This is a genomic window from Mycolicibacterium sediminis, assembly GCF_010731735.1.
Lineage (GTDB): Bacteria > Actinomycetota > Actinomycetes > Mycobacteriales > Mycobacteriaceae > Mycobacterium > Mycobacterium sediminis.
In genome coordinates this window covers 1,931,084-2,044,492 of record NZ_AP022588.1, presented here as the reverse complement: position 1 = coordinate 2,044,492, position 113,409 = coordinate 1,931,084, and the positions used below count along the sequence as shown (strand labels likewise).

110 protein-coding genes, 1 pseudogene and 1 riboswitch (2 of these 112 only partly in view) are annotated in these 113,409 nt (G+C 70.1%); of the genes and pseudogenes, 53 read left to right on the top strand and 58 right to left on the bottom strand.

What is annotated here, in order from left to right; translation table 11 throughout:
- On the top strand, positions 1-236 hold the 3' portion of the coding sequence (locus G6N64_RS09785; protein WP_163796718.1) for a carboxymuconolactone decarboxylase family protein. The gene continues 319 nt to the left of window position 1, outside the view; 236 of the gene's 555 nt are visible here — the last part of the coding sequence; its start codon lies beyond the left edge, outside the window; its stop codon occupies positions 234-236.
- Positions 237-270: 34 nt separating this feature from the next.
- Here G6N64_RS09785 and G6N64_RS09780 read toward each other — a convergent pair whose 3' ends face one another.
- Positions 271-540 carry a hypothetical protein gene (locus G6N64_RS09780; RefSeq protein ID WP_163796717.1) on the bottom strand — a complete coding sequence of 90 codons (270 nt, stop codon included), beginning with the start codon at positions 538-540 and terminating at the stop codon, positions 271-273.
- 11 nt (positions 541-551) lie between these two features.
- Positions 552-1,946 (bottom strand): dihydrolipoyl dehydrogenase, encoded by a 1,395-nt coding sequence (gene lpdA, locus G6N64_RS09775; RefSeq protein ID WP_163796716.1) that lies wholly within the window; start codon positions 1,944-1,946, stop codon positions 552-554.
- Positions 1,947-2,117: 171 nt separating this feature from the next.
- Here lpdA and G6N64_RS09770 point away from each other — a divergent pair, with 171 nt between their 5' ends.
- Together G6N64_RS09770 and G6N64_RS30485 are read left to right on the top strand one after the other, a co-directional pair.
- Positions 2,118-4,043 carry a hypothetical protein gene (locus G6N64_RS09770; protein ID WP_163796715.1) on the top strand — a complete coding sequence of 642 codons (1,926 nt, stop codon included), beginning with the start codon at positions 2,118-2,120 and terminating at the stop codon, positions 4,041-4,043.
- A 26-nt stretch (positions 4,044-4,069) separates the two neighbouring features.
- Positions 4,070-5,620 carry a hypothetical protein gene (locus G6N64_RS30485; RefSeq protein ID WP_163796714.1) on the top strand — a complete coding sequence of 517 codons (1,551 nt, stop codon included), beginning with the start codon at positions 4,070-4,072 and terminating at the stop codon, positions 5,618-5,620.
- 10 nt (positions 5,621-5,630) lie between these two features.
- On the opposite strand, the gene G6N64_RS09760 is transcribed toward G6N64_RS30485, so the two are convergent.
- From G6N64_RS09760 to G6N64_RS09750, 3 genes are read right to left on the bottom strand one after another with little or no spacing between them, the layout of a single operon-like run.
- On the bottom strand, positions 5,631-6,092 hold the full coding sequence (locus G6N64_RS09760; protein WP_163796713.1) for a hypothetical protein: 462 nt from the start codon (positions 6,090-6,092) through the stop codon (positions 5,631-5,633).
- Positions 6,085-6,363, bottom strand: coding sequence for a putative holin (locus tag G6N64_RS09755; RefSeq protein ID WP_174266777.1), 279 nt, complete (start codon positions 6,361-6,363; stop codon positions 6,085-6,087). Before G6N64_RS09755 ends, G6N64_RS09760 begins: the two co-directional genes overlap by 8 nt.
- 28 nt (positions 6,364-6,391) lie before the next feature.
- Positions 6,392-6,889, bottom strand: a complete 498-nt coding sequence (locus tag G6N64_RS09750) for a DUF779 domain-containing protein (RefSeq protein WP_163796712.1) — start codon at positions 6,887-6,889, stop codon at positions 6,392-6,394.
- A gap of 26 nt (positions 6,890-6,915) precedes the next feature.
- Between G6N64_RS09750 and G6N64_RS09745 the strand changes: the two genes are divergently transcribed.
- Both G6N64_RS09745 and G6N64_RS09740 read left to right on the top strand, forming a co-directional pair.
- Positions 6,916-8,949 (top strand): prolyl oligopeptidase family serine peptidase, encoded by a 2,034-nt coding sequence (locus G6N64_RS09745; RefSeq protein WP_163796711.1) that lies wholly within the window; start codon positions 6,916-6,918, stop codon positions 8,947-8,949.
- Positions 8,946-9,269 carry a hypothetical protein gene (locus G6N64_RS09740; RefSeq protein WP_163796710.1) on the top strand — a complete coding sequence of 108 codons (324 nt, stop codon included), beginning with the start codon at positions 8,946-8,948 and terminating at the stop codon, positions 9,267-9,269. Before G6N64_RS09745 ends, G6N64_RS09740 begins: the two co-directional genes overlap by 4 nt.
- 11 nt (positions 9,270-9,280) lie before the next feature.
- Here the strand turns inward: G6N64_RS09740 and G6N64_RS09735 are convergent, their stop codons facing one another.
- Positions 9,281-10,153, bottom strand: coding sequence for a hypothetical protein (locus tag G6N64_RS09735; RefSeq protein ID WP_163796709.1), 873 nt, complete (start codon positions 10,151-10,153; stop codon positions 9,281-9,283).
- 425 nt (positions 10,154-10,578) lie between these two features.
- Here G6N64_RS09735 and G6N64_RS09730 point away from each other — a divergent pair, with 425 nt between their 5' ends.
- Positions 10,579-11,115 carry a hypothetical protein gene (locus G6N64_RS09730; protein WP_163796708.1) on the top strand — a complete coding sequence of 179 codons (537 nt, stop codon included), beginning with the start codon at positions 10,579-10,581 and terminating at the stop codon, positions 11,113-11,115.
- A gap of 6 nt (positions 11,116-11,121) precedes the next feature.
- On the opposite strand, the gene ppk2 is transcribed toward G6N64_RS09730, so the two are convergent.
- The 4 genes from ppk2 to G6N64_RS09710 all read right to left on the bottom strand — a co-directional run bounded on the left by ppk2 (position 11,122) and on the right by G6N64_RS09710 (position 14,734).
- Complete coding sequence (gene ppk2 / locus G6N64_RS09725; protein WP_163801561.1) at positions 11,122-11,967, bottom strand: polyphosphate kinase 2; 846 nt, start codon at positions 11,965-11,967, stop codon at positions 11,122-11,124.
- A gap of 113 nt (positions 11,968-12,080) precedes the next feature.
- The gene (locus tag G6N64_RS09720) at positions 12,081-13,610 is read right to left on the bottom strand and encodes an aldehyde dehydrogenase family protein (RefSeq protein WP_163796707.1); all 1,530 of its coding nucleotides are present in this window, start codon (positions 13,608-13,610) and stop codon (positions 12,081-12,083) included.
- 9 nt (positions 13,611-13,619) lie between these two features.
- Positions 13,620-14,204 carry a PA-phosphatase gene (locus G6N64_RS09715; protein WP_163796706.1) on the bottom strand — a complete coding sequence of 195 codons (585 nt, stop codon included), beginning with the start codon at positions 14,202-14,204 and terminating at the stop codon, positions 13,620-13,622.
- Positions 14,201-14,734 (bottom strand): mycothiol transferase, encoded by a 534-nt coding sequence (locus G6N64_RS09710; RefSeq protein ID WP_163796705.1) that lies wholly within the window; start codon positions 14,732-14,734, stop codon positions 14,201-14,203. Before G6N64_RS09710 ends, G6N64_RS09715 begins: the two co-directional genes overlap by 4 nt.
- Positions 14,735-14,764: 30 nt before the next feature.
- Between G6N64_RS09710 and G6N64_RS09705 the strand changes: the two genes are divergently transcribed.
- On the top strand, positions 14,765-15,208 hold the full coding sequence (locus G6N64_RS09705) for a hypothetical protein (RefSeq protein WP_163796704.1): 444 nt from the start codon (positions 14,765-14,767) through the stop codon (positions 15,206-15,208).
- A 16-nt stretch (positions 15,209-15,224) separates the two neighbouring features.
- Here G6N64_RS09705 and G6N64_RS09700 read toward each other — a convergent pair whose 3' ends face one another.
- Positions 15,225-15,611 carry a VOC family protein gene (locus tag G6N64_RS09700; protein ID WP_163796703.1) on the bottom strand — a complete coding sequence of 129 codons (387 nt, stop codon included), beginning with the start codon at positions 15,609-15,611 and terminating at the stop codon, positions 15,225-15,227.
- A gap of 63 nt (positions 15,612-15,674) precedes the next feature.
- Between G6N64_RS09700 and G6N64_RS09695 the strand changes: the two genes are divergently transcribed.
- Complete coding sequence (locus G6N64_RS09695; protein ID WP_163796702.1) at positions 15,675-17,396, top strand: N-acyl-D-amino-acid deacylase family protein; 1,722 nt, start codon at positions 15,675-15,677, stop codon at positions 17,394-17,396.
- Here G6N64_RS09695 and G6N64_RS09690 read toward each other — a convergent pair.
- The 4 genes from G6N64_RS09690 to groL all read right to left on the bottom strand — a co-directional run bounded on the left by G6N64_RS09690 (position 17,378) and on the right by groL (position 22,023).
- On the bottom strand, positions 17,378-18,256 hold the full coding sequence (locus G6N64_RS09690; protein ID WP_163796701.1) for a carbon-nitrogen hydrolase family protein: 879 nt from the start codon (positions 18,254-18,256) through the stop codon (positions 17,378-17,380). The two genes, G6N64_RS09695 and G6N64_RS09690, sit on opposite strands and share 19 nt — an antisense overlap.
- 40 nt (positions 18,257-18,296) lie before the next feature.
- A complete protein-coding gene (locus G6N64_RS09685; RefSeq protein ID WP_163796700.1) occupies positions 18,297-19,106 on the bottom strand; it encodes an SDR family NAD(P)-dependent oxidoreductase in 810 nt (269 codons plus the stop codon).
- A gap of 84 nt (positions 19,107-19,190) precedes the next feature.
- The gene (locus tag G6N64_RS09680; protein ID WP_163796699.1) at positions 19,191-20,240 is read right to left on the bottom strand and encodes a hypothetical protein; all 1,050 of its coding nucleotides are present in this window, start codon (positions 20,238-20,240) and stop codon (positions 19,191-19,193) included.
- Between the two features lie 157 nt (positions 20,241-20,397).
- Positions 20,398-22,023: a chaperonin GroEL gene (gene groL / locus G6N64_RS09675; protein WP_163796698.1), complete on the bottom strand. Its 1,626-nt coding sequence runs from the start codon at positions 22,021-22,023 to the stop codon at positions 20,398-20,400.
- Between the two features lie 204 nt (positions 22,024-22,227).
- On the opposite strand from groL, the gene G6N64_RS09670 reads away from it, so the two are divergent.
- Entirely contained in the window at positions 22,228-23,982 is a 1,755-nt protein-coding gene (locus G6N64_RS09670; protein WP_163796697.1) for a BamB-related PQQ repeat family beta-propellar protein, read from the top strand.
- On the opposite strand, the gene G6N64_RS09665 is transcribed toward G6N64_RS09670, so the two are convergent.
- Positions 23,983-25,731, bottom strand: coding sequence for a BamB-related PQQ repeat family beta-propellar protein (locus G6N64_RS09665; RefSeq protein ID WP_163796696.1), 1,749 nt, complete (start codon positions 25,729-25,731; stop codon positions 23,983-23,985). It abuts the gene before it with no gap.
- A 73-nt stretch (positions 25,732-25,804) separates the two neighbouring features.
- Here G6N64_RS09665 and G6N64_RS09660 point away from each other — a divergent pair, with 73 nt between their 5' ends.
- Positions 25,805-26,299 carry a cupin domain-containing protein gene (locus tag G6N64_RS09660; RefSeq protein WP_163796695.1) on the top strand — a complete coding sequence of 165 codons (495 nt, stop codon included), beginning with the start codon at positions 25,805-25,807 and terminating at the stop codon, positions 26,297-26,299.
- Between the two features lie 3 nt (positions 26,300-26,302).
- Here the strand turns inward: G6N64_RS09660 and G6N64_RS09655 are convergent, their stop codons facing one another.
- Positions 26,303-26,863: a TetR/AcrR family transcriptional regulator gene (locus G6N64_RS09655; RefSeq protein ID WP_163796694.1), complete on the bottom strand. Its 561-nt coding sequence runs from the start codon at positions 26,861-26,863 to the stop codon at positions 26,303-26,305.
- Positions 26,864-26,963: 100 nt separating this feature from the next.
- On the opposite strand from G6N64_RS09655, the gene G6N64_RS09650 reads away from it, so the two are divergent.
- Entirely contained in the window at positions 26,964-27,857 is an 894-nt protein-coding gene (locus G6N64_RS09650; RefSeq protein WP_163796693.1) for an SDR family NAD(P)-dependent oxidoreductase, read from the top strand.
- On the opposite strand, the gene G6N64_RS09645 is transcribed toward G6N64_RS09650, so the two are convergent.
- Together G6N64_RS09645 and G6N64_RS09640 are read right to left on the bottom strand one after the other, a co-directional pair.
- Positions 27,841-30,375: an excinuclease ABC subunit UvrA gene (locus G6N64_RS09645; RefSeq protein WP_163796692.1), complete on the bottom strand. Its 2,535-nt coding sequence runs from the start codon at positions 30,373-30,375 to the stop codon at positions 27,841-27,843. The genes G6N64_RS09650 and G6N64_RS09645 overlap by 17 nt on opposite strands.
- Positions 30,376-30,399: 24 nt before the next feature.
- On the bottom strand, positions 30,400-31,194 hold the full coding sequence (locus G6N64_RS09640) for a polysaccharide deacetylase family protein (protein ID WP_246231069.1): 795 nt from the start codon (positions 31,192-31,194) through the stop codon (positions 30,400-30,402).
- Positions 31,195-31,385: 191 nt separating this feature from the next.
- Between G6N64_RS09640 and G6N64_RS09635 the strand changes: the two genes are divergently transcribed.
- Entirely contained in the window at positions 31,386-33,098 is a 1,713-nt protein-coding gene (locus tag G6N64_RS09635; protein WP_163796691.1) for a DEAD/DEAH box helicase, read from the top strand.
- 86 nt (positions 33,099-33,184) lie between these two features.
- On the opposite strand, the gene G6N64_RS09630 is transcribed toward G6N64_RS09635, so the two are convergent.
- Genes G6N64_RS09630 through G6N64_RS09620 form a run of 3 tightly spaced genes read right to left on the bottom strand, consistent with a single transcriptional unit; the run spans position 33,185 to position 35,965 of the window.
- Complete coding sequence (locus G6N64_RS09630) at positions 33,185-33,997, bottom strand: HAD-IIA family hydrolase (protein ID WP_163796690.1); 813 nt, start codon at positions 33,995-33,997, stop codon at positions 33,185-33,187.
- 46 nt (positions 33,998-34,043) lie between these two features.
- Positions 34,044-35,447: a PH domain-containing protein gene (locus tag G6N64_RS09625; protein ID WP_163801559.1), complete on the bottom strand. Its 1,404-nt coding sequence runs from the start codon at positions 35,445-35,447 to the stop codon at positions 34,044-34,046.
- 32 nt (positions 35,448-35,479) lie between these two features.
- The gene (locus G6N64_RS09620; RefSeq protein ID WP_163796689.1) at positions 35,480-35,965 is read right to left on the bottom strand and encodes a PH domain-containing protein; all 486 of its coding nucleotides are present in this window, start codon (positions 35,963-35,965) and stop codon (positions 35,480-35,482) included.
- A gap of 22 nt (positions 35,966-35,987) precedes the next feature.
- On the opposite strand from G6N64_RS09620, the gene G6N64_RS09615 reads away from it, so the two are divergent.
- From G6N64_RS09615 to G6N64_RS09595, 5 genes are read left to right on the top strand one after another with little or no spacing between them, the layout of a single operon-like run.
- Positions 35,988-36,911 carry an SDR family NAD(P)-dependent oxidoreductase gene (locus tag G6N64_RS09615; protein WP_163796688.1) on the top strand — a complete coding sequence of 308 codons (924 nt, stop codon included), beginning with the start codon at positions 35,988-35,990 and terminating at the stop codon, positions 36,909-36,911.
- A 2-nt stretch (positions 36,912-36,913) separates the two neighbouring features.
- The gene (gene moeA, locus G6N64_RS09610) at positions 36,914-38,101 is read left to right on the top strand and encodes a molybdopterin molybdotransferase MoeA (protein ID WP_163796687.1); all 1,188 of its coding nucleotides are present in this window, start codon (positions 36,914-36,916) and stop codon (positions 38,099-38,101) included.
- 47 nt (positions 38,102-38,148) lie between these two features.
- The gene (locus G6N64_RS09605; RefSeq protein ID WP_163796686.1) at positions 38,149-38,865 is read left to right on the top strand and encodes a phosphatidylserine decarboxylase; all 717 of its coding nucleotides are present in this window, start codon (positions 38,149-38,151) and stop codon (positions 38,863-38,865) included.
- Complete coding sequence (gene pssA / locus G6N64_RS09600; RefSeq protein ID WP_163796685.1) at positions 38,862-39,749, top strand: CDP-diacylglycerol--serine O-phosphatidyltransferase; 888 nt, start codon at positions 38,862-38,864, stop codon at positions 39,747-39,749. Before G6N64_RS09605 ends, pssA begins: the two co-directional genes overlap by 4 nt.
- Positions 39,746-41,968, top strand: coding sequence for an AAA family ATPase (locus G6N64_RS09595; RefSeq protein ID WP_163796684.1), 2,223 nt, complete (start codon positions 39,746-39,748; stop codon positions 41,966-41,968). The genes pssA and G6N64_RS09595 overlap by 4 nt, the downstream gene beginning before the upstream one ends.
- Here G6N64_RS09595 and G6N64_RS09590 read toward each other — a convergent pair.
- Positions 41,965-42,414, bottom strand: a complete 450-nt coding sequence (locus G6N64_RS09590; protein ID WP_276017743.1) for an SRPBCC family protein — start codon at positions 42,412-42,414, stop codon at positions 41,965-41,967. The genes G6N64_RS09595 and G6N64_RS09590 overlap by 4 nt on opposite strands.
- Positions 42,415-42,552: 138 nt before the next feature.
- Between G6N64_RS09590 and G6N64_RS09585 the strand changes: the two genes are divergently transcribed.
- The 8 genes from G6N64_RS09585 to mnhG all read left to right on the top strand — a co-directional run bounded on the left by G6N64_RS09585 (position 42,553) and on the right by mnhG (position 49,859).
- A complete protein-coding gene (locus G6N64_RS09585; protein WP_163796683.1) occupies positions 42,553-43,275 on the top strand; it encodes an EspA/EspE family type VII secretion system effector in 723 nt (240 codons plus the stop codon).
- Positions 43,272-43,589 (top strand): type VII secretion target, encoded by a 318-nt coding sequence (locus G6N64_RS09580; RefSeq protein WP_163796682.1) that lies wholly within the window; start codon positions 43,272-43,274, stop codon positions 43,587-43,589. The genes G6N64_RS09585 and G6N64_RS09580 overlap by 4 nt, the downstream gene beginning before the upstream one ends.
- A gap of 156 nt (positions 43,590-43,745) precedes the next feature.
- Positions 43,746-46,622: a Na+/H+ antiporter subunit A gene (locus tag G6N64_RS09575; protein WP_163796681.1), complete on the top strand. Its 2,877-nt coding sequence runs from the start codon at positions 43,746-43,748 to the stop codon at positions 46,620-46,622.
- Positions 46,623-46,624: 2 nt separating this feature from the next.
- On the top strand, positions 46,625-47,092 hold the full coding sequence (locus tag G6N64_RS09570; protein ID WP_163796680.1) for a Na(+)/H(+) antiporter subunit C: 468 nt from the start codon (positions 46,625-46,627) through the stop codon (positions 47,090-47,092).
- A gap of 5 nt (positions 47,093-47,097) precedes the next feature.
- Positions 47,098-48,702 carry a Na+/H+ antiporter subunit D gene (locus G6N64_RS09565; protein ID WP_163801557.1) on the top strand — a complete coding sequence of 535 codons (1,605 nt, stop codon included), beginning with the start codon at positions 47,098-47,100 and terminating at the stop codon, positions 48,700-48,702.
- Positions 48,703-48,713: 11 nt separating this feature from the next.
- Positions 48,714-49,247: a Na+/H+ antiporter subunit E gene (locus G6N64_RS09560; RefSeq protein WP_163801556.1), complete on the top strand. Its 534-nt coding sequence runs from the start codon at positions 48,714-48,716 to the stop codon at positions 49,245-49,247.
- Between the two features lies 1 nt (position 49,248).
- A complete protein-coding gene (locus G6N64_RS09555; protein ID WP_163796679.1) occupies positions 49,249-49,524 on the top strand; it encodes a monovalent cation/H+ antiporter complex subunit F in 276 nt (91 codons plus the stop codon).
- Positions 49,521-49,859, top strand: a complete 339-nt coding sequence (mnhG, locus tag G6N64_RS09550; RefSeq protein WP_163796678.1) for a monovalent cation/H(+) antiporter subunit G — start codon at positions 49,521-49,523, stop codon at positions 49,857-49,859. The genes G6N64_RS09555 and mnhG overlap by 4 nt, the downstream gene beginning before the upstream one ends.
- Here mnhG and G6N64_RS09545 read toward each other — a convergent pair.
- From G6N64_RS09545 to napA, 5 genes are all read right to left on the bottom strand, one after another.
- Positions 49,856-50,482: an LON peptidase substrate-binding domain-containing protein gene (locus G6N64_RS09545; protein ID WP_163796677.1), complete on the bottom strand. Its 627-nt coding sequence runs from the start codon at positions 50,480-50,482 to the stop codon at positions 49,856-49,858. The two genes, mnhG and G6N64_RS09545, sit on opposite strands and share 4 nt — an antisense overlap.
- 57 nt (positions 50,483-50,539) lie before the next feature.
- Positions 50,540-51,685 carry a glutamate--cysteine ligase gene (locus G6N64_RS09540; protein WP_163801555.1) on the bottom strand — a complete coding sequence of 382 codons (1,146 nt, stop codon included), beginning with the start codon at positions 51,683-51,685 and terminating at the stop codon, positions 50,540-50,542.
- A complete protein-coding gene (gene sodC / locus G6N64_RS09535) occupies positions 51,666-52,361 on the bottom strand; it encodes a superoxide dismutase[Cu-Zn] (protein ID WP_163796676.1) in 696 nt (231 codons plus the stop codon). The genes G6N64_RS09540 and sodC overlap by 20 nt, the downstream gene beginning before the upstream one ends.
- A 9-nt stretch (positions 52,362-52,370) precedes the next feature.
- Positions 52,371-52,838, bottom strand: a complete 468-nt coding sequence (locus G6N64_RS09530) for a LytR C-terminal domain-containing protein (protein ID WP_163796675.1) — start codon at positions 52,836-52,838, stop codon at positions 52,371-52,373.
- Between the two features lie 63 nt (positions 52,839-52,901).
- The gene (gene napA / locus G6N64_RS09525) at positions 52,902-53,210 is read right to left on the bottom strand and encodes a nucleoid-associated protein NapA (RefSeq protein ID WP_163796674.1); all 309 of its coding nucleotides are present in this window, start codon (positions 53,208-53,210) and stop codon (positions 52,902-52,904) included.
- Between the two features lie 142 nt (positions 53,211-53,352).
- Between napA and G6N64_RS09520 the strand changes: the two genes are divergently transcribed.
- The 3 genes from G6N64_RS09520 to G6N64_RS09510 are packed head-to-tail and all read left to right on the top strand — an operon-like array spanning position 53,353 to position 55,637.
- Positions 53,353-53,946 carry a peptide deformylase gene (locus tag G6N64_RS09520; RefSeq protein WP_163796673.1) on the top strand — a complete coding sequence of 198 codons (594 nt, stop codon included), beginning with the start codon at positions 53,353-53,355 and terminating at the stop codon, positions 53,944-53,946.
- Positions 53,947-53,948: 2 nt separating this feature from the next.
- Positions 53,949-54,839, top strand: coding sequence for an N-acetylglutamate synthase, CG3035 family (locus G6N64_RS09515; protein WP_409370742.1), 891 nt, complete (start codon positions 53,949-53,951; stop codon positions 54,837-54,839).
- Positions 54,840-54,842: 3 nt separating this feature from the next.
- The gene (locus G6N64_RS09510; protein ID WP_163796672.1) at positions 54,843-55,637 is read left to right on the top strand and encodes an exodeoxyribonuclease III; all 795 of its coding nucleotides are present in this window, start codon (positions 54,843-54,845) and stop codon (positions 55,635-55,637) included.
- A 2-nt stretch (positions 55,638-55,639) separates the two neighbouring features.
- Here the strand turns inward: G6N64_RS09510 and G6N64_RS09505 are convergent, their stop codons facing one another.
- Positions 55,640-56,386 (bottom strand): YoaK family protein, encoded by a 747-nt coding sequence (locus G6N64_RS09505; protein ID WP_163796671.1) that lies wholly within the window; start codon positions 56,384-56,386, stop codon positions 55,640-55,642.
- Positions 56,387-56,500: 114 nt separating this feature from the next.
- Positions 56,501-56,728, bottom strand: a complete 228-nt coding sequence (locus tag G6N64_RS09500; RefSeq protein ID WP_163796670.1) for a hypothetical protein — start codon at positions 56,726-56,728, stop codon at positions 56,501-56,503.
- Positions 56,729-56,984: 256 nt separating this feature from the next.
- On the opposite strand from G6N64_RS09500, the gene G6N64_RS09495 reads away from it, so the two are divergent.
- The 3 genes from G6N64_RS09495 to G6N64_RS09485 all read left to right on the top strand — a co-directional run bounded on the left by G6N64_RS09495 (position 56,985) and on the right by G6N64_RS09485 (position 57,886).
- Positions 56,985-57,245, top strand: coding sequence for a hypothetical protein (locus G6N64_RS09495; protein ID WP_163796669.1), 261 nt, complete (start codon positions 56,985-56,987; stop codon positions 57,243-57,245).
- 126 nt (positions 57,246-57,371) lie between these two features.
- Positions 57,372-57,605: a hypothetical protein gene (locus G6N64_RS09490; protein ID WP_163796668.1), complete on the top strand. Its 234-nt coding sequence runs from the start codon at positions 57,372-57,374 to the stop codon at positions 57,603-57,605.
- Between the two features lie 50 nt (positions 57,606-57,655).
- Complete coding sequence (locus G6N64_RS09485; RefSeq protein ID WP_163796667.1) at positions 57,656-57,886, top strand: hypothetical protein; 231 nt, start codon at positions 57,656-57,658, stop codon at positions 57,884-57,886.
- Between the two features lie 146 nt (positions 57,887-58,032).
- Here the strand turns inward: G6N64_RS09485 and G6N64_RS09480 are convergent, their stop codons facing one another.
- A complete protein-coding gene (locus G6N64_RS09480; protein ID WP_163796666.1) occupies positions 58,033-58,263 on the bottom strand; it encodes a hypothetical protein in 231 nt (76 codons plus the stop codon).
- Between the two features lie 244 nt (positions 58,264-58,507).
- Between G6N64_RS09480 and G6N64_RS09475 the strand changes: the two genes are divergently transcribed.
- Positions 58,508-58,738, top strand: coding sequence for a hypothetical protein (locus G6N64_RS09475; RefSeq protein ID WP_163796665.1), 231 nt, complete (start codon positions 58,508-58,510; stop codon positions 58,736-58,738).
- Positions 58,739-58,812: 74 nt separating this feature from the next.
- Here the strand turns inward: G6N64_RS09475 and mbp1 are convergent, their stop codons facing one another.
- Genes mbp1 through G6N64_RS09455 form a run of 4 tightly spaced genes read right to left on the bottom strand, consistent with a single transcriptional unit; the run spans position 58,813 to position 62,548 of the window.
- Positions 58,813-59,043: a microaggregate-binding protein 1 gene (gene mbp1, locus G6N64_RS09470; RefSeq protein WP_163796664.1), complete on the bottom strand. Its 231-nt coding sequence runs from the start codon at positions 59,041-59,043 to the stop codon at positions 58,813-58,815.
- 28 nt (positions 59,044-59,071) lie between these two features.
- Positions 59,072-60,283, bottom strand: coding sequence for a PP2C family protein-serine/threonine phosphatase (locus tag G6N64_RS09465; protein ID WP_246231067.1), 1,212 nt, complete (start codon positions 60,281-60,283; stop codon positions 59,072-59,074).
- A gap of 28 nt (positions 60,284-60,311) precedes the next feature.
- A complete protein-coding gene (locus tag G6N64_RS09460; protein WP_163801553.1) occupies positions 60,312-61,727 on the bottom strand; it encodes a sensor histidine kinase in 1,416 nt (471 codons plus the stop codon).
- A gap of 47 nt (positions 61,728-61,774) precedes the next feature.
- Positions 61,775-62,548, bottom strand: a complete 774-nt coding sequence (locus G6N64_RS09455) for a response regulator transcription factor (protein ID WP_163796662.1) — start codon at positions 62,546-62,548, stop codon at positions 61,775-61,777.
- 187 nt (positions 62,549-62,735) lie between these two features.
- Here G6N64_RS09455 and G6N64_RS09450 point away from each other — a divergent pair, with 187 nt between their 5' ends.
- Positions 62,736-63,092 carry a VOC family protein gene (locus G6N64_RS09450; protein WP_163796661.1) on the top strand — a complete coding sequence of 119 codons (357 nt, stop codon included), beginning with the start codon at positions 62,736-62,738 and terminating at the stop codon, positions 63,090-63,092.
- 21 nt (positions 63,093-63,113) lie between these two features.
- Here G6N64_RS09450 and G6N64_RS09445 read toward each other — a convergent pair whose 3' ends face one another.
- Positions 63,114-64,871 (bottom strand): MFS transporter, encoded by a 1,758-nt coding sequence (locus G6N64_RS09445; protein WP_163796660.1) that lies wholly within the window; start codon positions 64,869-64,871, stop codon positions 63,114-63,116.
- 342 nt (positions 64,872-65,213) lie between these two features.
- On the opposite strand from G6N64_RS09445, the gene thiC reads away from it, so the two are divergent.
- The 6 genes from thiC to G6N64_RS09415 are packed head-to-tail and all read left to right on the top strand — an operon-like array spanning position 65,214 to position 70,671.
- Positions 65,214-66,800, top strand: coding sequence for a phosphomethylpyrimidine synthase ThiC (gene thiC, locus G6N64_RS09440; RefSeq protein ID WP_163796659.1), 1,587 nt, complete (start codon positions 65,214-65,216; stop codon positions 66,798-66,800).
- On the top strand, positions 66,797-67,630 hold the full coding sequence (thiD, locus tag G6N64_RS09435) for a bifunctional hydroxymethylpyrimidine kinase/phosphomethylpyrimidine kinase (RefSeq protein WP_246231065.1): 834 nt from the start codon (positions 66,797-66,799) through the stop codon (positions 67,628-67,630). Before thiC ends, thiD begins: the two co-directional genes overlap by 4 nt.
- A complete protein-coding gene (locus G6N64_RS09430; RefSeq protein WP_163796658.1) occupies positions 67,627-68,241 on the top strand; it encodes an alpha/beta hydrolase family protein in 615 nt (204 codons plus the stop codon). Before thiD ends, G6N64_RS09430 begins: the two co-directional genes overlap by 4 nt.
- Before the next feature lie 19 nt (positions 68,242-68,260).
- Positions 68,261-68,869, top strand: coding sequence for a septum formation family protein (locus tag G6N64_RS09425; RefSeq protein ID WP_163796657.1), 609 nt, complete (start codon positions 68,261-68,263; stop codon positions 68,867-68,869).
- 31 nt (positions 68,870-68,900) lie between these two features.
- Positions 68,901-70,388 (top strand): flavin-containing monooxygenase, encoded by a 1,488-nt coding sequence (locus G6N64_RS09420; RefSeq protein WP_163796656.1) that lies wholly within the window; start codon positions 68,901-68,903, stop codon positions 70,386-70,388.
- 10 nt (positions 70,389-70,398) lie between these two features.
- Positions 70,399-70,671 carry a DoxX-related protein gene (locus G6N64_RS09415; protein ID WP_163796655.1) on the top strand — a complete coding sequence of 91 codons (273 nt, stop codon included), beginning with the start codon at positions 70,399-70,401 and terminating at the stop codon, positions 70,669-70,671.
- Here the strand turns inward: G6N64_RS09415 and G6N64_RS09410 are convergent.
- From G6N64_RS09410 to G6N64_RS09380, 7 genes are read right to left on the bottom strand one after another with little or no spacing between them, the layout of a single operon-like run.
- Positions 70,668-71,678, bottom strand: coding sequence for a LacI family DNA-binding transcriptional regulator (locus tag G6N64_RS09410; RefSeq protein WP_163796654.1), 1,011 nt, complete (start codon positions 71,676-71,678; stop codon positions 70,668-70,670). The two genes, G6N64_RS09415 and G6N64_RS09410, sit on opposite strands and share 4 nt — an antisense overlap.
- Entirely contained in the window at positions 71,675-72,913 is a 1,239-nt protein-coding gene (locus G6N64_RS09405) for an alpha-hydroxy acid oxidase (protein WP_163796653.1), read from the bottom strand. Before G6N64_RS09405 ends, G6N64_RS09410 begins: the two co-directional genes overlap by 4 nt.
- Positions 72,910-74,358, bottom strand: coding sequence for a rhamnulokinase (locus tag G6N64_RS09400; RefSeq protein ID WP_163796652.1), 1,449 nt, complete (start codon positions 74,356-74,358; stop codon positions 72,910-72,912). The genes G6N64_RS09405 and G6N64_RS09400 overlap by 4 nt, the downstream gene beginning before the upstream one ends.
- On the bottom strand, positions 74,355-76,394 hold the full coding sequence (locus G6N64_RS09395; protein WP_163796651.1) for a bifunctional aldolase/short-chain dehydrogenase: 2,040 nt from the start codon (positions 76,392-76,394) through the stop codon (positions 74,355-74,357). The genes G6N64_RS09400 and G6N64_RS09395 overlap by 4 nt, the downstream gene beginning before the upstream one ends.
- Before the next feature lie 3 nt (positions 76,395-76,397).
- A complete protein-coding gene (rhaI, locus tag G6N64_RS09390) occupies positions 76,398-77,558 on the bottom strand; it encodes an L-rhamnose isomerase (RefSeq protein WP_163796650.1) in 1,161 nt (386 codons plus the stop codon).
- Positions 77,555-78,880 carry an MFS transporter gene (locus G6N64_RS09385; RefSeq protein ID WP_163796649.1) on the bottom strand — a complete coding sequence of 442 codons (1,326 nt, stop codon included), beginning with the start codon at positions 78,878-78,880 and terminating at the stop codon, positions 77,555-77,557. The genes rhaI and G6N64_RS09385 overlap by 4 nt, the downstream gene beginning before the upstream one ends.
- A gap of 29 nt (positions 78,881-78,909) precedes the next feature.
- Complete coding sequence (locus G6N64_RS09380) at positions 78,910-79,257, bottom strand: L-rhamnose mutarotase (protein ID WP_163796648.1); 348 nt, start codon at positions 79,255-79,257, stop codon at positions 78,910-78,912.
- A 135-nt stretch (positions 79,258-79,392) separates the two neighbouring features.
- Between G6N64_RS09380 and G6N64_RS09375 the strand changes: the two genes are divergently transcribed.
- From G6N64_RS09375 to G6N64_RS09365, 3 genes are read left to right on the top strand one after another with little or no spacing between them, the layout of a single operon-like run.
- Complete coding sequence (locus G6N64_RS09375) at positions 79,393-80,604, top strand: APC family permease (protein WP_197748372.1); 1,212 nt, start codon at positions 79,393-79,395, stop codon at positions 80,602-80,604.
- A 27-nt stretch (positions 80,605-80,631) separates the two neighbouring features.
- Positions 80,632-81,921, top strand: a complete 1,290-nt coding sequence (locus G6N64_RS09370) for a uracil-xanthine permease family protein (RefSeq protein WP_163796646.1) — start codon at positions 80,632-80,634, stop codon at positions 81,919-81,921.
- A gap of 20 nt (positions 81,922-81,941) precedes the next feature.
- A complete protein-coding gene (locus tag G6N64_RS09365; RefSeq protein ID WP_163796645.1) occupies positions 81,942-82,364 on the top strand; it encodes a PPOX class F420-dependent oxidoreductase in 423 nt (140 codons plus the stop codon).
- Here the strand turns inward: G6N64_RS09365 and G6N64_RS09360 are convergent.
- The gene (locus tag G6N64_RS09360; protein ID WP_163796644.1) at positions 82,361-83,833 is read right to left on the bottom strand and encodes an HNH endonuclease signature motif containing protein; all 1,473 of its coding nucleotides are present in this window, start codon (positions 83,831-83,833) and stop codon (positions 82,361-82,363) included. The genes G6N64_RS09365 and G6N64_RS09360 overlap by 4 nt on opposite strands.
- A gap of 97 nt (positions 83,834-83,930) precedes the next feature.
- A pseudogene (locus G6N64_RS09355) lies at positions 83,931-85,215 on the bottom strand (integrase core domain-containing protein).
- A gap of 333 nt (positions 85,216-85,548) precedes the next feature.
- On the opposite strand from G6N64_RS09355, the gene ddaH reads away from it, so the two are divergent.
- Positions 85,549-86,331 carry a dimethylargininase gene (ddaH, locus tag G6N64_RS09350; RefSeq protein ID WP_163796643.1) on the top strand — a complete coding sequence of 261 codons (783 nt, stop codon included), beginning with the start codon at positions 85,549-85,551 and terminating at the stop codon, positions 86,329-86,331.
- Here ddaH and G6N64_RS09345 read toward each other — a convergent pair.
- The 8 genes from G6N64_RS09345 to thiO all read right to left on the bottom strand — a co-directional run bounded on the left by G6N64_RS09345 (position 86,328) and on the right by thiO (position 93,674).
- Complete coding sequence (locus G6N64_RS09345; protein WP_163796642.1) at positions 86,328-87,761, bottom strand: M28 family peptidase; 1,434 nt, start codon at positions 87,759-87,761, stop codon at positions 86,328-86,330. The two genes, ddaH and G6N64_RS09345, sit on opposite strands and share 4 nt — an antisense overlap.
- Complete coding sequence (locus G6N64_RS09340; protein ID WP_163796641.1) at positions 87,758-89,263, bottom strand: M28 family metallopeptidase; 1,506 nt, start codon at positions 89,261-89,263, stop codon at positions 87,758-87,760. The genes G6N64_RS09345 and G6N64_RS09340 overlap by 4 nt, the downstream gene beginning before the upstream one ends.
- A gap of 14 nt (positions 89,264-89,277) precedes the next feature.
- On the bottom strand, positions 89,278-90,036 hold the full coding sequence (locus G6N64_RS09335) for an ABC transporter permease (RefSeq protein ID WP_163796640.1): 759 nt from the start codon (positions 90,034-90,036) through the stop codon (positions 89,278-89,280).
- Positions 90,033-90,944, bottom strand: coding sequence for an ABC transporter ATP-binding protein (locus G6N64_RS09330; RefSeq protein ID WP_163796639.1), 912 nt, complete (start codon positions 90,942-90,944; stop codon positions 90,033-90,035). The genes G6N64_RS09335 and G6N64_RS09330 overlap by 4 nt, the downstream gene beginning before the upstream one ends.
- Before the next feature lie 13 nt (positions 90,945-90,957).
- Entirely contained in the window at positions 90,958-91,722 is a 765-nt protein-coding gene (locus tag G6N64_RS09325) for an SGNH/GDSL hydrolase family protein (protein WP_264002256.1), read from the bottom strand.
- Entirely contained in the window at positions 91,719-92,483 is a 765-nt protein-coding gene (thiG, locus tag G6N64_RS09320; RefSeq protein WP_163796638.1) for a thiazole synthase, read from the bottom strand. The genes G6N64_RS09325 and thiG overlap by 4 nt, the downstream gene beginning before the upstream one ends.
- Complete coding sequence (gene thiS, locus G6N64_RS09315) at positions 92,476-92,673, bottom strand: sulfur carrier protein ThiS (protein ID WP_163796637.1); 198 nt, start codon at positions 92,671-92,673, stop codon at positions 92,476-92,478. The genes thiG and thiS overlap by 8 nt, the downstream gene beginning before the upstream one ends.
- The gene (thiO, locus tag G6N64_RS09310) at positions 92,670-93,674 is read right to left on the bottom strand and encodes a glycine oxidase ThiO (RefSeq protein WP_163796636.1); all 1,005 of its coding nucleotides are present in this window, start codon (positions 93,672-93,674) and stop codon (positions 92,670-92,672) included. Before thiO ends, thiS begins: the two co-directional genes overlap by 4 nt.
- Positions 93,668-93,775: riboswitch (TPP riboswitch) on the bottom strand. Its footprint overlaps the gene before it by 7 nt.
- Before the next feature lie 33 nt (positions 93,776-93,808).
- Between thiO and thiE the strand changes: the two genes are divergently transcribed.
- The gene (gene thiE / locus G6N64_RS09305) at positions 93,809-94,495 is read left to right on the top strand and encodes a thiamine phosphate synthase (protein WP_163796635.1); all 687 of its coding nucleotides are present in this window, start codon (positions 93,809-93,811) and stop codon (positions 94,493-94,495) included.
- Here thiE and G6N64_RS09300 read toward each other — a convergent pair.
- The gene (locus G6N64_RS09300) at positions 94,464-94,970 is read right to left on the bottom strand and encodes an NUDIX hydrolase (RefSeq protein WP_163796634.1); all 507 of its coding nucleotides are present in this window, start codon (positions 94,968-94,970) and stop codon (positions 94,464-94,466) included. The two genes, thiE and G6N64_RS09300, sit on opposite strands and share 32 nt — an antisense overlap.
- A gap of 135 nt (positions 94,971-95,105) precedes the next feature.
- On the opposite strand from G6N64_RS09300, the gene glnX reads away from it, so the two are divergent.
- From glnX to G6N64_RS09280, 4 genes are all read left to right on the top strand, one after another.
- Positions 95,106-96,425, top strand: a complete 1,320-nt coding sequence (glnX, locus tag G6N64_RS09295; protein WP_163796633.1) for a protein kinase G-activating protein GlnX — start codon at positions 95,106-95,108, stop codon at positions 96,423-96,425.
- Between the two features lie 5 nt (positions 96,426-96,430).
- On the top strand, positions 96,431-97,384 hold the full coding sequence (locus G6N64_RS09290; protein ID WP_163796632.1) for a glutamate ABC transporter substrate-binding protein: 954 nt from the start codon (positions 96,431-96,433) through the stop codon (positions 97,382-97,384).
- A complete protein-coding gene (locus tag G6N64_RS09285) occupies positions 97,384-99,642 on the top strand; it encodes a serine/threonine-protein kinase PknG (RefSeq protein ID WP_163796631.1) in 2,259 nt (752 codons plus the stop codon). The genes G6N64_RS09290 and G6N64_RS09285 overlap by 1 nt, the downstream gene beginning before the upstream one ends.
- Positions 99,643-99,709: 67 nt before the next feature.
- Complete coding sequence (locus tag G6N64_RS09280) at positions 99,710-99,952, top strand: long chain fatty acid-CoA synthetase (protein ID WP_246231064.1); 243 nt, start codon at positions 99,710-99,712, stop codon at positions 99,950-99,952.
- Between the two features lie 79 nt (positions 99,953-100,031).
- Here G6N64_RS09280 and G6N64_RS09275 read toward each other — a convergent pair whose 3' ends face one another.
- From G6N64_RS09275 to pta, 3 genes are all read right to left on the bottom strand, one after another.
- A complete protein-coding gene (locus G6N64_RS09275; protein ID WP_163796630.1) occupies positions 100,032-100,895 on the bottom strand; it encodes an endonuclease domain-containing protein in 864 nt (287 codons plus the stop codon).
- 94 nt (positions 100,896-100,989) lie between these two features.
- Positions 100,990-102,120 carry an acetate kinase gene (locus G6N64_RS09270; protein ID WP_163796629.1) on the bottom strand — a complete coding sequence of 377 codons (1,131 nt, stop codon included), beginning with the start codon at positions 102,118-102,120 and terminating at the stop codon, positions 100,990-100,992.
- The gene (gene pta, locus G6N64_RS09265; protein WP_246231063.1) at positions 102,117-104,213 is read right to left on the bottom strand and encodes a phosphate acetyltransferase; all 2,097 of its coding nucleotides are present in this window, start codon (positions 104,211-104,213) and stop codon (positions 102,117-102,119) included. Before pta ends, G6N64_RS09270 begins: the two co-directional genes overlap by 4 nt.
- A 126-nt stretch (positions 104,214-104,339) precedes the next feature.
- Here pta and G6N64_RS09260 point away from each other — a divergent pair, with 126 nt between their 5' ends.
- Positions 104,340-106,259, top strand: a complete 1,920-nt coding sequence (locus G6N64_RS09260) for a cellulose biosynthesis cyclic di-GMP-binding regulatory protein BcsB (RefSeq protein WP_246231062.1) — start codon at positions 104,340-104,342, stop codon at positions 106,257-106,259.
- Positions 106,260-106,271: 12 nt separating this feature from the next.
- On the opposite strand, the gene G6N64_RS09255 is transcribed toward G6N64_RS09260, so the two are convergent.
- Positions 106,272-107,249 carry an endonuclease/exonuclease/phosphatase family protein gene (locus G6N64_RS09255; protein ID WP_308206591.1) on the bottom strand — a complete coding sequence of 326 codons (978 nt, stop codon included), beginning with the start codon at positions 107,247-107,249 and terminating at the stop codon, positions 106,272-106,274.
- Positions 107,250-107,439: 190 nt separating this feature from the next.
- On the opposite strand from G6N64_RS09255, the gene G6N64_RS09250 reads away from it, so the two are divergent.
- The 4 genes in view from G6N64_RS09250 to G6N64_RS09235 are tightly spaced (each overlapping or abutting the next) and all read left to right on the top strand, a layout consistent with a single transcriptional unit that may run on beyond the window.
- Positions 107,440-108,906, top strand: a complete 1,467-nt coding sequence (locus tag G6N64_RS09250; protein WP_163796627.1) for a hypothetical protein — start codon at positions 107,440-107,442, stop codon at positions 108,904-108,906.
- The gene (locus G6N64_RS09245) at positions 108,899-110,326 is read left to right on the top strand and encodes a glycosyltransferase family 2 protein (RefSeq protein ID WP_246231061.1); all 1,428 of its coding nucleotides are present in this window, start codon (positions 108,899-108,901) and stop codon (positions 110,324-110,326) included. Before G6N64_RS09250 ends, G6N64_RS09245 begins: the two co-directional genes overlap by 8 nt.
- Positions 110,323-112,275 carry a hypothetical protein gene (locus tag G6N64_RS09240; protein WP_163796626.1) on the top strand — a complete coding sequence of 651 codons (1,953 nt, stop codon included), beginning with the start codon at positions 110,323-110,325 and terminating at the stop codon, positions 112,273-112,275. The genes G6N64_RS09245 and G6N64_RS09240 overlap by 4 nt, the downstream gene beginning before the upstream one ends.
- Positions 112,262-113,409: the 5' portion of an ArnT family glycosyltransferase gene (locus G6N64_RS09235; RefSeq protein ID WP_246231060.1), read on the top strand. It continues 535 nt past the right edge of the window; only the first 1,148 of its 1,683 coding nucleotides appear in the window; the start codon lies at positions 112,262-112,264; its stop codon lies beyond the right edge, outside the window. The genes G6N64_RS09240 and G6N64_RS09235 overlap by 14 nt, the downstream gene beginning before the upstream one ends.

Here is a 113,409-nt window from a genome sequence, read left to right as displayed (position 1 = left end):
AGGCCCGCATCTTCGAAGGGCCCGACGCCGAGGGGCTGACCGACCGCCAGCGCGTGTTGATCACCGCGACCGACGAGTTCGTCATCACCCGGTCGATGTCGGCCGAGACGTGGTCGGCGCTGGCGACGCACCTGAGCAGGAAGCAGCTCATCGAATTCTGCATGCTGGCAAGCAATTACGACGGCCTCGCGGCCACGATCACGACGTTGCGGATCCCGCTGGACTTCCCGGACTAGAGGTTTCGGCGGGCCGGAGCGAAGCGACCTGGGGTCAGAGGTACGTCACCCCGAGCACGATGATCGACAGCAGGACCGGCGCGACGGGCAGGCACCACGCGAACCACGCCGGCGCGTACGCCTTGCGCTTCTCGAGCCGCCAGCCGAGCAGTCCCGACAGGACGGCCACCAGCAGACACACCGCCGACACGACGAGCACCCAACTGCTGACCGACGTCGTGTTGATGGCCAGCGAGATGCCGATCAACCACAGGACGTGCCCGATGATCAGCCCGCCGATGGCGGCGACGACTACGGACCTCACGGCGCGCGGACCTAGAAGTTGATCATGTGGCCGGCGAGGCCGTGGAAGCACTCCTGCAGCGCCTCGGACAGCGTCGGGTGCGTGTGTACGTTGCGGGTCAGCTCGTTGACGGTGAGGTCCCACTTCTGCGCGAGCGTCAGCTCAGGGAGTAGCTCGGACACGTCGTGGCCGATGAGGTGACCGCCCAGCAGTTCGCCGTACTTGGCGTCGGCGATGACCTTGACGAAACCACCCGGCTCGCCGAGCCCGTGCGCCTTGCCGTTCGCGGTGAGCGGGAACTTGGCGACCTTGACGTCGTAGCCCTCGTCGCGGGCCTGCTGCTCGGTGAGCCCGAAGCTGGCGACCTGCGGCTGGCAGAACGTGGCGCGCGGCATCATCCGGTAGTCGCCCAGCGGCAACGTCTCCGCGCCGCCGATGGTCTCGGCGGCGACGACGCCCTGCGCCTCGGCGACGTGCGCCAGCTGCAGCTTGCCGGTGACGTCACCGATGGCGTAGATGTGCGGCTTGTTGGTGCGCATGTAGTCGTCGATCGCGATGCCGCCGCGGTCGGTGAGTTCGACGCCGGTCTTGTCCAGGCCGTAGCCCTCGACGTTGGGCACGAAGCCGATGGCCTGCATGACCTTGTCGGGCTTGAGTTCCTCGGTCTTGCCGTCCTTGCTGATCGTCACGGTGACCTTGTCGCCGTCGTCCTCGATGGACTCGACCTTGGTGCCGGTGAGGATCTTCACACCCAGCTTCTTGAACGCCTTCTCGATCTCCTTGGAGACCTCGGCGTCCTCGTTGGGCAGTGCGCGCGGCAGGAACTCGACGATCGTGACGTCGACGCCGTAGTTCTTCATCACGTAGCCGAACTCCATGCCGATGGCGCCGGCGCCGGCGATCACGATCGACCCGGGCAGGTCGCGCTCCATGATCTGCTCTTCGTAGGTGATGACGTTCTTGCTCATCGACGTGCCGGGCACCAGCTTGGTGTGGGCGCCGGTCGAGATGATGGCGTTGTCGAACGTGAGGGTCTCGGTCCCGCCCTCGTTGAGGTCGACCTCGACGGTGTGGTCGTCGGTGAACTTGCCGTACCCGTGGACCTCGGTGATCTTGTTCTTCTTCATCAGGAAGTGCACGCCGGCGACGCGGCCCTCGGCGACCTTGCGGCTGCGGTCGAACGCCGACCCGTAGTCGAACGACACGTCGCCGTTGATGCCGAACTGCTTGGCTTCCTTGGTGAAGATGTGGGCCAGCTCGGCGTTGCGCAGCAGCGCCTTCGACGGGATGCATCCGACGTTGAGGCAGACGCCACCCCAGTACTTGGGCTCCACGATGGCGGTGTTCAGTCCGAGTTGCGCGGCGCGGATGGCCGCCACGTATCCGCCGGGGCCTGCTCCGATTACGACGACGTCATAGTGGGTCACGCCCTCCAGCGTAGTGCTCTCGTCGAACCGCCCGCCGGTCGATCCAAGCGGGATCCGAGATGCCTGGCGTTCCCGATCGCCAGCAACGCTTCGTCGGTCGGCCGGTGATGTTAAATTCAGACGCAAGGATGTGAGCACCGTCACACCTGTGGCCCCTAGGGGATCTCGCGCATGGCCAAGCACCGCAAACCACGTCGCCGAACTCTCGGCATCGCCTCGTACCTCGGGACCGGGGTCGCTGGAGCGGCGATGCTCGGCTCGGTCGGCCTCGTGGCCTTCCCCGCCGGGGCTCCACGACCTGCCACCGAGGCGCCGCTACTGACCGCGGCCGATGTGCCGTTGGCACCGGTGGTCGGACCGGCCCTCGGCCCCGTGGGACCGATCCGAGCTGCGATCGCCCTCTACATCGGGGACGGCGCCGACGCGCGCGACGACTGCACCGGATCGGCATGCAACGGCGGCAACGGCGGTCTGCTCCTCGGCAGTGGCGGGCGCGGAGCCAACGGCGGCAGTGGTGGTAACGGTGGCCTGTTCTTCGGGAACGGCGGGGCGGGTGGCAACGCCACCGGCGTCTCCAACGACGGTGGTGACGGCGGCCGCGCCGGACTGTTCCTCGGGTCCGGCGGGGCGGGCGGGTCGGGAAGCGCCGGGGCCTTCGGCACGAGTGGAGGCATCGGCCAGGACGGCACCGTGGGCGGGGTGGGCGGCACCGGCGGCAACGGTGGCGCCGGCGGATTCTTCTTCGGTGCCGGCGGGATCGGTGGCAGCGGCGGCGTCGGCGGAGCAGGTGGACGTGGCGGTACCGGAGCCTCCGGACGAGACGCCACCACTCCCGGCGGCACCGGTCAGGCTGGTCAGGCAGGCGGGGACGGTGGCGCCGGAGGCGCGGGCGGCAACGCAGGCGCCGGGGGTTCTGGAGGATTCTTCTTCGGTGTCACCGGCGCGGGCGGTACGGGCGGCGACGGCGGCATCGGCGGAGTTCCCGGTGACGGCGGAGCCGGTGGTGACGGCATCGATGGCCCCACCGGAGGCAACGGCGGTGCGGGCGGTGCCGGTGGCAACGCGGGTCTCGGTGGCGTCGGCGGCGCAGGCGGCAGCCCACTAGCCGCACGCGGGAGGACCGGCGCCACGGGCCCGGCCTCGGGATTCTTCGGTAACGGCGGCGCGGGCGGTGCCGGCGGCAACGCGACGGACGCCGGTGGTAGCGGCGGCACGGGCGGAGCCGGCGGGGACGCCGGCAACATCGGTGTGGGCGGCTCGGGCGGTTCGGGTGGCGATGGTGCAGCGGGTCTCAGCCCGACGCCTCCGAGTACGGGCGGCACGGCCGACGACGGTGCCAACGGCTCGACGGGCGAACCTGGCACGGCCGGTGATAGCGGAAAGAATGGCGTCATCAACCCCGACGGAACGGCGCAATCCGGCGGCGGCGGCGGTGCCGGCGGCATCGGCACATCCGCGGCGGGCAGTACCAGTGGCGGACTCGGTGGGAACGGCGGAGAAGGAGCCCCCGGCCAAGCGGGTGGACAGGGAGGCACCGGCGGCCCGGTCACGGCCTTCGACGACGCCACCGGAGGCAATGGCGGCACCGGCGGACGGGGAGGAAACGGCTTGGCCGGTCAGGCCGGCGGCGCGGGAGGAGCAGGTGGCGCAGGCGGGCTCGGCGGATCCATTCGCGGAGCGGGTGGTAACGGCGGCGCCGGTGGTCTGGGCGCGGACGGTGGTGCAGGCACTGACGCCGGCAACGGTGGAAACGGCGGCACCGGCGGTCAAGCGATCAGCAGTGAAGTTCCGGCAATCCCGGGAATCCTCAATCCGACGACCCGCGGCAATGCCACCGCCGGAAACGGCGGAAACGGCGGCGCCGGCGGCACCGGCGGGGCGGGCGGAAACGGAGGATCCGGCGGCGCCGGCGGAGCGGCGGGCCTCGCGCTCGCCACGGGGTACGCCGACGGCAGTCACGGGATCGGCGGAGCTGGTGGAGACGGTGGCAACAGTGGTCGAGGTGGTAACGGCGGACTCGGTGGCGCCGGTGGTGCCGGCGGTTCGAACGACCCCGGCGGAACCGGGCTCGCGGGGGCCGGCGGTAATGGCGGGTAGGTGGCCGCGGCGGAGATGCGGGTGCGGTGGGCCTCGCCGGTGTCGGCGGTGACAGCGGCGGTGGCGCGCGAGGTGCCGACGGACTTGCCGGGCAGCGTCCGACGGGAACGAGCGGCAATGGCGGCAATGGCGGCAACGGCGGCAACTCCACCGGCAACTTCCCCGATCCGGTCGTAGGCGGCAGGCCCGGCGGAGCCGGGGGTGCGGGCGGCAACGGCGGAAACATCGGCAATGGAGGCAATGGCGGGAACGGCGGCTACGGCGGCTACGGCGGTGACGGCCGAAAGGGCGCGGGCGGCGCCGCGGCCCCCGGCGCTGACGCCGAGAACGGCTATTCCGGTGGGCTCGGCGGCAACGGCGGAGTAGGCGGCGCCGGAGGCAACGGTGGCTCCATCGTCGGTGACGCGGGGAACGGTGGTCGTGGCGGCAACGCGGGCCGCGGCGGCGCCGGTGGCACGAGCCTCGGCAATGGCGGGCCGGGCACCTTCGCCCTCAACGACGGTAGGGGCGGAAACGGAGGCATCGGCGGCGACGGCGGTCGCGGTGGCGACGGCGGGAATGGCGGACTCGGCGGCACGGCCGTCAACGGCAAGGCAGGTGTCACCGGCAATGGCGGCAACGGCGGAGCCGGCGGAACCCAGGGCGGCGCGGGCAACGGCGGTACTGGTGCCGCCGGCACCATCGCGCACCCGAACGGCGGCGATGGCGGCGACGCGGGTCTCGTGGGCGCCGTCGGCGCCGGCGGCAACCCGGGAATCGGCCTGGTCAATGGCAGTCCGGGCGCCGCGGGACCGCCACGCACCGCTGGCAACGGAGGAGGCGGCGCCGGTGGCGCGGGCTTCAACGCCACCACCCCGGGCACCAACGGGGGCGACGGCGGCAAGGGCGGACTCGGCGGCACGCTCAACAGCAACGGCGGAGCGGGCGGCAAGGGTGGGAGCGGGGCCCCCGGCACCAGCGGCGCCAACGGCACCGGAGCAGGCGCGTCCGGCGGCAACGCCACCGCCGCGGGCAATGGGGGCAAGGGCGGCGAAGGCGGGGCCACGCGCGGCGGGACCGGTAACGGCGGAGCCGGCGGCGCCGGTGGGCTGGGCGGCAACGGCGGCAACGGCGGCAACGGCGTCGCCGGTGCGGCCCTCACCGGACTGCCGGGCGGCAACGGTGGCAATGCCACGACCGGAGGCTTCGGTGGTCTGGGCGGAAACGGCGGCGTGGCGCAGGGGACGGGTAAGGGCGGCATCGGTGGCGCTGGCGGCAAGGGCGGCAACGGCGGCAGGGCAGGCTCGGGCGCGACCGGCGGGACCGGCGTACCGCCGACCGGTGTGGGCGGGAAGGGCGGCAACAGCGGCGACGCGGGCAGTGGCGGAGCCGGCGGAGGTGGCGGCAACGGCGGATCATCCACCGGCGGGGGGACCGGGAGCTTGGGTGGTCTCGGCGGTGGCGGCGGGAGCGCGGGCGCCAACGGCACTGTCGGCGCCGGCGGAACTGGCCCCGGCGGCAAGGGCGCTAGCGGCTCGGCCGGAAGCCCCGGCACCCCTGGCGGTTCGGGCGCCACTGGCGGCAAGGGCACACCCTGAGGAGGGTTGGCTACCGGCCGAACCAACCGAAGACGTACGACCCGTACAGCACCGCCGCCGTGGCCACGGACGCCAGCGGCGCGGACATCAGCGCCAACGCCAGCGCCGCGTTGAGCGGCCGCTCGCGGATCATGCCGGCCAGCAGGGCGGCCACCGCGCAGGCGACGGTGTAGACGAGTACGACGAATACCGGCGCCGTCTTGTCCAGCGACGCGAACCACCATTCGTAGAGTGCGCCGCCCGCGGCGGCGCCGAGGAGCCACACGCCCGCCACGACCAGCACGAACGTCCAGCGCTTGAGGTAGAGATAGCTGCCCGGCACGACCTCGGGCGGTACGAAGATCGGGATCTCGCCGGACGACGCGTCGTGCGGCTGAGGCGGCGGCGCGGTCAACGTCTGCGCCTCGACCGACCCCGTGTCGAAGAGCGGCGCCCAGTTCTGCGTGGGCTCGCCGGTCACGTGCTCAGCCACCGGAGGCCACCTGGATCGCGGCCAGCGCGCCGAACCATCCGGGTGCCAGCGAGAGGGTGAACGCTCCGAAGGTCGTGACCCAGCGGCGACTAGAGAAGAGCACCATCAGCATGCCGATGCCGATCGGGACGCCGACGACGAGTGCGATGGCCACGTCTGGGCGGACGGGTGCGGTGATGAGGATCGACGCCGCGATGCCCGCCACCATGCCGACCGCGACGCCGATGAGCATCGCGCTGGTCAACTGCCACGCCCGCGGGAGCGGTATCACCCGTCCACGGTAAACCCGGGTGCGGCCGTCAGGCCTGCACGCTCGCGGCGCGTCCTGCGGGAATCGGGCAGGCGTCGACGGCCTCGGCCACGACGTGCGAGCCCGTCTCCTCGGGCCGCTCACCCGCCTCGTACCGCGATCCGGTGATCGGCGCGTGCGCTCCGAGTTCGGCGTTCTCCGCGTCGGTGAACGCTCGTCCGCGGGACAGGAACCGCATGCCCTCGGGCGTCTCCAAGCTGAATCCGCCACCCCGGCCCGGGACGACGTCGATGACCAACTGCGTGTGCTTCCACGCCTCGAACTGCGGACCGGAGATCCACACGGGCACCCCGTCGCCGACGTCGAGCACCGACAGCAGGACGTCGCGGTCGCCGATGATGAAGTCGCCGTGGGGGTAACACATCGGGGACGAGCCGTCGCAGCAGCCGCCAGACTGGTGGAACATCAGGGTGCCGTGCCGGTCCTGGAGGCGTCGCAGCAGATCGGCCGCAGCCGAGGTGATGAGGGCTCTGCTCGGGACGGCCATCACCCGACTTTAGCGCGGCGGCCACAATGGAGCCCGTGGATCACCAGGCTGACCGAGACCCCTTCCTCTGGCTCGAGGACGTGACCGGTGAGGACGCGTTGGCGTGGGTCGCCGAGCACAACGCGCCGACCCTCGTAGAACTCGGCGGCGAGCGGTTCGAGCGCATGCAGGCCGAGGCGCTCGAGGTGCTCGACACCGACGCCCGCATCCCCTACATCCGGCGCCGCGGCGAGCACCTGTACAACTTCTGGCGCGACGCCCAGAACCCTCGCGGCCTATGGCGTCGCACGACCCTCGAGAGCTATCGCACCGACGAGCCCGAGTGGGACGTCGTCATCGACGTCGACGCTCTGGCCGACGCCGACGGCGAGAACTGGGTGTGGGCCGGCGCCGACGTCATCGAACCCGACCTGTCGCTGGCCTTGATCAGCCTGTCCCGCGGCGGGTCCGACGCCACCGTGGTGCGCGAGTTCGACATGCGCTCGAAGACGTTCGTCGACGGCGGTTTCGAACTCCCGGAGGCCAAGACCGACATCGGGTGGGAGGGCCCCGACGCCGTCATCGTCGGCACGGACTTCGGTCCCGGGTCGCTCACCGAGTCCGGCTACCCCCGCGTCACCAAGCGGTGGCGCCGAGGGACGCCGCTCGCCGAAGCCGAGACGCTGTTCGAGGGCGAGCCGTCCGACGTCAGCGTCGGGGCCGGGTACGACCCGACGCCCGGTTTCGAGCGGCTGCTGGTGTCGCGCTCCTTCGACTTCTTCAACCGCGACCGCTACGAACTGCGGGACGGCGCCCTGCTGCGGATCGACGTGCCGACGGACGCCGGCACGTCCCTGCATCGTGAGTGGCTGCTGATCCGGCCGCGCAGCGACTGGACCGTCGGCGGCACCACCTACGACACCGGCACCCTGCTGGCCACCCGGTACGAGGACTTCCTCACGGGCACAGGCGAATTGACCGTGGTGTTCGAGCCCGACGAGCACACCAGCCTGCAGAGCCATACCTGGACGCGCGACCGGCTGATCATCGTCACGCTCGTCGACGTGGTGAGCCACGTCGAGGTGGTGACGCCCGGGTCGTGGACGCGCGAGCCGGTCACGGGGATCCCCGCCAACACCAACACGGTGGTCGTCGCGGCCGACGAGTACGGCGACGAGATCTTCCTCGACTCCAGCGGTTTCGACACCCCGTCGCGGCTGCTGTGGGGTCGGGTCGGCGACGAACTCGTCGAGGTCAAGAGCGCACCGGCCTTCTTCGACGCGTCCGACATCGACGTCAGCCAGCACTTCGTCGCGTCGGCGGACGGCACGATGATCCCGTACTTCGTCGTAAGAGAACGCGATTCGGACGGACCGGGCAAGACCCTGCTGGGCGGGTACGGCGGGTTCGAGAACTCCAGCACGCCCGGATACGGCGGGGTGCTCGGCCGGCTCTGGCTCTCACGCGGGGGCACCTACGTACTGGCCAACATCCGCGGCGGCGGCGAGTACGGGCCACGCTGGCACACCCAGGCGATGCGGGACGGCCGGCACCTGGTGCACGAGGACTTCGCCGCCGTCGCGGCCGATCTCGTCGCCCGCGGGGTCACCACCGTCGATCGGCTGGGCGCTCAGGGCGGCAGCAATGGCGGCCTGCTGATGGGCATCATGCTCACCAGGTACCCGGAACTGTTCGGCGCCCTGGTGTGCAGCGTCCCGCTCCTGGACATGAAGCGGTATCACCTGCTTCTGGCCGGGGCGTCGTGGATGGCGGAGTATGGCGATCCCGACGACGCCGACGACTGGGCGTTCATCTCCGAATACTCGCCCTACCAGAACATCTCGTCCGACCGCGAGTATCCGGCGCTGCTGATGACGACGTCGACGCGCGACGACCGCGTGCACCCGGGCCATGCCCGCAAGATGACCGCGGCCCTGGAGGCGGCCGGGCACGAGGTGCGGTACTACGAGAACGTCGAGGGCGGTCACGCGGGCGCCGCGGACAATGCGCAGACGGCGTTCCGCTCGGCCCTGATCTACGAGTTCCTGCATCGCACGCTGGGGGCGGACACCGCCGAATGACGGCGCAGTCGCAGATCCTCACACTCGTAGGCTTCGCGATCCTGCTCGCCGGGATGCTGGTGCCGGGCTGGGACACCGACCGGATACCGAAGCGGGCCATGAAGCGACGCGTCTACTGGACCGCCACCGTGGTGGCGATTCCGGTGTTGTTCGTCGCCGGCCTGCCGGATCTGCAGAGTTCCGTCGCATTCGTCGCGACGACGCTGATCCTGATGGTCGGGTGGGCCTACTTCCGGACCTCCAACCTGAAGGTCGGCGGCGAGATCTACGCGGCCTACGAGCCGAACCGCGAACCGGATCCGCCGCCGCGGGGAGGCTGACGGCAGACCGCCTACCGCGCCGGCTCGGTGACCCTCCGCCGACCCAGACCCCCGAGCATCGCCGCGAGCACGCCGAGGACGACCAGTACGCCGCCCGCCGCGAGCACGAGGTTGAGCCAGAGGTGCATGCTGTCGATCGCGTGACCGATCATCACGTCCGCGATGGCACGGACCTCGCCCTGCGTCTTGGTGAGAGCGGTCTCGGCGTAGCGCCGCCCGATCTCGATGCCGGCCCAGCCCGCGGCGCCCACGATCAGCGCCGACACCCCGAGTGCGACGAGCGCCCTGCCCCTGCTGCGCGACGCCGCCAGGGTCAGCAGCGCGAGTATGCCGGTGACGACGATCGCGCCGACGCTCACCCACGGACCCCAGGTCGCGAGTGACCGCAGTTGCCCGGGCCGCAGCCCCGAGGAGTCCGGGATGGTGATCGGCACGTTCAGGGTGTCCGGTACCTCGAGGTCGACGTTGCCGAGGGTGTCCCGCAGCGACGAGTCCTTGAGCATCGGCGCGATGTCCACCAGCCACCGGTCGTCGGCGGTCTGGTCGCGCTGCACGGTGTCGGTGAACATCCACGTGTGCGCGATGCGGTTGGCGGCGGCGAACTGGCCGGGGAAGCCCGCGTTCTGCGTGTAGCCCGTGGTGACGCTGGCGACCAGGTCGGGATTGAGGTCGCCGTAGCCGTTCTCCTGCGCGAACGAGACGATCTCGTTGGTCAGCAGCGTCGCCATGGCCTGCTGCACCTGCGGCTCCCGTGCAGCGGACGCCGCGAACTCGGCGTAGCCGTCCCGGTCGACGATGGTGTGCTGCGCCCAGGCGGCCGGTACGGCCACCGCCAGCGCCACGGTCGTGAGCACCCACAGCAGGAGGGCAGCCAAGAACCGCATGGCGTTCTCCTTGTCCGGGACGCCGGGCCCGATCGGTCGGCCGGCGCGCGTCCCACGATGAGCGGGTCGGCGCGGCCGACCACCTCGTGATGCTGTCGTTGTCGAACTTACCCAGGACGCGGCGTACGACGGTGATCCGGGCGCGCTGGACGGCGTCGTCGCAGTTCGGCGGGGCGGTCGCGAAGTAGGGTGGATCGTGACGAATGGGGGGTCTCGGTGATCGTCGACGCTCATCTGCCGTGCAGGGGCGCGGCCTCGACCGACGTGCACGGGAAGCGCGCAGCGTGTCGGGTTTCTTCTTCATCGTCCTAGGCGGTTGCACCGCCGTCTCCGTCATCCAGTCGTTCTTCGACCACAGCAGACGTTCCCAACGGCGGTGGTACTGGACCTGCACCGCTGTGGGAGCCGTCGCAGCGTTCCTATCCGTGCCGCAAGACCTGCCGAAGGGCGTCGGGTTGGCCGCGTTCTTCGTCGGCGTGATGGTCTTGTCCGCTTACGCCTACACGCCCTACATCAAGATCAACGGCAGGATCCGTTCCTTGGGAGTGGAGAAGCCCGATCCCGGGGACGCGCCCGCCGGACGAGGGGATCCGGCACCAGACGCCTACAGCGGCGGGCTCACCGCTCCCAAGATGTGGTGGATCCTCGTGCCACTCATGCTCATCTCCGCCGTGAATACCTATGCCTTCGTGATCGGCGAGGGCGAGTGGTGGGTGGCCGCGATCGGGGTGGCGTTCCTGGTGTTCCTGGCCGTCATCACCGGTCTCGGCGACGCCAGTTGGGGATATCCGGTCGCACGCGGCCAGCGAATCCAGTTCGCCGTCCTGACGGTGGTCACCCTCGGGACCTTCACGGCGCTGTACCTCGTCGCCTACGCCATCGGGAAGCGCCGACCGGTCCGATCGAAACATTCGTCGGAGTACCGCAAGCAAGCCGACCTGCGCGAGAAGTATCCCGAATGAAACCCGTCAGTCGGCGAGCGCGCGTCCCACGATGAGCGGGTCGGCCCGGCCGACCACCTCGTGGTCCTTGTTGTCGTAGTCGAATTTGCCGAGGACGTAGCGCATGGCGTTGATCCGGGCGCGCTTCTTGTCATTGCTCTTGACGACGGTCCACGGCGCGACCTCGGTGTCGGTCCACGCGAACATGTCCTCCTTGGCCGCGGTGTAGTCGTCCCACTTGTCCAGCGACGCGAGGTCGGTCGGCGAGAGCTTCCACTGCCGGACCGGATCCACCTGACGGATCGTGAAGCGGGTGCGCTGCTCGGCCTGCGTCACCGAGAACCACAGCTTGGTCAGGCTGACACCGTCATTGGTGAGCATCTGCTCGAACAGCGGAGCCTGGCGGATGAACTCGGCGTGCTGCTTCGGAGTGCAGTAACCCATCACCCGTTCGACGCCCGCGCGGTTGTACCAGGACCGGTCGAACAGCACGATCTCCCCGGCAGCGGGCAGATGCGTCACGTACCGCTGGAAGTACCACTGCGTCGACTCGCGTTCGGTCGGCTTCTCCAGCGCGACGACGCGGGCACCGCGGGGGTTCAGGTGCTCCATGAACCGCTTGATGGTGCCGCCCTTGCCCGCGGCGTCGCGGCCCTCGAACACGATCACGTGCCGGTGCCCGTGCTGCTGGCTCCACTTCTGCAGCTTCAGCAGTTCGATCTGCAGCAGGCGCTTCTGTTCCTCGTACTCGTTGCGCGCCATCCGCTCGTCGTACGGATAGTTCTCCCGCCAGGTGTCGACGACCTCGCCGCTGGGGACCAGCAGCAGTTCGGGGTCGTCATCGTCGTCGTCGCGGACGGCGTAGCCGTTCATCGCAGAGGCGTCCAGTGTCACGGGCCGAAGCTATCGGCCGCGAGGTACGCGACGGTGACGCCGAGGTGAACAACCGGCATCCCCGTCGCTTCGCTCGCCCCGGACGGTGCCCGCTACTTCGCGATGCGCTTCGGCCGGATCAGCGCCAGCTTGGTCATCATGGTGTTCATCCGCTTGAGCGCCTTGTCCGAGTTGTTGTAGTAGTTGCCGCCGGCGCCGACGTTGGTGCGCGGTGCGACGACGGTCTCGATGCGGCAGTACTTGCGCAGCCCCTCCGGCCCGCCGAAGCGAGCACCGATGCCCGACGACTTCCAGCCACCCATCGGCGCGGTCGTGCACATCAGGTTCGAGATCACGTCGTTGATGTTCACGCCGCCGCAATCGAGCTGCAGTGCAACGTCATTGGCGCGTTCGAGGTCGCGGGAGAACACCGCCGCACTCAACCCGTACTGACTGTCGTTGGCCAGGCGCACGGCCTCGGCCACGCTGGACACCTTCATGATCGGCAGCGTCGGGCCGAAGGTCTCGTCGGTCATGCACGCCATCGTGTGGTCGACGTCGACCAGCACGGTGGGCTCGTAGAAGCTTCCCGGTCCGCTGGGCCGCTTCCCGCCGGTGAGCACCTTCGCGCCCTTGGCCAGCGCGTCGGCGACGTGCCGTTCGGTGACGGCGACCTGTCCCTCGTCGATCAGTGCGCCGAAGGCGTTGCCCTCCCCCGCACCCATCTTGAGGTTGCGTACGTCGCGCACGACGGCGTCGACGAACTGGTCGTACACCTGCTCCATGACGTAGACGCGTTCGACCGAGACACAGGTCTGGCCGGCGTTGAAGAACGCGCCCCACACCGCTGCGTGGGCGGCCAGCTCGACGTCGGCGTCCTCGAGCACGAGCATGGGATCCTTGCCGCCGAGTTCGAGGCTCACCGGGGTGAGCGTGCGGGCAGCGCGCTCCATGACCTTGACGCCGGTCGCCGACGATCCGGTGAACTGGATGAAGTCCGCGTTGTCGATGACGGCCTCGGACACCTCGCGGGCACCCTGCGCGAGGGCGAGGACCTCGGGCGCGCCGGAGTCGGTCCAGCCGCGCATGAGCACCTCGGCGGTCAGCGGGGTGCGCTCGGACGGCTTGAGCAGCACCGAGCAGCCCGCGGCAAGGGCGCCGATCGCGTCCATCAGCGCGTTGGCGACCGGGTAGTTCCAGGGCGCGATGATCCCGACGACGGCGCGGGGCCGGTAGTGCACGGTGATCTTCTTGATCGAGAGGAAGGGCAGCGCGGCGGGACGCGAGTCCGGCGCCAGCGCCTTCTCCATCGTCCGGATGTAGTACGACAGGATCATCAGCAGGAGCGGAACCTCTTGCGCGGCGTCCGTCGCGGACTTGCCGGTCTCCTTGATCAGGAGGTCTTCGATCTCGGCGCGGTGCTCGCCGAGCCAGACCGCGTAGCGCGCCAGCACCTTCGCGCGACCCGCGGCGCCGCGAGCCTCCCACCCGCGCTGCGACGTCCGCAGACCCGCCGCGATGCGGGCGACGTCGGCCGGATCGGTCCAGCGCACGGTTCCCGCCGGCGCTCCGGTGGCAGGGTTCAGGATGGTCGCGACATCCATGGCATTGCCTCCTGCTTCGACTTCAGGCGTTGCTGTCATGAACCCATGCTAACCACTGGTGTGATGCACGTCGCAGGCGGGTTGACACCTGTCAAGTCCGGCGGCCAACGCAGCCAGGCAGACGAGTGACGTGCTGAGCAGGACGGCGCCCACCGTGTCGGTGAAGTAGTGGTACGTGAACGACTGGCCGAGCATCGCGAGCACCGTCCACGTCGTCGCGACGACCAGGGCACCCGCACTCGCGCCGACGACCAGGACGCCGACGCCGAGCACGGCGACGGTCATCGTCATGTGGCCGCTGGGATAGGCCAACGACCCCGGGTCGCCCTTGGTCCGACCGAACACGTGCTTGAGAACGCGCATCACCGCGAGCGCGACCACGGGCGTCACCAGGGTGACGACGACGAGGCACCACCGCCGGCGCCACACCGCCACTCCCAGCGCGGCGGCCAGAAGCACCGCGAGCACGGTCGGCGTCGTGAAGAAGAGGAGGAGTCCCAGGCGCGGGTGCGCCTCGCCGGCGCGGATGAACACGTCGTCCAGCGCCGTCGAGCGCTTGCCGACCGCCACGCCGAGCAGGACCATCGCCGAGAGTCCCACCACCGGCCACCAGCGGAGCGGGGTCGGCGTCATTCAGGCGCGATGCCTCGCACGTAGGCCGCCTGGCCCAGGTGCTGCGCGCAGTCGTCGACGATGCTGACCAGACGTGCCGACACGGTGACCGGCGGGTCCCAGTTCTCGTCGATGACGCGGGCGAGGTCCTCGTCGGTGATGCCGGCGACGTACTCCAGGCTCACCCGGTGCACGGCGTGGTAGTAGCCGGACAGCAGGTCCGCGGGCGCCTTCACCTTGGCGACGTCCTCGGAGGTGTGCCCGTAACCGTGCGCGTCGCGCGGCAGGTCGAGCGCGAACCGGTCCACCCAACCCTCGCTGAACCACACCTGTTCGATGCCCGCGACGTCGCACAGCTGCGCGTCCTGGACGCGTGCGCTGTGCCAGAGCAGCCAGGCGATGGTGTTGGCGTCGGGGGTGACCCGGTAGGTCGACACCGAGTCGGTCAGACCGTCGGTCACGGCGTCGGCGTGCTCGATCAACCGGGTGAAGGAGTCACGGAGCAGTTCGCGGACGGCGTCGGAATCGGACGCGCTGTTCGAGGTAGCCATGTCACCCGAAGTTACCCCTACAGTTCGACGATGGCGTTCCTGCGTAGAGCCGTGCTGTGGTCCGTCATTCCGCTCAACGTCCTGCTCATCGCCTGGGTCTGGATGGGACGAGCCGTCTTCGGCGTCGAGTGGGGCTGGACGTTCATCATCCTGATGATGACCGCCGTGCCGCTACTGGTGGCGCTACTCGGCACGACGACGGTGCTGGCGTACCGGCAGCCGGCCCGCCCGATCCGGCTGTCGGCCGGCCAGGCGTGGGCGCAGATCGCGGTGTGGGCGGCGATGCTCGCGTTCGGCCTGGCGATCGTCGACTTCGACGACTCCGGTCGCACCGAGTCGGTGCTCAGTCGCTGGTTCGGCGCGGGCGCGCTCGGCGCGAGCGAGGTCGTCGCCGCCGTGTCGACCGGTGTGGCCGCCGGGGCGTGGCTCGTGCTCCTGGTGCTGCTGATCCGCGGCCGACGGGTCGCCCGCTAGCTCGGACCCCCTCCGTCTACCCGGTCGGCGCCGGCGCGCCTCCGTGAAACACGGCTTCGACGTTGTTCCCGTCCGGGTCGCGGACGAACGCGCCGTAGTAGTTCGGGTGGTACTCGGAGAAGATCCTCGGCTCGTGCAGCGGCTCGACGCCGAACGCGAGTGCCGCGTGATAGAACGCCTGCACGCTCTCCGCACTCGGTGCGGTGAATGCGAAGTGGACGGGGGCGCCCACCTCTCGGCCCGAGGCGTCCTCGACCCAGAAGTCGGGCTTGCCCTGCGTCCCGTAGCCGACGGCCTGGCCGACGTCCATCTGCCGCTCGTAGTCGAGCACGCTCAGGACCGCGTCGTAGAACTTCGTCGCCCTCTCGAAGTCGGCGCTGTTGATTCCGAAGTGGTCGATCACATTGCCATCGTCGCATGAGTCGATCCGTGGTCCTTGGCATTTCGGCGTCGTACATTCAGGTGCATGAGCGCAGACGTGATCATCCGAGGTGGCACCATCGTCGACGGTCTCGGCGGTGAGCCGTACGTCGCAGACCTGGCCATCGCCGACGGCGTGATCACCGCGATCGGCACCGTCGAGGGTGGCGCGGCGCGCGAGATCGACGCGACGGGCCTGCTCGTCACGCCGGGCTTCGTCGACCTGCACACCCACTACGACGGTCAGGCGATCTGGTCGGACCGCATGACGCCGTCGTCGGCGCACGGTGTCACCACCGCCGTGATGGGCAACTGCGGCGTCGGCTTCGCGCCCTGCCGTCCCGAGGACCACGACACGCTGGTCGACGTGATGGCGGGAGTGGAGGACATCCCGGGTGTCGTCATGGTCGACGGACTGCCGTGGACGTGGGAGACGTTCCCCGAGTTCCTCGACGCGCTCGACGCCCGTGCCCGCGACATCGACGTCGCCGCCTTCCTGCCCCACTCACCGCTACGGGTGTACGTCATGGGCCGGCGTGGCGTCGACCGGGAGCTGCCCACCCCGGACGACCTCGCGATGATGCGGAAGCTCGCCGCTGAAGCCATTCGTTCCGGCGCAGTGGGTTTCGCGTCCTCGCGGCTGACCCTGCACAAGACCTCGAGCGGACACCCGATCCCGAGCTACGAGGCGGAGTACGCCGAGATCGAGGCCATCGCCCGCGGTGTCGACGACGCCGGTGGTAGCCTGTTGCAGTTCGTGCCCGATCTGATGGCAGGCGACTACGAGGGCGCGCTCGCGGCCGTCTTCGACGTCGCCGCCGAGGTCGGCCTGCCGGTGACGTTCACGCTGGCGATCGGGAACGCCGGCCCGCCCATCCACGACGACGCGCTGCGCATGGTGGAGAAGGCGAATGCCAATGGCGGAGACGTCACCGGGCAGATCTTCCCGCGTCCGATCGGGTTGGTGCTCGGGCTGGAACTGTCGGGCAATCCCTTCGTGATGTACCCCTCGTATCTGGCGATCTCCAACGTGCCACTGGAGGAGCGGGTGGCCGCGATGCGTCGGCCCGACGTCCGGGCGAGCATCCTGAACGACACACCCGACCCGGGTGGCCACCCGCTGATGTTCGCCGCGCAGGCGTGGGACTACATGTTCCCCCTCGGCAGTCCGCCGAACTACGAACCGGCGCCCGGGGATTCGATCGGCGCACGCGCGCGTGCCCGCGACGTCAGCCCGCTCGAGGAGGCCTACGACCGACTACTCGACGACGATGGGCACGCCATGCTGCTCGTCACGCTCGCCAACTTCCGGGACGGCTCGCTGGACACGGTCGCCGAACTGATCGAGCGCGACGACGTCGTGCTGGGACTCGGGGACGGCGGCGCGCACTACGGGATGATCTGCGACGCAAGCTATCCCACCTACATGCTGACCCACTGGGTCCGGGACCGAGCGACCGGTCGACTGCCCGTCGCACGGGCGGTGCGCGAGCTGACGTCGGTACCGGCTCGGGTGGCGGGGCTGCACGACCGCGGCCGGCTGGCCGTCGGGTACAAGGCCGACGTCAACGTCATCGACCACGGCGCGCTGACGCTGCACAGACCGGTCGTGGCACGCGATCTGCCCGCCGGCGGCAGGCGTCTGGATCAGACCGCCGACGGGTACGTGGCGACCATCGTGTCCGGCGAGGTGATCGCCGAACGCGGCGCCCCCACCGATGCGCTTCCGGGCCGGTTGATCCGGGGCCGTCAGTCGGCTCCGGCCTGACCGTGCCAGGGCGGGGTGACCATCGCCGAGCCGTACATCGGGAGCACCACTTCTGAACCGTGCCGGGCGATCTGGTCCCAGGGCCGGTTCAGCCCGAAGGTGCCGAGCCGCCGCGCCCGGTCGACGGCATCGAGGTCCAGGCAGTCGATCAGCACCTCCTCACCGGTTCCCGCCTGCTGCCGAACGGTGCCCTCGGGGTCGACGATGCAGCTGGCCCCGACACCCGCGGGATCGGCGGCGTTGAGGTTGACGACGAACACCTGGTTGGTCCAGGCGTTGGCCCGGGCGCATACCAGTTCCATCTCGCGGTCGCGGGTCGTGGTGAGCGTCGGCTGGATGATCACCTCGGCGCCCAGCCATGCGAGCTGTCGTGCCGTCTCGGGGAACGACCCGTCGTAGCAGATCGCCAGACCGATGCGGCAGACGTCGGGGATGTCGAAGACGACGAATTCCGTTCCAGGGGTGGTTCGTTCGTAGGGTTGCCACGGGAAGACCTTGCGATACGTGGCGACGACCTCGCCCTGCGGCGACACCGCCACGGCCGTGTTGTAGATCAGCCCGTCCTCGCCGCGTTCGTACAGCGACCCGGGGATCAGCCACAGACCGGTCTCGCGGGCGAGGTCGGCGACCCGGTCGGTGGTCGGACCCGGAATCGGCTCGGCCACCTCGTTCATCCAGCCGCCGCGGGCCTGCAGCAGGGGTGCCTCCCCGGCGAGCATCAGCTCGGGCACCACCACGAGCTCCACGTGCGGAAAGGTGCCGTGGACGGCGCGGACCCGCTCCGCGAAGCGCTCCCAGCTGGCGTCGACGTCGAAGGCCACCGGGTTGGTCTGGATGGCGGCGATGGTGAGCGTGCGCATGCCTCCATTGTCGCCGATCGCGGGGCCCGCGTACGCGACGCTAGACGCGGAGTCCTGGATGCTGCTTGGCCAGTAGAGGGAGGAGCACCCGCTTCGGCAGCAGCCCGAACACGTGGGCGCTGAGTCGGCTGGCGAGACCTGGGATCACACTGCCCCGGTCGTGTTCGAGTGCGTCGATGCCCGCCTTGGCCACCGCACGCGACGGCATCCACATGAACGACGGGAACACGTCGTCGAAGACCGCGTCGTCGACTCCGGCGGCCTGGAAGAACTCGGTTCGCACGGGTCCGGGATGCAGCGTCGCGACCGTGACGCCGGTACCCGCCACCTCGGCGCGCAGTCCGTCGGTGTAGCTGCGCACGAACGCCTTGGTCGCTGCGTAACCGGACTGGCCGGGGAAGGGCTGGAACGCGGCGACCGAGCCGACGTTGAGGATGGCGCCGCGACCTCGCGGCACCATCTGGCGAACGGCCCGCGTGGTGAGGTCGACGACGGCCTCGACGTTGATCCGCACCTGCGCGATCTCCGCGTCGACGTCGGCTTCGGCCACGGCGCCGATCGTGCCGACGCCCGCGTTGTTCACCAGGACGTCGACCGTCAGCCCCCGGCTCTCGATCTCTCCGAACAACGCTGCGCGCGCCGCGGGATCGGCGACGTCGCACGCGATGACCTCGACGCGCACGGAGGTCCCGAGGTCGGCGGCCAGGTCCCGCAGCCGGTCCTCTCGGCGCGCCACGAGGGTGACCCCGTGTCCGCGTGCGACGAGTTCACGGGCGAGGTCGGCGCCGATGCCCGACGACGCGCCGGTGACGACGGCGGTGGACGTCGGAGACGGTGAGGGCAGTGGCATGGCGATCCTGACTATCGGTGGGACGAGCCTCAAGGATGTACAACCGCACCGACACCTCCGCCTCTTCCCGCGCGACCGCAGTGGTCAGGCCTCGTTGCCGGCCTGACCGGACCCGGGCTGACCCGAATCGGGTCCCGCGCCGAGGCCGCTCGACCCGCTGGTCGCCTCGGGTCGGGTCGCGGTGGTGGCCGCCGTCGTGGTTCCCGCCGGCCTGGGCAGTCGGACCGCGTGCTCACCGGCAGCGCCGGCTCGACCGCTACCGAACAGCGGGCGGGTCCGGTGCGGCCGGCTCGCGTCCCGCCCCGACGCCCCGGTCAGACCGTCCGATCGCAGCGGCCCGAGACCGAGGCCACCGACCCGCTCTGCGACGTCCGCGGCGGGATCCTCGGGCGTCGTGACGAGACCGGACACGCCGACCGGTTCCGGAGCGCGATCAGCAGAGGGCGCAAGACCGGGAGCCGGGGCGGTCGACTCGACGGCCTCCGCGACCCGGAGCGGGAGGTTTCCCAGCTGGTTCACGACCGCCACCGCGGTGTAGAGGGGCGCGCGCACCAGCTGCTGGGCCGCGACGATCGCGCTCCCGATTGAATTGTCGGACATGACGTCTCGCACGGCTTCGTACCCCGGCAGCGGATCGGGCAGGAGTCCCAGGACCGAGTCGAACACGTCGGCGAAGGCGTTCCCCGCCCGAATGACGAGGCCAGGATCCGTGGCGCTCGGACCGAGTGGATGGGGCAACAGGGTCGCGAAGAGCGCGACGGTCTGCTCGGTCTCCCAGGGGTAGGCGTAGATCGGCGCGCCGACCGACGGATTGACGAAGCGTTGCACCAGGTAGCTGAGCACGTTCGGGGCGACCTCGGGATGCCGCGCGGCAGCCAGCACGGCCAGGGTCGCTTCGAACGGCAGTGAGATGGTCGCGTCGACGTGGATCTCGACGAGGCTCGACAGCACTTCGACGCCGGTGCCGAAGGACCGGAGCGCGTTGGTGGTCATGGACGCGTTGACGACGTCGACGGTCACCGTTCGCGGTTCCCCGGGCACCGACGCGATCTCGGCGGTAGCCACGGGTGTCGTCATGACCGTCCCCACGGCCACCACGGCGGTGGCGAATGCGGTCTTCGAACGAACGGTCACGAGGCCTCCTGGATGGCGCGTCGACCCGTCCGGTCGACACACGCCATCTTGTCAACACTTGGTGACTTATGTCAACGATTGAGGACATACCAGGACGGGGCACACGAAAAAGCCCGGCCTGCAAGCAGACCGGGCCTTCCCGTTGTGAAGCGTGGACTTAGAAGTCCATGCCGCCCATGCCACCGGTCGGGTCGCCCGCGGGTGCGGACGCCTTCTCCGGCTTGTCGGCGACGACGGCCTCGGTGGTGAGGAACAGCGCCGCGATGGACGCTGCGTTCTGCAGCGCCGAGCGCGTGACCTTGACCGGGTCGGCAACGCCGGCGGCCAGCAGGTCCTCGTACTCGCCGGTCGCGGCGTTCAGGCCGTGACCCGCAGGAAGGTTCGAGACCTTCTCGGCGACGACGCCCGGCTCCAGGCCACCGTTGAAGGCGATCTGCTTGAGCGGGGCCGACAGCGCGACGCGGACGATGTTCGCGCCCGTCGCCTCGTCACCGGTGAGGTCCAGCTCGTCCAGCGACGGAGCCGACTGCAGCAGAGCCACGCCGCCACCGGCGACGATGCCCTCTTCGACGGCAGCCTTCGCGTTGCGGACGGCGTCCTCGATGCGGTGCTTGCGCTCCTTGAGCTCCACCTCGGTGGCAGCTCCGGCCTTGATCACCGCAACACCGCCGGCCAGCTTGGCCAGGCGCTCCTGCAGCTTCTCGCGGTCGTAGTCGGAGTCGCTGTTCTCGATCTCGGCACGGATCTGGGCCACGCGGCCGGCGATGGCCTCGGAGTCTCCCGCACCCTCGACGATGGTGGTCTCGTCCTTGGTGATGACGACCTTGCGGGCGGTACCCAGCAGGGTGACGTCAGCGGTCTCCAGGGACAGGCCGACCTCTTCGCTGACGACCTGGCCACCGGTGAGGATGGCGATGTCCTGCAGCATGGCCTTGCGGCGGTCACCGAAGCCCGGGGCCTTGACGGCGACGGACTTGAAGGTGCCACGGATCTTGTTGACCACCAGGGTCGAGAGGGCTTCGCCCTCGACGTCCTCGGCGATGATCAGCAGCGGCTTGCCGGACTGGATGACCTTCTCCAGCAACGGAAGCAGATCCTTGACCGTCGAGACCTTGGAGCTGACCAGGAGGATGTAGGGATCCTCCAGGACGGCTTCCTGACGCTCGGCGTCGGTCACGAAGTAGCCGGAGATGTAGCCCTTGTCGAAGCGCATGCCCTCGGTGAGCTCGAGCTGCAGGCCGAAGGTGTTGGACTCCTCGACGGTGATGACACCCTCGTTGCCGACCTTGTCGAGCGCCTCGGCGATCAGGTCACCGATGGACTGGTCGCCGGCGGAGATGCCCGCGGTGGCAGCGATCTGCTCCTTGGTCTCGACCTCCTTGGCCGATGCCAGCAGCGACTCGGTGATCTTCTCGACGGCCTTCTCGATGCCGCGCTTCAGACCGAGCGGGTTGGCGCCGGCCGCGACGTTGCGCAGACCTTCGCGAACCAGCGCCTGGGCGAGCACGGTGGCCGTGGTGGTGCCGTCGCCGGCGACGTCGTCCGTCTTCTTGGCGACTTCCTTGACCAGCTCTGCGCCGATCTTCTCGTAGGGATCCTCGAGCTCGATCTCCTTGGCGATGGACACGCCGTCGTTGGTGATAGTGGGAGCGCCCCACTTCTTCTCCAGGACGACGTTGCGGCCCTTGGGGCCGAGCGTTACCTTGACCGCGTCGGCGAGGGCATTGAGACCCCGCTCGAGGCCGCGGCGTGCCTCTTCGTCGTACGCAATAATCTTGGACATTGCGAAGTGAATCCTCCGATTAGGGGGTGACACGTTCTTGGGCCGGGAGCGATGCCCGCGACGGACGAGCCCAGTTGTGTTCGGACTGTGCTCTCATCGTCCCGACCTAGCACTCGCCGATCGCGAGTGCCAACGTCATTTTTAGCACTCGACGTGGGCGAGTGCAAGGCTGGGACGGTCCGGCGCTATGGCAAAGTCAGCCTCGTGGGGGCCACGAAGAGCGACGAGCAGACGACCGACGCGCCGCCGAACGGCAGACTCGGCGCGGCGCTGGCCGCGACGGCGGGGGGACTCGCCCTTGGAGCTGCCGGCATCGCCGCCTACGCCTACACCCACGGGGTGCCTCCGGGACTGATCTCGGACCGGCTCGGACCGGCGACCACCCTTCTGACCGCCTCACTCGTCGCGGCCTGCCTGACCGCCGTCGTGATCCTCGCCCTTGGGGTTCGCGCCCTGAGGGGTCCCGACACCGCACGCGCTGCCGCAGCGACCCTCGCGGTTCTGGCTGCCGTCACCGCCTTCACCCATCTCAACTCCATCCCGGCGGATCGGGCAAGCAGCCTCGCCGGGCCAGGGGTCCGGCCGATACTGCCGCTGATGCAGGCGGGGTGGCTGCTGTCGACCTGTGCGGCGCTGGCGCTCTTGGCGGGGTCGGTGGCGATGGGCTCCGGGAAGCGCCCGCTGGGCGTCGGGCTCCTGCCATGGGTCGCGCTGGGCGCGGCCGTCGCAGTGGTCGCGGGGTCCGGCCTGTCGACGGTCGCCACTCGCGGAACGGACCGGTCCGCCACCGCCACCGCCATCGCGGTCCCCCCGGTCCCGACGACTGTGGGCGATCAGGTCGCTTATTCAGTCGTGGCCCGTCGCGCCGGATGGGTGACCCCGGCGGGCGCGGGGTTCGTGGCACGGACCGACGACGCCCTCGTCGCCTTCGACGGCGCCACCGGCGCGCAACGCTGGCGATTCCCGTTCCTCGAGTTTCCCGCCGGATGCCAGCCGGTGACCGTGCGCTCGACCGGTTCCGGCCCGGATGCCGTCGTCCTCATCGAATGCCGCCGCGAATACTCCGAGCAGTACATGGGCGGCACGGATCCCCATCTCGTCGCGCTCGACGCCATGACCGGCGAGGTGCTGTGGTTCAGCGACGACGGCTGGTACCTGCAGGGCAGGGTGCAGGCGAGTCCGGACGCGTTGCCCGTGCGGCGCGGCGACGACATCGGCTCGCTCGATGCCCACACCGGGCAGAAGCGATGGACCAGGCCACTGGCCGAGGACGAGAAGTGCACGAGCTTCGGCGATGACGTCACCGCCGTCGCCCACAGCGTCGTCGTGGTCGCACAGTGCGCCGACACAGCTGCGCTGCACCTCTTCGACGGCCACACCGGGCAGCAGCGCGACATCGACCTCAGGTCCGCCCCGGGCGGACTGCCCGAGGGAGACGTGCAGTACGACCTCGTGGCGGCCGAGGGTGACGTCGTCGCGATCAAGGTGGACCCGAGGGCCGGCGCCGACAGCGTGCTGCTTGCGGTGGACACCCGCGCCGGGACCATCGAACGCGTCCCCGCAACCGCCTACCTCAGCGACGTGATCTCCGCCCGGACGGGTGCGTATCCGGGCGCGGTACTGCAACTCGATGACCGCCACGACCCCGCCGAGCAAACCGGACTCTACCTCGTCGGACAACGAAAGGTGTTGTCCGCGAACGACGTCGAGACCCAAGGAGACAACATCCCCACGGGGTTGCGGTGGGCGTTGGTGGGCGACCGACTGGTCTCCGCCATGGGGTACTACGACGACCCGGCCCTGCTGGTGGTGGCACCCGACGGAACCGTCGACCGCCGACCGTCGCCGTGCGGCACGGACGTCGGCGGTGTTGTGACGGTGCCCGGTGCGCTGCTGGTGCTCTGCGAACGCGGCGATGGCAACTCCCTCTGGGGCTACGACGTCCTCGCGCTGCGCTGACTAACGGAGACCGACCCACTGTCCTTCGCACTGCGCCACCACGGCGCCGGGCACCTCCACCAGGCCGGGTACGCCGCGCATGTCCGGGCAGACGTCGGAGACCGTTCGCGAGGCGCCCGACGAGTCGATGATTCGCAGGCGCGGCACGTCCGTGTGCCCGCGGTCCTCCATCGCACGCACCGCCGCTTGGTCGGCGGGGACGAACGTCAGCCAGTCGGTTCCTGAGCGGGCGAACAGGTCGAACGTCTTCCCGTCGCCTCCGCCGTCCCACCACGACGACAGGGACTGCATCCGGTTGGTACCCACGGTCAGCGTGGACAGCGGGTCCAGATCGTCGCGGTCCCCGTAGGGCCATGTCAGCAGCGTGTCGACGCCGAGGTACCTCGCGCCGTGATTCTCCGGCGGTCGCGCGACGATCTTGCCGGTGGCGATGTCGACGACCAGCTTGGTTTCCCGCCGTCCGGGCTGGTACCGGAACACGGTGATCAACGCGGTCCCACCCTTCACCTCATCGATCGAGACGTTGCCCTCCCTGCGCCCGAGATCAGCAGGGTCCACCCCGAGGTCCGACAGTGTGACGACCCCGCGACGTTGCCCGGTGGCCGGATCCAGCACCTGGGCGACGACCTCGGGAGGGTCCTCACAGCTGTGCACGAGAAGCGCGTCGGCGGCCGCCTTGGCGGAGGCCCAGCATTGATAGCGGAAGGTCCGGCTCCACATCACCTCGCCGGTCCTCGGGGACAGCGCCTCCCACTTGGTGCCGTATCCGGCGGCGGTAGGCCCCGGCGGTTCGGGCACCCGCTGCGTCGTCATCACGACATGCGGTGACACGGCGCGGTTCGGGTTGTCCCTGTCGAACAGCCGCCCCTCTTCGGATCGCCACAGCAGTTCGCCGGTGGTGGCGTCGAGTCCGAGCAGTTCGTCGAAGGACTGCACGACGACGACGCTGTCCCGCCCGACGCCGGTGGCTCCGACGCCGAGGAAGTTGAGACTGTCCTCACGGAACGACCATCGACGCTCGCCGGTGGCACCGTCGAATCCCTCGAGGAGGTCGCCCTTGGTGTAGTCGCCACCCGCGACCCAACGCGCAAAGCCGGCGCCCGACGGCACCAGTTTGTCGGCATCACCGCGCTCGAAGTCGACCCGATAGGCGATCTGCCCATTGATCGGCGGCGTAGGGGGTGCGTCGATGGCGGCCGCCGTCTGGATGTCGATCCCGTCGCCCGTGATTGGCCCACCGTTCGTCGCCACCACGCCGACCGCGACGACGCCGAGCACGGCGACGGCCACACCGGCCGCGATCCGGCGCTGCGGCAGTTCTCGCGGGCGCTGCTCGGGCGGACGCTCGTCTGGGAGCACGTTTGCCACCCAAGCAGCCAGCGCGAGCACCGCCAGCGCCAGGCACGCGCACCACCACGCCCACCGTGCGGCACTCGCGACCTCGGGTTCGCGGTCCAGGGCCATCACCCCGCTCACCGCGAGCACCAGCACCGCGGGCGTCGTGAGCACCAGGAACCGCATTCGGCTGTCTCTGTGCTTGCGCCAGAGCCGGCCCGACCCCACGCCCAGGGCGGTGAGCAGCACACTCGCGACCACTACGACCGTCGTCCGCCAGAGCGAGGACGTGTTGTCGGGCGCGTCGGTCGGATCGAGCCAGGCAACGATCAGGCATCCCACGGCGGCGACCTCGAGCGCAGCCAGCAGCGCCATGGCCGTCAGGTTGTATCGCGTCTCCTCCTCGACCTCCATGCGCTGAGGGTAGATCCCGGGTGAGTTGATCAAGATGGTGTCCCCCGTCTGACGAGGCAGGCAAGATGATCGCGTGTCACTCGTCGTGCCGCCCTATCCCCCACCCCGCTACGACGGCGACCCGGAGGTCAGCGCCCGGGTCCGGCGCGGCGACGATCCGCCGGATTACGACTCGTTCGGGCTGGTCCAGTATCACTACCTCGCCAACGAGCAGGCCACCAACGGTGACTACGGCCTGTTCCGCGTCGACCTGGCCGCGAAGGCCGGCGGTCCGGGCCCGCACTTCCACCGCGCCATGTCCGAGGCCTTCTTCGTGCTGTCGGGTGTGGTGACGATCTACGACGGCACCGACTGGAAGACCACGGGCCAGAACGACTTCCTGTACGTCCCGCCCGGCGGCATCCACGGCTTCCGCAACGAGATGGATGCGCCCGCGTCGATGCTGATGCTGTTCGCGCCCGGCGCACCGCGCGAGCACTACTTCGAGGGGCTCGCCCATCTGGGCGAGATGACCGACGAGGAGCGGCGCGAGTGGTTCATCGCCAACGACAACTTCTTCGTCGACTGAGGTTCAGCGGGCGGACCGCAGCCCGTCGACGATGACGTCGGCGACCCGGTCGGCGACGCCGTCACCGTGGTCGAGGGTGGCCTTGCAGACCATCAGGAGCGCCTTCACCTCCGTGGCGCCGACGTCCGTGCGCACCGTTCCAGCGCGTTGCGCGCCCGCGAGGAGGTCACCGAGGATCTCGGCGAACGCCGCCTCTGCGCCGGGTGCCGCCGTCGCCATGTCGACCCCGTAGCCCGTCAGCGCGTCCGCGATGCCGTGGTCGGCCGCGCTGGTGCGGACCATCTCGCGCAGGAACTCGAACAGCGCACCACCCGGATCCTCCTCGAGCAGAGCCCGTCCGCGGCCCAGGATGCTGCGCACGCGGTCCTCGATGACCGCCCCGAAGAGCGCCTCCTTGGTCGGGAAGTGGCGGTAGACGGTGCCAGGGCCGACGCCCGCCCGGCGCGCGATCTCGTCGATCGGCACGGCCAGTCCCTCGGCGGCGAAGGTCTCGTACGCGACCTCGAGCACGCGGGCGCGGTTGCGCGCCGCATCGGCTCGCATCGGTCGCGCTGCCTGGCTCACTGAAATCGCTCCCTCGGTCGACAACCGGAGCGCGCGTTCCGTATAGTCGGGACTCAACCGGAGCGCACGTTCCGAATCAACTCTAACCCGAGGAGTCCCCATGAGCCGCTGGACCGTCACCGACATCCCCGATCAGACCGGCCGCGTCGCCGTCGTCACCGGAGGCAACACCGGCCTCGGCTACGAGACGGCGGCCGGGTTGGCATCCCGCGGCGCGCGCGTCGTGCTGGCCGTGCGCAACCTCGACAAGGGCAAGGCCGCCGCCGACCTGATCGTCCGGCGCACCCCCGGCGCCGACGTCACGCTGCAGGAACTCGACCTCACCTCGCTCGCCTCGGTCGAGGACGCCGCCGAACAACTGCGCGCCACACACGACCGGATCGACCTGCTCATCAACAACGCCGGCGTGATGATGACGCCGAAGTCGACGACGCAGGATGGGTTCGAGTTGCAGTTCGGCACCAACCACCTCGGCCACTTCGCGTTCACCGGCCGCCTGCTGGACCGCGTGCTGGCGGCGCCGGGCGCACGGGTGGTGACGGTCAGCAGCATCGGCCACCGCTTCGGCCGCGTCCGCTTCGACGACCTCGGCGCCGAGCGCGGCTACAACAGGATGGCGGCCTACGGACAGTCGAAGCTGTCCAACCTCCTGTTCACCTACGAGCTGCAGCGCCGCCTCACGGGCACGACGACCACCGCACTCGCCGCCCACCCCGGCGGCTCGAGTTCGGAGTTGACCCGCTACCTGCCCGGCCCGGTGAAGCTGGCGTTCAGCCCGCTGGAGCAGAGCACCGAGATGGGCGCGCTGCCGACGCTGCGCGCCGCGACGGATCCGCACGTGTCCGGCGGGCAGTACCTCGGCCCCGGCGGCTTCATGGAGATGCGCGGCTACCCCAAGGTCGTCGCGTCGAACCGCCGGTCCCACGACGTCGACGTGCAGCGCCGACTGTGGACGGTCTCCGAGGAACTCACCGGGGTCACGTTCCCGGTCTGACCTCCGCCAGCGCCGCGGCGAGGTAGGGCGCGGTGCGGCCCCCGCCCGCACCCGCCACCTCCGCGGGGTGTCCGACGGCGACCACGCGACCGCCGTCGTCACCGGCACCCGGTCCCAGGTCGATGACCCAGTCGGTGCCCGCCACCACGCGCATGTCGTGCTCGGCGACGACCACGGTGTTGCCCGCGTCGACGAGTCGGTGCAACTGGTCGTCCAGCAGGTCGACGTCGGCGGGGTGCAGCCCGGTGGTCGGCTCGTCGAGCACGTAGAGCGTGTGACCCCGCCGCGGCCGCTGCAGTTCGGTGGCCAGCTTGATGCGCTGGGCCTCGCCGCCGGACAGCTCGGTCGCCGGCTGGCCCAGCCGCAGGTAGCCGAGTCCGACGTCGGCCAGCGTGCGCAACGAGCGCGCCGCCCCCGCGACGTCGACGAGGAACTCCGACGCCTCGTCCACCGTCATCGCCAGCACGTCGGCGATGCTGCGCTCGCGGTAGCGCACTTCGAGCGTCGACTCGTCGAACCGCGTGCCGTGACAGGTCGGACACCTGCCGTACGTCCCCGGCAGGAAGAGCAGCTCGACGGACACGAACCCCTCGCCCTGACACGTCTGGCACCGTCCGTCGGCGACGTTGAACGAGAAGCGTCCGGCGGTCCACTTGCGCCGGCGGGCCATCGGCGTCGCGGCGAACTCCTTGCGGACGGCGTCGAACAGCCCGGTGTAGGTGGCCAGCGTGGAGCGCGGCGTCCGTCCGATGGGCTTCTGATCCACCGCGACGAGCCGGTCGATCAGATCGACGCCGTCGGCGGTGACGCCGATGCTCGCGTCCCGGTCGAGGTCGGCCACCTCGCCGTCGCCCTCCTCGACGTCCGGCGCAGGATCGGCCGACCCGCCGCCCAGGTGACGACGCACCACGTCGCCGAGCACCTTGTAGACCAGGGTCGACTTGCCGGATCCGGACACGCCGGTGACGGCCGTGTATACGCCAAGCGGCACGTCGACGTCGAGGCCGCGGAGGTTGTGAAAGTCGATGCCGCGCAGGCGGAGTAGCGCCGTTGGCGTCCGTGGCACGCGCGCGGTGCGCGGCACCTCGCCGAACAGGTGCCTGCGGGTGACCGACCGCCCGACATCGGCGAGCCCCGCGACCGGCCCGCTGTAGAGCACCTCGCCGCCGAGTTCACCGGCGCCGGGGCCCACGTCGACGATCCAGTCGGCGCGGCGCACCACGTCCATGTCGTGCTCGACGACGAACAGCGAGTTGCCTGCGCGACGCAGCCGGTCCAGCACCTCGAGCAGCGGCTCGGCGTCCGCGGGGTGCAGGCCCGCCGACGGTTCGTCGAGCACGTAGAGGACGCCGAACAGACCAGCGCGCAGCTGGGTGGCCAGGCGCAACCGCTGCAGCTCCCCCGGCGACACCGTCGGGGTGCGGCGGTTCAGCGCGAGGTAGCCGAGACCGAGGTCGAGGAGGACCTGCACGCGGGCCACCAGGTCCGCGGCGATCATCGTGGCGACCTCGGTGAACTCACCCGACTCCGTCGACTCGAAGGCGGCCTCGAAGTCGGTGCGCTCCGCGGCGGGCCGTAGGACGTCGGCGAGTTCGGTCAGCGGCAGCGCCACCAGCTGGGCGATGTTGCGGCCGGCGAACGTCACCGCCAGCGCCTCGGGGCGCAGACCGGAGCCGTCGCAGACCGGACAGTCGACGGCGTCCACGTACTTGAGCACCCGACGCCGCATCATGGCGCTCTGCGAGTTGGCCAGGGTGTGCCTGACGTGGCGCTCGGCGCTGGAGAAGGTGCCGTTGTAGGTGTAGTCCGCGGTGACGGCCGCGCGGTGCGGGTGGATCTCGACGGTCGGCTGCTCGTCGGTGAACAGGATCCAGTCGCGGTCCCGCTTCGCCAGCCTGCGCCACGGCTTATCGATGTCGTAGCCCAGCGTGATCAGGATGTCGCGCAGGTTCTGGCCCTGCCAGGCGCCCGGCCAGGCCGCGACGGCGCCCTCGCGGATCGTCAGCGACGGGTCCGGAACCAGGGTCTCCTCGGTGACCCGGTGGATGCGGCCGAGTCCGTGGCACTCGGGGCAGGCGCCGATCGCCGTGTTCGGGGAGAAGGCGTCCGAGTCGAGCCGCTCGGTGAACCCCCGGGGGAAGGTGCCCGCCCGGGAGAACAGCATCCGCAGCAGGTTCGACAGCGTCGTCACCGTGCCGACCGACGAGCGCGACGACGTCGACCCGCGCCGCTGCTGCAGCGCCACCGCCGGCGGCAACCCGGTGACGTCGTCCACCTTCGGGGCATCCGCGGGCAGCAGGAGCCTGCGCGCATAGGGCGCGACGGACTCGAAGTACCGGCGCTGGGCCTCGGCGTAGATCGTCCCGAACGCCAGGGACGACTTCCCCGACCCCGAGATGCCCGTGAACGCGACGAGCGCGTCGCGCGGCGCGGCGACGTCGACGGTGCGCAGGTTGTGCACGTCGGAGCCGATGACGCGCACGAATGGGTCGTGCTCGGCGCTCGGCGGGCGGGTCATCCCCTCATTCTGCGCAATACCGCCTCAGGCGTACGTCTGACCCGCCAGTGGCACGAACTCCCAGCCCGCCTGCTGCATCGCGGGAACCGCCCTCGCCAACCCCGCACCGGTGCCCGCCTCGGGGTGATTGAGGTGCGCCAGCACGATCGACCCCGGTGTCGCACCACCGAGCGCCGAGGCGACGTGCGCGGCGGGCTCGGTGGCGCCGTCGTCGGCGTTGACCGTGAAGCCGACGGGAGTGAGGCCGAGTTGATGGACGATGTCGACCGCGACGTCGTCGTAGTGCGCGGTACCGGTGCGGAACCACGTCGGCGCCTTCCCCGTCATCGCCGTGAGCCGCACCTGGTTGCCCCACACTTCCGACACCACCTCGGCCGGGGACCGCGTGCCCTCGATCCCGTAGGCGGACCGCCCGGTCACCGAGAGGGGGACGTGGCGGGTGCCGTGGTTGCCGATGTCGAACAGCGGGTCGGCCGCCAGTCCTTCGAGCCGGCCCGGGTTGTCGTCGATCCACTTCGAGCAGATGAACAGCACCGCCGGGACGCGGTTGGCCCGAAGCATGCTCAGCAGCGCGTCGTCGCACGCGCGGTCGCACGCGTCGAGGGTGAGGGCCAGCTGTCGACCGGACGCGGCAAACGACGACACGATGCCGGGCATCGCCATCCCCCACTGCGCGGGCGTCCGACGAGCGTCGAGAGCCGAGACCGCGTCGGGGTCGATTCCGGTCGGCGCCGCGGCGGCAGGCGTCGCGGACGCGCCGTACGCCAGGGCAGCCGAGACGCCGAGAAGCGTCCCGACGAAGTTCCGCCGTGTGAGCACCAGCGCACGCTAGGCGCGCAGACTGGCGGCACCGTGCCAGGTGGGTGGCAACCCGCTGAGCGTCCACCGCGGATGTTCGAACGACACGCGGAACGCGACACGCGCGACACGAAAATCCCTGTCAATCGGGAGCATTGGACCGGCCCCACCGCGTGCCCTAGAGTGGCCTTCGACCAGATAGGAGTCTTCGGGTGCGGGCTTTTGCAGCGCCCAGCACCCAGGCTTTGCGGGGCTGGCAGCGTCGAGCGTTGGTGAAGTATCTTGCCGCTCGGCCACGGGACTTCCTCGCCGTGGCGACCCCCGGTGCCGGCAAGACGACCTTCGCGCTGCGCATCGCGAGCGAGCTGCTCAGCGAGGGCGTCGTCGAGCGGGTCACCGTGGTGGTGCCGACCGAGCACCTCAAGATCCAGTGGGCCCGCGCCGCCGAGCGGATGGGCATGGCGCTCGACCCCAAGTTCAGCAACTCGTCGTCGCAGAACTCCGACGAGTACCACGGCGTCGTCGTCACCTACGCCCAGGTGGCCAGCCACCCGGGCCGGCACCGCGTACGCACCGAGAACCGCAAGACGCTGGTGATCTTCGACGAGATCCACCACGGCGGCGACGCCAAGAGCTGGGGCGAGGCGATCCGCGAGGCGTTCGACGACGCGACACGGCGGCTCTCCCTCACCGGCACGCCGTTCCGCAGCGACGACAGCCCCATCCCGTTCGTGAACTACGAACTGGGTAACGACGGGCTGAAGCACTCCAAGTCCGACCACACCTACGGCTATGCCGACGCCCTCGCCGACGGCGTGGTCCGCCCGGTGGTGTTCCTGGCGTACTCCGGCGAGTCCCGCTGGCGCGACAGCGCGGGCGAGGAGCATGCGGCGCGCCTCGGCGAACCGTTGACCGCCGAGCAGACCGCGCGGGCGTGGAAGACCGCGCTGAACCCGGCGGGCGAGTGGATGCCCGCGGTCATCGCCGCGGCGGACAAGCGCCTGCAGCAGAAGCGTCAGCACGTCGCCGACGCCGGCGGCATGATCATCGCCTCGGATCAGACGGCCGCCCGGGCGTACGCCAACCTGCTGACCGAGATCACCGGCGAGGCGCCGACGGTCGTGCTGTCCGACGATCCCGGCTCGTCCGATCGCATCTCGCAGTTCTCGCAGGGCACCAGCCGGTGGCTGGTCGCGGTCCGAATGGTGTCCGAGGGCGTCGACGTCCCGCGACTCGCGGTGGGCGTCTACGCCACCAGCGCCTCGACCCCGCTGTTCTTCGCCCAGGCGATCGGCCGGTTCGTCCGGTCCCGCAAGGCCGGCGAGACGGCGAGCATCTTCCTGCCGTCCGTGCCGAACCTGCTGCTGCTGGCCAGCCAGATGGAGGCGCAGCGCAACCACATCCTGGGCAAGCCGCACCGCGAGTCGCAGGGCGACGAGTGGGACGACGAACTGCTCGCCGACGCCAACAAGACCAAGGACGAGGCCGGCGACATGGATCGCGGGTACGAGATGCTCGGCGCCGACGCCGAACTCGACCAGGTGATCTTCGACGGCTCGTCGTTCGGCACGGCCACCCCGTCGGGCAGCGAGGAGGAGGCCGACTACCTCGGCATCCCCGGTCTCCTCGACGCCGCCCAGATGCGAGACCTGTTGTCGCGCAGGCAGGAAGAGCAGCTCGGCCGCCGGAGCAAGGCGGCGGGCGGTGAGACCGCGGTGGTCGTCCCGGTGACCACCCACGGTCAGCTTCGGGAGCTGCGGCGGGAGCTGAACGCGCTCGTCACCCTCGCCCACCACCGAACGGGCAAGCCGCACGGCTGGATCCACAACGAGCTGCGCCGCATCTGCGGTGGGCCCGTCGTGGCGGCGGCGAACTCCGAGCAGATCGCGGCGCGCATCGAGGCGGTGCGGACACTGCGGGCGTAGCTTCTTCGCTGTGCGCCGAGTGTGGGCTTAACACACGCATTTCGGCCTTTTCCGTGCGTCAACCCCACACTCGAGGCAGGCCCCCGCTACAACCCGAGCAGCTCCGGCAGGTCCGCGACGGAGTCGATGACGAAGTTCGGCTGCATCGCGAATTCGTCGGTGGCCCAACGGTCCAGCGTGTCCTGCCGGAACTTGCCGGTCCGCACCAGCACCCCGGCCATGCCGACCACCTGGGCGGCGAGGACGTCGTTGTTGAGGTCATCGCCGACCATGTACATCTCCTCGGGGTCGACGCCGAGGCGGTTCGCCGACGCCAGGAACCCCTCCGGCGCGGGCTTCCCGACGGCGACGGCCTTGCGACCCGACGTCTCCTCCATGCCCAGCAGGTACATGCCCGTGTCGATCCGCAACCCGCCGGTCGTGTTCCACGCCGTGCTGCGGTGCATCGCGACGACGGGGACGCCACGGGCCATCCAGTCGTACACCCGGCTCAGCGTCAGGTGGTCGTACTCGCGACCGGCGCCGCCGAGCAGCACCACGTCGGGAGTCTCGGTCGCGTCGTCGCCGACGTCGTGCGAGTAGACGAGGTCGATGCCCGTCATGTCCTCACCGATCTGGCCGCTGTTGACCAGGAAGCAGCGCGCACCCGGGTAGCGGTCACGGACGTACTCGGCGGTGAGGACCGCCGCGGTGATGACCTCGTCGGCGCTGACGTCCATGCCCGCCTCGGACAGCAGATCGGCGATCTGGACGCGGGTCTTGGTCGTCGTGTTGGTGAGGTAGGACCGGGCAATCTGCCGGTCGGCCAGGACGCGCAACGTCTCCCTGGCGCCTGCGATGGGCTTCCACGAGGTCACCAGGACGCCATCGATGTCGAACAGCACACCACCGATAGCCATGGTGCCAAGGTAAACGGCCTCGGCACGGGCGCAACTCGGGACCCGCTCAGGGGGCGAGAGTGTGGGCCCACACACTCTCGGCGACCCACGGCGACGCCGTGGATGCCACCGACCACGCCAGGTCGGCCGGCACGTCGAGCACCCGGTACCCCTTGACGCCCGCAGCGGTGGCGGCGACCAGTGTCGCCACGCCGGCCCGCCGCTGGAACGGTGACTGGCGCACGGTCCACCCGATGATCCCCGCCGCGGCGATGCAGTCCCGCTTCCGCTCCAGGCTGCCCGACCGGGCGATCAGCCAGGTGCGGTCCACGCGGTGGCCGAGCGAGCGCGACCGGTCGATCGCCAGGAACACCGCCGCCAGCACGGCCGCGGCGAGCCCGAGCCACGTCCACCCCGGCGCGCCGACCGAAGCCAACACCACGCCCGCGACAGCCGGGACCGCCAGCGCCCGCGTCCACCGTCTGCGCACGGCGGCCGGGCCGTGCGGCACCAGCTCGACGCCGCCGATCCCCGGAGCGGTCAGCTCGCCGAGCACGGCGTCGGCCGTCGCGCGCGGGCAGGGCGGCAGCAGGAGCGACGCCTCCCCCGCGCCACCGACACCGGTCATGACCGCGTCCAGGCGAGCCCCACCGAAGATCCGCACCAGCAGCGGCTCGCGCAGGGTGCCGCCGCGCAACCTCCGGAGGTCGTAGGTGTGCTGACGTAGCCGGAGCAGTCCGTGCTCGAGATTCAGCACGCCATCGCCACGCGACAGCACGAGGTTGCCATAGGTGACCAGCGACCGCGCCACCGACAGGAGGACGGACGCCACCAGCACCACTCCGACGCCGGAGGCCACCACCGCGACGACGCCCGCTCGCTCCGCGGCGTCCAGACCGGCCCGCGCGAGCGGCGAATCACCCACCGTGGCAAGCACACCCGTCTGCGACACCACGCCCACGGCGGCCGCGATCATGGCCAGTCCCGTGAAGCTGAGCGGGCTGTACCGCAGCCAGGACGGCTGCCACCGCGCCAACACCCGATCGGTCGGCGGGTGATCGGTCGGCGCAGGCGCGTCGGCGAGCAGCACGGCGCGCAGCCCGGTCACCTCGGCGAGGCGGACGGCGTCGAGCGCGAACTCTGCGTCACCCCTGCCCTCCTGGCCGGTACTGACCTTGACCACGGTCAGGTCGAGCAGCCGGTGCAGCAGGCGGGCGTCGGTCGACACCGATCGAATCCTGTTGCGCGGCAGCGACAGCACGGTGCGTGCGAGCACACCCTCTCTGCGCTGGATCTGCTCGTCGTCGATCCGGTAGGTCGTGGTGAACCAGCGCGCCACGCCGTATCCCACCAAAAGCACCAACGCCGCGACCGACCACAGCGGGTTGCCGGTCGCGGTGCCGAGCACGACCGAACCGATCAAGAGCGGAAGCTGGCGCAGCACTTCGTGAATGGGATGCACCAGCAGCATGCGCGGGCTGAGGCGTCGCCATTCGTCGGCACTCACGTGGCGTCCTGCTCGCCGATGGCGGCGACGTCGGTCAGACGCGCTGCGACCTGGTCGGCCACGTCGGAGTCGAGCGCCACGATCCGCACCGCACCGGCCGACGAGGCCGTGGTGACCGTGACGGTGGCGAGCCCGAACATCCGGTCCAGTGGTCCGCGCTGCGTGTCGACGGTCTGCACCCGCGAGATCGGCGCGATGCGGCGTTCCTGGATCAACCAGCCGGTGCGGGTGTAGACGGCGAGGTCGTCGACCTCCCACCGGTGCACCCGGTAGCGCCACACCGGCACGATGCCGACGAACGACACGATGCCGACCACCGTGACCGCCGCGGCCGCCGCGTGCAGCCAGCCGTACCTGCCGTCGAGGACGAACCACACCACCTGCGCCACGGTGAGCACCGCCCACGGGATGGCCGCGGACAGGGCCCACACCAGTGGCGCCCTCCGGCTGGGCGGGTGCGCGGGGTCGGCGAGCTGAGACATCCCCTTGAGTATGGTCGTGCCCATGAGCAGCAATGCGAACTGGACCGAGGCCGATGTGCCCGATCAGGCCGGACGACTCGCAGTCGTCACCGGCGCCAACACCGGACTGGGCTTCGAGACCGCCCGCGTGCTGGCCGAGCGCGGGGCCCGCGTCGTGCTGGCGGTCCGCAACCTGGACAAGGGCAGGCAGGCGGCGGCGAAGATCGCCGAGACCGCGCCCGGCGCCGACGTGACGGTGCAGGAGCTGGACCTCGGGTCGCTGGCGTCGGTGCGCGCCGCTGCCGACGCCATCAGGTCGGCCCATCCGCGCATCGACCTGCTGATCAACAACGCGGGGTTGATGTACCCGCCGAAGGGGCACACCGCCGACGGCTTCGAGCTGCAGTTCGGGACCAACCACCTCGGGCACTTCGCGTGGACGGGCCTGCTGCTCGATCACGTTCTGCCCGTTGCGGGTTCGCGCGTCGTAGTGGTCGCGAGCGTCGCCCACAAGATCCAGGCCGCGATCCACTTCGACGATCTGCAGTGGGACCGCAACTACGGCCGGGTGCCCGCCTACGGCCAGTCGAAGCTCGCCAACCTGATGTTCGCCTACGACCTACAGCGCAGGCTGGCCGCCAAGGGCGAGCAGACCATCGCCGTTGCGGCACACCCCGGCATCTCCAACACCGAACTGATGCGCCACATCCCGGGCAGCGGCCTGCCCGGCTTCTCCAGCGTCGCCGGCCTGGTCACCAACAGCCCCGCCAAGGGCGCCCTCGCCACCCTGCGTGCTGCCACCGCGCCCGACGTCGTCGGCGGACAGTACTACGGCCCCAAGGGTTTCCGTGAGCTGATGGGCTACCCGGTGCTGGTGTCGTCGAGTGACCAGTCCCGCGACCAGGCCGTCCAGGAGCGGCTCTGGACGGTGTCGGAGGAACTCACCGGCGTCACCTTCCCGGTGTAGCCGTGCGGACCGTCGAAGAGCACCAGGCCGTCGTCGCGGGACTGCTGACGCCGCGTGACCCGGTGACCGTGAGGGTGCCCGAGGCGCTGGGCCTCGTCCTGGCCGTCGACGTGGTGGCCCCGCTCTCGCTGCCGGGCTTCAACAACTCGGCGATGGACGGTTACGCGGTGCGGGCCGACGACGTCGCCTCCGCGTCCGAGGAGACGCCGGTGACCCTGCCGGTGGCAGAGGACATCCCGGCCGGCCGCACCGACCCGCTGACCCTCGCACCCGGGACCGCGCACCGCATCATGACCGGCGCACCCCTGCCTGCGGGTGCGACGGCGATCGTTCCCGTGGAGGTCACCGACGGCGGCACCGAGACGGTGACGATCCGGCGCGCCAGCCAGGTCGACCAGCACGTCCGGCACGCCGGCGAGGACGTCCAGGCGGGCACCACCGTGCTCGTGGCCGGGCAGGAACTGAGCCCGGCCGCGCTCGGACTGATCGCTGCACTGGGACTCGGCGAGGTCGACGTCGTCCCGCGGCAGCGCGTCCTGGTGATGTCGACGGGCTCCGAACTGGTCGCCCCGGGAACGCCGCTGCTGCCCGGGCAGATCTACGAGTCCAACGCGGTGATGCTGGCCGCGGCCGTCCGGGATGCGGGCGGCGAGGTGACCACGGTGGCGATGACGTCCGACGACGTCGACGTCTTCCGCGCCACGCTGCTCGAGCACGCCGCCACCGCCGACCTGATCGTCACGACCGGTGGTGTCAGCGCAGGCGCCTACGAGGTGGTGAAGGACTCGCTCGGCGACGAGGTCGAGTTCGTGAAGGTGGCGATGCAGCCCGGGATGCCCCAGGGTGCGGGCCGCGTGGCCGGAACACCGATCATCACGCTGCCGGGCAACCCGGTCAGCGCGCTGGTGTCCTTCGAGGTCTTCATCCGCGGTCCGCTGCGCGCCGCGATGCGGCTGCCCGAACCCGAGCGTAGACGCCGCGACGCCACGCTGACCGAGTCGCTGACCTCGCCGCGCGGCAAGCGGCAGTTCCGCCGCGGCGTACTCGACGGCGACCGCGTGACCAGCTACGGACCGCCCGCGTCGCACCACCTGCGCTGGCTGGCGTCGGCGAACTGCCTGTTGGAGATCGACGACGACGTGACCGAGGCGGCGGAGGGCTCGACGGTCCGGATCTGGGACCTTCGCTGACCAAGCGCCGACCCCGGGCATCGGGCAATCGCTAGACTCGGTACCCCATGGCCAGACCCGCGCGACCGCCTGCGGTCGAAGACCATAGTTCCGAGCTGTCCCGTTTCGTCGACCTCGTCCGGTCGACCGTCCCCCCGATCCACCCCGCCGGTCTCCCGTTCATCGCGGGCGGGCTCGGCGTGGCCGCGGTTGGCCGGCGCAACCGGCTGGTCCGCGCGGTCGGGCTGACCGCCGCGGGGGCGTGCGCCGGGTTCTTCCGGCATCCGCCGCGAGTCCCACCGACTCGGCCGGGCCTCGTCGTCGCACCCGCCGACGGCCTGGTGACGCTGATCGACGAGGCCGTTCCGCCGGCCGAACTGAACCTGCCCGACGTCCCGATGAAGCGCGTCAGCATCTTCCTGTCGATCTTCGACGCGCACGTGCAGCGTGCCCCCGTCGCCGGTGACGTCGTCTCGGTGAAGTACCGGCCGGGCCAGTTCCAGTCCGCGGACAAGGCGTCGGCCAGCGTGGAGAACGAGCGCAACAGCGTCTGGATCCGGACGGCCGACGGCGTCGACGTCGTCGCCGTGCAGATCGCGGGCCTCATCGCACGGCGCATCGTCTGCTCCGCCTACGCCGGAGGCACGCTCGCCCTCGGCGAGACGTACGGCCTGATCCGGTTCGGGTCGCGCCTCGACACGTTCTTCCCCGCCGACGCGAACGTGATCGTCGAACGAGGTCAGCGTGCGATCGGCGGAGAGACGGCGCTGGCGGAACTCCGATGAGACCGCACATCAAGACGCCGCAGCTCAGCGTCCGGATCCTGCCGAGCGCGATGACGGTGGCGGCGATCTGCCTGGGTCTCTCGGCGGTCAAGTACGCCCTCGACCACCGCCCCACCGAGGCGATGGCCCTGCTGGCGGGTGCTGCCATCCTCGACGCGCTCGACGGTCGCACCGCCCGGATGCTCAACGCGACGTCCAAGATGGGCGAGGAGATCGACTCGCTGGCCGACGCGGTGAACTTCGGCGTGGCCCCCGCCTTCATCGTGTGGGCGACCCTGCTGCAGGAGTCGCGGATCGGCTGGATCGTCGTCCTCGTCTACGCCGTCTGCATCGTGCTCCGGCTCGCGCGGTACAACGCGATGCTGCACGTCGACGGGCCCGCGTACGAGAAGGAGTTCTTCACCGGCATGCCCGCCCCCGCGGGCGCCATCGGATCGATCGGGCCGATCGCCGCCAAGCTCCAGTTCCCCGGCCCCTGGTGGGATACGCACGCCGCCGAGGCCGTCGTCATCGTGTGGATGATCGCCGTCTCGCTCCTCGTGGTGAGCGCGATCCCAATGCGGAAGGTGCACACGTTCGCGGTCTCGCCGAACATGGTCGTGCCGCTGCTCGCGGTGCTGGCGATCATGGTGGCCGCATCCATCCAGTACGGCTACATCGTGATCCTCGTGCTCATTGTCGCGTACGTCATCCACATCCCGTTCGCCGTGGGGACGAAGGCCTGGCTGTCCCGCCACCCCGAGGTGTGGGACGACAAACCCAAGGTGCAGCGCCAGACCCGCCGCGCCATCCGGCGCTCGCAGCCGCACCGGAGGTCCTCGGAACGCCTCGGCCTGCGTCGACCCGGCGCCGGCGGGCACGAGCCCCGCACCCCGCGCCGGTGACCCAGGGCGTGTCGGAGTTCTCCGACGAGTCACCGCTGACGCACCTGCGCCTCACCGCCCGGCTCAACACGTCAGCGCTCGACTCCCGGCGCGGCGTCGTTCGCCTGCATCCCGAGGTGCTCGCCGCGCTCGGCATCCGCGAGTGGGACGCGGTGGCGCTCACCGGGTCGCGCACCACGGCCGCCGTGGTCGGCATCGCTCCGGGCGGCACCCCGCCGGGGACCGCCCTGCTCGACGACGTGACGATGTCGAATGCCGGATTGCGCGAGAGCACGACCGTGATCGTCGCCCCGGTCGCCGTGTACGGCGCGAAGTCGGTGACGCTGACCGGATCGCGTCTGGCCAGTACGTCGGTGTCCTCCGCGACGCTGCGAATGGCACTGCTGGGCAAGGTGATGACCGTGGGTGACACCGTGTCGCTCTTGCCGCGTGACCTCGGCCCCGGCACCTCGACGTCGGCCGCCACCACGGCACTCGCCTCGTCGGTCGGCATCACCTGGACCTCGGAACTGCTGACCGTCACCGGTGTGGACCCCGCGGGACCCGTGAGCGTGCAACCCAACTCGTCGGTCACGTGGGGTGACGCGCTGACGCCCGCGACGACGCCGCCCGTCCCAGGCGATCAGGCACAGTTCACCGTGACCACGCCCGTCGCGACGGCCACCCCCGCCATCGCAGTCGACGACCTCCGCGGTGCCCACCAGCAGGCCGGCCGCCTGACGGAGTGGCTCAAGCTGGCGCTCGACGAACCCAAACTGCTCGAGACCCTCGGCGCCAAGCCCAATCTCGGTGTGCTGGTGTCCGGTCCGGCCGGTGTCGGCAAGGCCACCCTGGTGCGCAGCGTGTGCGCCCAGCGCCGCCTCGTCGAGGTGGACGGACCCGACGTCGGCGCCCTTCGCGCGGAGGACCGCCTCGCCGCGGTCGCCTCGGCGGCGGCGGAGGTCCGGGAGCGCGGCGGCGTACTGCTCGTCACCGACGTCGACGCCCTGCTCCCCGCCACCGCCGAACCGGTCGGCACGCTGGTCATCGGCGAACTCCGCACCGTCGTCGCGACGCCCGGGGCGGCGTTCGTCGCCACGTCCGCGGTCCCCGACGGAGTCGACGCGCGTCTGCGCGCACCCGACCTGTGCGACCGCGAACTGGGGCTGAGCCTGCCCGACGGCGCAACCCGCAAAGCGTTGCTCGAGGTGCTGCTGCGTGGCGTGCCGTCCGACGCACTCGAACTCGACGAGATCGGCGAACGCACACCAGGATTCGTGGTCGCCGATCTAGCGGCCCTGGTCCGGGAGGCGGCACTGCGGGCGGCCGCGCGCGCGAGCACGGACGGCAAGCCGCCCGCGTTGACGCAGGACGACTTCACCGGTGCCCTGTCGGTGATCCGGCCGCTGTCCCGCTCGGCCACCGAGGAGATCTCGGTGGGATCGGTGACCCTCGCCGACGTCGGTGACATGGTGGAGACCAAGCAGGCGCTCACCGAGGCCGTGCTCTGGCCGCTGCAGCATCCCGACACCTTCACCCGACTCGGCGTCGATCCGCCGCGCGGCGTGCTGCTCTACGGCCCACCCGGCTGCGGCAAGACCTTCGTCGTGCGGGCGCTGGCGAGCACCGGCCGGCTGTCGGTGCACGCCGTCAAGGGTGCCGAACTCATGGACAAGTGGGTGGGGTCGTCGGAGAAGTCCGTTCGCGAACTGTTCCGCAGGGCACGGGATTCGGCGCCGTCGCTGGTCTTCCTCGACGAGGTCGACGCGCTGGCGCCGCGGCGCGGGCAGAGTTCGGACTCCGGGGTCGCCGACCGCGTGGTGGCCGCACTGCTCACCGAACTCGACGGCATCGACCCGCTGCGCGACGTCGTCGTCCTCGGTGCGACCAACCGACCCGACCTGATCGATCCGGCGCTCCTGCGGCCCGGCCGCCTGGAGAAGCTCGTGTTCGTCGAACCGCCCGATGCCGACGCCCGGCGCGACATCCTGCGCACCGCGGGCAAGTCGATCCCGTTGAGCCCCGACGTCGACCTGAACGCCATCGCCGACGAACTCGACGGCTACAGCGCCGCCGATTGCGTTGCGCTGCTTCGCGAATCGGCACTGACGGCCATGCGACGCTCGATCGATGCGGCCGACGTGACGCTCGCAGACGTCGAGAAGGCGCGCGACGCGGTACGCCCGTCGCTGGACCCCGCGCAGGTGGCCTCGTTGCGCGCGTTCTCCGAGGGTCGCTAGCGCTCGGCGAGTTCCGCCAGCCGGTTCACCGACTGCAGGAGCTTCTCGGCCGTGGTGGCCCTCGCACGCACCATCCGCTTCTCGTCGGTCAGGTGGGTCCAGTCGTAGGTGTGGGTGACCTGGGTTCGTCCGTCGCCGAGCGGTTCCAGGGTCCAGCGCCACAGATGCCCCGGCGGCTGGGACCCCGGCTCGGACGGGCGCCAGGCGATGAGCCTGCCCTCGTCGAACTCCACCACGTGGTTCTCCCGGTCCTCACCCAGCGTCAGCGACGTGACGAAGACGTCGCCCACGGCAGTCACGCGCTGGCCGGGCCGGGCCGACGCGAGGTTGTCGTTGCCATCCCACTCCGGCTGACGGGACGGGTCCGCGATCAACTCGAAGATCACGTCCGCAGTAGCCGCGACGTCGCGGCTCGCGCTGACCACCTTGCCCTCGTCGTCCACCATGCCCCCATTCAACATCCGCCTGCCGGCATCGGTGTTCCCAGCCACGCGGTGCCGGTGCGATTGGCGACCCGACCCGAGGCCACTGGCGGTCCACATTTGGTGCGTCGGGGGTCCGGGGAACCGTCTTAGAATTTCCGCATGGGTGACCTCACCGACATCTACGCGTCGCTGAACTACTTCAACGGAATCCCCGAGCACGCGAAGAGCACCGGTGAGCACACCGGGTGGGCCATGGCCGGTCTAGGCGGAGACTTCATCGGCCTGATGCAACCGGTGGCGCAGAACATGGGTTCGGCACTGGGCGCCACCAGGTTCGCGGCGGCCGCCGCGACCCCGATCATCAACGTCGGGCTGCTCACGATGATGGGCATGGCCAACACCTGCGGCTTCGGCGAACCGGACCAGGGCCAGGACTTCGACGGCAGCGCGAAGGCATTCCAGCAGGTTGGCGAGGCGCACGACGGTACGACGTCGCCCGATACCTGGGAGGGCACCGCCTCCGACCAGTACGCAGACCGCAACGCCGAGCAGCAGCGCCGCGCCCAGGAACTGGCGGAGGCCGACCAAGCCGTGAAGTCCGCCCTGGCGAGCGAGGCCCAGCAGGTCGACGTCGCCCGCAAGATGCTGGACCGGTGCCAGACGGCGTTGGCGTTGTGCATCCCCGTGGCGCTCGCGATGAATGCGGTTCCGGGTTTCGGCACCGCCGCATCCGTGGCCTTCCAGGCTGCGTCAGTCGCGTCGACCCTCGGCCCGTCGACGCTCCGCTACACCCAACTCATCGACCAGTCCGCCCACACCGCCACCCAGATCCGCCGCGCCGGCGCGACGTACGACCGGATCGCCGAAGGAGCCCAGCAGTGACCGATCCCCTCCGCGTCCTCGCCGAACACCTCGATCAGACCGGCGGGCGCCAGCGCGACCTCTCGGAGGCGTTCGGTGCGGCCGAACGGCTCACCGACGGCGTCACGCGACGGGTCGGCTTCTCGCACGGCGTCGTGTGTGCGCTGTCGGTCGCCGCACTGGGGTCGGCGCAGACGTCGCGTGCCGCCGCGGCGAAGGCGGTGCAGTCGGTCGCCGACACGCTCGCCGACAACCTCGGCACCGCGTCGAGCGAGTACGGCTCCACCGATGCGGGCGGGCAGGCCGATCTCGACGGTCAGGTTCAGCCCCGCTGACGGCAGCACCGAGCCACCGTCGCCCATAGCACCTCGGCCGTTCCCGTCGTCGCGTCCGGGGGTGACGGGCGATTCGACGCGGCCCGTAAACTGGACTCAGTCGAAGTCAAGCCATAGTCAAGACGGCTGACACCCCGAAAGATCGATCGGAGTGCCATGCTCGCCATCCTCTTTGCGCACGCGGTCGCTGCCGCGCTGGCGCCGGTGCTGGTGCACCGTTGGGGACGGGCGGCCTTCTACCCCCTCGCCCTGGTCCCGCTGGGTTCACTGGTCTGGGTCGTCCTGAACTGGCCGGGCGCGGGCGATCAGAGAGACCACGTCACCTGGGTCCCCGAGCTGTCGATGGACATCACGTTGCGCTTCGACGCGCTCGCCGCGGTGATGAGCGTCCTGGTGCTGGGCGTCGGCGCCCTGGTGCTGTTCTACTGCGCCGAGTACTTCCACCATCACGACGGCCACACCGAGAAGCGGCTGCCCAGCTTCGCCGCCGAGCTGACCGCGTTCTCCGGCGCCATGTTCGGCCTCGTGGTGAGCGACAACATGTTGCTGCTCTACCTGTTCTGGGAGCTGACGACGGTCCTGTCGTTCCTCCTGGTCGGCCACTACGCCGAGCGCGCAACCAGCAGACGCGCGGCGACCCAGGCGCTGCTCGTCACCACCGCCGGCGGCCTGGCCATGCTCGTCGGCATCATCATCCTGGGCGAGGTGTCCGGGACGTACCTGCTCTCGGTCCTGGTGGCGGCACCGCCGTCGGGGACGGCCGTCACCGTCGGCGTGCTGCTGATCCTGGTGGGCGCGCTGTCGAAGTCCGCGATCGTGCCCCTGCACTTCTGGCTGCCCGGCGCCATGGCCGCACCGACACCCGTCAGCGCCTACCTGCACGCCGCCGCGATGGTGAAGGCCGGCGTGTACCTGATCGCCCGCATGACGCCGGGCTTCGCCGACTCACCCGGGTGGCGGCCGACGGTCGTCGTGCTCGGACTCGCCACCCTGATGCTGGCGGGCTGGCGTGCCGTCCGCGAGTACGACCTCAAGCTGATCCTCGCGTTCGGCACCGTCAGCCAACTCGGCCTCATCACGATCATGGTCGGTGCCGGGGGCCGCGACATGATGCTGGCGGGTCTGGCCATGCTCTGCGCGCACGCGATGTTCAAGGCTGCGCTGTTCATGGTCGTCGGCATCATCGACCACGCCACCGGCACCCGCGACATCCGGCGGCTGGCGTGGCTCGGCGACCGGCACCGCCCCCTGCTGATCATCGGGATCGGCGCCGCCGCCAGCATGGCCGCGCTGCCGCCCTTCTTCGGGTTCGTCGCCAAGGAGGCGGACCTCGAGACGTTGCTGCACAGCGCCAGCCTGGGGTCGTCGGCGCCGTGGGTACTGGCGGGCGTGGTCTTCGGGTCGGTGTTCACCACCATCTACAGCCTCCGATTCGTCTACGGCGCCTTCGCACGCAAGGGCCGCCCCGAACCGAGCCAGCGCGTCACCGAGATGCACCGCCCGCCGGCCGCCTTCCTCGTCGCACCCGGAGTGCTCGCCGCCACCGGCCTGCTGTTCGGCGTGTGGCCGACCGGCCTCGACCACGTCCTCGCCGACTACGCCGATACCGTGCCGGGCGGGGACGACGGCTACCACCTCGCCCTGTGGCACGGCCTCACCCTCCCGCTGCTGCTGTCCGCCGTCGTGGTGGGCGCGGGCATCGTCGCGTTCTTCGCACGCGGCCGCCTGCGCCGCGTCCGCCTCGGCTACCTGCCCCTCGGAAACGCCGACCGCATCTACGACGCGGTGGTGCGCGGCACCGACGTCCTCGCGGTCCGCCTGACCGCGCTCACGCAGCGCGGCTCGATCCCGGCGACGCAGACGGTGATCCTCCTGACCCTCGTCCTGCTGCCGATCGCGGCGCTGGTCCTGGGCGCCCGCAACCGCCCCGAACTGGCACTGTGGGACTCACCGCTGCAGGTCGTCGTCGGCCTGATCATCCTGGCCGCGGCGATCAGCGCGACGGTGCTGCGCAACCGGCTGGCCTCGGTCCTGGTGGTCGGCGTCACCGGCTACGGCTGCGGCGTCATCTTCGTCTTCCACGGTGCGCCAGACCTGGCACTGACCCAGTTCCTCGTCGAGACACTGACGTTGGTGATCTTCGTGCTGGTGCTGCGCAGTCTGCCCGCGGAGGCCGAGCGCGCCACTGTGACGCGGCACCGCCTGCCGCGCGCGGCGCTCGCGCTGGCCGTCGGGGCGAGCGTGACGGCCCTGGCGGTGTTCGCGATGGCCGCCCGCACCACACGACCGATCGCCGACCTGCTGCCCGACGCCGCCTACTACCGCGGCCACGGATCGAACACCGTCAACGTCCTGCTCGTCGACATCCGCGCGTGGGACACCATGGGCGAGGTCTCGGTGCTGCTCGTCGCCGCCACCGGCGTCGCGTCGATGGTTTTCCGCAACAGGCGCTTCGGTGCGGCACCGCGGGTCGCCGACGCGGGTCAACCCGACATCGGCCGCATCCCGATGCCGTCGACCAGCCCGGCCGTCGGCGAGATCACCTGGCTGCGCGGCAGCGAACTGCGCGACCCGCGCTACCGGTCGCTGGTCCTCGAGGTCGCCACCCGCATCATCTTCCCGCTCATCATGGTGCTGTCGCTGTACTTCTTCTTCGCGGGTCACAACACTCCCGGCGGCGGCTTCGCGGGCGGACTCACCGCCGGCCTGGCCCTGGTGCTGCGCTACCTCGCGGGCGGCCGGTACGAACTCGGCGAGGCGCTGCCGCTCGACGCGGGCAAGGTCCTCGGCGCGGGCCTGGCCCTGGCCGCGGGGACCGCGGTCACCTCCCTCCTGCTCGGCGCACCCGTCCTGTCGTCGGCGGTCGTCGAGTTCGACGTGCCGGTCCTCGGCACCGTCAAGTTCGTCACCGCCCTGTTCTTCGATGCCGGCGTGTACCTCATCGTGGTGGGACTGGTGCTCGACGTGCTGCGCAGCCTCGGGGCCCGGGTCGACGTCGAGATGGCGGAGCAGCCGGTGGGGGCCAGCCGGTGAACGTGACCTATCTCGTCCCGCTGATCCTGATCGGCGGTCTCACCAGCGCCGGGGTGTACCTGCTGCTCGAGCGCAACCTCACCCGCATGCTGCTGGGCCTGCTGCTCGTCGGCAATGCCGTGAACCTCCTGATCCTCACCGTCGGGGGTCCGTCGGGGAATCCGCCGATCCGCGACCGCACCTCCGGCAACGAGACCACCGAAGCGGATCCGTTGGCGCAGGGCATGATCCTGACCGCCATCGTCATCACGATGGGCGTCGCCGCGTTCGTCCTGGCCATGACGTACCGCTCCTACCGTCTGTCGCGAGAGGAAGACATCGCCAACGACCTCGAGGACGCGCGGGTGTCCAAGCTCTCCGAGAGGTCGGCCGCCGCCCTCGACGAGGACCTGCCCGAGCACCAGCCCGCCCGCGACACCGACGCGCCCGACGAACTCGACGCGCTGCCGGGGCACGAGGGGTCGAGATGACGGGCATGAACGTCGCGGCCGTGCTGACGCCGCTGCCCGTCCTCATCCCGACGCTGGCGGCCGCGGTGACGTTGCTAGCGGGCCGTCGGCCACGTCTGCAGCGCTCGATAGCGGTCCTCGCTCTCATCGCCGTCGTCGGGGTCTGTGCGGCGCTCGTCTACTTCGCCGACCGCTACGGCACCATCGCCGTGCACGTCGGGGGCTGGGGGCAGAGCGTCCCCGGCATGGGGCCGCTCGGCATCACGCTGGTGGTGGACCGGCTCTCGGCGCTGATGCTCGCGGTGTCGTCGATCGTGCTGCTGGCGGTGGTCTTCTACGCGATCGGCCAGGGCATCCGCGACGGCGACGACCGTCAGCCCGTGTCGATCTTCCTGCCGACCTACCTGGTGCTGTCGGCGGGCGTGTGCACGGCGTTCCTCGCCGGCGACCTTTTCAACCTGTTCGTCGGGTTCGAGGTCCTGCTGTCCGCGAGTTTCGTGCTGCTGACCATCGGCGCCAGCGCCGAACGGGTGCGCGCGGGCATCGCCTACGTGATGGTGTCGATGGTGTCGTCGCTGATCTTCCTGATCGGCATCGCGCTGGTCTTTGCCGCGACCGGAACGCTCAACATGGCCGAACTCGCGGTGCGCCTCGACGACATCCCCGACGGCACGCGCAGCGCCCTGTTCGCGGTGCTGCTGGTGGCGTTCGGCATCAAGGCCGCGGTGTTCCCGCTCTCCACCTGGCTGCCCGACTCCTACCCCACCGCGCCGGCACCCGTGACGGCGGTGTTCGCCGGGTTGCTCACCAAGGTCGGCGTCTACGCGATCATCCGGGCGCACTCGCTGCTGTTCCCCGGCGGTCAACTCGACGACGTGCTCCTGGTCGCGGCGCTGCTGACGATGGTGGTCGGGATCCTCGGCGCGCTCGCGCAGAGCGACATCAAGCGACTGCTGTCGTTCACGCTGGTGAGTCACATCGGCTACATGGTGTTCGGCATCGCCCTGTCGAACGATCTCGGCATGGCCGGCGCCATCTACTACGTCGCGCACCACATCGTCGTGCAGACGACGCTGTTCCTGGTGGTCGGGCTCATCGAACGGCAGGCGGGGGCGTCCACGATGTACCGCCTCGGCGGGCTCGCCGCCGCCAGTCCGCTGCTGGCGTTCGTCTTCATCGTGCCCGCCCTCAATCTCGGTGGCATCCCACCCTTCTCGGGGTTCATCGGCAAGGTCGCCCTGTTGGAGGCGGGCACGCAGCAGGCCTCGGTCCTGGCGTGGGTGCTGGTGGGCGGCGGCGTCGTGACCAGCCTGCTGACGCTGTACGCGATGGCCCGGGTGTGGACGCAGGCGTTCTGGCGTGCCCGCGCGGACGCGCCGGACGGCCAGTCCGCCGCCGCCCCGTCGGCGCTGCTGCTCGACGACGGCGACGACATCGCGTTCGCCGACCGCGACGACGTCGGCAAGATGCCGGTCGGCATGCTCATCCCCACCGGCGCGCTGATCGTGGTCGGCCTGGCGCTGACGGTGGCCGCGGGGCCGATCTTCGCCTACGCCGAGCGGTCCGCCGACGAGGTCATCGACCGGGGCCAGTACGTCTCGGCGGTGCTGGGACCGGGAGCGACGCCATGACCGGCCGTCCGATCCGGGTCTACGCGCTGCGCGCGTGGGTCGTCTGCTGGCTGGTGCTGGTCTGGGTGCTGCTGTGGGGTGACGTCTCGGCCGCCAACGTCGTCGGCGGTCTGGTGGTGGCGTTGGTGATCGTGCTGCTCCTCCCCCTTCCACCGGTACCGATCGAAGGCAGGCTGCACCCGATCTCGTTGCTGCGCTTGATCGTTCAGGTCGGCTACTACCTGGTGAAGTCGTCCCTGCAGGTGGCGTGGATGGCGATCAGTCCCCGACCGCCACCGCGCGCCGCCGTCCTGCGCGCTCACCTCGCCCTCAAGTCGGACCTGGTCCTGGCGCTCGCCGTCAGCACGCTGAACCTGATTCCCGGTGGCATCGTGCTGGAGATCGATCAGACGCGCAGGATGATCTACGTGCACGTCCTCGATGCGGGCACGGAGCGGGCAGTGCAGCGGTTCTACCACCAGGTTGCGGAGGTCGAGCGACTGATGATCGCCGCGTTCGAGCGGGAAGCGCACTGGCAGCCGTCGCCGGAGAGGGAGGCCAGCTGACATGAACTACGTCTGGACCATCGCGGCGGTGATGCTGACGGCGGCGGCGACCATCACGATGTACCGCATGCTCGCCGGGCCCGGCACCCTCGACCGACTGGTCGCCCTGGACACGTTCGTCGCCGTGACGATGTGCGCCATCGGCACGTGGGCTGCCTTCAGCCTCGACACCACCGTCACCTACAGCCTGACGGCGCTTGCGCTGATCAGCTTCGTGGGCTCGGTGAGCGTGGCGCGCTTCCGCGTCCGCGACCGCGACGATCGGAGCGAGACGTGAGCACCGCACTCGACGTCCTGGCCGGCTTCCTGGTGCTGGCCGGTTCCACGTTCGCGCTGACCGCGGCGATCGGCGTCGTCCGCTTCCCGGACACGCTGTCGCGCATGCACTCGGCCACCAAGCCGCAGGTGCTCGGTCTGCTGCTGGTGCTCGCGGGAGCGGCGATCCGGCTGCGCGGTCACGCGGACGTCGGGATGGTCATCCTCACCGGACTGTTCACGATCATCACCGCGCCCGTGATCGCGAACCGGGTCGGCCAGCTCGCCTACCGCGAGCAGAGCTTCCGCGACGACCTGCTGGCCCGCGACGAGATGGCCGACGAGCCCAGGGACTAGTCGGACCCGTCGGCCAGTTCGAATTCAATCATGGCCGCGACGGTCTCGACGGCGTCGCGCAGTGCGTCCAGCCGCGCATTCGCCGACGGTGCCGCCAGCACCGAATACCTGTCGGCCTCGCCCATGGGAACTCGGGACGCCAACGCGTACAACCGCTTTCCTGCGTCGTCGCCGGGCTCGGGCTCACCGAGCAGTTCGCGCTTGGGTGGCAGCGACGCCTCGCGGGCCGCCGCGATGCGCTCGAACAGCGACATCAGCCGATCCTCGACGTCGCCGATCTCGTCGCCCGCGACGGGCCGGCCGGGCTCGTCGGGCCACGGCTCGACGGCTGCCCTCGGGTAGGGGTCGTCGTCGTGCCACTGCGCGACGCGGATCCGCTCCCGCATCTCGCAGGCGATCCGGTACAGCCCGCCACCGAGGTCCTCGGCCGAGACGATGTGAGCCAAGGTGCCGACGTCGAGTCGGGCGTCACCCCCGCCGACCTCGCGGCCCGCGGCGATGAGGACGACGCCGAACGGCTTCTCGCGCTCCAGACAGTCCCGCACGAGCGCGCCGTAGCGCGGCTCGAAGATCCGCAGCGGCAGGTCCTCGCCGGGGAGACGCACGGACTCCAGGGGGAACATGGGCAGGACCGTGCCGATCCCCGGGTCGCTTCGCTCCTGCCCGCCGATGTCCACGGGTCAGAGCACCAGTTCCGACACCAGCGCGTCGACGACGGCACGCAGATCGCCGTCGTGCTCTTCGGCGACCCTGCGCTGCCGCTGGTAGGACGCGCCTGTCGCGTAGATGTCGGCGACCTGTCGTAGTTCGTCCGCGCACCCCAGCGACTGCGCGACGGGCTCGAGCCGGTTGAGGATGTCGTCGAGGTCCTCGGTGACGAGGCGTTCGTTGCTGTCCTCGTCCAGGATGATCACCGCGTCGAGTCCGTAGCGGGCCGCACGCCACTTGTTCTCCTGGACGTGCCACGGGGGCATCGTCGGGAGGTGCTCACCCGCGTCGAGCCGCCGGTCGAGGTCGACGATCAGGCAGTGCGTCAGCGCGACCAGCGCACCGAGTTCGGCGATGTTGGAGATCCCGTCGAAGATGCGCACCTCGATCGTCCCGAGATGCGGGGACGGCCTGATGTCCCAACGGATCTCGTTCATGTGATCGATGATGCCGGTCTTCTTCTGGTCGTGGACGAACTGCTCGAACTGCGACCACTCCTGAAAGTGGAACGGCAGGCCCGCCGTGGGGAGCTGCTGGAACATCATCGCGCGATTGCTGGCGTAACCGGTGTCGCCGCCCGCCCAGTACGGCGACGACGACGACAGTGCGAGCAGGTGCGGGTACTGGTTCAGCAGGGAGGTGATGATCGGCATCACCTTGTGCGCCGAGGACACCCCGACGTGCACGTGCACACCCCAGATCAGCATCTGCCGGCCCCACCACTGGGTGCGCTTGATCAGTTCTGCGTAACGCGGCGCGTCGGTCAGCTGCTCGGCGGACCACTCCGCGAACGGGTGGGTCCCCGCGCAGAACAGCTCCATGCCGCGGGCGCGCACGATCCGGCGGGCCGGTCCCAGCGTGGCGCGCAGATCGTCCATCGCCTCGGCCGAGTTGTCGCAGATGCCGGTGACGACCTCGACGGTGTTGCGCAGCAGTTCCTTGTGGACGTGCGGGCTCTCGCCGATCTCGGCGATGACCTCGGACGCCTCGTTGCTCAGCTCGCGGGTCTCCGGGTCGACGAGGGCGAATTCCCACTCGACGCCGATCGTCGGCCGGGGTGACCCGGCGAAGTCGATGCGCTGCGGCCTGACCGGAGCCTTACTGGCCGGTGATGACACCGCACGCCACGCGCTTGCCCGCGTCACCGGTGGACATGGTCATCTCGTCCGGACCGGGCGTGCCGTTGACCTGCTGGTAGCGCTCCGGCGGGATGTTGGCGAAGTTGTCGGCCTTCTCGTGGATGATGATGGCCGTCTTCTGGCCGGCCTCGAGGTCCGCGGCGGTGAAGGCGTCGGTGGTCGTCACCTGCATCGCGGAACCGTCCTCGCGGACCTGCAGCGAGGACAGGTCACCGCTGGCGGGGTGCCCGCTGTGCCCGCCGACCTGGAAGTGTCCGCCGGCGGAGTTGAAGTCGCCGGGCGCACCGCCGGTCGGGGCGACGGAACTGGCCTCGCACTTGCCCACCGAGTGGATGTGCATGCCGTGGAAGCCGGGGGTCAGCTGACCGGGTGCGGTGGTCTGCACGGTGACGGTCGCGTGGCCGTCGGCGAAGACGAACTCCGCGGTCGCCACGGTGGTTCCGTCGGGGGACTTGAGGTCGGCGGTGAGCGTCTCACCGGAGGCGGCCTGGGCCTCGCCGCCCTCGGCACCGGCGGACGGGTTCGGCGACCCGGTCCACACGGGAGGCGTGGTGCCGGGTTCGGTGGCCACGGGCTCGTTCGGTGCGCAGGCGGCCGCGATCGGGACGACGAGCGCCGCGGCGGCGATCAGGCGAAGCGGGGTCGAGATCGGCATGCCGCAAGCCTAGCCGGTGACGACCACGACGACGCCGGGCGGTTGCTCGGCGAGTGCGGGCAGTCGCGGCTCCACGGGAGCGTCCAGCAGCTTGCCGACCTCGTCGGCGGATTCCCGCTCACCGGGGGCCTGGCCGAAGTACACGGTGGTGGCCGGGACGCCCTCGAGCACCAGGTTGCCGGTCTCGGCGACGTTCCAGTCGGCGTCCCGCAGGCGGGTGGCCACGCCTTCGGCGGCACCGGGGACCTCGGAGATGTTGAAGACCCGCACCTCGGCCCTCGCGGGCTCCGGCTCGGCGGACGCCGACGTCGAGGTGGCGGTGACGGTACTGACGACCGACGAGGAGGACGAGCTGCTGTCGGAGTCGGAGTCCGACCCGATGGACTGGAAGCCGACCAGCAGGAACACGACGCCCAGGAACAGGAGCACCATGACCATGGCGCGCAATGGCAGCCCGGAGGAATCTCGCTGGTTCATTGCTCCCACTGTATTACGAGGCGGTTCGTGGCCGAGACGGACCGAGCCGACGGCCCGAACCGCCTAGGTGACGTCGAAGCCCAGCTTGCGCGCCGCGCGTGCCTTCTGCCGGCTCGCCCGCAGCCGGCGCAGCCGCTTGACCAGCATGGGGTCGGCGGCGAGCGCCTCGGGGCGGTCGACGAGTGCGTTGAGTACCTGGTAGTAGCGGGTGGCCGACATCGAGAACAGTTCCTTGATGGCGTCTTCCTTCGACCCGGCGTACTTCCACCACTGCCGCTCGAACGCGAGGATGTCGTGTTCCCGGCGAGTGAGGCCGTCGGTGAGTGCGGAGTCGTCCCCTGATTGGCCAGTCCGCGCGATGGCGCCGTCCATTTCGCTCTCAGGACCCTTCCGACAGTCTTCGACTTCGCAGCATTGCGGGACATTCCACTTGGTTTCGGCGATATTCAACCACGGCGATTGGTGTTGAGCCGTGATCGATCCCCGCGAGTCGGCTGACTTAAGCTTGCCGGTCATGGCCGTCGTACCGATCCGCATCGTGGGAGATCCCGTCCTGCACGCCGAGACCACTCCCGTGCCCGTCGACGCCGACGGCGGAATACCCGACGACGTCGCATCGCTCATCGCCGACCTCTACGACACGATGGACGCGGCGCACGGAGTCGGATTGGCCGCCAACCAGATCGGCGTCTCGCGCCGGGTCTTCGTCTACGACTGCGCCGACGACCGCGGCAAGGCGACCCGTCGGCGCGGCGTGGTGGTGAACCCCGTCCTCGAGACGTCCGAGGTCCCCGAGACCATGCCCGACCCCGACGACGACGACGAGGGTTGCCTGTCGGTGCCCGGGGAGTCGTTCCCGACCGGCCGGGCCAGCTGGGCACGGGTCACCGGACTCGACGCCGACGGGTCCCCCATCACGCTCGAGGGCACCGGACTGTTCGCCCGCATGCTGCAGCACGAGACGGGCCACCTCGACGGGTTCCTGTACCTGGACCGCCTGATCGGGCGGCATGCGCGCGCGGCACGGCGCAGCGTGAAGTCCCACGGCTGGGGCGTACCGGGAAACAGCTGGATGCCCGGCGAGGACCCCGACCCGTTCGGCCACTAGCCGTGCTGCCGCCCGACGGCACCAGGGTGAGCCTGCGATACCGGCTGCCCGACGGTTCGGTGCCGCCGCACACCGACGTCGTCGGACACCTGTCGTCCTCCGGCGCGACCATCGAGGTCCGCACCCGTCGGGGCGAGGTCGTGTCCGTCTCGGCCGTGGATGTCCTGGCTATTCGGGTCGTGCCGGAGCAGCCGGTCCGGACGTCGCAGATCCGCAACACCGAGCAGGCAGCCGCGCTGGCGTGGCCGGGATCGGAGCAGGTGTGGCTCGACGGCTGGCTGCTGCGCTTCGGTGGCGGGCAGACCCGGCGGGCCAATTCGGCAGTCCCGCTGGAGGCCTGGGCCGGACCGGGCGCGCTGGCGGCCATCACCGACTGGTACGCCGCCCGCGGGGTGCCGGCTCTGATCGCCGTCCCGGACCGGCTGTTCCGGCTTCCCGCGGGCGTCGCCGCGGACGGCGAGAACGTGGTGATGACCGCGGAGCCGCACGCGGGCGCGCCCACGGCGGGGGTGGTGCTCTCCGCACGACCGGACACGGCGTGGCGCGAGGTGTATCACCGCGACGTGTCCGACGACGTGCTCTGCGCGGTCGTCGACGGCGAGGTGGCCTTCGCCACGGTGCCGGGCGTCGCCGCCGGACGCGGCGCCGTGACCACGTCGCCCGACGGCACGCGGTGGGTGGGCCTGAGCGCGGTGCACGTGGCCGAGGAGGCCCGCCGGCGCGGTCGCGGCCGGGCCATCTGTGAGGCACTGCTGACCTGGGGCGCCGAACGCGGAGCGACCCGGGCCTACGTCCAGGTGCTCGCCGACAACGTCGCCGCGACGTCCCTCTACGAGGCCATGGGGTTCCGCACCCAGCACCGGTCGCGCTACGTCGACGCCAGTAGCCTCTAGCGCATGCGGATCGCCACCTGGAACGTCAACTCGATCCGCTCCCGCATCGACCGTGTCACCGACTGGTTGCAGCGCGCCGACGTCGACGTGCTGGCCATGCAGGAGACCAAGTGCAAGGACGACCAGTTCCCGACGATGCCGTTCGCCGCGCTCGGCTACGAGGTCGTGCACACGGGGGTCAGCCAGTGGAACGGCGTCGCGATCGCGTCGCGGGTCGGCATCGACGACGTCGCGGTCGGCTTCGACGGTCAGCCCATGTGGGACGAGGCCTCGGAGGCCAGGGCGCTGGGCGCGACGTGCGGCGGGGTGCGGGTATGGAGCCTGTACGTCCCCAACGGGCGGACCGTCGACTCACCGCACTACGACTACAAGCTGGAATGGCTTGCCGCGCTTGATCGGACGGCCTCGGGGTGGCTCGCCGACGATCCGGAGCTACCGATCGCCCTGGTGGGCGACTGGAACATCGCGCCCATCGACGAGGACGTATGGGACGTCGAGGTGTTCGCCCATAGCACCCACGTCACCGAACGCGAACGTTCGGCGTTCCGTGCCATTGAGTCGCGCTTCGCCGACGTGGTGCGTCCCTTCACCCCCGGCCCCGGCACGTACACCTACTGGGACTACACCCAGCTGCGGTTCCCGAAGCGCCAGGGCATGCGCATCGACTTCGTGCTGGGGTCCCCCGCCCTGGCCGCCCGCGTCACGCACGCGGAGATCGCGCGCGACGAGCGCAAACCGGGCAAGAAGGGGACCCCGGCACCGAGCGACCACGCACCCGTCGTGGTCGACCTCGACTGAACTCAGCGCCTCCCGGTCAGCGCCGTCGGCTTGGCCTCCGGGTGCGCGTCGGGTTGCGGCGCGTGCTCGCTGGTGACCAGCGCGCTGTTGGGTTCGCGGAGCAGGGTGACCAGCGCCGCCACCGCGACGCTCGCCAGCATCGTGGCCGGTACCAGGAACGCCATCTCCCCGAAGTGGCTCTGCAGGACACCACCGAAGACCGCACCCGCGGCCAGGCCGGCCCAGAGCGGGCCCTGGATCCAGAACGACGGCGCCGGCTTGTGCAGCAGCAGGTTGGCCAGGCCCGCGCCGAATCGGACGATGGTGCCGGTGACGTAGGTCAGCGCCATGCTGCGGCCTGCCTCGTCCTGCAGTGTGGCGTTCTGTAGACCGAGCGCGAGCACGATCGGGTAGACGTGCCAGGGGAATGCCTCGGGGCCCATCGGCATGAAGGTGCCCGCCACCAGGAGCGAGGCCTGGATGGTGAGCAGGTTGACCAGACGCCAGCGTCCCGACCACGCGGCGATCAGCGTGCCGAGGAAGGCGCCGAAGCAGAAGGTGGCGATCACCCCGCCGAAGCGGGCGACGCCGACCCAGTCGGCCGAGCTGGCAGCCTCCCCGAGTCGAGTCGTGTTGCCGCTCATGAACGACAGGAACAGCTGCGAGTACTCCATGAAACCGATGACGTCGGCGGTGCCCGCGATGATCGCCAGTGCTACGGCGAACCGGTTCCGCGTGTGCTTGTCGGCCGGGAAACCCTTGTCAGACATCGAAATTCCTTAGGGCGGTATAGGGATGAGAGAAGGGTGTGACATAGCACCGGGTCACACGGGAGTCGTGGCCGAGGTCACGCCTCGGCCACGACTGGTCGTTCGCCTTCGCGGTCACCGCCCGATCGGGGGGACCGAGCCCCACGATCCGTAGGGACCGTTCTGCGCGCCCGCGTTCGGGGCGGGCACGACGAAGCCGTCGACGCCCTGCGGGCCCAGGCAGCGGGAGGTGGAGACCGCGGAGCTGCAGGGATCGATGGCGGCGGCGGTGGGGGCGACCAGCAACCCCATTGCGACGCCTGCGCCGGCGAGGACGGGGACCGCCAAGAACTTGATGGACACGAGAATCTCCTCTTTTCGGTGGGTGTGACGTGGACTACTCGTGCCGTGCACCGTCTGTGATTGCGGTGGACATTCGTGGTCGCGATTCAAGATCTACCCGCCGGACGAGACGCCCGAAACTGGCGGACGCGTCTTCATAGAAGACACATATACGAACGGTGCCTGCGCCCTCTTTTCTTTGTGGCTCTTATGAATTCGTTGCCTGGCACGCCCGCCGTGCCTAGCGTCGGTGACAACGAAAGAAGGGAACGGAACCATGAGACGACCCACCATCGCAGCGGCACTGGTCGCCGGCGCGGCGCTCTTCGCAGCACCCCTCGCGATCGCTGCGCCCACTGCGGGGCCGGCCGACGCGACCGTCGCTCACGTGACGGCCAAGGAGGCGGCAACTGCGGGCGGCGCCTGCACCGTGACGCAGGTGCAGCCATTGCAGGTCCGTGAGCTGCCGCGCGGTGGCACCGGGGTCGGCCCGGCGGCCGCACTCGCCCCGGCCGTCCACGTCGGCGTGCAGTGCTGATCACGAGATCCACATATGCGTTCTCTATGAGGGCTTTTCGATCAGTTTGTGGGCGTGGCCGCGCCGGGTAGTTCTGGTGTGAGCCCAACGATGCACCACCCACCGAACACCTGAGAAGGAGAACACATGTCGCTCAAGATGATCGCCGTCACACCACTACTGGCCGCCGCGGGTATCGCCGTCGGACTGGCCGGCGCACCCGCCGCTCTGGCGCAGGACCCGTGTGACGCCGCGGTGTCGACGTCACGCTGCCTGGGTCCGGAGGGCGTCGACGGCGGCACCGCACCCAGCGCCGCGCCGGCCCCCGGCGCACAGAACGGGCCCTACGGACCGTGGGGCAACGTCCCGCCGCTCGGCTAAACCAATTACCGACGACCAACCGATAACGAATCAGCAAGGGAGACAATGACATGAAGCTCAAGATGATCGCCATCGCACCGGCAGTGGCCGCAGCAGGCATCGCCATCGGACTCGCGGGCGCACCCACCGCCGCCGCGATCGACCCCTGCTCCAGCGCCGTCTCGACGTCGCGCTGCCTGGGGCCGCAGGGCACCGACGGTGGGAGCGCACCCGTCGCGCGGCCCGGCACCGCGCAGAACGGTCCGTACGGCCCCTGGGGCAACATGCCGCCGCTGGGCTAGTAGCGGTTCCGCACGAACGACAGCCGCGACTGAGGTGAGAACCTCGGCCGCGGCTTTCGCGTGTCGGCTCCAGCGACGGCGGTGGCAACGCGAATCGTGGCCGAGGGCATGCGCCCTCGGCCACGATGTCGGCTGATCGGTACGGATCATCGACCGATCGGGGGGATCGAGCCCCACGATCCGTACGGGCCGTTCTGCGCGCCGGCGTTCGGGGCGGGGACGACGAAGCCGTCGACGCCCTGCGGGCCCAGGCAGCGGGAGGTGGAAACCGCAGAGGTGCACGGGTCGATGGCCGATGCGGCCGGTGCTGTGGCGAGACCGCCGATGGCGATGCCGGCGCCGGCGACGAGCGGGAGGGCGATGAGCTTGAACGACATGATGAACTTCTCTCTCTTCGATGCGAGGCGCCGACATTCGCGCTGACCCCTCAAGATCTACCCGGCAGATCGACGACGCGAAACGGAGCCGGGCGTCTTCATGGACAACGCATATCAACCCGGTCGGGATCACAGTAATCCTATGTGGCTCATGTGAATTCGTTGCCGATCCACCTGACCGTGCCTACAGTTGGAGACATCGCATCCACCGCGTGAACCACCAACTGACAAGGGAGACAACGACATGAAGCTCAAGATGATCGCCATCGCACCGGCAGTCGCCGCGGCGGGCATCGCCATCGGACTGGCGGGCGCACCCACTGCCGCCGCGATCGACCCGTGCTCCAGCGCGGTGTCGACCTCGCGCTGCCTGGGGCCGTCGGGTATCGACGGCGGTGGCGCTCCGGTCGTCAAGCCGGGCAACGCGCAGAACGGTCCGTACGGCCCGTGGGGCAACCTGCCGCCGCTGGGCTAGTAGCGGTCGCGCACGAACGAAAGCCGCGGCTGAGGTGTGAACCTCAGCCGCGGCTTTCGTGTGTGGAGAAGCTGTTACTCGGCAGCCTTCTGGCGCGCCTCGGCGGACTTCGCCTCGGCACGTGCGGCCTCGGCCTCGCCCTCCTTCTTGGCGACGTCGCGCTCCGCCTCGGCCCTGTCCTGCTGGGCCTCGCCTGCTTCCTTGATGTCGTCGCGACCGGTCACGATCCCGGCGACCTCCTTGGCCTTGCCGGCCACGTCGTTCAGGATGCCCTTGGCGGCGTTCTCGGGTCCGCTGTCACTCATGGTGTCTCCTCGGTGTGAGTTTGGTGCTTCAGTCGCTGAAGCAGTTACCCACTTCGGTCGCCTCGCCAAACTCCGGCGGTGTCAGCTGAACGCGAACGACCGCGATGTCGTCGTCGAGGCCGCCCTGGGCGTGGGCCAGTCGCTCGACGCCGGCGATCAGCGCCTCGATGAACGCGAGGTCCGGCCGTCCGGCCTCCGAGACGGCGATGCGCAGCAGGCCGTCCTCGCCGAGCCGACGGTTGCCGTCACCGCACAGACCCTCGAACAGCCCGTCGGTGAGCAGTACCAGACCCACCCGGTCGGCGAGCACGAACTCGTCCTCCGGCCACGTTCCGACGCCCAGGCCGAGTGCGGGGCCGCTCCGGGTGTTGACCCAGGTGACGTTGTTCGCGCTGTGCTGAAGGAAGCCCGGGTGGCCGGCCCGCACCACCGTCACCCGACCGTCGGCGGGATCGATGGACAGCGTCAGCGCCGTGGCGAAGATCCCCGGCCCGCTGCGTTCCGCGCGCAGCAGCCATTCCAGATGCCTCATCCGCGCCGAGCCGTGCACGCCACTGGCGGTCAGCGTCCGCCAGCCGATCCGCAACGCCACGCCCAGGGCGGCGGCGTCGGCGTCGTGCCCCGAGACGTCGCCGATGACGACGTGGACGGTCCTGTCCGGCGTCTGCACGACGTCGTAGAAGTCGCCGCCCAGGAGTGCGCCGACACGGCTGGGCCGGTAGGTCGACACGACGTCGATGCCGGGCCGATCCAACAGTCGCGGCGAACCGAGCAGCCCGCGCTCCAGGCGGATGTTCTCCTCGGCGCGCAGCCTGCTCGTCTCCAGTGCGACCGTCGCGAGTTCCGAGCGCTTCCGCTCGATCGCGTACATGACTGCGCGCCTGAGGATTTCGCCATCCATCCGTTGCTCGACGAGGTAGTCCTGAGCGCCGGACGAGACGGCCAGGACCCCGAAGTGCTCGTCGTCGATGTCGGTGAGCGCGATCAGCGGCACGGCCGGGTCGAGAGCCCTCATCTTCTCGACGGCGTTCATCGCCCCGTCGGGTAGCAGCAGGTCCAACAGGACGCAGTCGGGTTGTGCCTCCGTCAGCGCAGCCTCGGCATCGGCCAGCGAACGGGCATGCACGACACTGGCATCGGACAGCCCCTCGTGGACCATGGTGGTGACGTCGGAGGCGGAGACGGGGTCGGCGACCACCAGCAGGATGGTCAGGGGATGCCAGGGCGCGACCAGTTTCACCGTCGCACCTTTCGCTCGAACGACATCGTCAGCGTACGCCCGGACCCGCAGCCTGCACCTCGACATCGACCCCCGGCAACCGCACCGAGAACTCGGTGCGCCCTCCCCCTGAGTCCGCGGTGACGGTGCCCTCGTGCGCCGCGACGATCGACGCGACGATGGCCAGTCCGAGCCCGGTGCTGTTGGTGGCCCTGGAACGCGACGCGCTCGCCCGGACGAACCGCCCGAACAGATGCGGCAGGATCTCGGGATCGATCCCGGCGCCGTCATCGACGACCGACAGCGTGACCCCGTCGGGATCGGACCGGACGGTCGTCGTCACGGTCACCCCGGGCGAGGTGTGGTTGCGCGCGTTCGTCAGCAGGTTGGTCACGACCTGGTGCAGGCGGGCGTCGTCGCCGCGGACCCAGACGGGGTCGTCGGACAGCTCGGCGACGAACCGGTGGTCCGGTGAGGTGACGGCGACGTCGTTGACCGCGTCGGCGACGAGCATGCAGAGGTCGACGACCTCCATCTCGATGCCCTGCCCCTCGTCGAGACGCGACAGCAGCAGCATGTCGGCGATCAACGCGCTCATACGGCGGGACTCGGACTCGATGCGGGCCAACGCGTACTCGGTGGTCTCCGGCAGCGCCGCCGACTCCTGGCGAGTCAGCTCGGCGTAGCCCTGGATCGCGGCCAGCGGCGTGCGCAGCTCGTGGCTGGCGTCGGAGAGGAAGCGTCGCATCCGCCGGTCGGACTCCGCCCGCACGGCGAGCGCCGAGTCGACGTTGGCCAGCAGCCGGTTCAACGTCTCGCCGACGATTCCGACCTCGTCGTCCGGGTCGGAGTCCTTGCGACGCACCCGCGTGGTGATGCGGTGATCCTCGTCGGCCAGGGGGATGTCCGCGGCGTACGCGGCGGTGGCGGCCACGCGCCGGAGCGGTCGCAGCGCCCGCCTGACCAGTAGGACGGTACCCAGTGCGGCGAGCGCGGCCGCGATGACGGTGATGACCGCGACGGCCACGATCTTGCGCACGATCACCGATTCGGCGCTGCTCAGGGAGACCGCCGAGACGAGCCGCGTGCCGTCGCCCTTGTCGAGGCTTGCGACGCGGTGCCGGCCCAGCGAGCCGAGGTCGACGGTTCGGGGCGCGTCGTCGGTCCACGTCACGTCCCGGATCGAGGACAGTGTCGCGGGGAGGGCCTGCCGCGGGCCGTCGTCGTCGAAGACGGCGGAGCGCGTGACCACGCCGCTGCGCACGACCGCGATGAGGGTGCCCGACGCCTGACCGGTGAAGTCGGTCATATCGCCGGGCTGCGACGTGTAGGCGCTGTCGAACGCGGCGAGCGAGTGCCGCAGTTCCGCGTCGGCGACCGAGGTGACGTAGCCGTTCATCGTGACGATCGACAACGCACCCACGGCGAGCACCAGGCTCGTGACCAGCGTGCACACCCAGAGCATCAGGCGTCGGCTCAGGGTGCGGGGCCGCCACCGGGAACCCCTGGTGGTCACTGCGAGGGTTTCAGCTGATACCCCACGCCGCGCACGGTGTGGATCATCGGTGTGCGACCGGCGTCGACCTTCTTGCGCAGGTACGAGATGTAGAGGTCGACGATGCTGGTGCGGCCGTCGAACGTGTAGTTCCAGACCTGCTTGAGGATCTCCTCGCGGCCGATGGCGCGACGGGGGTTGCGCATCAGGAAGCGCAGCAGGTCGAACTCGGTCGTGGTCAGCTCGATCCGTTCGCCCGCTCGGGTCACGTCGCGGCTGGCGGCGTCGAGGGTCAGGTCGCCGACGCGCAGTCTCTCGTCGCTGCTCGGCGTCGTCTCCGCGGTGCGGCGGATCAGACCGCGCAGCCTGGCGACCAGCTCCTCCAAGCTGAAGGGCTTGGTCATGTAGTCGTCGCCACCGGAGGTCAGACCGACGACGCGGTCCTGGACGGTGTCGCGGGCAGTGAGGAACAGCACCGGCGTGTAGGACTCCGCGGCGCGCAGACGCTCGAGGATCTGCAGGCCGTCGAGTCCGGGCAGCATGATGTCGAGCACGACGAGATCGGGCTTCATCGACGCGAACCTGGTGACGGCCTCGTGCCCGTCGTGCGCGGTCTCGACAGTCCACCCCTCGTGGTGCAGCGCCATCTTGACCAGGTTGGTCAGCGCGCGCTCGTCGTCGACGAGCAGCACCCGAATGGGAGAGCCGTCATCGCGGCGGATGGGCGGGAGTTTTCCGAGGATCGCAGCTCTCGGTTGCTGAGCGCGGGGCCGCACGGCCACCCCGGTCATGGCTTGGTCGAGATCGTCACTCGAATTAGTTAGCCAATGGGTGCCATGCCGAACCGCGGTGACGTGAACGCCACACTTTCGTCATTTTCTGGGCTGGGCCACTGCCCGATCGGCGGGTGTAGTCACGGTGGCACCGGGTAGTTCTGCGATCCAGCGCTAGAAGGATTGTCGGAGAAGGAGATTTCATATGGCAGACAGTGTGGCAACGGTGTGGATGCCGGTCGACGACATGGGTCGTGCAGTCAAGTTCTACGGCGAGGTCCTCGGGCTCACCGTCAAGAACGAAGGTGACGACTGGTCCGAACTCGACGCGGGCGGCGTGACGATCGGGCTCAACGCCCGCGAGGACACCCATCGCGGTGGAACCGGTGGTGCCGTCCTGACGCTCAATCCGAGCGGCGACCTGTTCGACGAGGTGGTCCGCCTGACCGATGCCGGCGTGGAGTTCGCGGGCGAGGTCAGCCAGCATCCGTGGGGCAAGCTCGCGACGTTCAAGGACACCGAGGGCAACGACCTCCAGCTGTTCGAGGCGCCACCCGCCTGATCCACCCTCGGTCGCGCCGGGCTACGCCGCATCGTCGGTGCCCGGCGCGTCTGCGTACCTACCCGGATTGAACAGCGACGCGATCGCCCCAATCACCATCATGGCTGCGGCCGCGATGAACACCACCGTCAGCCCGGAGTGGAACGGTTCGGTGATCAGCTGGGGGAAGAACGTCTTCCCGGTCAGCACCGCGGTGTTGACGCCCGGTGCGTCGAGCGCGCCCGACGGCCCGAGTAGTTCCTCGATCGGGTTGTACCCGAGGAAGGCCGCGAAGAGGCTGCCCACCGGCGGCAGGTCGGCCACGTCCTGGGCGACCGACGCCGGCACACCCTGCGCCTGCAGGCCGCTGCTCATCGCCGAGGGCAGCGAGTGGGCGAGCCCGACGATCATCAGCGAGAAGAAGATGCCGATCGACAGCGACGACCCGGCGTTGAAGAACGTGGCCCGGACGCCGGAGGCGGCACCGCGTTGCGCAGCCGGCACGCTCGACATGATCGCCGCGGTGTTCGGCGCGGTGAAGATGCCGCCGCCCAAACCGTTGAGGAACACCAGCGTCGCGAACACCCAGTAGTCGAAGTTCACCGGGATCAGAAGCAGCGCAACGAATGACACGGCCATGAGGACCATGCCGCCGACGGTGAAGGGCCGTGCGCCGAAGCGGTCGGACAGCGAGCCGGCGATCGGGCCGGCGACGAGGAAGCCGACGGTGACCGGCAGCAGATAGATGCCCGCCCACAGCGGTGTGGACTCGAAGCTGTAGCCGTGCAACGGGAGCCAGATGCCCTGCAGCCAGATGATGAGCATGAACTGCAGCCCGCCGCGACCGACCGACGACATCAGCCCGGCGAGGTTGCCCATGCCGAACGACGCCGACCGGAACAGTCGCATGTCGACCATCGGCGAGTCGACGCGCAGCTCGACGATCACGAAGGCGATCAACGCGAGCAGCCCGAAGACGATGGCTCCCAGCACCCACGGATTGGTCCACCCGGTGCTCGAATCCCCGTACGGCTGAATGCCGTACGTGATGCCGATCAGCAGCACGGTGAGCCCGACGCCGAATGTCAGCGTGCCCGCCCAGTCCAGCCGGCCGGGGGTGCGCACACCCAGTTCGCGCAGCGAGCGGATGCTCCAGACGGTGCCGAGGATGCCGATCGGTACGCCGACCCAGAAGATGGCCTTCCAGTGCCACTCGGACAGGAAGCCACCGATGAGCAGGCCGAGGAACGATCCCGCGACCGCCGACACCATGTTCACGCCGAGCGCCATGCCGCGCTGGTTCGACGGGAAGGCGTCGGTGAGGATCGCCGACGACGACGCCATCAGCATGGCACCACCGACGCCCTGCACCACGCGCCAGCCGATCAGCCACACGGCGCCGCCGCCCAGGTGGAACGGGTCGAACGACAGCGCGACGGCCGCGACGGTGAAGACGACGAAGCCCAGGTTGTAGATCTTCACGCGACCGAACATGTCGCCGAGACGTCCGAACGGCACCACCAGGACGGCCGTGACCACCAGGTAGCCCATCAGCATCCACAGCAGGTAGCTGACGTTGCCGGGGGCCAACGGGTTGAGGCCGATGCCGCGGAAGATCGCGGGCAGCGAGATCAGCACGATCGACGCGTTGATCGTGGCCAGCAGGGTGCCCAAGGTGGTGTTGGACAACACGATCCACTTGTAGTGCGGGTGTTCGCGGTCCATCCGGTTGCGGCGGCGTGCCGTCTCCACGACGCCTTCGTCGACCGCCGCGGAACTCACTGTGGGATTCGTCGTCATCTCGACCTCGATCGCCTGGGTGCTCGTCGCGGGCGACACTGCCCGAAAACACATACGTTAGCTATGCAAACGATCTACGGTCAATTTCATTCCCCCGACCCCGTCGGCGAGCGGGTTGGGATCCCAGCCCACGAAAGTTGCGTAATGGCGCGGAAGTGCGGGACAACGCCTACGAAAAGCGACTTTCGCGGAATCCACGAGTCGGCGAGCGGCCCACGAGGACGTGGAGTAGCTTGGGTGCCGTCCGCGCGGGAGTGCACGCCTGAGTGCGCTGAGAGGACGGCTACTGGGCCGTCGACCGTATGAACCTGACCGGGTAATGCCGGCGTAGGGAGCATTGAGATGTCTGTCGTGTCCGATCCCGTTTCCGTCACCACCGGCCCCATCACCGGCAGTTCCAAGGTCTATCGCGGCCTGCCCGACGGCGCGCGGGTGCCGTTCCGCCGGGTTCACCTGACCACCGGCGACCACCTCGACCTGTACGACACGTCGGGTCCGTACACCGACGACACCGCGACGATCGACCTCGCCGCGGGCCTGCCTGCGCGTCCCGGTGTCGTGCGCGATCGCGGTACCCAGCTGCAGCGCGCCCGCAACGGCGAGATCACCGCCGAGATGGCGTTCATCGCCGAGCGAGAAGGGCTGCCCGCCGAGCTGGTCCGCGACGAGGTCGCCCGCGGCCGGGCGGTGATCCCGGCCAACCACCACCACCCCGAGAGCGAGCCGATGATCATCGGCAAGGCCTTCGCGGTCAAGGTCAACGCGAACATCGGCAACTCGGCCGTCACCTCCTCGGTGGCCGAGGAGGTCGACAAGATGGTGTGGGCCACCCGCTGGGGCGCCGACACGATCATGGACCTGTCCACCGGCCGCGACATCCACCTCACCCGCGAGTGGATCCTGCGCAACTCCCCCGTCCCCGTCGGCACCGTGCCGATCTATCAGGCGCTGGAGAAGGTCGACGGCGATCCGACCAGGCTGACGTGGGAGATGTACCGCGACACCGTGATCGAGCAGTGCGAGCAGGGTGTCGACTACATGACCGTGCACGCCGGAGTGCTGCTGCGGTACATCCCGCTCACCGTCGGCCGGGTCACCGGCATCGTGTCGCGCGGCGGGTCGATCATGGCCGCGTGGATGCTGGCCCACCACACCGAGTCGTTCCTCTACACCCACTTCGCCGAACTGTGCGAGATCCTCGCCCGCTACGACGTCACCTTCTCCCTGGGTGACGGACTGCGACCGGGATCGATCGCCGACGCCAACGACGAGGCGCAGTTCGCCGAGCTGCGCACCCTGGGCGAACTCACCGCGATCGCGAAAGCCCATGGCGTACAGGTGATGATCGAGGGCCCGGGCCACGTCCCGATGCAGAAGATCGTCGAGAACGTCCGCCTCGAGGAGGAGCTGTGCGACGAGGCGCCGTTCTACACCCTGGGACCGCTGACCACCGACATCGCGCCGGCCTACGACCACATCACGTCCGCGATCGGGGCGGCCATCATCGCCCAGGCCGGCACCGCGATGCTCTGCTACGTCACGCCCAAGGAGCACCTCGGCCTGCCCGACCGGTCCGACGTCAAGACCGGGGTGATCGCCTACAAGATCGCCGCGCACGCCGCCGATCTCGCGAAGGCGCACCCGCGCGCCCAGGAGCGCGACGACGCGCTGTCCACCGCGCGCTTCGAGTTCCGCTGGCACGATCAGTTCGCGCTGTCCCTCGACCCCGACACGGCGCGGGAGTTCCACGACGAGACCCTGCCCGCCGCGCCCGCCAAGACCGCCCACTTCTGCTCCATGTGCGGACCCAAGTTCTGCTCGATGCGCATCAGCCACGACGTGCGTGACGCCTACGAGAAGGGGATGGCGGACAAATCCCAGGAGTTCGCCGACCACGGCAATCGCATCTATCTACCCTTGACCACGTGAACTACCTCCCCCTGACCCCGCCGGGCGAGACCCCGACCCGGGTGATGACGATCGCGGGTACCGACTCCGGCGGCGGCGCGGGCATCCAGGCCGATTCGCGCACGTTCGCGATGCTGGGCGTGCACGCCTGCGTCGCCGTGGTGGCGGTCACGGTGCAGAACTCACTCGGCGTCAGGGGTTTTCACGAGATCCCCGTCGACGTGATCACCGGCCAGATCGAGGCGGTGGCCGGCGACATCGGCATCCAGGCCGCCAAGACCGGCATGCTGGCGTCGTCCGAGATCATCTCCGCGGTCGCGCAGACCTGGCAGCGGCTCGACACCGACGCGCCGCTCGTCGTGGACCCGGTGTGCGCGTCGATGCACGGCGACCCGCTGCTGCACCCCTCCGCGCTGGACGCGCTGCGTCATGAACTGTTCCCCATCGCCACGCTGGTCACCCCCAACCTGGACGAGGTCCTGCTCATCACCGGCATCGACGTGGTCGACGCCGCGTCGCAGAAGGACGCCGCCCGCGCCCTGCATGCGCTCGGACCGGCGTGGGCGCTGGTGAAGGGCGGCCACCTGCGATCGTCGTCGCACAGCCCCGACCTGCTGTTCGATGGCACCGACTTCCACGAGTTCGACGCCCAGCGCATCGACACCCCGCACGACCACGGTGCCGGCGACTCGCTCGCCGCCGCGACCGCATGCGCCCTCGCCAAGGGCTACACCATGCCCGACGCGGTGAGCTTCGCGAAACAGTGGGTCACCGAATGTCTGCGTGCGGCATATCCGTTGGGCGGCGGGCACGGGCCGGTGTCGGCACTCTTCCGGCTCGCGAACCCGTGAACCTCGACGCCATCGCGGGCGTCGCGCACGAACCGTCGGGGACGCCCGTCGGTGCGGTCGTCCTGACCCACGGCGCCGGCGGCAATCGCGATGCACCGATGCTCGTGAAGGTCTGCGACGAGTGGGCACGGCGCGGCTTCCTCGCCGTCCGGTTCGACCTTCCCTACCGTCGGCGCAGGCCCAAGGGGCCGCCGTCGGGGTCGGCGACGGCCGATCGGGAGGGCATCGTCGAGGCCGTCGAGTCGGTCCGCGGGATGGTCGAGGGACCGGTGCTCGCCGGCGGGCACTCCTACGGCGGGCGCATGACGTCGATGGCCGTGGCCGGCGGCCTGGCGGTCGACGTCCTGACGCTCTTCTCCTATCCCCTGCACCCGCCGGGCAAGCCCGAGCGACTGCGCACCGAACACCTGCCCGCGATCGCCGTCCCCACGGTGTTCACGCACGGCACTTCCGACCCGTTCGGGACGATCGACGAACTGCGCGCCGCAGCCGCACTAATTACCGGTCCCACCGCCGTCGTGGAGGTCACCGGCGCCCGTCACGACCTGGGCGCCAAGACCCTCGACGTACCCGCCCTCGCGGCCGACGCAGCGCAGGGTCTGCTGACCTGAGAACTGCTATGTTCCGGTGGTGACCTGGCCTTCCGGTGACCCGAATCCGCAGTACGGACATCAGCCGCCGCAGCCCTACGGGGCGCCACCACCTCCCCCACCGCTGCCGTACCAGCAGTACCCCCAGCCCTACGGCCAACCCCACGGCCAGGGCCCCGCCGGCTACCCGCCGCAGTCGCCGCCCAAGAAGTCCAGGAAGGGTCTGATCATCGTGCTGTCGGTGGTCGGCGCGCTGGTCCTGGTCGGCATCCTCGCGGTCGTCGCGGCGGCCATCTTCTTCTCCGACCGGGTGGTCGCCACCGACGTCGAGGTCGGCAGTTGCATCGCCGACGTCCCGGACAGCTCACGGGTCGTCACGCTGCCCACCGTCGACTGCAACGAACCGCACGGCGGGGAGGTGTACGCGGTGCTCGACCTGCCGGGCGACGCCTATCCCGATGCGTCGGTCCTGCGGGACTACCAGAACAGGTGCCCCGAGGAACTCGCCGCGTACGCGCCAGACGCGCTCGAGGGCGACGTCGGCGTCTACGTGCTGTATCCGACCGAGGAGACCTGGGATGCCGGCGATCGAGTGGTGACCTGCATCGCGACGCTGGATCCGAAGCGGACCGGCACCCTCAGAGGGTAGCCGTTACTGCCGGTACTGATACCGTTTGGCCATGACTACGGAGCACTTCGACGCGGTCATCGTGGGCGCCGGATTTGCGGGCATCGGCGCGGCCATCCAGCTCAAGCGGCTTGGCATCGACGACTTCGTCATCCTCGAACGCGAGGACGACCTCGGTGGCACCTGGTACGTCAATCACTATCCCGGCCTGGCCGTCGACGTGCCCACCACGACCTACTCGTACTACTTCGAGCCCAACCCGAACTGGTCGAGGCTGTTCACTCCCGGTCCCGAGATCAAGCGCTACGCCGACGACGTGGCCGACAAGTACGACGTCCGCCGCCACATCCGGTACTCCGTCAACGTCGAGGGCGCCCGGTGGGACGACGACGCGTCGGTGTGGCGGGTGGCCCTGCGTGACGGGACGACGCTGTCCGGCCGCTACCTGCTGACCGCGACGGGCTTCCTCTCGCAGCCGAAGATCCCCGACATTCCGGGCATCGACGACTTCGACGGACGGATCATCCACACCACCGAGTGGCAGGACGACTTCGACCCCGCCGGTCGCCGGATCGCCGTCATCGGTACGGGCGCGACCGCCGTCCAGCTGATCCCGGAGTTGGCGAAGAGCGCCGCCGACCTGACCGTCTACCAGCGCACCCCGATCTGGGTGGTGCCCAAGATCGATCTGCGCTTCGGCGCGTTCGCCAAGAAGCTGTTCGCACGCATCCCCGCGACCCAGCGCGTGCTGCGCTGGTTCACCAGCTCGGTCTACGAGGTCATGGTGTCCGTCGGCGTCGTGCACTACAAGACGTTCCGCGGCCGCGGCAACATCTCGGCCGCCGACCTGTCGAGGCTGCACCGGTTCGTCGTCATCCGCGACAAGGACCTGCGCCGCAGACTCACCCCGGACTATGACTTCGGTTGCAAGCGACCGACGTTCAGCAACGGCTTCTACCGGGCGTTCACCAGGCCGAACGTGCACCTGCAGGACGTAGGCATCGATCACGTGCAGTCCGACGGCATCGTCGGCAAGGACGGCACGAAGGTGCTCGTCGACACGTTGGTGCTGGCGACCGGCTTCGATCTGTGGGAGGCGAACTTCCCTGCCATCGAGGTGATCGGCCGCGAGGGCCGCAACCTCGGAAAGTGGTGGCGCGACACCAGGTTCCAGGCCTACCAGGGCGTCTCGATGCCGCAGTTCCCCAACTACCTGAGCCTCGCCAGCCCGTACGCCTTCCTCGGTCTGAACTTCTTCAACACGATGGAGTATCAGATGCGGCTGATGGACCGGCTGTTCAGCGAGGTCAAGCGCCGCGGCGCCACCACGTTCGAGGTGACCGAGGAGGCCAACGCGCGGTACCTCGATCGGATGACCGAACTGCTCGGGGAATCCCTGTTCACCCAGGGCAACTGCGCAAGCGCGCGGTCGTACTACTTCAATCCCGCCGGTGAGCCGACGCTGTTGCGTCCCACCACCACCGAGACCGCGATCAGGGAAGCCACCGAGTTCCCCCTGAGCGACTACCGCATCGCCTGAGAGGATCACCGTGCCGCAGGAGAAGTCGAATTCGAAGGCCGCCACCCTGGCCGGATTGTCGTTGACCGGAGCCGGAGTCGCGCACTTCGTGCGACCGGAACTGTTCGAGGGCATCACCAAGGCCGCCTTCCCGGACGACATCAGCCGGCACCTGCAGATCAACGGCAGCATCGAGACCGCGCTCGGCGTGGGCTTCCTCATTCCCCAGACCCGCAAGCTCGCGGTGCTGGGCTCGATCGGCTACGTGGGCTACCTCGCGGTCAACGTCCTGCGCAACCGCTAGTCCTCTCGCGTGCTCGCCCGCACCACCAGTTCCGGTGGGAACACGGGGTTCTCGGGCCGACGATCCGCATCGCCGACGGCGACGGCCATCAGTAGGTCGATCGCCGTGGCGCCGATCCGCGCCGTGGGCTGACGGATCGACGACAGCGGAAGCACGGCCGACCGGGCGAAGTCGATGTCGTCGTAGCCGATCAGCGCGACGTCCTCGGGCACGCGCAAGCCGGCCAGCATCGTGAACGCCTGCAGGACGCCGATCGCCACCAGGTCGTTGGCGCAGAACACGCCGTCGGGGCGGTCGGCGGGCGTGCGTCTCGACAGGTCCTCTCCGACGGCCCGGCCGGCGAGCACGCTCAACGTCGGTGTCTCGATGACCTCCAGTCGGACGCCGTCCGCGTCGTCGACGGCCTGGCGCGCGCCGCGATGTCGGTCGGCCACCTGCCGCAGCGTCGAGGGCCCGCCGACGAACGCGATCCGGCGCCTGCCGGTGTCGATCAGGTGCCGTACGGCCAGCCTGCCGCCCTCGACGTCGTCGACGGCCACGGAGTCGAAGGGCGTGCCGGTGCCGTCCCGGTCGACCAGCACGACGGGCGTCCCCAGCCGGCGGAGCACGTCGAGGCGCCCGAGGTCGTCGCCGATCGGCGAGACCAGCAGCCCGAACACCCGCTGCTCCAGGAAGATGTCGACGTACCCGCGCTCCTTGGCCTCGTCCTGATCCGAGGTACCGAGCAGCACCGCGAGATCGTGCTCGGCGGCTCGGCGCTCGGCGGCGCGGGCGACGTCGGTGAAGAAGGGGTTGCCGACGTCGAGCACCACGAGGCCCACGCACCGCGACCGGCCGGCGCGCAGCTGGCGTGCGGCGTCGTTGCGGACGAAGCCGAGGTCGTCGATGGCGGCGTGCACGCGCGCGATGGTCGCGGGCGACACCTTGTCCGGCGAGTTGAGCACGTTGGACACGGTGCCGACCGACACCGACGCCGCCTGGGCGACGTCGCGCATGCTCACCGTCATCTGTCCATGATGCGGGGTGCCAGTCGTTGGAGCTGGGTGACGTGGCCGGGCTCGAGTTCGTCGAGCGAGGTGACGCCGAGAAGCCGCATCGTGCGGGTGATCTGGTCGGTGAGGATCTCGATCATCCGATCGACGCCCGCCTCGCCACCGGCCATCAGGCCGTAGAGGTAGGCCCGGCCGACCATCGTGAACCGCGCCCCCAGTGCGAGTGACGCGACGATGTCGGCGCCCGACATGATGCCGGTGTCGAGGATGATCTCGGTGCGGTCGCCCACGGCCGCCACGACGGTCGGCAGCAGGTGGAACGGGATCGGTGCGCGATCCAGTTGTCGTCCACCGTGATTGGAGAGCACGATGCCGTCGACGCCGAGGTCGGCGACCGCCGCCGCGTCGTGGACGGTCTGGATGCCCTTGACCACCAGCTTGCCGGGCCACTGCGACTTGATCCACGCCAGGTCCTCGAACGTGACGGTCGGGTCGAACATCGTGTCCAGCAGTTCGGCGACCGTGCCCGACCACCGGTCCAGCGACGCGAACGCGAGCGGCTCCGTGGTGAGGAAGTCGACCCACCAGTGCGGCCGGGGGATGGCGTTCAGCACGGTCTTCGCGGTCAGCGCCGGCGGGATGGACATGCCGTTGCGCTTGTCGCGTAGGCGCGCTCCCGCCACCGGTACGTCGACCGTCACCAGCAGGGTGTCGTAGCCGGCGGCCGCGGCGCGCTCGACGAGCGCCATCGACCTGTCCCGGTCCTTCCACATGTACAGCTGGAACCAGTTGCGGCCGTGCGGGTTCGCCGCCTTGACGTCCTCGATCGACGCGGTGCCCATCGTGGAGAGCGAGAACGGGATGCCGGCGCGGGCCGCGGCGTGGGCGCCGGCGTACTCACCCTCGGTCTGCATCATCCGGGTGAACCCGGTCGGCGCGATCGCGAACGGCAGTTCCGAGCGGCCGCCGAGGATGGTGCAGCTGGTGTCCACCTTCGAGACGTCGCGCAGGATCGCGGGGTGGAACTCGATGTCTCGGAACGCCTGTCGCGCACGCGCCAGCGACAATTCTTCCTCCGCGGCCCCGTCGGTGTAGTCGAACGCCGCCTTCGGGGTGCGTCGCTTGGCGATCACGCGGAGGTCCTCGATGGTCAGCGCCGATGCGAGCCTGCGGGTGCGGGCGTTGAACTCGGGCTTCTTGAACTGCATCAGTGGGGCCAGGTCCGCGGGCCTGGGTACACGGCGCTTCATGGTGACGACCTTCCAGCCCCGACCGAGCGGGGAACGTAGCGGTGGACGGGGAACTCGGTGGCGACGAGGTGCCGCATCGCCTCGAGATCCCCGTCGATCAGGTGGTGGGCTCGCGCCGCGATCAACACGTTGCCCAGGGCGGTGGCCTCCACGGGACCCGCGACGACCGGCAGCCCCAGCCGGTCCGCGGTGAGCTGGCACAGCAGCTGGTTCTGCGCTCCGCCGCCGACGACGTGGACGGTGCACACGTCGACGCCGGAGATATCGGCGGCCTGCTGGACGCCGCGCGCGAAGTCGGCGGCGAGGCTCTCCACGATCACCCGCACCACCTCCGGCCGCGTCGACGGTCCCCGCATCCCCCGTTCGTCATACCACTCGCGGATGCGGCGCGGCATGTCGCCCGGTGGCAGGAAGCGGGAGTCGCCGGTGTCGAAGACGTCGAACCGGGTGGATACGTCGGCGGCCTGGGCCAGCAGCTCGGGGAGATCGGCGTCGTACCCGTCGTGGTGGTAGCTGCGGACGGTCTCGCTCAGCAGCCACAGGCCCATCACGTTGTGCAGCAGGCGGATCCGGCCGTCTGCGCCCACCTCGTTGGTGAAGTTGGCCTGCCACCCCGCCTCGCTGACGACCGGTGCGGGGACCTCGACGCCGACGAGACCCCACGTCCCGCACGAGACGTACGCCGCCGACTCGGCCGCCATCGGCACCGCGACCACCGCCGACGCGGTGTCGTGCGAGGCGACCGACGTCACCGCGGTACGCGACGACAGCCCGAGCTGCTCGGCGAGCGTCGGCAGTAGTGGTCCCAGCGTCGTACCGGGTTCGACGAGCGAGGGGAACAGGTCGGCCGGCAGATCGAGCCGGTCGAGCAGGTCGCGGTCCCATTCTCCGGCGGTGGTGAGCAGACCCGTCGTCGACGCGTTGGTGCGCTCGGTGACCTCCCGTCCGGTGAGCCAGTAGCCGATGAGGTCGGGGATCAGCAGCGCGCGGTCGGCGACCGCGAGGTGTCCGCCTGCCGCCTCCGCGGCGAGCTGGTACACCGTGGTGAATGGCAGGAATTGCAGGCCGTTGAGCTGGTAGAGGTCCCGGGCGCCGATGCGGGAGTGGACGGCCTCGACCCCGACGTCGGTACGCGCGTCGCGGTAGTGGTGCGGCAGGCCGAGCAGGGCCCCGCCGCGCAGCAGCCCGTAGTCGACCGCCCACGAGTCGACGCCCACGGCAACCAGGTCGTCGGCACGCCGGCCCGCCTCGGCCAGGCCGCGGCACGCCTCCGAGAACAGCCGCGGTACGTCCCAGTGCATGACCGTGCGCGCGCCGTTCCACAGCTGCACCGGGTCGTTGGAGAACCGGGCGACCTGCTCCAGGTGCAGCCGCCCCGGGCCGACGTCGGCGAGCATGACCCGTCCGCTCGTCGCCCCGAGGTCGATGGCCGCGACCTGACTCATCGCAGGAACGCCGCCGCCACGCCGGCGTCCACCGGCACGTGCAGCCCGGTGGTGTGCGAGAAGTCCGACGTGCACAGGGCGAACGCCGCGTTGGCGATGTTCTCCGGCAGCACCTCGCGTTTCAGCAGGGTGCGCTGCGCGTAGTAGGCGCCGAGTTCCTCCTCGGGGACGCCGTAGACCGCGGCGCGCTTGGCTCCCCACCCGCCGGCGAAGATGCCCGAGCCGCGCACTACCCCGTCGGGGTTGATGCCGTTGACCTTGACGCCGTGTTCGCCGAGTTCGGCGGCGAGCAGCCGGACCTGGTGTGCCTGGTCGGCCTTCGTCGCCGAGTAGGCGATGTTGTTGGGGCCTGCGAACACCGAGTTCTTCGACGAGATGTAGATGATGTCGCCGCCGAGCTTCTGGTCGATCAGCGCGCGAGCGGCGGCCTTCGAGACCAGGAACGAGCCGCGGGCCATCACGTCGTGCTGCAGGTCCCAGTCGGCCGCGGTGGTCTCCAGCAGCGACTTGGACAGCGACAGCCCGGCGTTGTTGACCACGATGTCGATGCCACCGAAGGCGAGCACGCACGCGTCGACCGCGGCCTGAATCGCAGCCTCGTCGGTGACGTCGGCGGCGATCCCCACCGCCACGTCGGGGCCGCCGATCTCCGCGGCTGCGGCCTCGGCCTTGTCTGCGTCGAGGTCGGCGATCACTACGCAGGCACCCTCGGCGGCCAGCCGGGTCGCGATGGCCTTGCCGATGCCGGACGCGGCGCCGGTCACCAGCGCGATGCGGGTGGCCAGCGGCTTGGGCTTGGGCATGCGGGCGAGCTTGGCCTCCTCGAGCGCCCAGTACTCGATGCGGAACTTCTCCGACTCGTCGATGGGGGCGTAGGTCGAGACGGCCTCGGCGCCGCGCATGACGTTGATCGCGTTGAGGTAGAACTCGCCGGCCACCCGAGCGGTCTGCTTGTCCTTGCCGTAGCTGAACATCCCGACGCCGGGGATCAGGATGATCGCGGGGTCGGCGCCGCGCATCGCGGGGCTGTCGGCGCTCGCGTAGCGCTCGTAGTACGACCGGTAGTCCTCGCGGTAGCGGTCGTGCAGTTCGGCCAGCCGGGTGCGGCAGTCCTCGACGTCCGCGTCGGCGGGGACGTCGAGCACCAGGGGCTTGACCTTGGTGCGCAGGAAGTGGTCGGGGCAGCTGGTGCCGAGGGCCGCGAGACGCGGATGCTCTGCGGCGGCGAGGAAGTCGAGGACGGGCTCGGCGTCGGTGAAGTGCCCCACCTGTGGCCGGTCGGTGGACGCGAGGCCACGCAGGAAGGGTGCGAGCGCCGCCGCCTTGGCCCGACGGTCGGCGGCGGGCAGCGGGCCGTAGCCGTCGAGCGGGGGGCCGAACGGCTCGGCCTTCCCGTTGGCGTCGAGGTAGTTCTGCGCGGCGGCGATGATCTCGAGCGAGTTCGCCTCGGCGGCCTCGGAGGTGTCGCCCCACGCGGTGATGCCGTGTCCACCGAGGATGCATCCGATCGCCTGCGGGTTGGCCCGCTTGATCTCGGCGATGTCGAGGCCCAGCTGGAAACCCGGCCTGCGCCACGGCACCCACACGACGCGGTCGCCGAAGATCTTGGCCGTCAACGACTCTCCATCGGCGGCGGTCGCGATCGCGATGCCGGAGTCGGGGTGCAGGTGATCGACGTGAGCGGCGTCGACGAGGCCGTGCATCGCGGTGTCGATCGACGGCGCGGCGCCACCCTTGCCGTGCAGGCAGTAGTCGAAGGCCGCGACCATCTCGTCCTCGCGGTCGAGTCCGGGGTAGACGTCGACCAGTGCGCGCATCCGGTCCAGGCGCAGGACCGCCAGGCCTCGATCGGTCAGCGTGCCCAGGTCGCCGCCGGATCCCTTGACCCACAGCAGGTCGACGTCCTCGCCCGTCACCGGGTCGACGTCGGTGCCCTTGGCGGAGGTGTTGCCGCCCGCGTAGTTGGTGTTCTTCGGATCGGACCCGAGCCGGTTGGATCGGGCGATCAGCTCGGTGACGGTGTCATTCGTCGTCATTCGTCATGCTCCCCAGGATGATTGGACGCCGCCGGCGCGCTCGGCTTCGATGGTCTCGCGGTAGCCCGAGTCGCGGAACGCGATCATCGGGCGCTCGGGTAGGCCCCGCTCGGCGCGCCGCTCGGCGAGCATCGGGCGGACGTCGGTGTAGAACGCGTCCATCACGATCTCGTTGGCGCCGAGCACGTCACCCGCGTCCTGCGCGACGGCCAGCGCCTCGCCGTCAACGAGCAGCGCGCGCGCCGTCATCTCCTCGACGTTGAGCACCGAGCGGATCTGGCCGGGGATCTTCGCCTCGACGTTGTGGCACTGGTCCAGCATCAGTGCGACGTCACTGTCGTCGCTCAGCCCGCCACCGCGGATCACCTCGAACATGATGCGGAACAGCTGGAACGGGTCCGCGGCTCCGACGATCAGGTCGTCGTCGGCGTAGAACCGCGAGTTGAAGTCGAACGAGCCGAGCTTCCCGAGCCGCAGCAGCTGCGCGACGATGAACTCGATGTTGGTGCCCGGTGCGTGGTGGCCGGTGTCGAGGCAGACCTTGGCCCGCTCGCCGAGCGCGGAGACGTGCGCGTACGAGGTGCCCCAGTCCGGCACGTCGGTCATGTACATCGCGGGCTCGAAGAACTTGTACTCGAGGACGAGCCGCTGGTCGGTGCCGACGTGCTGGTAGATGGTCGCCAGCGATTCGGCCAACCGGTCCTGGCGTCCGCGGATGTCGCCCTGGCCGGGGTAGTTCGTGCCGTCGGCCAGCCACACCTTGAGGTCACGGGACCCCGTCTGGTTCATCACCTCGATGCAGTCGAGGTGATGGTCGATGGCCTTCTGCCGCACCACCTTGTCGGTGTGGGTGAGGCTGCCGAACTTGTAGTCGTCGTCCTGGAACGTGTTGGAGTTGATGGTCCCCAGCGCGACGCCCTGGTCCTCGGCGTAGCGGGACAGCGCGGCGTAGTCGTCGACGCGGTCCCACGGGATGTGCAGCGCGACCCGCGGGGCGAGTCCGGTCATCCGGTGCACCATCGCCGCGTCGGCGATCTTCTCCCGGACGTCGCGCGGGGTGCCCGGCGTGCCGAAGACCTTGAACCGGGTGCCGGAGTTGCCGAACGCCCAGGAGGGCAGCTCGATTTCCAGGTTGTCGAGGACGGTGTTAGCGAAGGTGGTCATGACATTCCCTGCCCGCTGAGGTGTGTGCTCGGTGCGGTCGCCGGCAGCGGCTCGACCGGGGCTCCGTACCGTTCGTGCTCGATCTCGCGCAGGGTCTTGCCCTGTGTGCGTGGTGCCCATACTGCCCCGATCACCAGGGCCACGGTGAGCAGTCCGACGAGGAGGATGCCGACGGTGGTCAGACCCGTCGCCGCCAGCATCGTCGGGAAGAAGTAGCTCAGCAGGCCGGTCGCCGTGCGGACCACGAAGAACATGACGCCCTGCGCGCTGGCGCGGTAGGGCGTGGCGAACAACTCGCTGGCCCACAGGCTGTAGAAGGCCTGTGCGCCGATGCCGGCGGAGACGCCCCAGAGGACGGCGAAGATCAGCATGGTCGCGATGCCGCTGTCGGTGAACGCGACGAGAACAGCCCAGGCAACGATGCCGAGCGCGGCGCCGATGACGTACAGCAGGCGCTGCGACATCCGGTCGGCGTAGCGCATGAAGCCGAAGTAGGTCGCCGCCACCGTGCAGCCCCACACCAGCACCTGCAGCAGGTTCTGCTGGACCGGGCTGTGCAGACCCGCGGTGTCGTAGACGCGCGGCATGAAGATGCCGGCCTGTCCGGCGACGGTGTTCCAGAACAGGTAGATGCCGCCGAGGAACAGCAGCGCGCTGATGTTCACCTTGCGGGAGAACAGACCGCGCAGTCCGCGGGCGCCGACGGACGATCCTGCCGTCTGGCCCTCGTCCTCCCAGATCTGCGATTCGTGCAGCCCTTGGCGAACCCACCAGACGACGGCCGCGACGACGAACAGGTGCAGGAAGATCAGCCGCGAGCCGAGCAGGCCGAGCGGCGCGAGGGCCGCGGCGAGGCCGAAGCCGATGAACGGGCCCACCGACCAGGCCAGCTGGGCGGTACCGACGTGCTTGGCGCGCTCGACCGAGGGTGCCTGTTCGGCGATGTAGGTCCAGGACGCGGGAACGCCTGCGCCGACTGCCAACCCAGTGATCACGAACCCCGCGAGCAGCATGCCGAAGTCGACCGCGAACGCGGCGATGAGGACGCCGGCCATGTAGACCAGCAGGTCGTAGGTGTAGATCGCCTTGCGGCCGAAGCGGTCGCAGAGCGGTCCGCCGACGGCGGCACCCACCGCGGCGCCGAACGCGTTGGCGCTCAGCGCGGCGAGCAGCCCGACCGCGAAATTACTGATGCCGAAGGCCTCCTGCCAGAAGCCGAGGCTGGTGGCGATGGCGATGATCGACCCGGCCTCGATGTAGTTCGACATCGCGACGGCGATGGTCGCCCGCCAGCCGGTGGTGGAGTTAGCTCCGATTTTCATGGGTGTCCTGACTCGTTGGGCTCGGGGATTCAGGTGAGGTGGAAGTACTCGGTGAGGCGCTGCTGGTCGGTGGCGGGATGGGCGCCCGATCCGTCGGGTGTGGCGGGCGGCCGGAAGTACTCGGACATGACGGCCTGCCACCGTGCGTTGACCGCGGTCTCCGCCATGGTGGCGGTGGCACGCTCGAAGTCGTCGGTCTCGAGGTAACCGACGACCATGCCGTCGTCCGCGCGGAGGAACAGCGAGTAGTTGTGCCAGCCGGTGTCTCGGAGGGCATCGAGCATCTCGGGCCAGACCTCGTCGTGCGCCGCGAGGTAGTCGTCGACGCGGTCGGGCCGCAGGTGCATCACGAAACAGACGCGTTCGACGTCCGCCATGTCGCCCTCCGTTCGCACTATGAAACGTTTCAATTAGTGACCTGGGCAACATAGACACCCGGGGCTACCGACGTCAAGGGAGACGTTCATCCGGCACCGCTACTCTCGCCGCGTGGTCATCGAGGGACACCGCTTCTGAAGCGCACACTCGGCACGTTCGACGCCGTCACGATCGGACTCGGCTCGATGGTCGGCGCGGGCATCTTCGTCGTCCTCGCCCCGGCGGCTGCGGCGGCGGGCAGCGGCCTGCTGGTCGGCTTGGCCATCGCGGCGGTCGTGGCGTATTGCAACGCCACGTCGTCCGCGCGGCTCGCCGCCCTGTATCCCAGGTCGGGCGGCACCTACGTCTACGGCCGCGAACGGCTCGGCCCGTTCTGGGGATACACCGCGGGCTGGAGCTTCGTGGTCGGCAAGACCGCGTCGTGTGCAGCGATGGCGCTGACCGTGGGTTTCTACGCGTGGCCGTCGCACGCGAATGCCGTCGCAGTCGCCGCGGTGCTGGCCCTGACCGTCGTGAACGTGCTGGGGGTTCAGAAGTCGGCGCTCGCGACCCGCGTCATCGTGGCCGTCGTGCTGACGGTGCTCGTGGTCGTCGTGGTGGCGATCGTCGGAGCCGACGGCATCGATCCCGGGCGGCTGAGCGTCGCCTCCGATGCGGGCGTGGCGGGGGTGCTGCAGGCGGCGGGGTTGCTGTTCTTCGCGTTCGCCGGGTACGCCCGCATCGCGACGCTGGGCGAAGAGGTGCGCGATCCCGCGACCACCATTCCGCGGGCGATCACCGTCGCGCTCGGCATCGCGCTGGTGGTCTACGCGGTCGTCGCCGTCACCGTGCTGTCCGAACTGGGCAGTGCCGCACTCGCTTCGGCGACCGCGCCCATTGCTGACGCCGTCTCCGCGGCGGGCCACCCGGGGCTGGTGCCGGTGGTGCGCGTCGGCGCGGCGGTGGCGGCGCTCGGCTCGCTGCTGGCGCTCATCCTCGGGGTGTCGCGCACGACGCTGGCGATGGCGCGCGACCGCCACCTTCCCGGTGCGCTGGCCGTGGTGCACCCGAGATTCGACAGCCCCTACCGCGCGGAGATCGCCGTCGGCGTGGTGGTGGCGGTCATCGCCGCGCTGGTCGACGTCCGGGGTGCCATCGGGTTCTCGTCGTTCGCCGTGCTCGTGTACTACGCGATCGCCAACGCGTCGGCGTTCACGTTGGGGCGCAGAGCGGTTCCGGTGCTGGGATTGGTGGGGTGCGTCGTGCTGGCCTTCGCGCTGCCTCTCACGTCGGTGGTGATCGGCACGGCCGTCGTGGCGGTCGGCGCCCTCGCCTATGTCGTGCGGGGCCGCATCTCTGGCGCGTGACGCCGCGATGGTGTGTGATTCCCCTTCGTGAGCGCATTCAGTTGGACGCCCGTTGCCGGTGACGCCGTTGTGGTCGGACCCGACGAACGGCTGAGCTGGCCCCGCACCATCGGCATCGGCGCGCAGCACGTCGTCGCGATGTTCGGCGCGACGTTCCTGGTGCCGGTGCTGACCGGGTTTCCGCCCGCGACGACGCTGCTGTTCTCCGGCGTCGGCACGATCCTGTTCCTGATCATCACCGGGAACCGCCTGCCCAGCTACCTCGGCTCGAGCTTCGCGGTGATCTCACCGGTCGTCGCCGCGGTGGGGTCGGACGGTGCGGGCGGAGCCCTCGGCGGGCTGGTGGCGCTCGGCGTAGTGCTGATCCTGATCGGCGGGCTGGTGCACTTCGTCGGGACGCGGTGGCTGAACGCGACGCTGCCGCCGGTCGTCACGGGTGCGGTGGTCGCGTTGATCGGCTTCAACCTGGCACCGGCGGCCAAGGACAACTTCGTGAAGGGCCCGCTGGTCGGCATCATCACGCTGGTGCTGCTGGTCGGGACGCTGGCATTCTTCCGAGGGATCATCGGCAGGCTGGCGATCTTCATCGCCGTGGTCGTCGGCTACGCCCTCGCGTGGGTGCTCGACGACGTCGATGCCGAGGCGAAGGCGGCCATCGACGCCGCGGCCTGGATCGGGCTGCCGCAGTTCCAGACGCCGACGTTCTCGCTGGCGGTGCTGCCGCTGTTCCTGCCGGCGGTCATCGCGTTGGTAGCGGAGAACATCGGGCACGTGAAGTCGGTCGGGCAGATGACGGACACCGACACCGATCCGCTGATGGGCCGGGCGATCGCGGCCGACGGCGTGGCGACGACGCTGGCGGGCTTCGGCGGCGGGTCGGCGACGACGACGTACGCGGAGAACATCGGCGTGATGGCGGCGACGCGCGTGTATTCGACTGCGGCGTACTGGATCGCGGCGGTGGTGGCGATCGTGTTGGCAATGTGCCCCAAGATCGGCGCGCTGATCTCGGCCATTCCGCCGGGGGTGCTCGGCGGGGCGACCATCGTGCTGTACGGCCTGGTCGGCGTGCTGGGCATCAGGATCTGGCTGACGAACCACGTCGACTTCAGCCTGCCGATCAACCAAATGACGGCCGCCATCCCGCTGATCATCGGCATCGCCGACTTCACTTGGACTGCAGGCGATCTGACGTTCACCGGCATCGCACTCGGGTCGATCGCCGCGCTGATCGTCTACCACGGCATGAAGCTGCTCGGGTTGCGGACCGCCCGGGCGGACGACGCGACCGAGGACACCAGCCCCCTGCAGCCGTGAGCGAGTCCTAGGCTGGGGAGATGGACCACCTCACCGACGACGTCATCGCCTTCCTCTCCGAAGGCACCCGCACCGGCAAGCTGGGCTACGTCGCATCGGACGGCCGGCCGCTGGTCGCGCCGGTGTGGTTCATCGTCGAGGGCGGCCAGCTCGTCTTCAACACCGGCAGCGACACGGCCAAGGGACGCGCGCTGGCCCGTGACCCACGGGTCGTCATCTGCGTCGACGCGCAGGATCCGCCGTTCTCGTTCGTCCAGGTGCAGGGCATTGCGTCGACGGGTGAGGATCCCGACGAGTTGCTCGACACCGCCACCCGGATCGGCGGTCGCTACATGGGTGCCGATCGTGCCGACGAGTTCGGCCGCCGCAACGCAGTGCCGGGCGAACTCGTCGTGCGAGTCACGCCGACCAAGGTGATCGCCGCGTTCGACCTCGCCGACTAGAACGGTGGTGGTGGTTCGGGTTGGCGCATGCGGTTTTCGAGGAAGGTTTCCTCGTAGGTGTAGTCCTCTTCGCAGCGGTGCAGGGGTGGCGGGTTGATCCGCCGTTCCCGGTTGGCGTGTCGTTCGGCGAGGATGTCGGCGGCCTGCTGCTTGGTGCGGGTCTGACGCCGGCGCGGCATCATCGCCGTGCGGTCACCACCGGACTCCCCGCCAGCGTTGGCGGGGGTGGCGGGTCCGGTCGGGACGCTCAGTGCGGGGAACACCTCCCCACTACCCGGGGAGGTGGGGTAGCACTCCCCGGCCGGGGAGGTCCACAGCACCGTCCCGTCCGGGGCCTGCTCGTCACGCCACCCCCAGAACGTCTTGCACAAGTGGTGGAACCGGCACAGGCACTTCAGGTTCGACGCGTGGGTGCGCCCACCGGCCGACCACGGCACCGTGTGGTCGACGTCGCAGTCGAACGCCGCCACCTCACACCCGGGGAACCGGCACGTCAGGTCCCGGGCCCGCACGAAGTTCGCCAACCCCCGCGACGGCCGATACCCACACTCCGGTTCCGCCGCCGTCCCGGGGTGCAGGACCGGGCGCAGCCGGGAGTCCCGGGCCAACTCCGCGACGACCTCCGGCGGGATCACCCCCTCATACCCCGCGGTGACCGCGACCCCGCGCCGATCCCCGTCCAGGGCGGCCTGGTCGGCGACGACGTGGATGACGACCGCACTGGTCACCCCGGTGCCGCCGGCGGGGCAGTCGTCGCGGCGGCAGTGGCACGCCATCCGGGCCGCCCCGACCGCCAGCGCGGCCATCGCATCCGCGCGCCGCTGCGCGAACGTCCGCGGATCGTCGCCGCACACCGTGTTCGCCAACTCGGTCAGCCGCGCCGACACCGCCGCCGCATCGGTGGCGTACACCGTCGCGGTGACGTAGGCCAGGCCGTGTTCGATGCCCTCGATCGTCACCCCACGGTCGGCGACGCGGTGTTCGCGGCGCCGGACCGCGTCGAGGTCGACCTCGGCGACGATCGCGTCGATCCGGGCGTCCAGCGCGGTCCGGTTCAACCGGCCCCAGCGTGGTGCCCGCCGCGCGAGGACGGCGTCCACCCCGGCCAGAATCGCGTCGTCGAGGATCAACCCGGTCCGGAACGCCGCCGCCCGAAACGTCGCTTCGTCGACGTCGCCGGCGAGGAACCGTTCCCCCAGCAGCGGCAACTGCTCCCGTAGCGCCCGGGCATACCGGACATGAGCGCCGGCCTGGCCGCGGGATACTCCGAGGGCGGCGGCGATCTCCACCGTCGCCGCCCCGGTCGCATCCACCCACCACTCCTCGGTACCGTCCCCACCCTCGGCGAGGCGCAACTGCATGAAGTCCGCGATCGCCACCAGCCGCTGCGCGGCGGCCTGGGCCTCCGTACGCGCCGCCGACCCCATCCGCTGCAACAGCAGCACCGCGGGATCGGATGAATCGAACATGTGTTCGATTCTACAGGACGTGACCGACATAGCACTGTGTGATGTCTCAGGACATAGGTGACAGTTCTGCATCAGGACTTCGGTGACAGTTGATGTGTCAGGACTTCGGTGACGGTCTGTCGGTTTTGGGGCGTGGGCCCCGTGGTCGACCGTTGCCGACGTATCGAATACCGGGTGCGGGTCGGGTGTGCTCGGCGAGGACTTCGCCCTGAAGGTCGGTGATGATGACCTGGTCGTCGACGGTGACGACGAGGACCTGCTCGAAGGCGCGTTGTGCGTCGACTCGGTAGGTGACCGTGTCCAGATGAATGGTCCCCGCAGTGCTGATCGTTCTGGCACGGGTGTTGGCGGGCAGGTTCGGTGGTGGCGGAGTGCGGGGCCTGCGGTAGGCGCTCGGAACGGGCGCTGGGTAGATCGGCCGGTCCGGCTGGGGACGGGGCGGATCGGCGTGGGGGGTGGCGTCCCACGCCGTCTGCGGGGTGATGCGACCGGGCAGGCCCTGGTGGGGGCGTTCGGTGTTGTAGAGGTGGTCGAACGCGTCGACCCTGGGCTTGGAGTTCGGCCAGCGATCCGGCGAGCGGTTGCTTGTCGAGGTAGCGGAACAGGGTCTGATGGAAGCGTTCGTTCTTGCCCTGGGTGGTCGGCTTGTAGGGCTTGCCGGTGATGGTCTGCACGCCTAGGGCGCCCACATGACTGACGAGTCGGCCGAGGTGTCCGCGCCGGGACGGGTTGAGCGCGGCCCCGTTGTCGGACAACAGTCGTTGGGGTACACCACGATCGGCGACGGCCTTGTCGAACACTGCGATGGCGGCCTGGGCCGTCTCAGACCACGCCACGTGGGAGGCGACCGCGTAGCGGGAGTGGTCGTCGATGAGCTGGAAGATCACGCACGTGCGCCCGCCGCTGAGGACGTACTCGGTCGCGTCGAGTTGCCAGCACGCATTCGGTGCCGGGTAGACGAACCGTCGCCACGCCGAACGGGCCTTTTTCTTCGGCTCGAGCCGAGCCACGCCGGCCTCCCGGAAGATCCGCGCCAGCGCCGCCGTGGACGGCACCTGCGGCAGGCCCATCGCGTGCATCTTGTCGTGCACACTGATCGGCCCGTGATCCAGTCCGGAGGCCTCCAGGGCAGCACGTACCGCCACTGCCTGCGCCTTGACCTCATCACTCAACCTCGACGGACTCGACTTCGGTCGTCGTGTCCTCGGTTGCAGCACCGCGGCCTGCCCGTCGGCTATCGCGCGTTGACGTAACGCGTAGAACGACTTTCTTGAGATACCGTGCTCGGCGCAGAACGTCGAGACCGCACCCCGCGGCGCGTCATCGGGCCACTGCGAGATCGCCAGCCGGACGCGAGGATCGATGGGTTCATTGACAGCCACCCCGGCAGCCTCGGTGCAGAAGTGTCACCACCAAGACCAACCGAAACGTCACCGATGTCCTGATGCAGAACTGTCACCCATGTCCTAAGAGATGACAACCGACATAGCACTGCCTTTTCGAGGACACCGTGGGGCCCTGCCTGATTTTCGTCCACCAAGGCTGAGTAGTGAACCCATCGATCCCAGTCCGTCGCCGGCGGCAGTACTCGAGCAAGCGGACGAGCAGACTCTCGTCGTCATGGAGCGGAAGTGCTCACCGCACACACTCGCGCCCCACATCCGAAGACCACCCAAGTGTCGCCGAAGGCCCGACCACCATGACAGCATCGATCCATGTCCGCCCGCCACGCCCTCGTCCGCAGACCGTCACCCCGACTGAACGAAGGACTCGTCACCCACATCGACCGCAGCGAGGACGTCGACGTCGAACTCGCGCAACGACAGTGGGACGGTTACGTCGCCGCCCTCACCGATGCGGGATGGACGACGCACGAGGTGCCGCTCGCACCGGAGTGCCCGGACTCCGTCTTCGTCGAGGACACGATGGTCGTCTACGGCGACCTCGCCGTCATCAGCCGTCCCGGTGCCGATCAACGCAAGCCCGAGACGGCCGCGGCCGAGGAGGCGGTGCGTGCGCAGGGCTACCGCATCGCGCACATCGAGGCGCCCGGCACCCTGGACGGCGGCGACGTCCTCAAGCACGGCGGAACCGTCTGGGTCGGCCGAGGTGGTCGCACGAATGACGCTGCGATCGAACAGCTTCGAACCCATCTCGAGCCGCTCGGCGCGCACGTCGTGACGGTGCCCCTGACCAAGGTGCTACACCTGAAGTCCGCCGTCACGGCCCTGCCCGACGGCACGGTGATCGGCTACGAGCCCGTCGTCGACGACACGAGCGTCTGGGGTGACCGCTTCCTCGCCGTCCCGGAGGAGCCGGGCGCACACGTCGTCCTGCTCGGCGACGACCTGCTCCTGATGTCGGCGGCCGCGCCGGAGAGCGCCAAGATCTTCGAGGACCGCGGCTACCGCACCGTGCAGGTCGACATCTCCGAGTACGAGAAGCTCGAGGGCTGCGTGACGTGCCTGTCCGTCCGACTGCGCGGACGCCCCGGCTAACCGCGCGACGGCAGCCCGTTCGGCCCGTCCGTCGACGCCGCGTAGGTACCGACGACGAAAGCCACAGCGGGCCCGGTGATCCCGAGTGCGTCGCGGTCGACGTTGGCGATGGTGTCGCGGCGGGTGCGGTACGCGGGGTCGAACGGTTGACCCGCTTGGCCACCCCACAGCCGGGCCTGCACCTCGGTCTTCCGGCCGGCCGCACCTGTGGTGATGCCGCCGATCGGGATGCCCGCGGCAAGGAACGGGGCGTAGTCGCCCGACCGTCCGAGCGGCTGATCCGCGGGCCGCTTGCCCGCCAGGTTGAGGTATCCGGCCAGCGTCCGCTCGATGCCGGCAGACCCGGCCGGGACGCTGGCGGCGGGCACCTGCGGGTTGGGCGCACCGGACTGGTCGCCGTCGTAGGTGAAGTACCCGGCGTTGGTCGAGCCGATCTGATCGGCGTTCAGGTACATCGCGAGGTCGGCCTCGCCATCACCGCCGAGACCCGCGAGGTACTTCGTCGATCCCTCCTGGCCCGCCTCCCCCGCACCCCAGAACGCGAACCGCACCGCGTTGGTGACATCGGGCGACGAGCCGAGCCGCACCGCCGTCTCCAGCACCGCCGCGACACCCGACCCGTCGGCGTTCAGCCCGGGACTGCGAGGCGCGGAGTCCAGGTTGGTGCCCGCGACGATCACCCGGTGCGGATCACCGGTCTTCGTCTGCGCCAGCACGTTCCGCGACGTCACGGTGCGCGACTTCGCATCGAGCACCAGCTTCACCCGAGCGGAGGTGCGGCGCAGCGCGGCATCGGCATCGCTACCGATCACCGCGACGGGCCCCTTCAGCTGCTGGTAGTAGCCCGGCGTGAACAACCCCGGCGCACCGGAGTCGCTGACCACCAGCAGACCCACCGCACCCTCGCCGGTCGCCACGTTCTGCTTTTCCACCAGCGAGCAGTCGGCGTCGTCGACGACCACGATCGCGCCGCGCACCCGCACGTCGCCGTAGTCGGCCGTCGTGCACCCTGCTGACTTCTCGGGCCGGAGGGTCTGCGCGGTCAACCCGCCGGCGGGGGTGGGGACCAGCAGCGACGCCTGGTCCACCGGGAAGCTGCGACCGCCGACCGTCAGCGTCGGGGCACCCGCCGCCGCCAGCACGACGCGGTCGAAGTCCGCGGTCTCGACGTCGAAGCCGTTGTCGCGCAACACTCCCGCGACGTAGTCCACGCTCGCGTCGTAACCGGGCGTGCCGTCCGCCCTGCTGCCGCCGTGCTCGTCGGCGATGTCGCTCAACCGCTGCAGGTGGCCGAACATCCCGTCGACGGTGACCTTCGCGGCCAGGTCGCGCGCCAGATCGACCGGCTCCGCGGCCTTCTCGGGCGCACTGCACGCCGCGAGCACGACGACCGCCACCGCGGCGACCGCACCGGCGACGGTCCGCGTCACTGGTCCTTCACCACGTGCCGGGTGCGGTCCTCGCGGATGGGGACGCCGTTGCGCCCCGTCTCGTCCTGCGCGTACAGCCCCACCGCGTAGGCCACGCCGCGACCCTGGATCTCGAAGGCCGTGCGGTCGATGTTCTCGATCGTGTCACCGGGCTTGTGGTAGTTCGGGTCGAACGGCTTCTCGCCCTGGCCGCCCCACAGGTCCGCCTCCTCAGGCGTCTTGTTGTCCTCGGCGCCGGCGAACAGTCCGCCGGAAGGAACGCCCGCCTGAGTGAACCCGTCGTAGTCGGAACGGCCGTCGAAGCCGGTGTCGCGCCCCTGCTTTCCCGCTCCGTCGAGGTAGGCGGTCAGCGTCCGCTCGATGCCCGCGGACCCCTCCGGCACGCGCGGCACCCCACCGGGCGACGGCGGCGCCGACTGGTCGCCGTCGTAGGTGAAGTAGCCCGGATTGGGCGACGCCAGCATGTCGAAGTTGAGGTAGAGCGCGATGTCCTTGAGCGCCTCGACGTCGAGGGTCTGCACGTACTTGGTGGACCCGATCAGCCCGAGTTCCTCGGCACCCCAGAACCCGAACCGCACGGCGTTGCGCACCTGCGGTGAACTCCCCAGCTGCACCGCGGTTTCCAGCACGGCGGCCACGCCGGAGCCGTTGTCGTTGATGCCCGGGCCCTCGGGCACGGAGTCGAGGTGGGCACCCGCCATCACGACGTTCGACGTGTCGCCGGTCTTGGTCTGGGCGACGACGTTGCGCGTGCGCTCCACGCGCACGCCGGCGTTGAGCTTGAGCACGACCTCGCCGGGATTCTGACGCAGTCGCGCGCCGTCGGCCTTGGTGATGCCGACGACGGGGATCTTGACGTCCGCGGTGGCGCCGAGCGTGCCACCGATTTGGTCGCCGTCGACGTTGTTGACGACGATCATGGCGCGCGCCCCGCGATCGGCGGCGATCTGCTGCTTGATGCCGAAGGCGCACGAGCCGCGGTCGACGAGCACGACGGCGCCCTCGACCGGCAGGCCGTCGTAGTCGGCGGGCGCGCACCCCGGGGTCTCGTCGACACGGGCGGGCACCAGCCTGCCGGTGACGCCCTCGGGCGGCGTGCCGATGGTGTAGTTCAGCGGGGTCGCCTTCACGGTCGCCCCGCCCACCGACAGCGCCGGCTCGTCGGCGAAGGGCAGCCGGACCTCGAACTCGTCGGTCGTGACGTCGAAACCCTTGTCGCGCAACACCCCGGCGACGTAGTCGACGCTGGCCGCGTACCCGGGCGTGCCGAGCGCGCGGTTGCCGCCGTTGGCGTTCGCGATCTCCTGCAGCTTGCCCAGGTGCGCCATCATCGCATCGACGGTCACCCTGTCCTGCTGCTGTCGGGCGAAGTCCGCAGCAGCGCCGGCGTCCGGCGCGGGTGCGCTCGACGGGGCCTCCGGCGACGACGATCGTCCACAACCGGCCAGCACCAACATCGTCACCGTGAGGATCACCATCGTGATCCGAGATCCCTGCCGCATCGTCCCCACGTTAGTCACGCGTCGCGGGAACCGACCACGACGGTGGCAGCGGCGAAGGCCACCGCGACGACGACGACGAAGTAGCACAGCGACCCGAACGGGCCCCACGGCATCGCATAGGTCGGGAACAGCCACTGCACGTCGGCGAACGTGAACACGTTGCCGAACGGCAGGAAGGGTCCGATGCGTGGCCCGACGGTCGGCAGGTTGCCGAGGATGGGTTCGACGACGAGCGGCCACAGCAGCAGAATCGCGACCGCGCCGGCGGCGTGCCGTACCAGCGCGCCCACCGCGACCCCCAGCACCGCGGCGACGGCGGCGAACACCGCGAGCGCGAGGGCGAGTCGCCACACCTCCGGACCGGCGAGCGACAGGTCGGCACCGATCATAGGATCGGCCGACAGCCGGGCGACCGCGACCGCCGCGATCACCAGGACGACGGTGAACACCGCGGAGAACAGCGCGCAGACAACGGCTTTGGCGGCCAGTACGAGCGTCCGGTTCGGCGTCGCCGCGAACGTGTACCGGATGGTCCCGGTGCGGTACTCGCCCGTCACGGTCATCGCGGCGACCACCATGAGCAGCGGCACGCCGAACACGGCCACGCCCATCGCGGCCTGCTGCGGTGCCAGACCTGCCGCGCCGTACGCCGTCGCACCCTGCAGGGCCGCCACGCCGAGGCTGAGCGCGGCCGCCGCCAACGCCGACCACAGCGGTGACCGAATGGTGACGAGTTTGATCCGTTCGGCGTTGAGCGCCGTCATGGCCGTCATCGGTCGGCCGTCCGGTACTGGACCTCGTCCTCGGTGAGTTCGAGGTAGGCCTCCTCGAGCGACGCGCGATGGGTGCTCAGCTCGTGCAGCGTGATCCCGTTGCGTGCGGCGAGTTCACCGATGACGTCGATCGCGGCGCCCCGGACGACGAGTGCCGCGCCGTCGGGTCCGATCTCCGCCCCGATGCCCGCCTCCGACAGCAGCCCCGCGAACTTCTCGAGCTGTGGGCTGCGCACCAGCACGGTGCCCGAACCGGAGCCGGCGACGAACGACGCGACGTCGGTGGCCGCGATCAGCTTGCCGCGGCCGATGACGACCAGCCGGTCGGCGGTGTTGGCCATCTCGGCCAGCAGATGACTGGAGACGAAGACCGTGCGCCCCTCGGCGGCCAACGCCCGCATCAACGTGCGGACCCACCGGATGCCCTCCGGGTCGAGTCCGTTGACGGGCTCGTCGAACAGCAGGACCGGCGGATCTCCGAGCAGCGCGACGGCGATGCCGAGGCGCTGGCCCATGCCGAGCGACAGCGTGCCCGCACTCTGGTCGGCGACCGACTCGAGGCCGACGACGTCGAGGACCTCGTCGACGCGCGTCACCGGGATGCCGTTGGCGGCGGCGATCCAGCGCAGGTGATTGCGGGCCGACCGGCCGGGGTGGACCTGCGTGGCGTCGAGCAGCGCGCCGACCGTGCGCAGCGGATCGGTCAGCTCGCGGTAGCGCTTGCCGCCGATGGTCGCGGTGCCCGACGACGGCCGGTCCAGCCCGAGGATCATCCGCATCGTGGTGGTCTTGCCCGCACCGTTGGGGCCGAGGAACCCCGTCACCACACCCGGTTCGATGGTGCAGGTGAGGTCGTCGACCGCCCGGGTGCGGCCGAAGCTCTTGGTGAGTCCCGACAGCTCGATCACGACGTCGATGATTTCAGGTCAGTGCGGCGACGACGAGGTCCGCCACGGCCCGCATGCCCGCGGCGTTGGGGTGCAGGGGCGCGGGCCGCCCCGGCAGCGGCAACCCGACGCGGGTCGTCCACGGGTCGGCTGACCACGCGTGATGGTCGACGCTGGCATCGGCCACGTGTACGACCTCGCATCCGGTGTCGGCGGCCGCGGTTTCGGTGTGCCGCTTGAGCGTGTCGGCGATCCGCCTGCCAGTGTCGGCATGGGTGTCGGACAGCGGCGGCGCCGGGGTGCCCGCGGGCGGCAGCAGCGTCAGGTAGTCGACGAACAGGATCCGGGCGTCCGGCGCCTTCGCGCGCAGCGCCCGGCCCACGGCGGCGAGGGCGGTCGGCACCCGATCGAGTGCAGCGTCCCGCGCGGCGGGGTCGAGCAGCTCGCGGACCTTGCCGCCGAGCAGTGGCACCGATGCCACGAACCGCGGCAGACCGGCGGCGAACAGGAAGGGGACGTACCCGACGTCGTTGCCGCCGATCGTCACGGTGATCAGCTCCTCGGTGCCGTCGATCCGGGTGATCTGCGGCGGAGTCCCGCGCTGCGCCTCGTGCAGGACGTTGGCGGTGGTGGCACCGGAGAACGTGACGTCGGCCAGGTCGTGACCGAGCCTCGTAGCGACCAGGTGCGGGTAGTTGACCGCCGACCGCCCCGAGCCGAACGGCGCACCCGACGCGGTGGGCCGGATGCCCGGCCCGGCCGCCATCGAGGAACCGAGCGCGACGTAGCGACCCGTCACGGCGTCATCGGACTGGACGCCTGCGCCCAGTAGCGCTTGGGAATTCGTCCCGCCAGACGGGCGAGATGCCCCGCCTGGACCGCGGCGGCCATCGCGGCCGCCATCAGTCGGGGGTTGGTCGCCCGGGTCACGGCGGTCGCGAGCAGGACCGCGTCGCACCCGAGTTCCATGGCCAGGGCGGCGTCGCTCGCGGTGCCGATGCCCGCGTCGAGGATCACCGGCACGCCGGCGCGGTCGACGATCATCTCGATGTGGTGTGGGTTCGCGATGCCCAGCCCGGTCCCTATCGGCGAGCCCAGCGGCATGACCGCCGCGCACCCGACGTCCTCGAGGCGGCGGGCCAGCACCGGGTCGTCGTTGGTGTAGGGCAGCACGACGAACCCGTCGTCCACCAGTTGCTCTGCGGCACGGACCAATTCGATCGCATCCGGCAGGAGGGTGCGCTCGTCGGCGATCACCTCCAGCTTCACCCACTCGGTGCCGAGCGCCTCGCGGGCCAGCTGCGCGGTCAGCACCGCCTCCGCGGCGCCGCGGCAGCCCGCCGTGTTCGGCAGCGGCGTGATGCCCAGGCGGTTCAGCAGATCGAGGACGCCGGTGCCGCTCTCGGCGTCGACACGGCGCATCGCGACCGTCGTCAGCTCGGTGCCCGACGCGACGAGCGACTCCTCGAGTACGGCGAGATTGGCCGCACCACCGGTCCCCATGATCAACCGGGAGCCGAAGCTACGGCCACCGATGGTCAGCTTGCCCGAGTCAACCACCCTGCACCGCCGTCACCACTTCCACCTTCGCACCGTCGGGCAGCACGCGATCCCACTCCGACCGCGGCAGCACCGCCCAGTCGATGGCCACCGCGATCCCCTTGTCCGGCAGGCCCAGCGTCGTCAACATCGTTGCCACGGTGCTGTTCTCGTCCAGAACGACGTCCTCGCCGTTCACCGTCACCATCATGCGGGCACTCCCACCGTCAGCTCGGCGGCGATCGTCTCGGCCGTCCACGGCGCGAGCAGGAACCCCGACCGGCCGTGGCCGGTCGCCACCAGCGTGCGTTCGTCGAGCCTGCCGACGATCGGCAGGTTGTCCGACGTCATCGGTCGCAGTCCGGCCGCCGTCTCGGCCAGTTCGTACTCGCCGAGCGCGGGGACCACCTCGCACGCGTCGTCGAGCAGGTCCCGCACCCCGGAGACGGTGGGGGCGGTGTCGCGACCGTGCTCGTACTGGGTGGCGCCGACGACGACGCCATCGGGCCGCGGCACCAGGTACACCTGCCTGCCGTGCACGCGGGCACGGATCACGCGCGTCGGCACCGGCATGCACCCCTTGCGCCAGCGCAACCGAAGCACCTCGCCCTTGACCGGCCGGACGTCGAGGCCCGGCCAGAGCGTCGGCGCGTCGACTCCGTTCGCGAGCACGGTGACGTCGGCGTCGCGCGTTTCGTCCAGCGATTCGACCGGCGGCGCCCACCGCACCCCGAGCGCTTCGCATGCATCGGTGAGCGCGGCGAGCAGAGCGCGATTGTCGACGGCGAGTTCGGTGTCGGCGACGAGGCCATGCCGGATGCCCTGCGCCAGCAGGGGTTCGTGGTCGCGAGCAGCGCGGGTCGCGGTGACGGGATGGCCCTGCGCGGCGAGCCACTCACCCATGGTCGCGAGGTCGGCCGCGTCGGCGCGGTCGACGGCGACGACCAGCGACTCGCGCGCGGTGACCACGGCATCGGGCAGCCCGGTCAGGAAGTCGTCGTGCCACAGCCGCAGCGACTCCATCCCGATCCGCAGGAGCTCCTCCTCGCCCGGCCAGCCCTCGCTGTGCGGAGCGATCATGCCGCCGCCGACCCAGGACGCGCCGGGGGTCGCCGTGCGATGCACGCGCACCGACCACCCGTCCCGCGCGGCGCGGCGAGCCACCGACAGCCCGATGACGCCGCCGCCCACGACGGCCAGCTCGTACGACATTCGCTCCTGCTCCCTTCGCCGGCATGACCCGGATCAGGTGTGACGGTAAGGGCCGCGTGCCCACTCTCAGCCCCGCTGCCGGGACTCCCGTGACGCTGCCGTCAGCCTACCCGCGGGCACGCTAGCTTGGGCATGTGCGACGACCCCGCGAGCGGCTCCGGACCGCCCAGCTGTACTTGTGCACCGACGCCCGACGCGAGCGCGGCGACCTCGCCGACTTCGCCGACGCCGCACTGCGCGGCGGCGTCGACGTCATCCAGCTCCGCGACAAGGGGTCCGCGGGCGAACGGCAGTTCGGGCCGCTCGAGGCACGCGGTGAACTGGCCGCCCTCGAGGTGCTCGCCGACGCGGCCCGCCGACACGACGCCCTGCTCGCCGTCAACGACCGCGCCGACCTCGCCCGCGCCGCGGGTGCCGACGTGCTGCACCTCGGCCAGGACGACCTGCCGCTACTGATGGCACGCGACGTGATCGGATCGGGACCGCTGATCGGGCGGTCCACCCACGACGAGGCGCAGGTGGCCACGGCGCTGGTCGACGAGGTCGACTACTTCTGCGTCGGTCCGTGCTGGCCGACGCCTACCAAGCCCGGCAGACACGCGCCGGGTCTGGACCTGGTCCGCCACGCCGCCCGGACGGCCGGGGACAGGCCGTGGTTCGCGATCGGCGGGGTCGATGCCGAGCGCCTGCCCGCCGTGCTCGACGCCGGCGCCACCCGCATCGTGGTGGTGCGGGCGATCACCGCCGCCGACGATCCCACCGCGGCCGCAGCCGAGCTGAAGGCGGCGCTCAGTCCCGCCCGTCGACCAGCAGCGGGATAGTCGCGGTCAGGGCGCGCAACCGCGCCCAGCTGGCCGCGAAACCGGGGTGCAGCGGCAGGCCTGCGACGTCGTCCTCGGCCACCCAGCGCAGCTCCGCGCTCTCCCGGTTGGCGACGGTGGCCAGCGGTTCGGGCGCGTCGGCGATGACGGTCGTATAGCTCCAGGCCGGACCGGACGGCCCCGGCACCTCCGAGGTGACGATGGTCTTGCGCACCGTCATCAGGTCGGCCGTCAGTCCGGCCTCCTCGTTCGCCTCGCGGACCGCTGCCTCCTCGGGCGTCTCGTGGCTGTCGCGGGCGCCGCCGGGCAGCCCCCACGTCCCGCCCTGGTGGCTCCACACGGCGCGGTGCTGCAGCAGCACCGCCGCGCTGCCACCAGGCCAGGGCGCACGCAGGAGCAGTCCCGCCGCCCCGTACCGACCCCAGAAATGAGCACCGTCGTCCGACAGCACCCAGCCGTCACCGTCACCTCGCACCACACCAGGATAGAAACCCAGTCGAAACCTGCACGTGTCCCCGATTGCCACCGCGTCGCACCGGAAACTCTTAGACTTCTTTCATAGAATCGGAACACCCCTACCGGCCGCCGGAAAGTCGAGGTCCGCGCACAGGTGACTGTGGAGTTGGCGCATCCTTCCACCGAACCTCTCGCGTCGCGGTCGCCCACCACACCGACCCACCCGCGGTGGTGGTTCCTCTGGACCACGCCCGGTCGAATCCTGACCATCGGCGTCGTGCTGGCCACGTTGGTGATGGCGTCTGCCTTCGCCACCTCGAGCACGATCAACGATCGTCAGCAGGCGCTCACCACGGTCCTCGACCACACCGAGCCGCTCGCGTTCGCCGCGGGTGAGCTGTACACGACGCTGTCCGTCGCCGACGCCGCCGCGGCCACCGCGTTCATCGCGGGCGCCGAACCGCGCCCCGTCCGGCAGCGCTACGAGCAGGCGATCACCGATGCCGCCGTCGCGCTGACCCGGGCCTCGAGCGGCCTGACCGACGAGGACATGGTGCAGCTGCTGGGCCGGATCAACGCCCAGCTCGCGGTGTACACCGGGCTCGTCGAGACGGCGCGCACCAACAACCGCGCCGGCTATCCCGTCGGTTCGTCGTATCTGTCCGAGGCGTCGTCGCTGATGCAGACGCAGATCCTGCCCGACGCACAACGGCTCTACGAGGAGACCTCGCTGCGGGTGGACTCCGAGACCACGGCGTCGACGAGGATCCCGGCGCCGGTGATCCTGGTGGTGCTCGCGACGATCCTGTTCGGCGTCTTCGCCAACCGGTGGCTGTCCCGGCACACCCGCCGACGGGTCAACGTCGGCTTCGTGGTCGGCGGGCTCGCGGTCCTCGTGATGATCGTCTGGGTGGGCACCGCGATCATCATCTCGACGCTCGACAGCCGCAGCGCCAAGAGCACGGCCGCCGAATCCCTCAAGACCGTGACCACCATGGCGATCACCGCCCAGCAGGCGCGCGCCGACGAGACGCTGTCGTTGATCCGGCGCGGCGACGAGGGCGTCCGCAAGCAGTCCTACTACCAGCGCATCGACACCATGCAGCAGCAACTCTCGGCCTATCTGGGCCGCGACGACGCCATCGACAAGGCCGACCTCGCCGACGCCGAACAGCTGCTGCGCCGGTGGCGTGCCGCCGACGACCGGATAAACGCCTACATCGCCGTCGGCAACTACCAGGCCGCCACCCAGGTGGCGCTCGGAACCGGCGAGGACGACTCGACGCCCGCGTTCGACAAGCTCGACGCCGCGCTGAGCAAGGGCATCGCCGAGAGCAGGCAGCAGCTGCGCAGCGACATCGTCAACGCGCGGCGGGTGCTGTCCGGCGCGACCGTCGGCGCCGCGGCGCTGAGCGTGATGGCGGCGATCGCCGTGGCGCTTGGCCTGTGGCCGCGACTGAGCGAGTACAGGTGACCGCGATGCGCAGGGTGCTCGCCGTCCTCGCCACCGCGGTCCTGCTGGCCGGGTGCAGCGAGTCCGCGCCCGCGATCAATACGCCGAGCGTCACCCTCGCCCCGCCGACCCCGGCGGGCATGGAGGAGGCGCCGCCGGAACCCCCTCAGGTGCCGGTCGCCGACGAGGACGACTGCACCGCCAGCCTGCGCCCGTTCCCCACCACGTCGCAGGCCGAGGACGCGGTGCAGAACATCCGCAACCGCGGCAGGCTCATCGTCGGCCTCGACATCGGCAGCAACCTGTTCAGCTTCCGCGACCCGATCACCGGCGAGATCACCGGCTTCGACGTCGACATCGCCGGCGAGGTGGCCCGCGACATCTTCGACACGCCCTCACAGGTGGAGTACCGCATCCTGTCGTCCGCCGACCGGATCACCGCGCTGCAGAACAACCAGGTCGACATCGTCGTGAAGACCATGAGCATCACGTGCGCCCGCAAGGAACTCGTCAACTTCTCGACCGAGTACCTGTCGGCCAACCAGCGCATCCTGGCGCCGCGCGACTCACCGATCGCCGAGGCCTCCGACCTCTCCGGCAAGCGGGTCTGCGCGGTGAAGGGCACCACGTCGCTGCAACGCGTCCGGCAGATCAACCCGCCGCCCATGGTGGTCGAGGTCGTCACGTGGGCAGACTGCCTGGTCGCACTGCAGCAGCGACAGGTGGACGCCGTCAGCACCGACGACACGATCCTGGCCGGCCTCGTCGCCCAGGACCCGTACCTGCACATCGTCGGGACGAGCATGAACTCGGAGCCGTACGGCATCGGCATCAGCAAGGACAACGACGACCTGGTGCGCTTCGTCAACGGGACGCTCCAGCGGATTCGAAACGACGGCACGTGGAACACGCTGTACCGCAAGTGGCTGTCGGTGCTGGGACCTGCGCCGTCGCCCCCCGTGGCGAGGTACGAGCGCTGATGGCGGACGACGTGAACGACGTGGAAGACGACGATTACCCCGGCACCCAACCCGCCGACGTGATGGCCTTCGACTCGCTCGCCACCATGCGGCCGATGGCGACCCAGGCCGTGTTCCGGCCCGACTTCGACGACTCGACCGGCAGCGAACGCGCCACCACCGTCGAGACCGAGCCGCGCGACCAGACGATCGCGATGACGCGGCGGTGGTCGCCGTATCGGCGCCTCGGTGGCGGCCTCGTCGAGGTACCGCGCGTCCGGGCGCGCGACCCGCTCGCCGCCCTGATGAAGAACCCGGTGGTCGCCGAGGCCAAGCGGTTCTGCTGGAACTGCGGCAAGCCCGTCGGCCGCTCCACCTCCGACGGCGCCGCGCTGTCGGAGGGCTGGTGCCCGCACTGCGGCAGTCCGTACTCCTTCCTGCCGCAACTGGCGCCGGGCGACATGGTGATCGACCAGTACGAGATCAAGGGCTGCATCGCCCACGGCGGGCTCGGCTGGATCTACCTGGCGTTCGACACGAACGTGAACGACCGCCCCGTCGTGCTGAAGGGTCTGGTGCACTCCGGGGACGCCGAGGCTCAGGCGATCGCGATGGCCGAGCGGCAGTTCCTCGCCGAGGTCACCCACCCGGCGATCGTCAAGATCTTCAACTTCGTCGAGCACGACGACAAGCACGGCGACCCCGTCGGCTACATCGTGATGGAGTACGTCGGCGGCACGTCGCTCAAGCAGGTCAAGGGCAAGAAGCTGCCCGTGTCCCAGGCGATCGGCTACATGCTCGAGATCCTGCCGGCCCTGGGCTTCCTGCACACCAGCGGTCTGGTCTACAACGACCTCAAGCCCGAGAACATCATGGTCACCGAGGAGCAGCTCAAGCTGATCGACCTGGGCGCGGTGTCCCGGATCAACTCCTACGGATTCCTCTACGGCACACCGGGATACCAGGCCCCCGAGATCGTGCGGACCGGCCCGACGATCGCCACCGACATCTACACCGTGGGCCGCACCCTGGCGTCGTTGACGTTGGAACTGAAGACCCGCAACGGCCGTTACGTCGACGGGCTGCCCGCCGACGATCCCGTTCTGACGCAATACGATTCGTTCCACCGGCTGCTCCGCCGTGCCATCGACCCCGATCCGCGGCGCCGCTTCGCCAGCGCCGAGGAGATGTCCAGCCAGCTCCTCGGCGTGCTGCGCGAAGTCGTGGCCAGGGACTCCGGGGTGCCGCGCCCGGGCCTGTCGCAGACGTTCAGCCCGTCGCGGTCGACGTTCGGCGTGGACCTCCTCGTCGCCCACACCGACGTCTACCTCGACGGCCAGGTGCACTCCGAGAAGCTGACGGCGCAGGAGATCGTGCGGGCGCTGCCGGTGCCCATGGTGGACCCCGCCGACGTCGGCGCGACGGTACTGTCGGCGACGCTGCTGAGCCAGCCCGTGCAGACGCTGGACTCGCTGCGGGCGGCCCGGCACGGCGCGCTCGAGTCGGAGGGCATCGACCTCTCCGAGTCGGTCGAGTTGCCGCTGATGGAGGTGCGGGCACTGCTCGACCTCGGCGACGTCGCCAAGGCCAACCGCAAGCTCGACGACCTCGCCGAGCGAGTGGGCTGGCGCTGGCGCACCACGTGGTTCCGCGGCGTGGCGCAACTGCTGTCGGCCGACTACGACGCCGCGATGAAGCACTTCTCCGAGGTCCTCGACACGCTCCCCGGCGAACTCGCGCCCAAGCTCGCGCTGGCCGCGACGGCCGAACTGTCGGGCAACTCCGACGAGCGGTCGTTCTACCGGACCGTGTGGTGCACCGACAACGGCGTCATCTCGGCCGGCTTCGGACTGGCCCGTGCGCAGTCGTCGGCCGGCGAGCGCGACGCCGCCGTCAAGACCCTCGACCAGGTGCCGCCCACCTCGCGGCACTTCACCACCGCCCGCCTGACGAGCGCGGTGACGCTGCTGTCGGGACGATCCGGCAGCGAGGTCACCGAGCAGCAGATCCGCGACGCCGCCCGCCGCGTCGAGGCCCTCCCCGACACCGAACCCCGCGTGCTGCAGATCAGGGCGCTGGTGCTCGGCACCGCGATGGACTGGCTGGTCGACAACACGGCCAGCACCAACCACATCCTTGGCTTCCCGTTCACCGACCATGGGTTGCAACTCGGCGTCGAGGCGTCACTGCGCGGACTGGCCCGGCTGGCACCCTCGCAGGCGCACCGCTACGCGCTGGTGGACCTCGCCAACAGCGTGCGCCCACTGAGCACGTTCTGATTTGGCGGCCCCGCTCGGGGGGCTGTATCTTTGCGCGCGGCCCGATTCCAAGATCAGGAAGCACCTCATGCGCGCGAACGTCGCCCACCGCACCCGCACCGTCCGGCACCGCACCCTCCGCCCGATGGCAGGACAGCTGTTCGAGGTGACCGTGACCCGCGACGGCGGCCTGTTCGAGGTCGCCATCCCCGAGATCGGCGCCGTGCTGCACGTCGTGCGACGCGCCGATGCCGAGGCCACCGCGCGTGAGTGCATCGCCGTCCGCACGGGCATCCCGATCGGCTTCGTCGCGGTCTGGGTCCGCGACTAGCGTTTAGCCTTGCGCCGACTGTGTGGCTCGTGAATGCAAACGTCGAGTGAGGGCGTTCAGAACCCGCACAGTCAACGAGTCAGATCGGGCACCCTGCCCTACGTAGCTTCTCGAGGACGCGCGTGACGATGACGTCGGGCCGGTTCATCAACTCGGAGCCCACTCGCACGACCGTCCACTTCCGCGACTCCAGCATCGCGATGCGGTCGATGTCCCACGATCGCTGTCTACGGTCCGCCCAGTGCTGCACCCCGTCGTACTCCACCGCGACCTTCCACTCCCGCCACCCCATGTCGACGCGAATGCGGACCCTGCCGTAGCGGTCGCGGAACTCGATCTGCGTCTCGGGCCTCGGGAGGCCGGCGCGGACGAGGAGCAGTCGCAGCGCGGTCTCCCTGGGCGACTCGGCGCCACCGTCCACCTGCCCGATGGCGCTGCGCAGAATCCGAACCCCGCGCGCACCGGGATGCCGGTCGGCGAGCGTCAGGACGTCCGCCCCGTCGAGTCGGGTGGCGTTGGCGAGCGCATCGAGGTGAACGATCCCCTGGTCGCCGCCGATCCTGCGACCGACGTCGAATGCCGTGCGCTCCGGCGTGGTCAGACGGATGCCGTCGACCACGCAGCACTCGTCCGACTCGAGCGTCGACGAGCGGCACAGGATGCCCGAAGGGCCATGACGATCAGCACGATTGAGCTCGGCGGGCAGGCCGGCATCGATCCACTTCGCGCCGTGGATGGCGGCGGCCGACAGGCCCGTCATCACGCAGTCGCCGTCGGCCCACAGCCAGGCTGCCCGCGCACGGGTCAGCGCCGTGACGGGCACGCGCTTCGCCACGTAGGCGTTGCGATAGACCGCGCGGAAGTCCTTCTGCAGGCGACGGGCGGTGACGTCGCCGCGGCGCACCGCTTCTCGTCCGAGAAAGGGCCAGTCGTCGCGTTCCATGACCGCGACGCTCGACCGGACGGCTGACGTCGAACGGCCGTGGACGGGTCGTGCGAGGACGCACTGTGCACGAATCCCGCACTGGGGATGGTCTCTAGCCGATCACCGACGCGCACGCCCTGGCGATCGCCAGCTCCTCGTCGGTCGGGATGACGAGGACCGTGATCGGCGACGAGTCCGACGAGATGCGCCGCGGACCACGCTCGGGTCCGTCGTTGCGGTCGTCGTCGAGTTCGATGCCCAGCGTCAAGAGGCCGCTGAGCGCGTCGCGCCGCACGATCGCGTCGTTCTCCCCCACGCCCGCGGTGAACGTGATGACGTCGGTGCGGCCCAGCAGCGCGAGGTAGGCGCCGACGTACTTGCGCAGCCGGTGCAAGTAGACGTCGTAGGCCAGCTTGGCGTCGGCGTCACCGGCGTCGACGCGGGCGTGCAGTTCCCGGAAGTCCGTCTCCCCACCCAGTCCCCGCACACCGGAACGCTTGTTGAGCATGGTCTCGATCTCGTCGACCGACATGCCCGCCTCACGCCAGAGGTACACCAGCACACCGGGATCGACGTCACCCGACCGCGTACCCATGACCAGGCCCTCCATCGGGGTCAGTCCCATCGACGTGTCGAGCGGGCGCCCGCCCGCGATCGCCGACGCCGACGCCCCGTTGCCGAGGTGCAGCACGATCTGGTTGAGCGACTCCAGCGGCGCCTCCAGGAACTCGGCGGCCTGCTCGCTGACGTACTGATGCGACGTGCCGTGGAAGCCGTAGCGGCGCACGTGCCACCGCTCGGCGACGTCGCGGTCGATGGCGTAGTGCGCGGCCGCCGCGGGCAGGTCGTGGAAGAACGCGGTGTCGAAGACGGCGACGTGTGGTAGGTCGGGCAGCACCTTGCGGGCCACCTCGATGCCGAGCAGCGCCGGCGGGTTGTGCAGCGGGGCCAGCGCCGAGAGTTCCCGCACCCTGGCGATCAGCGCGTCGTCCACGACGGTGGGCTGGTAGAGATCCGGCCCGCCGTGTACGACGCGGTGCCCGACGGCAACCAGGTCGCCGTAGTCGGCGATCTGGTCGAATGCCGCGCGCAGGGCCGCCTCGTGATCGGGCGGGCCGCCGGCGTCACCGATGCGCTCGACGACGCCGTCGGCGATCTGACGACCCGAATCCGGTTCCACCACTGCGTACTTCAGGGACGACGACCCGCAGTTGAGCACCAGCACCGTGCGGTCGGCGCTCACAGTGCCTGCGCCTGGATCGCCGTGATCGCGACGGTGTTGACGATGTCCTCCACCAGCGCTCCTCGCGACAGGTCGTTGACCGGTTTGTTCAGTCCCTGCAGGACCGGGCCGATCGCAATGGCGCCTGCGCTGCGCTGCACGGCCTTGTAGGTGTTGTTGCCGGTGTTGAGGTCGGGGAAGATCAGCACGGTCGCCCGGCCGGCCACCTTGGAGTCCGGCATCTTCGTCGCCGCCACCGAGGGTTCCACGGCGGCGTCGTACTGGATGGGCCCCTCGACCATCAGGTCCGGCTCTCGCTCGCGGACGAGTTCGGTTGCGGCTCTGACTTTCTCGACGTCGACACCGGTACCCGACGTGCCGGTGGAGTAGGACAGCATCGCCACCCTCGGCTCGATGTCGAACTGGCTCGCCGTACGCGCCGACGAGATCGCGATGTCCGCCAGCTGCTCCGCCGTGGGATCCGGGACGATCGCGCAGTCGCCATAGGCGAGCACCTCGTCGGCCAGGCACATCAGGAAGATGCTCGACACCGTGGACACGTCGGGCAGCGTCTTGATGATCTCGAACGCCGGCCGGACGGTGTGCGCGGTGGTGTGCCGGGCGCCCGACACCATGCCGTCGACCATGTCGTTGTGCACCAGCATGGTGCCGAAGTACGAGACGTCGTGGATGGTCTCCCGGGCCTGCTCGACCGTGACGCCCTTGTGCTTGCGCAGCTCCGCGTACTGCTCGGCGAACTGGTCGCCCAGGTCGCTGGTCCTCGGGTCGATGACCGTGGCATCGGAGAGGTCGACGCCCAGTTCGGCTGCCCTGGCGCGTACCGCGGGCTCGTCGCCGAGGATCGTCAGGTCGGCCACCGCACGCTTGAGCAGGCGGCCCGCCGCCTTGAGGATCCGGTCGTCCTCGCCCTCGGGCAGCACGATCCGCTTCCGGTTCGCGCGGGCGCGGTCGAGCAGCTGGTAGGTGAACATCTGCGGCGTGACGACCGACGGTCCCGCGATCGACAGCGCCCTGATCAGATCCGCGGTGTCGACGTGGGACTCGATGAGTTGGATGGCGGTGTCCACCTTGCGCTGTGACCGGGTCGTGACACGGCCCCTGGTCTGCGCCACCGCGCGGGCGGCGTCGTAGGTGCCGAGTTCGGTCGTGACGATCGGCAACCGCAGCCGGAGCCCCTCGACCAGCGCGGCGATCGACGGATGCAGGGGCAGACCGCCGTTGAGGATGATGCCGGACAGCGACGGAAAACCCTCGGCGGCATGCGCACTGGCGATGGCCAGGACGACGTCGGACCGGTCGCCGGGGGTGATCACCGCCATGCCCTCGGTGAGCCGCTCGACGACGTGCTCGGCGGTCATGCCCGCGACGAGGACGCCGAGCGCCTCCCGCTCGAGCAGGTCGTCGTCCCCACTGATGACCGTGCCGTGCACGGCGTCGCGCAATTCGGCGACCGACGGCGCGATCAGCAGCGGCTCCTCCGGCAGCACGTAACACTTCACCCCGTCCGACTCGATCCGCTTGAGCGCGTCGGCCACCTCGGCGAGTTCATCTGGGGTGCAACGGTTCGCGACCACGGCAGCCGTGTGCGCGTGCTGGCCGGCGATCTCGGAGAGGCACAGCTCGACGACGTGCGCGACCTCGTCGGGCGTCCGGTCGGCGGCCCGCACGGTGAGGACGATCGGCGCGCCGAGATTCACCGCGATGCGGGCGTTGACGCTCAGTTCGCTGGGCGAGGCGACGTCGGTGTAGTCGCTGCCCACGATGAGGACGGCGTCGCACCGCTCGGCCACCTGGTGGTAGCGGTCGACGATGTCACCGAGCGCGGTGTCGGGGTCGTCGTGCAACTGCTGGTAGCTCACCCCCACGCAGTCCTCGTAGTCGAGGCCCGCGGTGGTGTGCGCCAGCAGTAGCTCGAGGATGTAGTCGCGCTCCTCGCCCATGCGCGTGATCGGCCGGAACACGCCGACCTTGGCGATCGTCGCGGCGAGCCGGTGCAGGATGCCCAGCGCGACGGTCGACTTGCCGGTGTCGCCCTCGGGGGCCGCGACGTAGATGGACGTGCTGCTGGATTGCTTGCCGGGACCGTCAGCCACGACCACAGCCTTCCGCATCGCGTCCGATCCGGCCACACCCTCCCCCCGGACTCGGCGAAGTCCCGGTTGACACCACCCCCGGCGGGTTACCGTACGAGTTCGCCGGCAAACCGCACGAGGAGAACGATGAGCAGACTCTTCCCGCGACTGTTCCACCTCGTCATCGCCTCGGCCGTCGTCGCCGTCCTCGCGTCACCCGCGGCGCCGAGCGCGCGAGCGGAGCCCGCCGTGTCCCCCGCGATCGGCTGGGCCCAACTCGGGCTGTCGGACAGTCTCGAGGTCACCGGAAACAACGAGCCGACCCAGGTCGAAATGCCGGTACCGCAGGGGGTTTCGCCCACCGTCCTGACCGGGACGATCGGTGCGTCCACTCGCGTGGCCGGCCGCGTCGACGTGCTCGACGGCCGGGGCGTGGTGCTCGCGAGCACGCCGATTCCACTCGACGTGCCGTCGGCACCGTTCGTCGTGGACGTGGCGGCCGCCGAGGTGGTGGCGGGTGTCGCGACGTTGACGTTCGTCATCCGCGACGTCGACGACATCGGCACGGAACGGTGCCGGCAACCTCCGTCGGTGACGTTGAGCCAGCTCGCCACGACGTACTCCGGGCCCACGCCGAACCCGCGGACGGTCGCCGACTTCCTGCCCGGCTACCTCGACCGCGTCACCATCTCGATCGGCGAGACCCCCACCCGCGAACAGCAACAGGCCGCGCTGGTCCTGGTGGCCGAACTCACCCGTCTCTACCGGCCGATGCCGATCAGGGTCGACGTCTCCACCGGCGCCGCCGCGCCGCTCGGCGACGGCGCCGGCACGCAGCGCACCATCGCGATCGTCGAGGGCGACCGTGCCGGGCTGACCGTCGACGACCCCGACACCCCGGCGGCGGTGTTGACCATCTCCGGCCGGGGAGAGGAACTGCTGCGGCAGGTGGACCTGTTCACCGACCGGCGATTCGACCTCGCGCAGTCCTCGTCGGCCACGGTGACGTCCCTGGACCGGGGCGCGCCCAGGACCACCGACAGCCTGTCGTTCGCCGACCTGGGCGTGAAGGCGGAGACGTCCGTCCTGGGCGTCACCAACCTGTTCGTCGGCTTCGACGCCTCGGCGTTCGGGTCGGGTCCGATCGACGGTGCGACGGTCCACGTGCTGGCCAGGTACACGCCGGTGACCAACGCCGACGCCTCGCTGCTGATCCGCTCCGGCAGTTCGGTACTCGCCTCGGCCCTGCTGGATCAGTCGGGCGTCGTCGACCTGACCGCCGACGTCCCGGCGAGCGCGATCAGCTCGAACGTGCCGCTGGCACTGGAGGTGCGGTATGCGCCGAGGAGGAGTTGCTCGGACGTGCTCGACCGCATGACGTTCTCGGTCGATCCCGAGTCGCGCGTCACCGTGCGTCCCGCCGACACCGATCGTGGTGGGTTCGCCCTGCTGCCAATGGCGTTCACACCGGAGTTCGACGTGGCCGTCGACGACGTCGAACAGATCGGCTACGTCGCCCAGGCGATCAACCTGATGGCCCAGCAGTCGACGGTGGCACTTCGCCCCAACGTGACGACCCTCGACAGCGCGACGTCGAGCGGATCCGGCCTGCTGGTGGCCGCGCCGGGCGGTGACCTCGCGCGGAGGGGCATGCCCCCGCCGCTGCTGCGGACGAGCGAGGACGCCGTCGACGTCGAGGGCACGCCCGTCACCGGGATCGACCTGAACGGTCCACTGGGCGTCGTCGGGGCGTATCCGAACAACGGCCGCATGGTGCTGGCGATCGACACGTCCGGAGGCACCGGACTGCTGGACCAGACGTTCGACTACGTCCGTGGCCTCGAGGGCCGATGGGCGACGCTGACGGGTGACGTGGTCGCCACCGGCGTCGCCGGTTCGACGGTCGAACTCTCCGTGCGGATGGATCAGCAGACGGCCGCGCCGGCGAGTGCCTCGACCGAGGGCCGGCCCTGGTGGACGTGGGTGGCCGTGGCACTGGCCGCCGCAGCCGTGCTGGCGGTCGCTGCCGCGATCGTGCTCGTCCTCCGACGGCGCGCCCGCGGGTAGGCGTTCACCCCGTCAGCTGACGGTCGGATTCAGCGGGACGTCGACGCCGACGACCAGGCCCATGTGGTCGGAGCCGGGCAGCGGCACCCGCTGCAGCGAGGACGCGCTGCTGAGGCGCACGAGTACGTGATCGATGCCCAGCAGTGGCGGCGGCACCCTGCGCTGGCCGGGGAAGGTCCGGCTCATCCCTGCGCCCGCCTGCTCGGCGGCGTCCCGGTACCCGTTGTCCAACAGGCGGCGGAACGGCAGCATGTCCACCGTCGCGTTCAGATCGCCCGCGACGATCACCGCCCCCGACCCGGCGTCGAGGGCCAGCGTCCGCAGCGTGGCAGGCAACCGCTCGACGTCCCGGCGCCATGCGTCGATCGGCGCGGGCCACGGTGCGGCCAGGTGTACGGCCAGCACCGTCGGGTCGAAGGCCACCCCGGGAACGCGGAGGCGGACCTCGAGCATCGGCATCGCATACCCGTCGACCGGGGCGGACTCGACGATCGGATGACGGCTCCACACACCGATTCCCGATGCGACGTCGCGAGGATCGACGACCCGGTAGGGGAAGTCCCGATCGACGCCGGTCGCGCTCAGACCCGCCTGGGCCTCCGGCGTCATCTCCTGGACCACGAGCACGTCGGCGAGGTCCCTGGCGGTCGCGGCGGTTGCCCGCGCGTCGGCTCGCCCCATGCCGAGATTCGCCGTCATGACCCGGACGGGAGTGGTCTGCGCCTGCCTCGTCTCCGGACCGGTGTACAGCGGGATGCGGACGGCGACCACCACGAGCATGGCGACGACGGCCAGCACCACGGGCACCCAGCGCCGACTCAGCGCGAGCAGGACCACCGCGACGGGGGCCGCCAGCATCAGGTAGGGCGACGCGCTGGTCAGGATGACCATCACGTGGTCGGTCACCGGCAGGTACCGCACGGCGAGACCGAGGCACGCGGCGACGAGAGCACCCGCTCCGAGCACGGTGCCGATCCATCGGAACACCACGCCTGACACCCTGCCTCACCAGCCGTGACGGAATCAATTCGGACCTTCGAAACGCAATGTGACCTAGATCATACTGACGGTTGCGTAAATCCAAGGTTATCGTCCAGATAGTATTTTTTCGCTGGCGTCGATACCGGGTGTTTGCTCAATCGGCTTCACGACCACCCCCCTTCACCGCCAGGAACCAGACATGCCACCTTTCGACGGCGCCGTCATCACGGACGCCACCGCGATCCGTCGCACCTCCGCCCACGAGGCGTCGCCGGTTCACCCGGAACCTCCCCGAACCGGCTCGGGACGGTGGACACGGGTCGCGGCCATCGTCGCCCTGAGCGTCGTCGCCTGCTGGACCGGCTACGAGCACGTCGTCACCGCCGCTCTCGCAGGCTCGCGCACGGCCCACCTCCTGGTGGTCCCACTGCTGGCCGCGCTGATCGCCACGGGCTACCGCTCGGCGCCCCGCGGGGTCCGGGACTCCGAGACGGACGTGATCATCGCGACGCTGTTCGGGATCGTCGGACTGACCGGTCTGCACCTGGTCGGCACCCGCATCCCGACGCTGGCCGGGCTGTGGCAGCTGCACCAGCTCGCGATCGTGGTCTGGCTGGCCTGTGCCGTGGCGGTGCTGTTCAGCGTCCGCCACGCCGTCCGGATGTGGGCACTGTGGCTGTTCGTCCTCTGTTGCGCCACCCCGCTGCCGTTCCTCCTCGCGGCGGCCGGTCTCGGCGGTTCGCGCACCGCCCACGGCCTGCTCACCGCCGCAATGGGGGCCGTCGCCGTGTTCCTGGCGGGGCGCTACGCCACCATCGGACGACGGTCCGTCGCCGCCCTGGGTTGCCTCGTCGTGGCGGCGATCCTCGTGGTGGTCGTCGGCGCCCACCTGCACCCGCTGGCCCTGGTCCTGGTCGTGGGTGGTCTGGTCCCCGCGATCGCCACGCTCGCCCTCTCGCGCCTGTCGGCACCGCACCGGTCACCCGGCGCCGGGCAGCTGCCCGCCCTTCGCTCGCGTCGTTCCCTGATTTCGCTGGGGGTCCTCGCGGCGACGGCGGGGGCGTTGCTGATCGGGACGCCGGCCAGATCGTCGGCCGTCGTCGCGACCGTCGACGGCGACTGGATCGCCGGGGCCGGGCTGGGCGCGCCGACGTCGTTCCCCTTCATCACCCGGCTCCTCGGGCCGGGCGCGACCCTGGAGCGTTACGCCGTCCCCGGGCGCGCCGGCCTCCCCGCGGCCGCCGTCGACGTCATGACGACCTCGGATCCCGCGGCGCTGGACGACGTCGCCGACGCCGTCTGGTACCCGACGGCCCTGCCGCTGGAGTACCGCCCGGCATCGGGCGGCTCGCTTCCTCCCGGTGCGCGCACGATCCACACCAACGCCGACACCGCGACCGACGGTGGCGGACGCGACTGGTACGCGGTGACGTGGACCTGGCGCGCCGGACCGTTGAGCCAGCGCGTCACGGTCATCACGAGCCAGACCATCGGTGGCGACGTGATGCCACCGGCGCCCCGACCACTGACACTGCTCGACACGGCGGTACGGCCGGCCATGTGGCTGATGCGTCAGCAGCCCGACGCCGCCAGCCGCGTCGATCCCCTCGTCCGTCAGCGCGCCGACGAGGTCGTCGGCCGGCTCGTCGGCGCCCACGGTGTCTGACCTCCGGCAGCTGCCCGCACACCTTTCGGCCAGGAGCATCCTGGGCCACGGCGCGCTGCTGAAGATCGGTGTGGGGGCACTCCTCGTCGTCCTCGCGGCGATCCTCTGGCCGCACGTCGTCCCCCCGCTGCTCACCGGGGTCGTGGCGCTGCTCTACCTGGCCTCGACGATCGACCGGAACTACCTACTGCTGCGCGGACTTCGGTCCTCGGCGTTGATCCGCGTCAGCGACGAGGAGGCACTCGCACCGACCGCCGACGAGCTACCGGTCTACACCGTGCTGCTGCCCGTGTACGACGAACCGACGATCGTGACGAACCTGATCAACGGCGTCGGCAGACTCGACTACCCCGTCGACAAACTCGAAGTCCTGCTGCTGGTCGAGGAAGACGACGTCGCCACTCAGACGGCGCTGCTCGGAGCCGACCTGCAGTCGACCCGGATCATCCTGGTGCCGCACAGCCTGCCCAAGACGAAACCCAAGGCGTGCAACTACGGGATGTCGCTACCCGACCTGCGGGGCGAGTTCGTCACCATCTACGACGCCGAGGACGTCCCCGATCCGCTGCAACTCCGCCGCGCCGTCGTGGGTTTCCGGAGCGCGCCGCCCGGGATCGGTTGCCTACAGGCCCGATTGGGCTACTTCAACGAGAGGCAGAACCTGCTGACGCGCTGGTTCTCCCTGGAGTACGACCAGTGGTTCGGCGTCGTGCTGCCCGCCGTCGAGGCGTCGCGGTGCGTGGTCCCCCTCGGCGGGACCTCCAACCACATGCCGACCGCGGTGTGGCGCGAGATCGGCGGCTGGGACGAGTTCAACGTCACCGAGGACGCCGACCTGGGAGTCCGGTTGGCGCGACACGGCTTTCGCACGCTGATCCTGGATTCGACCACGCTCGAGGAGGCCAACTCCGACGTCGTGAACTGGATTCGGCAGCGGTCCCGCTGGTACAAGGGCTACCTGCAGACCATGCTGGTGCACCTGCGGGAGCCCGCGGCGCTGCGCGGCGAGATCGGCGTCAAGGCCACGCTGCGGATGATCAACATGACCGGCGGCGTGCCGCTGACGAGTGCCTTCAACCTCGTCTTCTGGTTCAGCATGCTGGTGTGGGTGCTCGGCCGGCCGGACTTCATCGGCGCACTGTTCCCGCCGCCGACCTACTACGCCTGCCTCGCCCTGTTCCTGATCGGCGCCCCGCTGTCGGTCTTCACCGGTCTGGTGGTCACCCGGTCACTGGGCAAGCCGCACCTCTGGTGGGCCGCCCTGCTCGCACCCCTGTACTGGGTCCTGCAGTCGTTCGCGGCCCTGAAGGCCATCCACCAGTTGATCTTTCGGCCGTTCTTCTGGGAGAAGACGGTGCACGGCCTCGACCACTCCCCCGAACCCCTCGCCCAACGCACTCCACCGGAGGTCACCTCGTGAAATCAGTCTTCAAGGCGCTGGCGGCGCCGCTCGTCGTCGGCACGGTCGCGGCGCTGACGTACACCGCACCCGTCGCGACGGCGGAACCGTCCGCCACGCCGATGTCCGAGTCGGCCGACGCCGGCGTGCCCGGTCCGCCCAGCGTGACACCGCCGCTCACCTGGTCCCAGCTCGGGCTGCCCAACCGGATGGAGCTGATCGGTGCCAACCAGCCGGCCGAAGCCGCCGTGCCGGTACCCGCCGGGGTCGGTCCGACCGTGCTCGTCGGACAGATCGGCTCGGTGGTCAACGTCGTCAACGGTCGCGTCGACGTCCTCGACGGCCGGGGCGTCGTGCTCGGCAGCATCGTCGTACCGGCCGACCTCGCCACCGTGCCCTTCACCGTCGACCTCGCCGCGGCTCAGGTCACCGACGGGAGGGCACCACTGAGATTCGTTCTCCGCGATGCCAATCCGTCCCTGGACAGCTGCTCGCAACCACCGTCGGTCACGTTGGATCAGCTCTCGACGTCCTTCTCCGGGCCGACGCCGGATCCGGTGACGGTGGCCGACTTCCTGCCGGGCTACCTCGATCAGGTGGTCGTCCAGGTCGGCGCCGCACCGACCACGAGCCAGCAGCAGGCCGCACTCGACCTGGTCGCCGAGCTGACCCACCTCTACCGGCCGATGCCGGTGCGGGTCGACATCGCCACCGTCGACGGCGTCCTGCCGCCGACGGGGCTGTCGCGCAGGGTGATCGCGATCCGGGACGGTGGCGACGCCGGGATGGTGGTGGAGAACCCGGGCACCCCGGCCGCCGTGCTGGCGATCAACGGGACGGGTGAGCAACTGGTCCAGCAGGTCGACATGTTCGCCGACCGGCGCTTCGCACTCGCGCAGACCCCCTCCGCCGCTGTGCTCGAGGCCACTCGGGATCGCGCGCAGTCGACCAACATCAAGACGTTCGGCCAGCTGGGCATGACGGGCCAGACGTCGGCCCTGGGCGTGACCACGATGTACGCGGGATTCGACGTCAGCGCGTTCGGGGTGGGTCCCGTCACGAACGCCCAGGTGCACCTCAAGGCGACGTACACGCCCGTCATCGGCGGCGAGGGGTCGGTGCTCATCCGCTCGGGCTCGACGGTGCTGGCGACCCACCGGCTCGACGGTTCCGGCCGGCTCGACCTGACCGGTGACATCCCCGCCGAGTCGATCACGTCCAACGTCGGCATGGCGCTCGAGATCCGCTACGTGCCGCGGCAGGAGTGCGCGCCGATGAACGACCGGATCACGTTCGCCCTCGACCCCTCGTCCACGGTGACCGTGACGCCCGGAATCCGGAACCGGGGCGGCTTCCCGGTCCTGCCCATGGCCTTCACGCCCGACTTCGACGTCGCGATCGACGGCCCCGACGGCATCCGCTTCGCGGGGCAGGCCATCAACCTCATGGGTCAGCAGACCGGCATGACTCTGCGACCGCAGCTCGTGACCTTCGCCGACGCGGCCGCGTCCGGTGCCGGCCTGCTCGCGGTGACCAGTGGGGAGCAGTTGGCCTCGGCCGGCATGAACCCGCCGCTGCTGCCGGGAGCGTCGACGTCAGCCGGTGTCAACGGAAGCCCCGACACGGAGATCGACGTGAACGGTGCGCTCGGCGTCGTGCAGTCCTTCACCCAGAACGGCCGCACGGTCCTGGCGATCTCCGGAACGGGCGACTGGTCACTGGTGGACCGCAGCTTCGACTACATCCGCGGCCTCCCCAACCGCTGGTCGTCGCTGACCGGTGACGTCGTCGCGACGGGACCGGCGGGCCAAGCCGTCAATCTCACCGTCCGCGAGGGCGGCGGAATGCTCAACGAGTACCCCGGTGACGGGTGGAAGTGGTGGGTGTGGGTCAGCGTCGCGCTGGGCGTGATCGTGGTGCTCGGCGCCGGCGTGCTGGTCGTGGTGCGGCGGCGGCGTGTCGGCCACTGATGTGATGGCGCCGGCGGCGACGGCCGTCGGCGCGACGCTCGACGACGTCGCCCCGCCGGTCCGCCGCGGGTGGGGCGTGGCGCTGTTCGCCGCCCTCGCCGCGCTGTACTTCGGCGTCGGCACCCTGCTGGTGTTGCGCTACAACCTGTTCGACCCCGACGCCCCCAGCCGGGTGGCCAATGCCGGCTACGTCGTGTTCAGCCGTCAACCCCACCTGTCGGCCATCGGATTCGTCTGGAACCCCCTGCCGAGCATGGTCGAGATCCCGGTGCTGCAATTCAGTCGCTGGTGGCCCGAACTGAAGACGCACGGTCTGGCCGCCGTGGTGCAGAGTTCGCTCTTCATGGCGGGTGCCGCGCTGATGGTCCGCCGGATCGCCCTCGACCGTGGCGTGGGTGCAGGATGGCGGTGGGTGGCCGTCGGCTGCTTCGCGCTGCAGCCGATGATCGTGGTGTACGGGGCGTCGGGCATGAGCGAGGCCGCCGAGACGTTCTTCCTCGTCTGGACCATCCGCCACCTCGCGCAGTGGATCCGCAGCGACCGGGTGGGCGATCTCGCCTGGGCCGGAATCGCTTTGGGCCTCGGCTATCTCGCACGCTACGAGGTCGTCCCGGCCGCCGTCGGCGTCGCGCTCCTGGTGGCCGCGGTGGCGTTCCGGCGGGCACGCGCCGCCGAACGACTCGACTCGACCATCCTGTGCGTGCTGATCGTCTCGTTCCCGCTCGCGTGCGCCTTCACCATCTGGGCGGTGACCGGCTGGGTGGTGTCCGGCGAGCTGTTCGCGACGCTGTCCTCGCAGTACGGCAACGGCAGCCAGGTGGCGGGGGCGGCCGAGCGAGGCGGACCGTTGGCGGGCGCGGCGTCCGACGACTGGGTGGTGATCGGCGCGCGACTGCTCGGCATGCAACCGTTCGTGGTGATCGCCGCCGCCTGTGCGCTCGCGCTTGCCGTCGTGCGCCGCAACGCCGTCGTGCTGGTCCCGCTCGCCACTTTGGGACCGGTTCTCGCCTTCGCGGCGTGGAGCCAGTACTCGTCTACGACGTTCGGATGGTTCCGCTTCTATCTCCTGGCGATACCGCTGGTCGTGTGCGTCGCGCTGCTCTGCTGGTCACCCGACGCCACGGGTGACGGGGC

Excerpts from the sequence above, each read along its gene's own strand:
- G6N64_RS09360 (WP_163796644.1), bottom strand. The coding sequence starts at position 83,833 with ATGTTCGATTCATCCGATCCCGCGGTGCTGCTGTTGCAGCGGATGGGG.
- G6N64_RS09625 (WP_163801559.1), bottom strand. The coding sequence starts at position 35,447 with ATGCTGCTGGTGCATCCCATTCACGAAGTGCTGCGCCAGCTTCCGCTC.
- G6N64_RS09490 (WP_163796668.1), top strand. The coding sequence starts at position 57,372 with ATGTCGCTCAAGATGATCGCCGTCACACCACTACTGGCCGCCGCGGGT.
- G6N64_RS09455 (WP_163796662.1), bottom strand. The coding sequence starts at position 62,548 with ATGACCGGGGTGGCCGTGCGGCCCCGCGCTCAGCAACCGAGAGCTGCG.
- G6N64_RS09260 (WP_246231062.1), top strand. The coding sequence starts at position 104,340 with ATGAGCAGACTCTTCCCGCGACTGTTCCACCTCGTCATCGCCTCGGCC.
- G6N64_RS09480 (WP_163796666.1), bottom strand. The coding sequence starts at position 58,263 with ATGTCGTTCAAGCTCATCGCCCTCCCGCTCGTCGCCGGCGCCGGCATC.
- G6N64_RS09495 (WP_163796669.1), top strand. The coding sequence starts at position 56,985 with ATGAGACGACCCACCATCGCAGCGGCACTGGTCGCCGGCGCGGCGCTC.
- G6N64_RS09575 (WP_163796681.1), top strand. The coding sequence starts at position 43,746 with ATGCTCGCCATCCTCTTTGCGCACGCGGTCGCTGCCGCGCTGGCGCCG.
- G6N64_RS09735 (WP_163796709.1), bottom strand. The coding sequence starts at position 10,153 with ATGCGGTTCTTGGCTGCCCTCCTGCTGTGGGTGCTCACGACCGTGGCG.
- G6N64_RS09620 (WP_163796689.1), bottom strand. The coding sequence starts at position 35,965 with ATGTCTCAGCTCGCCGACCCCGCGCACCCGCCCAGCCGGAGGGCGCCA.
- G6N64_RS09445 (WP_163796660.1), bottom strand. The coding sequence starts at position 64,871 with ATGACGACGAATCCCACAGTGAGTTCCGCGGCGGTCGACGAAGGCGTC.
- G6N64_RS09460 (WP_163801553.1), bottom strand. The coding sequence starts at position 61,727 with ATGCTCTGGGTGTGCACGCTGGTCACGAGCCTGGTGCTCGCCGTGGGT.
- G6N64_RS09565 (WP_163801557.1), top strand. The coding sequence starts at position 47,098 with ATGAACGTCGCGGCCGTGCTGACGCCGCTGCCCGTCCTCATCCCGACG.
- ppk2 (WP_163801561.1), bottom strand. The coding sequence starts at position 11,967 with ATGAACGGCTACGCCGTCCGCGACGACGACGATGACGACCCCGAACTG.
- thiO (WP_163796636.1), bottom strand. The coding sequence starts at position 93,674 with ATGTCGTACGAGCTGGCCGTCGTGGGCGGCGGCGTCATCGGGCTGTCG.
- G6N64_RS09250 (WP_163796627.1), top strand. The coding sequence starts at position 107,440 with ATGCCACCTTTCGACGGCGCCGTCATCACGGACGCCACCGCGATCCGT.
- G6N64_RS09745 (WP_163796711.1), top strand. The coding sequence starts at position 6,916 with ATGGAGCCCGTGGATCACCAGGCTGACCGAGACCCCTTCCTCTGGCTC.
- G6N64_RS09285 (WP_163796631.1), top strand. The coding sequence starts at position 97,384 with ATGGCGGACGACGTGAACGACGTGGAAGACGACGATTACCCCGGCACC.
- G6N64_RS09705 (WP_163796704.1), top strand. The coding sequence starts at position 14,765 with ATGGCGTTCCTGCGTAGAGCCGTGCTGTGGTCCGTCATTCCGCTCAAC.
- G6N64_RS09770 (WP_163796715.1), top strand. The coding sequence starts at position 2,118 with ATGGCCAAGCACCGCAAACCACGTCGCCGAACTCTCGGCATCGCCTCG.
- G6N64_RS09340 (WP_163796641.1), bottom strand. The coding sequence starts at position 89,263 with ATGCGGCAGGGATCTCGGATCACGATGGTGATCCTCACGGTGACGATG.
- G6N64_RS09590 (WP_276017743.1), bottom strand. The coding sequence starts at position 42,414 with ATGGTGGACGACGAGGGCAAGGTGGTCAGCGCGAGCCGCGACGTCGCG.
- G6N64_RS09475 (WP_163796665.1), top strand. The coding sequence starts at position 58,508 with ATGAAGCTCAAGATGATCGCCATCGCACCGGCAGTCGCCGCGGCGGGC.
- pssA (WP_163796685.1), top strand. The coding sequence starts at position 38,862 with ATGAGACCGCACATCAAGACGCCGCAGCTCAGCGTCCGGATCCTGCCG.
- G6N64_RS09665 (WP_163796696.1), bottom strand. The coding sequence starts at position 25,731 with ATGGAGGTCGAGGAGGAGACGCGATACAACCTGACGGCCATGGCGCTG.
- ddaH (WP_163796643.1), top strand. The coding sequence starts at position 85,549 with ATGTCCGCCCGCCACGCCCTCGTCCGCAGACCGTCACCCCGACTGAAC.
- G6N64_RS09545 (WP_163796677.1), bottom strand. The coding sequence starts at position 50,482 with ATGTTCCCCCTGGAGTCCGTGCGTCTCCCCGGCGAGGACCTGCCGCTG.
- G6N64_RS09615 (WP_163796688.1), top strand. The coding sequence starts at position 35,988 with ATGAGCAGCAATGCGAACTGGACCGAGGCCGATGTGCCCGATCAGGCC.
- G6N64_RS09740 (WP_163796710.1), top strand. The coding sequence starts at position 8,946 with ATGACGGCGCAGTCGCAGATCCTCACACTCGTAGGCTTCGCGATCCTG.
- G6N64_RS09585 (WP_163796683.1), top strand. The coding sequence starts at position 42,553 with ATGGGTGACCTCACCGACATCTACGCGTCGCTGAACTACTTCAACGGA.
- G6N64_RS09605 (WP_163796686.1), top strand. The coding sequence starts at position 38,149 with ATGGCCAGACCCGCGCGACCGCCTGCGGTCGAAGACCATAGTTCCGAG.
- G6N64_RS09630 (WP_163796690.1), bottom strand. The coding sequence starts at position 33,997 with ATGGCTATCGGTGGTGTGCTGTTCGACATCGATGGCGTCCTGGTGACC.
- G6N64_RS09555 (WP_163796679.1), top strand. The coding sequence starts at position 49,249 with ATGAACTACGTCTGGACCATCGCGGCGGTGATGCTGACGGCGGCGGCG.
- sodC (WP_163796676.1), bottom strand. The coding sequence starts at position 52,361 with ATGCCGATCTCGACCCCGCTTCGCCTGATCGCCGCCGCGGCGCTCGTC.
- G6N64_RS09520 (WP_163796673.1), top strand. The coding sequence starts at position 53,353 with ATGGCCGTCGTACCGATCCGCATCGTGGGAGATCCCGTCCTGCACGCC.
- G6N64_RS09695 (WP_163796702.1), top strand. The coding sequence starts at position 15,675 with ATGAGCGCAGACGTGATCATCCGAGGTGGCACCATCGTCGACGGTCTC.
- G6N64_RS09485 (WP_163796667.1), top strand. The coding sequence starts at position 57,656 with ATGAAGCTCAAGATGATCGCCATCGCACCGGCAGTGGCCGCAGCAGGC.
- G6N64_RS09410 (WP_163796654.1), bottom strand. The coding sequence starts at position 71,678 with ATGACGGTGAGCATGCGCGACGTCGCCCAGGCGGCGTCGGTGTCGGTC.
- G6N64_RS09690 (WP_163796701.1), bottom strand. The coding sequence starts at position 18,256 with ATGCGCACGCTCACCATCGCCGCCATCCAGACCAACCCGGTGGCCTTC.
- G6N64_RS09280 (WP_246231064.1), top strand. The coding sequence starts at position 99,710 with ATGCGCGCGAACGTCGCCCACCGCACCCGCACCGTCCGGCACCGCACC.
- mbp1 (WP_163796664.1), bottom strand. The coding sequence starts at position 59,043 with ATGAGTGACAGCGGACCCGAGAACGCCGCCAAGGGCATCCTGAACGAC.
- G6N64_RS09505 (WP_163796671.1), bottom strand. The coding sequence starts at position 56,386 with ATGTCTGACAAGGGTTTCCCGGCCGACAAGCACACGCGGAACCGGTTC.
- G6N64_RS09385 (WP_163796649.1), bottom strand. The coding sequence starts at position 78,880 with ATGAAAATCGGAGCTAACTCCACCACCGGCTGGCGGGCGACCATCGCC.
- G6N64_RS09275 (WP_163796630.1), bottom strand. The coding sequence starts at position 100,895 with ATGGAACGCGACGACTGGCCCTTTCTCGGACGAGAAGCGGTGCGCCGC.
- groL (WP_163796698.1), bottom strand. The coding sequence starts at position 22,023 with ATGTCCAAGATTATTGCGTACGACGAAGAGGCACGCCGCGGCCTCGAG.
- G6N64_RS09510 (WP_163796672.1), top strand. The coding sequence starts at position 54,843 with ATGCGGATCGCCACCTGGAACGTCAACTCGATCCGCTCCCGCATCGAC.
- napA (WP_163796674.1), bottom strand. The coding sequence starts at position 53,210 with ATGGACGGCGCCATCGCGCGGACTGGCCAATCAGGGGACGACTCCGCA.
- G6N64_RS09395 (WP_163796651.1), bottom strand. The coding sequence starts at position 76,394 with ATGACGACGAATGACACCGTCACCGAGCTGATCGCCCGATCCAACCGG.
- G6N64_RS09530 (WP_163796675.1), bottom strand. The coding sequence starts at position 52,838 with ATGAACCAGCGAGATTCCTCCGGGCTGCCATTGCGCGCCATGGTCATG.
- thiC (WP_163796659.1), top strand. The coding sequence starts at position 65,214 with ATGTCTGTCGTGTCCGATCCCGTTTCCGTCACCACCGGCCCCATCACC.
- G6N64_RS09405 (WP_163796653.1), bottom strand. The coding sequence starts at position 72,913 with ATGAAGCGCCGTGTACCCAGGCCCGCGGACCTGGCCCCACTGATGCAG.
- rhaI (WP_163796650.1), bottom strand. The coding sequence starts at position 77,558 with ATGACCACCTTCGCTAACACCGTCCTCGACAACCTGGAAATCGAGCTG.
- G6N64_RS09450 (WP_163796661.1), top strand. The coding sequence starts at position 62,736 with ATGGCAGACAGTGTGGCAACGGTGTGGATGCCGGTCGACGACATGGGT.
- G6N64_RS09420 (WP_163796656.1), top strand. The coding sequence starts at position 68,901 with ATGACTACGGAGCACTTCGACGCGGTCATCGTGGGCGCCGGATTTGCG.
- thiS (WP_163796637.1), bottom strand. The coding sequence starts at position 92,673 with ATGATGGTGACGGTGAACGGCGAGGACGTCGTTCTGGACGAGAACAGC.
- G6N64_RS09290 (WP_163796632.1), top strand. The coding sequence starts at position 96,431 with ATGCGCAGGGTGCTCGCCGTCCTCGCCACCGCGGTCCTGCTGGCCGGG.
- G6N64_RS09750 (WP_163796712.1), bottom strand. The coding sequence starts at position 6,889 with ATGGCCGTCCCGAGCAGAGCCCTCATCACCTCGGCTGCGGCCGATCTG.
- G6N64_RS09380 (WP_163796648.1), bottom strand. The coding sequence starts at position 79,257 with ATGGCGGACGTCGAACGCGTCTGTTTCGTGATGCACCTGCGGCCCGAC.
- G6N64_RS09365 (WP_163796645.1), top strand. The coding sequence starts at position 81,942 with ATGGACCACCTCACCGACGACGTCATCGCCTTCCTCTCCGAAGGCACC.
- G6N64_RS09335 (WP_163796640.1), bottom strand. The coding sequence starts at position 90,036 with ATGACGGCCATGACGGCGCTCAACGCCGAACGGATCAAACTCGTCACC.
- G6N64_RS09400 (WP_163796652.1), bottom strand. The coding sequence starts at position 74,358 with ATGAGTCAGGTCGCGGCCATCGACCTCGGGGCGACGAGCGGACGGGTC.
- G6N64_RS09720 (WP_163796707.1), bottom strand. The coding sequence starts at position 13,610 with ATGACAGCAACGCCTGAAGTCGAAGCAGGAGGCAATGCCATGGATGTC.
- G6N64_RS09685 (WP_163796700.1), bottom strand. The coding sequence starts at position 19,106 with ATGCCACTGCCCTCACCGTCTCCGACGTCCACCGCCGTCGTCACCGGC.
- G6N64_RS09710 (WP_163796705.1), bottom strand. The coding sequence starts at position 14,734 with ATGGCTACCTCGAACAGCGCGTCCGATTCCGACGCCGTCCGCGAACTG.
- G6N64_RS09650 (WP_163796693.1), top strand. The coding sequence starts at position 26,964 with ATGAGCCGCTGGACCGTCACCGACATCCCCGATCAGACCGGCCGCGTC.
- G6N64_RS09645 (WP_163796692.1), bottom strand. The coding sequence starts at position 30,375 with ATGACCCGCCCGCCGAGCGCCGAGCACGACCCATTCGTGCGCGTCATC.
- G6N64_RS09715 (WP_163796706.1), bottom strand. The coding sequence starts at position 14,204 with ATGACGCCGACCCCGCTCCGCTGGTGGCCGGTGGTGGGACTCTCGGCG.